This window comes from Micromonospora sp. CNZ286 (genome assembly GCF_014207755.1).
Map to the genome: position 1 here is coordinate 2,290,663 of NZ_JACHIZ010000001.1, position 115,343 is coordinate 2,406,005.

The 115,343-nt window shown below is 74.1% G+C and carries 73 protein-coding genes (2 of these 73 only partly in view); 42 read left to right on the forward strand and 31 right to left on the reverse strand.

From position 1 onward, the window contains the following. The 3 genes in view from FHX31_RS10585 to FHX31_RS10595 are tightly spaced (each overlapping or abutting the next) and all read left to right on the forward strand, a layout consistent with a single transcriptional unit that may run on beyond the window. Window positions 1–477, forward strand: partial view of a CbiQ family ECF transporter T component gene (locus FHX31_RS10585; protein ID WP_184975889.1) — the end only. It extends 768 nt beyond the left edge of the window; only the last 477 of its 1,245 coding nucleotides appear in the window; the start codon falls outside the window, past its left edge; the stop codon is at window positions 475–477. Further along, on the forward strand, window positions 474–2,105 hold the full coding sequence (locus FHX31_RS10590) for an ABC transporter ATP-binding protein (RefSeq protein WP_184975892.1): 1,632 nt from the start codon (window positions 474–476) through the stop codon (window positions 2,103–2,105). Before FHX31_RS10585 ends, FHX31_RS10590 begins: the two co-directional genes overlap by 4 nt. Beyond that, on the forward strand, window positions 2,102–3,058 hold the full coding sequence (locus FHX31_RS10595) for an ECF transporter S component (protein ID WP_184975894.1): 957 nt from the start codon (window positions 2,102–2,104) through the stop codon (window positions 3,056–3,058). The genes FHX31_RS10590 and FHX31_RS10595 overlap by 4 nt, the downstream gene beginning before the upstream one ends. Here the strand turns inward: FHX31_RS10595 and FHX31_RS10600 are convergent. Next, window positions 3,005–3,643: a response regulator gene (locus FHX31_RS10600; protein ID WP_013476274.1), complete on the reverse strand. Its 639-nt coding sequence runs from the start codon at window positions 3,641–3,643 to the stop codon at window positions 3,005–3,007. The two genes, FHX31_RS10595 and FHX31_RS10600, sit on opposite strands and share 54 nt — an antisense overlap. Beyond that, window positions 3,640–4,860, reverse strand: coding sequence for a sensor histidine kinase (locus tag FHX31_RS10605; protein WP_013476275.1), 1,221 nt, complete (start codon window positions 4,858–4,860; stop codon window positions 3,640–3,642). Before FHX31_RS10605 ends, FHX31_RS10600 begins: the two co-directional genes overlap by 4 nt. A gap of 222 nt (window positions 4,861–5,082) precedes the next feature. On the opposite strand from FHX31_RS10605, the gene FHX31_RS10610 reads away from it, so the two are divergent. From FHX31_RS10610 to manD, 5 genes are all read left to right on the forward strand, one after another. Continuing rightward, on the forward strand, window positions 5,083–6,123 hold the full coding sequence (locus FHX31_RS10610; RefSeq protein WP_221488052.1) for an ABC transporter permease: 1,041 nt from the start codon (window positions 5,083–5,085) through the stop codon (window positions 6,121–6,123). Next, entirely contained in the window at window positions 6,120–6,803 is a 684-nt protein-coding gene (locus tag FHX31_RS10615; RefSeq protein ID WP_013476276.1) for an ABC transporter ATP-binding protein, read from the forward strand. The genes FHX31_RS10610 and FHX31_RS10615 overlap by 4 nt, the downstream gene beginning before the upstream one ends. Before the next feature lie 72 nt (window positions 6,804–6,875). Further along, on the forward strand, window positions 6,876–7,097 hold the full coding sequence (locus FHX31_RS10620) for a hypothetical protein (RefSeq protein WP_225319635.1): 222 nt from the start codon (window positions 6,876–6,878) through the stop codon (window positions 7,095–7,097). Between the two features lie 131 nt (window positions 7,098–7,228). Next, entirely contained in the window at window positions 7,229–7,399 is a 171-nt protein-coding gene (locus FHX31_RS10625) for a hypothetical protein (protein WP_013287071.1), read from the forward strand. Window positions 7,400–7,482: 83 nt separating this feature from the next. After that, a complete protein-coding gene (gene manD / locus FHX31_RS10630) occupies window positions 7,483–8,691 on the forward strand; it encodes a D-mannonate dehydratase ManD (RefSeq protein ID WP_184975896.1) in 1,209 nt (402 codons plus the stop codon). Window positions 8,692–8,701: 10 nt separating this feature from the next. Here manD and FHX31_RS10635 read toward each other — a convergent pair whose 3' ends face one another. Genes FHX31_RS10635 through FHX31_RS10660 form a run of 6 tightly spaced genes read right to left on the reverse strand, consistent with a single transcriptional unit; the run spans window position 8,702 to window position 16,566 of the window. After that, complete coding sequence (locus FHX31_RS10635) at window positions 8,702–10,813, reverse strand: alpha-glucuronidase (protein ID WP_184975899.1); 2,112 nt, start codon at window positions 10,811–10,813, stop codon at window positions 8,702–8,704. Continuing rightward, the gene (locus FHX31_RS10640) at window positions 10,810–11,499 is read right to left on the reverse strand and encodes a YesL family protein (RefSeq protein ID WP_123109476.1); all 690 of its coding nucleotides are present in this window, start codon (window positions 11,497–11,499) and stop codon (window positions 10,810–10,812) included. Before FHX31_RS10640 ends, FHX31_RS10635 begins: the two co-directional genes overlap by 4 nt. Continuing rightward, window positions 11,496–13,019: a GH39 family glycosyl hydrolase gene (locus FHX31_RS10645; protein ID WP_184975902.1), complete on the reverse strand. Its 1,524-nt coding sequence runs from the start codon at window positions 13,017–13,019 to the stop codon at window positions 11,496–11,498. Before FHX31_RS10645 ends, FHX31_RS10640 begins: the two co-directional genes overlap by 4 nt. A gap of 6 nt (window positions 13,020–13,025) precedes the next feature. Continuing rightward, complete coding sequence (locus FHX31_RS10650; protein WP_184975905.1) at window positions 13,026–14,669, reverse strand: ABC transporter substrate-binding protein; 1,644 nt, start codon at window positions 14,667–14,669, stop codon at window positions 13,026–13,028. A gap of 44 nt (window positions 14,670–14,713) precedes the next feature. Next, window positions 14,714–15,640, reverse strand: coding sequence for a carbohydrate ABC transporter permease (locus FHX31_RS10655; RefSeq protein WP_230650141.1), 927 nt, complete (start codon window positions 15,638–15,640; stop codon window positions 14,714–14,716). Beyond that, window positions 15,637–16,566 carry an ABC transporter permease gene (locus FHX31_RS10660; RefSeq protein WP_013287064.1) on the reverse strand — a complete coding sequence of 310 codons (930 nt, stop codon included), beginning with the start codon at window positions 16,564–16,566 and terminating at the stop codon, window positions 15,637–15,639. Before FHX31_RS10660 ends, FHX31_RS10655 begins: the two co-directional genes overlap by 4 nt. A gap of 67 nt (window positions 16,567–16,633) precedes the next feature. Here FHX31_RS10660 and FHX31_RS10665 point away from each other — a divergent pair, with 67 nt between their 5' ends. The 3 genes from FHX31_RS10665 to FHX31_RS10675 all read left to right on the forward strand — a co-directional run bounded on the left by FHX31_RS10665 (window position 16,634) and on the right by FHX31_RS10675 (window position 20,026). Next, window positions 16,634–17,659, forward strand: coding sequence for an acetylxylan esterase (locus tag FHX31_RS10665; protein WP_091331706.1), 1,026 nt, complete (start codon window positions 16,634–16,636; stop codon window positions 17,657–17,659). Window positions 17,660–17,701: 42 nt separating this feature from the next. Next, a complete protein-coding gene (locus FHX31_RS10670; protein ID WP_091331708.1) occupies window positions 17,702–18,742 on the forward strand; it encodes a DUF4034 domain-containing protein in 1,041 nt (346 codons plus the stop codon). 147 nt (window positions 18,743–18,889) lie between these two features. Next, the gene (locus FHX31_RS10675; protein WP_030268212.1) at window positions 18,890–20,026 is read left to right on the forward strand and encodes a hypothetical protein; all 1,137 of its coding nucleotides are present in this window, start codon (window positions 18,890–18,892) and stop codon (window positions 20,024–20,026) included. A 61-nt stretch (window positions 20,027–20,087) separates the two neighbouring features. Here FHX31_RS10675 and FHX31_RS10680 read toward each other — a convergent pair whose 3' ends face one another. Next, on the reverse strand, window positions 20,088–20,636 hold the full coding sequence (locus FHX31_RS10680; RefSeq protein ID WP_091331711.1) for a TetR/AcrR family transcriptional regulator: 549 nt from the start codon (window positions 20,634–20,636) through the stop codon (window positions 20,088–20,090). 107 nt (window positions 20,637–20,743) lie between these two features. On the opposite strand from FHX31_RS10680, the gene FHX31_RS32655 reads away from it, so the two are divergent. Continuing rightward, on the forward strand, window positions 20,744–20,875 hold the full coding sequence (locus FHX31_RS32655) for a hypothetical protein (RefSeq protein WP_013287059.1): 132 nt from the start codon (window positions 20,744–20,746) through the stop codon (window positions 20,873–20,875). Further along, window positions 20,872–21,720, forward strand: coding sequence for a Rossmann-fold NAD(P)-binding domain-containing protein (locus FHX31_RS10685; protein ID WP_184975908.1), 849 nt, complete (start codon window positions 20,872–20,874; stop codon window positions 21,718–21,720). Before FHX31_RS32655 ends, FHX31_RS10685 begins: the two co-directional genes overlap by 4 nt. Before the next feature lie 19 nt (window positions 21,721–21,739). On the opposite strand, the gene FHX31_RS10690 is transcribed toward FHX31_RS10685, so the two are convergent. Then, window positions 21,740–22,645, reverse strand: a complete 906-nt coding sequence (locus tag FHX31_RS10690) for a helix-turn-helix transcriptional regulator (protein ID WP_013287057.1) — start codon at window positions 22,643–22,645, stop codon at window positions 21,740–21,742. A 166-nt stretch (window positions 22,646–22,811) separates the two neighbouring features. On the opposite strand from FHX31_RS10690, the gene FHX31_RS10695 reads away from it, so the two are divergent. The 3 genes from FHX31_RS10695 (at window position 22,812) to FHX31_RS10705 (ending at window position 25,398) form a co-directional block, all read left to right on the forward strand. Then, a complete protein-coding gene (locus tag FHX31_RS10695; RefSeq protein WP_013287056.1) occupies window positions 22,812–23,669 on the forward strand; it encodes an SDR family NAD(P)-dependent oxidoreductase in 858 nt (285 codons plus the stop codon). A 132-nt stretch (window positions 23,670–23,801) separates the two neighbouring features. Continuing rightward, window positions 23,802–24,749, forward strand: coding sequence for a hypothetical protein (locus tag FHX31_RS10700; RefSeq protein ID WP_013287055.1), 948 nt, complete (start codon window positions 23,802–23,804; stop codon window positions 24,747–24,749). 7 nt (window positions 24,750–24,756) lie between these two features. Then, window positions 24,757–25,398, forward strand: a complete 642-nt coding sequence (locus tag FHX31_RS10705) for a M23 family metallopeptidase (RefSeq protein WP_030268217.1) — start codon at window positions 24,757–24,759, stop codon at window positions 25,396–25,398. Between the two features lie 9 nt (window positions 25,399–25,407). On the opposite strand, the gene FHX31_RS10710 is transcribed toward FHX31_RS10705, so the two are convergent. From FHX31_RS10710 to FHX31_RS10720, 3 genes are all read right to left on the reverse strand, one after another. Then, window positions 25,408–25,821: a DUF4260 domain-containing protein gene (locus FHX31_RS10710; protein ID WP_013287053.1), complete on the reverse strand. Its 414-nt coding sequence runs from the start codon at window positions 25,819–25,821 to the stop codon at window positions 25,408–25,410. 144 nt (window positions 25,822–25,965) lie between these two features. Then, window positions 25,966–27,450, reverse strand: a complete 1,485-nt coding sequence (locus FHX31_RS10715; RefSeq protein ID WP_091331722.1) for a class I adenylate-forming enzyme family protein — start codon at window positions 27,448–27,450, stop codon at window positions 25,966–25,968. A gap of 23 nt (window positions 27,451–27,473) precedes the next feature. Next, on the reverse strand, window positions 27,474–28,715 hold the full coding sequence (locus FHX31_RS10720) for a hydroxymethylglutaryl-CoA synthase family protein (protein ID WP_091331724.1): 1,242 nt from the start codon (window positions 28,713–28,715) through the stop codon (window positions 27,474–27,476). A 126-nt stretch (window positions 28,716–28,841) separates the two neighbouring features. Between FHX31_RS10720 and FHX31_RS10725 the strand changes: the two genes are divergently transcribed. After that, window positions 28,842–29,381, forward strand: a complete 540-nt coding sequence (locus FHX31_RS10725) for a DUF1697 domain-containing protein (RefSeq protein ID WP_047893481.1) — start codon at window positions 28,842–28,844, stop codon at window positions 29,379–29,381. Window positions 29,382–29,401: 20 nt separating this feature from the next. Here the strand turns inward: FHX31_RS10725 and FHX31_RS10730 are convergent, their stop codons facing one another. The 5 genes from FHX31_RS10730 to FHX31_RS10750 form a co-directional block, all read right to left on the reverse strand. Next, window positions 29,402–30,682 (reverse strand): cation:proton antiporter, encoded by a 1,281-nt coding sequence (locus FHX31_RS10730; RefSeq protein WP_071094396.1) that lies wholly within the window; start codon window positions 30,680–30,682, stop codon window positions 29,402–29,404. Beyond that, on the reverse strand, window positions 30,679–31,440 hold the full coding sequence (locus FHX31_RS10735; protein ID WP_013287048.1) for a Crp/Fnr family transcriptional regulator: 762 nt from the start codon (window positions 31,438–31,440) through the stop codon (window positions 30,679–30,681). The genes FHX31_RS10730 and FHX31_RS10735 overlap by 4 nt, the downstream gene beginning before the upstream one ends. 555 nt (window positions 31,441–31,995) lie before the next feature. Then, complete coding sequence (locus FHX31_RS10740; RefSeq protein ID WP_184975911.1) at window positions 31,996–34,203, reverse strand: acyltransferase domain-containing protein; 2,208 nt, start codon at window positions 34,201–34,203, stop codon at window positions 31,996–31,998. Then, window positions 34,200–34,958, reverse strand: a complete 759-nt coding sequence (locus tag FHX31_RS10745; protein WP_013287046.1) for an enoyl-CoA hydratase-related protein — start codon at window positions 34,956–34,958, stop codon at window positions 34,200–34,202. Before FHX31_RS10745 ends, FHX31_RS10740 begins: the two co-directional genes overlap by 4 nt. Before the next feature lie 6 nt (window positions 34,959–34,964). Next, entirely contained in the window at window positions 34,965–35,843 is an 879-nt protein-coding gene (locus FHX31_RS10750; protein WP_013287045.1) for a DUF6039 family protein, read from the reverse strand. 198 nt (window positions 35,844–36,041) lie between these two features. On the opposite strand from FHX31_RS10750, the gene FHX31_RS10755 reads away from it, so the two are divergent. The 7 genes from FHX31_RS10755 (at window position 36,042) to FHX31_RS10785 (ending at window position 67,414) form a co-directional block, all read left to right on the forward strand. Beyond that, entirely contained in the window at window positions 36,042–42,062 is a 6,021-nt protein-coding gene (locus FHX31_RS10755) for an SDR family NAD(P)-dependent oxidoreductase (protein ID WP_184975914.1), read from the forward strand. 25 nt (window positions 42,063–42,087) lie between these two features. Beyond that, complete coding sequence (locus FHX31_RS10760) at window positions 42,088–62,379, forward strand: SDR family NAD(P)-dependent oxidoreductase (RefSeq protein ID WP_184975917.1); 20,292 nt, start codon at window positions 42,088–42,090, stop codon at window positions 62,377–62,379. Further along, window positions 62,376–63,311: an LnmK family bifunctional acyltransferase/decarboxylase gene (locus FHX31_RS10765; RefSeq protein WP_047890685.1), complete on the forward strand. Its 936-nt coding sequence runs from the start codon at window positions 62,376–62,378 to the stop codon at window positions 63,309–63,311. Before FHX31_RS10760 ends, FHX31_RS10765 begins: the two co-directional genes overlap by 4 nt. Continuing rightward, entirely contained in the window at window positions 63,308–63,556 is a 249-nt protein-coding gene (locus FHX31_RS10770; RefSeq protein ID WP_184975920.1) for an acyl carrier protein, read from the forward strand. The genes FHX31_RS10765 and FHX31_RS10770 overlap by 4 nt, the downstream gene beginning before the upstream one ends. Then, window positions 63,553–64,788 carry a hydroxymethylglutaryl-CoA synthase family protein gene (locus FHX31_RS10775; RefSeq protein WP_013287040.1) on the forward strand — a complete coding sequence of 412 codons (1,236 nt, stop codon included), beginning with the start codon at window positions 63,553–63,555 and terminating at the stop codon, window positions 64,786–64,788. Before FHX31_RS10770 ends, FHX31_RS10775 begins: the two co-directional genes overlap by 4 nt. Then, complete coding sequence (locus tag FHX31_RS10780) at window positions 64,785–65,978, forward strand: alpha/beta fold hydrolase (RefSeq protein ID WP_013287039.1); 1,194 nt, start codon at window positions 64,785–64,787, stop codon at window positions 65,976–65,978. Before FHX31_RS10775 ends, FHX31_RS10780 begins: the two co-directional genes overlap by 4 nt. Before the next feature lie 179 nt (window positions 65,979–66,157). Next, on the forward strand, window positions 66,158–67,414 hold the full coding sequence (locus FHX31_RS10785; protein WP_184975923.1) for a hypothetical protein: 1,257 nt from the start codon (window positions 66,158–66,160) through the stop codon (window positions 67,412–67,414). A gap of 67 nt (window positions 67,415–67,481) precedes the next feature. On the opposite strand, the gene FHX31_RS10790 is transcribed toward FHX31_RS10785, so the two are convergent. The 3 genes from FHX31_RS10790 to FHX31_RS10800 all read right to left on the reverse strand — a co-directional run bounded on the left by FHX31_RS10790 (window position 67,482) and on the right by FHX31_RS10800 (window position 70,587). Continuing rightward, window positions 67,482–68,282, reverse strand: a complete 801-nt coding sequence (locus tag FHX31_RS10790) for an ABC transporter permease (RefSeq protein ID WP_013287036.1) — start codon at window positions 68,280–68,282, stop codon at window positions 67,482–67,484. Next, window positions 68,279–69,265 (reverse strand): ATP-binding cassette domain-containing protein, encoded by a 987-nt coding sequence (locus FHX31_RS10795; protein ID WP_184975926.1) that lies wholly within the window; start codon window positions 69,263–69,265, stop codon window positions 68,279–68,281. Before FHX31_RS10795 ends, FHX31_RS10790 begins: the two co-directional genes overlap by 4 nt. 83 nt (window positions 69,266–69,348) lie before the next feature. Continuing rightward, window positions 69,349–70,587 carry a cytochrome P450 family protein gene (locus FHX31_RS10800; protein ID WP_013287034.1) on the reverse strand — a complete coding sequence of 413 codons (1,239 nt, stop codon included), beginning with the start codon at window positions 70,585–70,587 and terminating at the stop codon, window positions 69,349–69,351. Between the two features lie 195 nt (window positions 70,588–70,782). On the opposite strand from FHX31_RS10800, the gene bioA reads away from it, so the two are divergent. Continuing rightward, the gene (gene bioA, locus FHX31_RS10805; protein ID WP_013287033.1) at window positions 70,783–72,144 is read left to right on the forward strand and encodes an adenosylmethionine--8-amino-7-oxononanoate transaminase; all 1,362 of its coding nucleotides are present in this window, start codon (window positions 70,783–70,785) and stop codon (window positions 72,142–72,144) included. 85 nt (window positions 72,145–72,229) lie between these two features. On the opposite strand, the gene FHX31_RS10810 is transcribed toward bioA, so the two are convergent. Together FHX31_RS10810 and FHX31_RS10815 are read right to left on the reverse strand one after the other, a co-directional pair. Beyond that, a complete protein-coding gene (locus FHX31_RS10810; RefSeq protein ID WP_091326844.1) occupies window positions 72,230–72,970 on the reverse strand; it encodes a thioesterase II family protein in 741 nt (246 codons plus the stop codon). Then, on the reverse strand, window positions 72,967–79,503 hold the full coding sequence (locus FHX31_RS10815; protein ID WP_184975930.1) for a non-ribosomal peptide synthetase: 6,537 nt from the start codon (window positions 79,501–79,503) through the stop codon (window positions 72,967–72,969). The genes FHX31_RS10810 and FHX31_RS10815 overlap by 4 nt, the downstream gene beginning before the upstream one ends. A 111-nt stretch (window positions 79,504–79,614) precedes the next feature. Here FHX31_RS10815 and fabD point away from each other — a divergent pair, with 111 nt between their 5' ends. The 11 genes from fabD (at window position 79,615) to FHX31_RS10870 (ending at window position 93,304) form a co-directional block, all read left to right on the forward strand. Beyond that, window positions 79,615–81,864, forward strand: a complete 2,250-nt coding sequence (gene fabD, locus FHX31_RS10820) for an ACP S-malonyltransferase (RefSeq protein ID WP_402883366.1) — start codon at window positions 79,615–79,617, stop codon at window positions 81,862–81,864. A gap of 45 nt (window positions 81,865–81,909) precedes the next feature. Then, window positions 81,910–82,851, forward strand: a complete 942-nt coding sequence (locus FHX31_RS10825) for a DUF6039 family protein (RefSeq protein ID WP_013476308.1) — start codon at window positions 81,910–81,912, stop codon at window positions 82,849–82,851. Window positions 82,852–82,854: 3 nt separating this feature from the next. Next, window positions 82,855–84,729, forward strand: coding sequence for a non-ribosomal peptide synthetase (locus tag FHX31_RS10830; protein ID WP_184975936.1), 1,875 nt, complete (start codon window positions 82,855–82,857; stop codon window positions 84,727–84,729). 1 nt (window position 84,730) lies between these two features. After that, the gene (locus tag FHX31_RS10835) at window positions 84,731–85,696 is read left to right on the forward strand and encodes a chlorinating enzyme (RefSeq protein WP_013476310.1); all 966 of its coding nucleotides are present in this window, start codon (window positions 84,731–84,733) and stop codon (window positions 85,694–85,696) included. Beyond that, on the forward strand, window positions 85,693–85,923 hold the full coding sequence (locus FHX31_RS10840; protein ID WP_013287026.1) for a phosphopantetheine-binding protein: 231 nt from the start codon (window positions 85,693–85,695) through the stop codon (window positions 85,921–85,923). Before FHX31_RS10835 ends, FHX31_RS10840 begins: the two co-directional genes overlap by 4 nt. Next, window positions 85,920–87,155 (forward strand): beta-ketoacyl synthase N-terminal-like domain-containing protein, encoded by a 1,236-nt coding sequence (locus FHX31_RS10845; protein ID WP_184975940.1) that lies wholly within the window; start codon window positions 85,920–85,922, stop codon window positions 87,153–87,155. Before FHX31_RS10840 ends, FHX31_RS10845 begins: the two co-directional genes overlap by 4 nt. Before the next feature lie 6 nt (window positions 87,156–87,161). Further along, window positions 87,162–88,346 (forward strand): NAD(P)/FAD-dependent oxidoreductase, encoded by a 1,185-nt coding sequence (locus FHX31_RS10850; RefSeq protein ID WP_114920721.1) that lies wholly within the window; start codon window positions 87,162–87,164, stop codon window positions 88,344–88,346. A gap of 104 nt (window positions 88,347–88,450) precedes the next feature. Continuing rightward, window positions 88,451–90,010, forward strand: coding sequence for an ABC transporter substrate-binding protein (locus FHX31_RS10855; RefSeq protein WP_184975943.1), 1,560 nt, complete (start codon window positions 88,451–88,453; stop codon window positions 90,008–90,010). Beyond that, on the forward strand, window positions 90,007–90,963 hold the full coding sequence (locus tag FHX31_RS10860; RefSeq protein ID WP_013287022.1) for an ABC transporter permease: 957 nt from the start codon (window positions 90,007–90,009) through the stop codon (window positions 90,961–90,963). The genes FHX31_RS10855 and FHX31_RS10860 overlap by 4 nt, the downstream gene beginning before the upstream one ends. Further along, on the forward strand, window positions 90,960–91,751 hold the full coding sequence (locus tag FHX31_RS10865) for an ABC transporter permease (RefSeq protein ID WP_013287021.1): 792 nt from the start codon (window positions 90,960–90,962) through the stop codon (window positions 91,749–91,751). Before FHX31_RS10860 ends, FHX31_RS10865 begins: the two co-directional genes overlap by 4 nt. Continuing rightward, window positions 91,748–93,304, forward strand: a complete 1,557-nt coding sequence (locus FHX31_RS10870; protein WP_091326858.1) for an ABC transporter ATP-binding protein — start codon at window positions 91,748–91,750, stop codon at window positions 93,302–93,304. The genes FHX31_RS10865 and FHX31_RS10870 overlap by 4 nt, the downstream gene beginning before the upstream one ends. Before the next feature lie 64 nt (window positions 93,305–93,368). On the opposite strand, the gene FHX31_RS10875 is transcribed toward FHX31_RS10870, so the two are convergent. Both FHX31_RS10875 and FHX31_RS10880 read right to left on the reverse strand, forming a co-directional pair. Continuing rightward, entirely contained in the window at window positions 93,369–93,779 is a 411-nt protein-coding gene (locus tag FHX31_RS10875; RefSeq protein WP_013287019.1) for a DUF3224 domain-containing protein, read from the reverse strand. A gap of 28 nt (window positions 93,780–93,807) precedes the next feature. After that, a complete protein-coding gene (locus tag FHX31_RS10880; protein WP_013287018.1) occupies window positions 93,808–94,173 on the reverse strand; it encodes a VOC family protein in 366 nt (121 codons plus the stop codon). Window positions 94,174–94,462: 289 nt separating this feature from the next. Here FHX31_RS10880 and FHX31_RS10885 point away from each other — a divergent pair, with 289 nt between their 5' ends. The 6 genes from FHX31_RS10885 (at window position 94,463) to FHX31_RS10910 (ending at window position 109,039) form a co-directional block, all read left to right on the forward strand. Continuing rightward, window positions 94,463–95,200 (forward strand): class I SAM-dependent DNA methyltransferase, encoded by a 738-nt coding sequence (locus FHX31_RS10885; protein WP_013287017.1) that lies wholly within the window; start codon window positions 94,463–94,465, stop codon window positions 95,198–95,200. A gap of 12 nt (window positions 95,201–95,212) precedes the next feature. Beyond that, a complete protein-coding gene (locus FHX31_RS10890) occupies window positions 95,213–97,147 on the forward strand; it encodes a KedN5 family methylcobalamin-dependent radical SAM C-methyltransferase (RefSeq protein WP_013476314.1) in 1,935 nt (644 codons plus the stop codon). Window positions 97,148–97,211: 64 nt separating this feature from the next. Further along, window positions 97,212–100,310: an ATP-binding protein gene (locus FHX31_RS10895; RefSeq protein WP_486481662.1), complete on the forward strand. Its 3,099-nt coding sequence runs from the start codon at window positions 97,212–97,214 to the stop codon at window positions 100,308–100,310. 132 nt (window positions 100,311–100,442) lie between these two features. After that, entirely contained in the window at window positions 100,443–102,167 is a 1,725-nt protein-coding gene (gene mhpA, locus FHX31_RS10900; protein ID WP_486481663.1) for a bifunctional 3-(3-hydroxy-phenyl)propionate/3-hydroxycinnamic acid hydroxylase MhpA, read from the forward strand. Between the two features lie 416 nt (window positions 102,168–102,583). Beyond that, on the forward strand, window positions 102,584–106,840 hold the full coding sequence (locus FHX31_RS10905) for an FG-GAP-like repeat-containing protein (RefSeq protein ID WP_184975948.1): 4,257 nt from the start codon (window positions 102,584–102,586) through the stop codon (window positions 106,838–106,840). Between the two features lie 165 nt (window positions 106,841–107,005). After that, window positions 107,006–109,039: a hypothetical protein gene (locus tag FHX31_RS10910; RefSeq protein WP_184975951.1), complete on the forward strand. Its 2,034-nt coding sequence runs from the start codon at window positions 107,006–107,008 to the stop codon at window positions 109,037–109,039. Window positions 109,040–109,166: 127 nt separating this feature from the next. Here FHX31_RS10910 and FHX31_RS10915 read toward each other — a convergent pair whose 3' ends face one another. The 6 genes in view from FHX31_RS10915 to FHX31_RS10940 are tightly spaced (at most 17 nt apart) and all read right to left on the reverse strand, a layout consistent with a single transcriptional unit that may run on beyond the window. Further along, window positions 109,167–110,321 (reverse strand): pyridoxal-dependent decarboxylase, exosortase A system-associated, encoded by a 1,155-nt coding sequence (locus tag FHX31_RS10915; RefSeq protein ID WP_184975954.1) that lies wholly within the window; start codon window positions 110,319–110,321, stop codon window positions 109,167–109,169. Beyond that, the gene (locus tag FHX31_RS10920; RefSeq protein ID WP_091326875.1) at window positions 110,321–111,562 is read right to left on the reverse strand and encodes an ATP-grasp domain-containing protein; all 1,242 of its coding nucleotides are present in this window, start codon (window positions 111,560–111,562) and stop codon (window positions 110,321–110,323) included. Before FHX31_RS10920 ends, FHX31_RS10915 begins: the two co-directional genes overlap by 1 nt. A gap of 17 nt (window positions 111,563–111,579) precedes the next feature. After that, window positions 111,580–112,506 carry a 3-oxoacyl-[acyl-carrier-protein] synthase III C-terminal domain-containing protein gene (locus FHX31_RS10925; protein ID WP_013476321.1) on the reverse strand — a complete coding sequence of 309 codons (927 nt, stop codon included), beginning with the start codon at window positions 112,504–112,506 and terminating at the stop codon, window positions 111,580–111,582. Further along, window positions 112,493–113,470 (reverse strand): transglutaminase domain-containing protein, encoded by a 978-nt coding sequence (locus FHX31_RS10930; RefSeq protein ID WP_013476322.1) that lies wholly within the window; start codon window positions 113,468–113,470, stop codon window positions 112,493–112,495. The genes FHX31_RS10925 and FHX31_RS10930 overlap by 14 nt, the downstream gene beginning before the upstream one ends. Then, entirely contained in the window at window positions 113,467–114,972 is a 1,506-nt protein-coding gene (locus tag FHX31_RS10935; protein WP_184975957.1) for an AMP-binding protein, read from the reverse strand. Before FHX31_RS10935 ends, FHX31_RS10930 begins: the two co-directional genes overlap by 4 nt. After that, window positions 114,969–115,343, reverse strand: partial view of a ketoacyl-ACP synthase III family protein gene (locus FHX31_RS10940; RefSeq protein WP_091326885.1) — the final stretch only. The gene runs 567 nt beyond the window's last position; 375 of the gene's 942 nt are visible here — the last part of the coding sequence; its start codon lies beyond the right edge, outside the window; it ends in the stop codon at window positions 114,969–114,971. Before FHX31_RS10940 ends, FHX31_RS10935 begins: the two co-directional genes overlap by 4 nt.

Sequence of the window (115,343 nt, forward strand, 5' to 3'; positions counted from 1 at the left end):
CTCGTGCTCGGCGGGCTGGTCGGCGTGTGTGCCGGCACCTACGGGCTGCTCGACACCGCCGCACCCGGCTACCTGGGGCTGCCGATGCTCCTGGCCGGACTGACCGCCGCCGTGACCGGCATGCTGCTCGCCGGCCGCCGGGTCCGCCGCAGCCGGTACCGACCGGACCGCTGGCGCCCGGCCGAGCTGCTCGTGGCCGGCTGCGGGGTGGCCGCCGCGGCACTGACCATGCTCGCCGGCTCAGTGGACCCGGAACTCCTCTACCCGCCGGTCAGCCCGCTCACCTGGCCCCAGCTGACCCCGCTGATGCTTCTCGCCGTGGGCGTCGCGGCGGCACCCGCCTGGCTGGCGCCGCCACCACCGCCGACGGCACGTGCCGGACGCCCGCCGGCGGTGGACCGGCCGTTCCCCGTCACGGACGTGCCGGCAGACGGAGAGCGCGCCGCGACCGCGACGACACCGGGAGACCGTCCATGATCACTTTCGACCGGGTCACCGTCCACTACGCCGAGGGCGGCCCGCGGCCGTTGCGGGACGTGACGCTCCGCATCGAGGAGGGTGAACTCTGCCTGGTCGCGGGCCGTACCGGCGCCGGAAAGTCGACGCTGCTGCGGGCGATCAACGGCCTCGTCCCGCACTTCACCGGCGGCACCCTGCACGGCGCCGTCACCGTCGACGGCAGGGACACCCGCACGCACCCGCCGCGCGATCTCGCCGACGTCGTCGGCGTGGTCGGCCAGGACCCGCTGGCCGGGTTCGTCACCGACACCGTCGAGGAGGAACTGGCGTACGGGATGGAGCAGCTCGCCCTGTCACCCGCGGTGATGCGCAAGCGGGTGGAGGAGACCCTGGACCTGCTCGGCATCGCCGACCTGCGTGACCGGCCTCTGCGGACGCTGTCCGGCGGGCAGCAACAGCGGGTCGCCATCGGCGCGGTGCTCACCGCGCACCCCCGGGTGCTGGTGCTCGACGAACCCACCTCCGCGCTGGACCCCACCGCCGCGGAGGACGTGCTCGCCACCGTCACCCGGCTGGTGCACGACCTCGGAGTGACAGTGGTCCTGGCCGAGCACCGGCTGGAGCGCGTGCTGCAGTACGCCGACCGGCTGCTGTACCTGCCCGGCGACGGCCGCGTCCACGACGGGACACCGGCAACCGCGCTGGCCCGCATCGACATCGCGCCACCCCTGATCGAGCTGGGTCGCCTCGCCGGCTGGACACCGCTGCCGCTGTCGGTCCGTGACGCCCGCCGACGGGCGTCCGACCTGCGGCACCGGCTCGCCGGCGTGGCGCCGCCGCCGGTCCCGGCGGGAGCGGACACCGGTCCCACGCTGACCGCGCGGAAGATCGTCGTACGGTATCCGGGGACCGTCGCGGTGGCCGGTGTCGACCTCGATCTGCGCGCCGGACGGGTCGTCGCGTTGATGGGCCGCAACGGATCCGGCAAGTCCAGCCTGCTCTGGGCGGTGCAGGGCAGCGGCCCCCGCCACGGCGGCACCGTGGCCGTGACCGGGCCGCAGGGCACCGTCGACCCGAAGGCCCTGCCGGCCGGTCAGGCCCGCCGGCACGTCGGCCTCGTCCCGCAGAACTCCGGCGACCTGCTCTACCTGGAGACCGTCGACGCGGAGTGCGCCCAGGCCGACCGGGAGACCGGCGTGCCGGCCGGCACCTGCCGGGCGCTGGTGGACCAGCTCGTCCCCGGACTGCCCGGTGACCGGCACCCCCGGGACCTGTCCGAGGGACAGCGGCTCGCCCTCGCGCTCGCCGTGCAGCTCACCGCCGCTCCGCCGGTGGTCCTGCTCGACGAGCCGACCCGCGGCCTGGACTACCACGCCAAGCGGCAGTTCACCGCCGTCGTCCGGATGCTGGCCGGCGACGGCCGGGCGGTGGTGGTCGCCACCCACGACGTCGAACTCGTCGCGACCCTCGCCGATCGGGTGATCGTGATGGCCGAGGGGGAGATCGTCTCCGACGGCACCACCGCAGAGGTCATGCTGGCCTCGCCGGCGTTCGCGCCGCAGGTGGCCAAGGTTCTCGCCCCCGCACCCTGGCTGACAGTGGAACAGGTCGCCGCCGCGATCAACGCGACCGGGGCACCGGCATGAGTGTCCTGCGGGTCGCCCCGCGTACCGCTGTGGTGCTGACCCTCGCCTCGGCCGCCGCGCTGGCCACCTTCACCTGGCCCTTCTTCGTCCCCGCACACCCGGAGACCACCGCCCGCACCGGCGAGGCGCCGCTGGTCTTCATCGTCATGCTGCCGGTACTCGTGGCGCTCGTCCTCGCCGAACTCACCTCCGGCGGTATCGACAGCAAAGCCCTGGCGATGCTCGGCGTACTCGCCGCCGTCAACGCCGCCCTGCGTCCCCTGGGCGCGGGGACCGCGGGCATCGAGACGGTGTTCTTCCTGCTCGTCCTCGCCGGCCGGGTCTTCGGACCCGGGTTCGGGTTCCTGCTCGGCGCCACGTCGCTGTTCGCCTCCGCCCTGCTCACCGCCGGCGTCGGGCCGTGGCTGCCGTTCCAGATGCTCTGCGCCTCCTGGATCGGCCTCGGCGCCGGCCTGCTCCCGGCCCGGCTGCGCGGCCGCGCCGAGGTCGCCGTCCTGGCCGGGTACGGGGCTCTCGCCGCCTACGGCTACGGCCTGCTGATGAACCTGTGGTTCTGGCCGTTCAGCGTCGGCGCGGACACCCAGCTGTCCTACGTCGCCGGCGCCCCCGTACTGGAGAACCTGCACCGTCTCGCCCTGTTCACCGCCGTCACCTCCACCTTCGGCTGGGACACCGGCCGCGCGATCACCACCGCCGTGGCGATCGTCCTCGCCGGTCCGGCCGTCCTCGCCGCGCTGCGCCGCGCCGTCCGGCGGGCCGCGTTCGGCGCGCCGGTCACCTTCGCCACGGCGTGCGACCCGCCCACGCCCCGGGCGGACGGCGACGACGTGACCACGCCCGGCGTCCCGCTGTCGTCCTCGCGTCAGGACGGAGACGTCGTGACCGGGCACGCGCTCGGATCAGCGGCGGATCAGGCCGAGTTCGGTGGCGGAGGCGACGGCCGCGGTGCGTGAGTCGACGCCGAGTTTGGCGTAGATGCGGGCCAGGTGGGACTTGACGGTGCCTTCGGTCAGGTGCAGGCGGGTGCCGATGCTGTGGTTGGACAAACCGTCGGCGACCAGGGCGAGAACCTCGGTCTCACGTCGGGTCAGGGCGGTGCCCGGCGTGCGCAGCCGGTTCATCAGCCGGTTCGCGACGGTGGGCGCCAGCGTGGTGCGTCCGGCGGCGGCGGTGCGGACGGCGGCAGCCAGGTCTTCGGGTGGGGCGTCCTTGAGGAGGTAGCCGGTGGCACCGGCCTCGATGGCGGGCAGTGTGTCGGCGTCGGAGTCGTAGGTGGTGACGATCAGCACGCGCGGCGCTCCCGGGCGGGCGGTGATCCGGGCGGTGGCTTCGGCGCCGCCCATGCCCTTCCCGAACTGCAGGTCCATCAGCACGACGTCGATGTCGCCTTCGCCTGCACGGGTGACGGCCTCCTCGGCGGTGGCGGCTTCGGCCACGACGACGAGGCCGGGTTCGGTTTCCAGCACGGCGCGCAGTCCGGCCCGTACGACCGGGTGGTCGTCGGCCAGGAGGAGGCGGACGGGGACGTTGTCGGTCACGGGCGGCCCTCGGGCTCGGTCCTGCTGGGCGGGGTGAGGGGAAGCTCGGCGGTCAGGGCGGTGCCGTGGCCGGGCGCGGATTCGACGGCCAGGGTGCCGCCGAGGGCGTTCATACGGGCGCGCATGGCCGTCAGGCCGAAGCCGCCGCTGTCGACGTCGGGGGCGGGCAGACGGTCGGGGTCGAAGCCTTGCCCGTTGTCGACGACGTGAAGGGCGATGCGGTCGCCGAGACAGCTGAGGGTGACCTCGGCCGTGGTGGCCCGGGCGTGGCGGACCGTGTTCGCGAGGGCGGACTGGGCGATACGCAGGAGCGCCACCTCGTGGGCGGTCGACAGCGATACGGGGGCGCCGACGAGGTGGAAGCGGGCGGCGAGGCGGTGGCGGGCGCTGGTGGTGGTGCACAGGCGTTCCAGGGCGCCGGCCAGGGTGGTGCCTTCCAGGGTGGGCGGGGTGAGTGCGGCGACGAAGCGGCGGGCCTCGGCGAGGTTGTCCACGGCGACCTGGCGGGCCGCGTCGACGTGGCCGGAGGCGGCACCGGGCCGGCCGGGCAGGGCGCGCTCGGCGGCGCGCAGCAGCAGCTGGATGCTGGACAGGCCCTGGGCGAGGGTGTCGTGGATCTCGCGGGCCAGACGCTCGCGTTCGGCGAGTACGCCGGCCGTGTGCTCGGCCCGGGCCAGGTCGGCCCGGGTGGCGGTGAGTTCCTCGATCAGCTGCCTGCGCTGTTCGCTCTCCCGATACAGGGCCTGGTATCCCCACACCACCCCGACGGCGACGGCGGCGCCGAGCGCGGGACCGATCACCGTGGCCGCGGTGAAGGAGCCGGTGTGGGCACCGAACCCGGCGACGGCCGCCGCGGCGGTGGCGATCACGGCAGCCAGGCCGGCGCGGCGCGGCAGCAGGTGGAGCTGGAGGAAGTACAGCGGGAAGGCCACCCAGATCGCATCGGGGGACAGGCCCAGCAACACCAGCCACGCGGCGCCCACGGCGGCCAGCCACCAGGCGGCGGCCCACCGCGAGCGGCGGATGCGGGGGAGGAGCGGCCCGATGGCGTACGCCAGGCCGCACGCCACCGACGCAGCGACGATCGATCCGGCGCGGGGCCGGTCGTCGGCCACCGCCCGGCCGGCGGCCAGGACGAGCAGGCCGATGATCAGCAGGTGCAGGCACCAGGCCAGGGCTCGGGTGGTCGGGGTCAGGGCAGGGGCAGCGGTGCTCACAGTGCGTCCCACGTTACCGAGGCCGGCGCCCCGGGGGCCTCTATCGAAAGTTAGAACCCGTGCGCCGTCCTTCGGCCCGCGAAGTGCCCGCCTACGCCAGACGCGGACACGGGCGCCGGCCGCGATGGTGGAGTCGTACCGCTTCCACCGCCGAAAGGACAGGCCACTGCCGTGTTTGTCGCCTGGAGAGATCTGAAGTTCGCCAAGGGACGCTTCGCCCTGATGGGGACCGTCATCGTGCTGATCACCCTGCTGGTCGGGCTGCTGTCGGGGTTGACGGCCGGACTGGGCCGGCAGAACGTCTCCGCCATCACCGGCCTGCCCGCCGACAGGATCGCCTTCCAGGCCCCCGGCGAGGGCCAGGGCGTGTCGTACTCCAACTCCACAGTCACCGAGAAGCAGTGGCAGCAGTGGGCCGAGGCGCCCGGAGTGACAGGTGCCGAACCGCTGGGCATCGCCACGACCAGGGCCACCGCCGGAAACAGGAGCGCCGGGGTCTCCGCCTTCGGCGTCCGGCCCGGCTCCCACCTGGCCCCCGGCAGCGGCCGGATCGACGGCCGCTCGGCAGTGCTGTCCACCAGGGCCGCCGACGACCTCGGTGTGAAGGCCGGTGACTCCGTCACCCTCGCCGGGCAGCGACTGACAGTGGCGGCCGTACGCGGCGACGCCTCCTTCAGTCACACCCCTGTGGTGTGGATCAGCTTGGACGTGTGGCAGAAGATCGCGCCTCCCACCGGCACCGGCGGCGGCAGCTCGGCGGCCACCGTCGTCGCCCTGACCACCACCTCGGGGGCCGATCTGGTGGCCACCGACCGGCAGGCGGGCACCAAGACGGTCTCCGTCGACGACTCGCTGTCCGCGATCGGCTCCTACACCTCCGAGAACGGCTCCCTGCAGCTGATGCGCGGCTTCCTGTTCGCCATCTCCGCCCTCGTCATCGGAGCGTTCTTCACCGTCTGGACGATCCAGCGCAGCGGCGACGTCGCAGTGCTCAAGGCACTCGGCGCCTCGACCGCCACCCTTCTCAAGGACGCCATCGGGCAGGCCGTCGTCCTGCTCGCCGGCGGCACCCTGCTCGGCACCGGCATCGCCGCCGCGCTCGGCGCCCTCGTCGCCGGATCGGCTGTGCCGTTCGTCCTCACTCCGGTGACCGTCCTCCTTCCCGCGGCCGTGATGGTCGTCCTCGGCGCCCTCGGAGCCGCCCTGGCCATCCGCCGCATCACCTCCGTCGACCCGCTGACCGCCCTGGGGAGCGCCCGATGAGCCTGAACCTGACCGACATCACCCTCACCTACCCCGACGGCGAGGGCCGCCTGACCGCCCTCGACCGCGTCACCCTGGACGTGCCCAAGGGCAGCCTCACCGCCGTGATCGGCCCCTCCGGCTCCGGCAAGTCCAGCCTCCTCGCGGTCGCCGCGACCCTCATCACCCCCGACACCGGCACCGTCACCGTCGACGGCACCCCGACTACCGGTCTCATTCGGGCCGAACTCGCCGACCTGCGCCGCCGCAAGATCGGCATCGTCTTCCAGCAGCCCAACCTGCTGCCCTCCCTCACCGCCGCCGAGCAGCTCCAGGTCATGGCCCAGATCGACGGCCGCCCACCGGCCAGAGCCCGTACCCGCGCCGTGGAACTGCTCGACGCGGTCGGCCTCGCCGGCCAGGCCGACCGCCGGCCGCACCAGCTCTCCGGCGGCCAGCGCCAGCGCGTCAACATCGCCCGCGCCCTGATGAACAACCCCACGGTCCTGCTCGTCGACGAACCCACCAGCGCCCTCGACCACGAACGCGGCGCCGCCGTCATCGACCTGATCACCCGCCTCACCCACCAGCAGGCCACCGCCACCGTCCTGGTCACCCACGACCGCACCCACCTCACCGCCGTCGACCAGATCGCCGAGGTCCACGACGGCCGCCTCCACGTTCCGGCACCAGCCCGCTGAAGCGGGTGTTCCGGGGGCGGGTCGGCGCAGCGGCCTGCGGGCTGCTGTCGACGTCGTGATCCAATGAAGCGCATGGTCGTCCAGCGGATCACCGCCGGCCTGCTGTTGCTGATCGGGTTTCTGGCGATGGCGGCCTCCCACACCTTCCCGTTCCTCGACGATCTCTCCGAACCGGCAGAGTCGGCGGTCGCGATCGGGGGCGCGGCGTGCCTGCTGGCGGGGGTGTGGCTGTGGTTGCGCAAGCCGGCGGACCGGTCGTCCGCGCCCTCGGCCGGCGACGGTGAGAGCCCGTGACGGCGCGCGGATCGAGGCCGGGAGAGGGCCGGCGCTCGCGGTGACACGTCCGCCCGCCGCTCACGCCGGCGGGCGCCGCCCGTCGTCGTGCTCGACGGGCGGTCCCGGCTGAGGCGTCGGATACTGAGCCGATGACCAACCCCGACCTCGATCCCGAGGTGTACCCGCCGATCGACCCGCGTGAGGACGTGCCGGACGACCCCGGCGAACTCCTCCCGGACACGCCCGGCGAACTGCCCGAGGCACCGGTCGAGCCGATGCCCGACGACGGGGAGCCCGGGGGCGTTCCCGAACCGGCCTGACCGGCCGGCACCGGGGCACCCAACAGATCGACGATGATGGATAATCCTGTGGTGACCGGCGCGCCGACCGCAGGGGAGACAGGATGAGGATCGTCGACGCCCGGGTGATCGTGACCTGCCCCGGCCGGAACTTCGTGACCCTGAAGGTCGTCACCGACGCCGGCGTCACCGGCGTCGGCGACGCCACCCTCAACGGCCGGGAACTGGCAGTCGCGTCCTACCTGCGTGACCACGTCGTGCCGCTGCTGATCGGGCGCGACCCGGCCCGGATCGAGGACACCTGGCAGTACCTCTACCAGGGGTCGTACTGGCGGCGCGGGCCGGTCACGATGAGCGCCGTCGCCGCCGTGGACACCGCGCTGTGGGATATCAAGGGCAAGGTCGCCGGGCTGCCGGTCTACCAGTTGCTCGGCGGCCGGTCCCGCGAGGGCGTGACCGTGTACGGGCACGCCAACGGCGAGACCGTCGACGAGGTGCTGACCGAGGTCGCCCGCTTCGTCGACCTCGGCTACCGCGCGGTCCGAGTGCAGTGCGGCGTGCCCGGCCTGCCCCGGACGTACGGGGTCAGCGCCGACAAGATGTTCTACGAGCCCGCCGACGCCGCGCTGCCGACCGAGACGACGTGGTCGACGGACGCCTACCTGGCCCACGTGCCGAGCGCGTTCGCCCGGGTCCGCGAGGAGTTCGGGCCCACCCTCCGGCTGCTGCACGACGTGCATCACCGGCTCACCCCGATCGAGGCGGCGCGGCTCGGCAGGAGCCTGGAGCCGTACGCGCTGACCTGGATGGAGGATCCCGTCCCGGCGGACCTGCAGGAGGGTTTCCGGCTCATCCGGCAGCACACCACCACGCCGATCGCCGTCGGCGAGGTCTTCAGCAGCATCTGGGACGCCGCCCAGCTCATCCGGGAACAGCTCATCGACTACGTGCGCACCACTGTGGTCCACGCCGGCGGGATCACCCACCTGCGACGCATCTTCGACCTCGCCGCGCTGCACCACGTCCGCAGCGGCTCGCACGGAGCCACCGACCTGTCCCCGGTCTGCATGGCCGCCGCGCTGCACCTCGACCTCGCCATCCCCAACTTCGGCCTGCAGGAGTACATGCGGCACACCGAGGCGACCGACGAGGTGTTCCCGCACGGCTACCACTACGAGGGCGGCTACCTGCATCCGGCCGAGACTCCGGGGCTCGGTGTGGACATCGACGAGCAGGCCGCGGCCCGCTACCCGTACGCGCCGGCCTACCTGCCTGTGAACCGGCTGACGGACGGCACCGTGCACCCCTGGTGAGGGCGCCGGTTCAGTGGATGCGGCGACCGTGCGCGTCCGGCACCCCGGACTTGCGGAAGAAGTAGGTGTTGATCTGGTCCCGCCACTCGACGGCGCTGCGGAACTGTTCGTCGAGGCGCTCGGCCACCCGGTCGTGGACGGCCGGGTCGACCGCCCCGGCGACGAGCCGCCACCGTTCCCGCATCGCCGCCACCTCCTCGACCCCGGCGAAGTGCGTGTCGTAGATGTGCTGGATCACGGTACGGCCACTGCGCAGCACGTGCCGGTACGGGACGTGATGGAAGAACAGCAGCAGTTCGTCGGGGCAGCGCTCGCGTGACTCGTACACCTCCGACCACGGCGGCGGGTACTGGCCGGTGAACCCGGTCCCGGTCGCCCGGGTCCGGTCCACCCCGACGCCGTGGCGGTCGGCGAAGTGGTACGTGCCCCACGGGGTGTACTCGTAGCCGTCCACGTCCGGGCCGTAGTGGTGACCGGGCCGCACCATGAAACCGACGCCGAGCGGGGCGGTGTAGCGCTCGTAGGTGCGCCAGGAATCGTCCATGACCGCGTGCATCGTCCGCCGTACCGCTTCCGGATCGCCGGTGGTGACCGGCAGCCAGGTCAGGTCGATCCACTCGTCGAGGATCGCGGCGGGATCCAGCAGCGGATCCCAGGCGAGCCGGCCGAAGGCGTACAGGTTCGCCTGCGCCAGCGGGTGCCCGGTCCAGAACGGGTCGTCGCCCACGTTGGCCACTGCCACCAGACCGCCGCCGGTGCCCGCCCGGCCGGCCGCCACGTCGGCGATCGTGCCGCCGGGCTCACCCCGGGGCCGGAACCGCAGCACCTCACTCCACCAGGGCGCGAGGTAGCAGACGTGCCGCTGCTGGCCGGTGTACTCCTGCGTCGCCTGCAACTCCACCGCCAGCCGGGTGGCCGGCATCGCGGCGAGCACCGGGGACACCGGTTCGCGTGTCTGGAAGTCGATCGGGCCGAACTTCACCTGGAGGATCACGTTGTCGGCGAATCGTCCGTCCAGCGGCGCGAAGTGGTCGTGCGCGGCCCGGGCCCGGTCGGTCGACCGGTCCCGCCAGTCCTGGTGGTGGTCGTAGACGAACGCCCGCCAGCGCACCACGCCTCCGTACGGGGCGAGCGCGTCGGCGAGCAGGTTCGCGCCGTCGGCGTGGTCGCGCCCGTACGCGAACGGGCCGGGCCGGCCCTCGGAGTCGGCCTTCACCAGATAGCCGCCGAAGTCGGGAATCCGCCGGTATACCCGCCGGGTGGCGGCGGCCCACCAGGCCCGTACCCGCTCGTCCAGCGGATCGGCCGTGGGCAGGCCGCCGAGGACCACCGGGGCGGCGAAGGTCACCGACAGATGCACCCGGATGCCGTACGGGCGGAGCACCTCGGCGATCTCCGCGACGTCGCCGAGCCGGTCGGTCAGCAGCCGCGCCTCGGTGTCGTGCACGTTGACGTTGTTCACCGTGACGGCGTTGACGCCGCAGGAGGCGAGCAGGCGTGCGTAGTCGCGGAGCCGGGCGGTCTCGTGCCGGGCGGCGCCGTCGCGCCAGAACAGGGAGCCGCCGGCGTAGCCACGCTCGACCTGGCCCGACACCGGGTGTACGGCCACGTTGTCCCAGTGGTCGAGCGTCCGCCGGTCCAGTGCCGGTCGGTGCCGCCGCGCCGGGAGGTCGTCGTCGAAGGCCGCCGCGCCGAGCCGGACCATGTGGAACATCCCGTACAGCAGGCCGGCCGGCGCGTCGGCCAGGACCACTGTCACGCCGTCCACCCGCGCCAGCAGGTACCCCTCGTCGCCGAGGGAGCCGTCACCGGTGCCGTTCACCGTCGGTGTCGCGCCGAGCCGGGCCGTCTCGGCTGCCGCGTTCGGCACCGGGCCGGCCCCGCGCAGGGCCAGCACCAGGTCGGCGTCGACCTGCCACGGTGGACCGTGCCAGAGCCGTCCGCCGTACCGGCCGCAGGCCCGGCTCACCTCGTCGAGGACCGTGTCGACCAGGGGCCCGTCGCCGTGCACCAGCACCCCGCGGGAGCCGAGTTCGCGGAACGCCGCGGGCGGGAGCCAGGCGGCGTGCCAGGCCGACTCGCCGGCGTCCGCAGACGCTCGGCCGGTGACCGGGACGCTCATGCGGTGAACTCCGCCCGGATCTCGTCGATCATGGGGTCGCCGATCCGCAGCAGTGCCAGCACCAGGAGCGCGGCGAGCAGGGCGAGTACCGCCTCGGAGAACACCGCTGTGACGCCGGCGACGGCGGCCAGGAGGGCGACGTTGCCGACTGTGACGCCGGGCTTGCGCGCCACGTAGTAGACGGCGAGCCGGAGCACGTCGCGGGTGCGGAAGGTGAACAGGGAGACGATCACCAGCGCGTTGACCCCGACCAGGATCACCCCCGCCCCGACCACGACGAGCGGCACTGCCCACCAGCCGGGGACGGCGGCGGCGGGCAGGTTCGCCAGGTTGACAGCGATGACTGCGAGCCACAGCAGCGTCGGCGCCCAGACGCGCAGCACGCCCGCCAGGTTGGCCCGGTACGCCCGGAGGAACGTGGCGGCGGGACGGAGATCGGTCAGGTCGGGGCGTTGGTGCCGCAGCGTGTGCAGCGCGGCCGAGACGGCCGGACCGAGCGGCAGCGCGGCGGCGGCGACCAGCGGGAGGTTGCTGCTGTCGCGGTCGAGCAGCACGAGCACGGCCAGGCCGGGCAGCGTGCTCACCAGGAGCAGCAGTTCCACCACGAGCAGGATGTGGACCCTCGCGGCGGCCCGCGACAACGGCCCGTCGCCGAACTCCCGCAGCCCGCCGGTCGCGCCGGTCACTGCCGGTCCCCGGGCGGGTCGAGCAACCTGTCGTCCCACCACGGCGGGGTCTCGTCCACGACCGGCGTCAGTTCGGCGAGGGTCACCTCGTGCCGGGTGAGGACGAGGTCGAGGTCGGCCCGCCCGGCCGCGACCGGCACTGCGCGATGGGTACGGGCCGGCTCGGCTGCTTCCCGCAACGCGTCGAGCTGCCGAGGCCGTGGCGAGTGCGGGCTGCCCATCTCCCGCCAGGCCGCCCAGGCGTTGCCGGCGTCCTCGCTCACCGACGAGCGGAGCAGGAACGCCGACACGGTGCCCGGCGGGCCGATCGGGACCGACAGCGACAGGGTGTGCCGCTCGGGTGCCGGTTCCCGGCCGGTGACGTCGACCGGTGCCCAGGCCAGCACCGCGACCCGGCCGTCGGGGTGCCGGGTGACGAGGTGGTCCGGTCCGCGTGCGAGCACCTCGTCGCCGAGCCGGGCCATGAAGGCGTACAGGTGGTAGGTGGGTTTCTTGATCTGCCGGTGGGTGAGCAGGCCGAAGCCGCCGTGCAGCGGCGCGGTCGGCACGCCCTCCTCCTCGAACACGTCGCTGAAGGTCCAGTAGGAGAAGGAGTCGACCAGGTCCCCGCCGCCGGCCAGCACCGGGGCGAGGTAGGCGGCGTGGAAGGCCGTGTCGTGGATCGGGTTGTCCGGCCGGTAGGAGGAGTTGAACTCGGTGATGTGCACCGGGAGGTCGGCCAGCGCGGTGCCGGCCAGGTGCCGGCGGGGCGCGGCGAACTGCTCCAGCAGGTCCGCGGCCGGGGCCAGCGTCTGCCGGGTGCCGAACGGCAGGTGCCGGGCCGGGCCGGAGGTGTAGGCGTGCCGGCTGACGAAGTCGACAGGCACCTCGCGGTCGGTGACGAACTCGGCGAACGGCTTGAGCCACTCGTCGGCGCCGGGGGAGAGGGCCGGGCCGCCGACCTGGATCGCCGCGTCGACGTCCTTGACGGCGTGCGCCGACACCTCGTACAGGCGGTGGTAGGCGTCCTGGTCGGCGCCCTGCCAGAACGCCGTCAGGTTGGGCTCGTTCCACACCTCGACGGGCCAGCCGCGCACCTCGTCGAGGCCGTACCTGTCGACCAGGTGGGCCACCGTGGCGCGGACCAGGTCACCCCATTCGGTGTACGACCGGGGCGGCGTCACGTTGCCCCGCCACCAGAACACCGTCTGGTCGCCGGAGGCGAGCGCCGAGGGCATGAACCCCAGCTCCACGAAGGGCCGGACGCCCATCGCGAGGTAGGCGTCGACGACCTGGTCGACGTAGGTGAAGACGTGCCGCACCCGGCGCTCGCCCTGGTACGAGTAGGGGCGGTGCACGCCGGCGCCGGCGCTGAGCAGCCCGTGCCCGCGGATGTGCCGGAAGCCGATGTCCCGCTGCACCAGCGCCAGCGAGTCCTGATAGTCGCGTCGCAGGGCCAGGTCGAACCGGCCGGTGCCCACGCAGGTACGCCAGGCGTCGGTCAGCCGGCCGATGGGCCGCTCGGGAACGGTGCCGCGCATCGCCGGTCAGCCGTGGCTCTTGCGGTACCGCTCGTACGCCTTGTTGACCAGGTCGGTGTAGGCCTGCGCGTTCTTGCCCTTCAGTTCCGAGACGTAGGCGTCCCACTCGCTCAGCGGCCGCTGGCCGAGGGCGAACTTCAGCGTGTTCTGGGTGACGTGGTCCTTCAGCGCGGTCGCCCACAGCGTCGTCTGCTCGCGCTCCTCATCACTGAGCGGCGCGGGGGGCGGAGTCACCCAGGGCGCGGGCTTGCGGGCGTTCATCTCCTTCTGGAACTCCAGCTCCTCGGGCGAGAAGAACGACTGCACCAGGTCGAGCTTGCCGCCGTAGGCGAAGACGCCGTTGTAGAAGCCGAAGTCCTTCTGCAGGTGCTTGCTGCCCTTGGGGTTGAGCCCGATGACGTTGACGTCCGGGGCGAGGGTGCGCTTGCCCGAGGCGTCCTTGGTGTACGTGGTTCCCTCGACGCCCCACTTGGCGAACTCCTGGCCGGCGTCGGAGTACCAGAGCCAGTCGACGAACTGCATCATGGCCACGAAGTTCTTGCCCTCCCGGGCCTTGCTGGAGATCATCACGCCGTTCTCCAGCCGGCTCGCCGCGTTGACCGGGCCGGCCGGCCCGACCGGGAAGAGGATCTTGCCGAGCCGGGCGTTCGGGTTGATCTTCGCGATGTCCGGGCGGTAGTCGTTCACCAGGGTCTGCGCGTTCGTGCTGATCACGAACGACTTGCCGCTGGCGAGCTTCTGCCGGGCCTGGTCGTCGGTCTGGGTGAACGTCTCCGGGTCGAGCAACCCCTCGGCGACCAGCTTGTGGAGATACTCCACCACCTGCCGGTAGCCGTCCGAGGCGCCGGTGAAGACGTACTTCCCGGCACCGGCGTCCCAGCTCGTCGGCTGGTAGTTCCAGCCGGCGCCGGGTAGGCCGTGTGCCAGGGCGAGCATGTTCAGCAGGTTGCCGGCCGGGTTGGGCTTGCCGAACCGGTCGGAGAACGGGATGACGTCCGGGTGGGCCGCCTTCATCGCCTTGAGCATGGCGTACACCTCGTCCCAGGTGGTCGGGGACGGGATCTTCAACTGCTCCAGCACGTCGGTGCGGACCGCGAGCGTGTAGTCCTGCCAGGGCTTCTCGTGCAGGCCGGGCAGCAGGTAGAACTTCCCGTCCTCCTGCCGCAGCGTGTCCATCTCCGGCTGGAGTCCCCACCGCTCGATCTTGTCCTTGAAGTGCGGCATCAGGTCGAGGTAGTCGCTGACCGGCAGGATGGCGCCGGAGGAGACGTACGAGCTCTCCTGCGGGTGGTAGGTCTTCGGGATGATCAGCGGGGCGTCGCCGGAGCCGACCAGCACGCTGCGCTTCTGCTCGTAGTCGCTCAGCGGCACGGCGACCGGGTCCAGCTTGACGTTCGTCCGCCGGGCCAGCTCGGCCCAGAACAGCCACTCGGGCTTGAGCGGGTAGTTCGGGTGGTTGTTGTAGAGGATCGAGAACGTGACCGGCTCGGTGGCCTTGAACTGGTCACCGATGCCGTACTTCTCCATCGCGCCCGTACGGTTGCGGTCGAGGTCCTTCTTGTCCGGGGTGTCGTCGCCGCAACCCGCCAGGGCGACGACGGCGGCCGCGCCGCTGGCGAGCAGCACCTGGCGCCGGGACAGCTTGGCCATGGATTCTTCCTTCCGGTGGTGGGGTGGTGGTGCGGGGGAGGCGGCTATCCCTTCACGGCGCCGAGCATGATTCCGGAGACGAAATAGCGCTGGATGAAGGGATAGACCGCGAGGATCGGCAGGATCGTCAGCACGATGGTCACGGACTGGATGGTGGCGGCGGACTGGACGACGTCGCCGGCGCTGCCGAGGCCGCCGCCGGTCTGCGTGGCGTCGGTCGCGCCCGCGATGAGGTTGCGCAGATAGACGGTCACCGGGAGCAGGTCCTGGCGGTCCATGTAGAGGAACGCGGCGAACCACGAGTTCCAGAACGAGACGGCGTAGAACAGCACCATCGTGGCGACCATCGCCTTCGACAGCGGCAGGACGATCCGCAGCAGCGTGCCGTACGTGTTCAGCCCGTCGACGGCGGCGGCCTCCTCCAGCTCGACCGGCAGGCTCTCGAAGAACGCCTTCATGACGAGGAGGTTGAACACGTTTATGGCGTTGGGCAGGGCGATCGCCCACACGGTGTTCTTCAGTCCCAGGCTGGTGACCAGGACGTAGTTGGGGATCAGGCCGCCGGTGAAGAACATGGTGAACACGGCGATCCCGACCAGCGCGGTCCGGCCCCGCAGGTGCCGCTTCGACAGCACGTACGCGTAGCAGGTGGTCAGCACGACGGAGATGAGCGTGGCGACCACCGTGTAGAAGACGGTGTTGCGGTAGCTGATCCAGAACGTCGGGTCCGACGTCACCACGCGGTACGCGGTGAGGTTGAACCCGCGCGGCACCAGGTTCACCTCACCCGCGACGATGTACGCGTTGTCGCTGAGCGAGCGGGCCACGATGGTGAGGAACGGATACAGGGTCACCACCACGACGCCGGTCAGCACGACGGCGTTGACGACCTGGAAGACCCGGTAGCCCGCTGTCGGCCGGGGGCCACGCGGGCGGACCGCCGGTGCCCGCGTACGGGCGCGCGTGCTCACCACAGGCTCGTCCCCACCGTGCGGCGGGAGATCGCGTTCGCCGACAGCACCAGCGTCAGCCCGATCACGGACTCGAACAGGCCGATCGCGGCGGCGTAGCTGAGGTTCCCGGAGACGATGCCCACCCGGTACAGGTAGGTCGAGATCACGTCCGCCGTCGGGTAGGTGAGGGGGTTGTACAGCAGCAGGATCTTCTCGAAGCCGACGGCCATGAAGGTGCCGATGTTGAGGATCAGCAGTGTGACCATCGTCGGCCGGATCCCCGGCAGCGTGACGTGCCAGGTCTGCCGCCACCGGTTGGCGCCGTCGATGCGGGCCGCCTCGTACAGGTCGCCGTCGACGGTGGTGAGCGCGGCGAGGTAGAGGATGGTGCCCCACCCGACGGTCTGCCAGACCTCGGAGGAGACGTAGATCGTCCGGAACCATCCGGCCTGCTGCATGAACGGGACCGGCTCGCCGCCCACGGCACGCACCATCTGGTTCACGGTGCCGTCCACCGACAGCAACTGGAGGACCATGGCGGCCACGATCACGATCGACAGGAAGTGCGGCAGGTAGGACACCGACTGGACGAACCGCTTGAGGGCACGGTTGCGCACCTCGTTGAGCAGCAGCGCGAGCACGATCGGCAGCGGGAAGCAGAACAGCAGGGTCAGCGCGCCCAGCACGAGCGTGTTGGTGAACACGCTCCAGAAGGTCGGGTCGGTGAAGAACAACCGGAAGTACCGCAGCCCGGTCCAGTACTCGCCGAAGATGCTGCCGCCCGGCTGGAAGCGCCGGAACGCGATCACGTTGCCGAGCATCGGCAGGTAGCGGAACGTCAGGAAGAACAGCAGCGGCAGGACGGCGAGCGAGTAGAGCTGCCAGTCCCGGCGCAGGGCACGCCGCCAGGGCGTACGGCGACTGCGCGGGGTCGGGGCTGCCAAGCTCGTCCTCCCGCCTGACCGTCGGCCGGAACTTTCCGGTAATACGTCGTAAGCCTTTCGGAAATTTATGGGTATCGTTATCAGCGTGTCAAGAGCGTCGATTGATATCTCCCTCGACCGGCTCCGCCGCTACGTACCGGCCGTTGTCGAGCCCGCCGACTTCGACCGGTTCTGGCGGGCCACCCTCATCGCCGCCGCGGCCATTCCGGTGCTCGTCGACGTCCATCCCGAACCCACCGACCTGCGGCTGGTCGACGTGTGGGACGTGACGTTCGCCGGGTACGCCGGCGAACCGGTCCGGGCCTGGTACACCCGACCCGCCGACGTACCGGCGCCGCTGCCGGCAGTGGTGGAGTACCCCGGCTACGGACGCGGCCGGGGCCTGCCGGGCGAGCGGCTCACCTGGCCCGTGGCCGGTTACGCCCACCTGCTGGTGGACAACCGGGGACAGGCCGGCCTGTACGGCCGCGGCGACACCCCGGACCCGCACGACGCGCCCGGCGGGCCCAGCCCCGCCACGCGGGGGATCCTGTCCCCGGACGACTACCACTACCGCCGCCTCATCACCGACGCGGTCCGCGCGATCGACGCCGTCCGCGTCCTGCCCGGGGTGGACCCGGCCCGCGTCGCCGCGGCGGGCAACAGCCAGGGCGGCGGGCTCGCCCTCGCGGCGGCGGGCCTCGTCGACGGCCTCGCCGCGCTCCTGGTCACCGCCCCGTTCCTGTGCGACATCCAGCGCGCCATCGAACTGACCGAGGCCTCCCCGTACGGCGAGATCGCCCGCTACCTGGCGGTGCACCGCGAGGCCGAGGAGCCGGTCCGGCGCACGCTGTCCTACGTCGACGGCGTGACCTTCGCCCGGCGGGCCACCGCCCCGGCTCACTTCGGGATCGGTCTGCGGGACGACGTCTGCCCGCCGAGCACCGGGTTCGCCGCCTACAACCAGTACGCCGCCGGTGGATCGGCAGCGCCGCTACGGGAGATCCACACGTACCCGTTCAACGGCCACGAGGGCGGGGAGGCCGTCCACGTCCGGCGGCAGCTGCGCTGGCTCGACGCGGTGCTCCGCCCCGCCGGGACGGCAGCCGGCTGACGGGCTCACCGGCGGGGCCCGCGACATCTACCATCCCTGATCATGATCTCGACCGTGTGGCGGATACTCACCCGCCAGATCGACCCCAACCCGGCGCAGGACGACGCCGTGCTGCGCGAGGCGTGCACGCAGGCGCGGTACGGCTCCGACATCGGGCCGGCCCGGACGGCGCTGGTCGCCACCCGGCACGACTACGACCGCCGGGCCCGGTACGTCCGCGTGCTCGCCGAATCGACAGCTCGCGGGCTGGGATCGCGGATCGACCGTACGACCGGCCGGGTCGACACCACGGACGCCTGGACCGATCGCTGGGCGTCGCGCGCGCCCGCGGACCCGGATGCCCAGCTCGTCCGTGCCCGTTCCCTGATGGCACGGGCGTGGGAGGTGCGCGGCGGCGACTGGGCCGCCGGCGTACGCCGGGAGCAGTGGGTCGAGTTCAGCCGCCTGCTGGACCTGGCCCGGCAGGTGAACGATGTCGCGATGCGGCTCGCGCCGGACGACCCCACGCCGTGGGCGCACCGCCTGGACCTCATGATCGACACGAGTGCGCCACTGGAGGACGTCGAGGAGGCGTGGCGTGAGCTGACCAAGCGGGATCCCGGGCACCATCTGGGCCACGTGCTCCGGCTGACCTACCACTGCCGGAAGTGGAGCGGCTCGCACGAGGCGATGTTCGGCTTCGCCCGCTCGGTCGCCGCCACGGCTCCTACCGGCTCACCACTGCTCGTGCTGCCGGTTCGGGCCGCCGCGGAGTGGGCGCTGTGGGAGCAGGATCGCGAACCCCACGGCGGTACCCCCGACGAGATCGGCGAGCGGTGGCGACAGGATCCGGTCATGCAGGCGGATCTCGACAACGCCCTGTCCCGGTGGTTCCACCAGCCGGCGACCCGGCACGCCGCCTGGCTCGACGACGCGAACTTCCTGGCGTACGGGCTGGTGCGCACCGGCCGCGACGCCGAGGCCGCGCCGGTGTTCGCGTCGATCGGCCGGTACATGACCGGCGTTCCGTGGGGCTGGTGGGGCGACGAGCGGGGCGACGCCGTCTTCCTCCGGGCCCGTCGCCGCGCCCGCCGCGCTGCCTGACGGCGGGCGGCACCGTTCCGGCCACAGTCGATTCCCCCTCGGAGGGACCGTTCTTACCACTCCCTTACGGGACAGCAGCCGGGCACGCGCGCAGCTTCGCGGAACGCGATGCTGAGGTCCGACCACCGATCGGGGAAGAGGGCCACCATGGGATCACTGGCACGGTACGGGCTGTCGGTAGCGACGGTCTCCACTCTGACGGCGGGTGTACTGCTTCCACCCGTCACGCCGGTCGCAGCCGCGGCCCCTTCGACGTGGACGGCGACGATCCCCGCGCTGATCCACGAGAGCCGGCTGACCGACGTGGCCGCCACCGGCCCGAACAACGCCTGGTCCGTCGGCTACCAGGCGTCGACCTACACGGGGTACTCGATCGACCAGCCGTACGCGCTGCTGCGGTGGAACGGGCGGACGTGGACGGAACGGCGGCTGCCGCACCAGGCGTATCTGCTGTACAAGGTGGACGCGGCGAGCGCCCGGGACGTCTGGACGGTGGGCTCCCGGCGCCTCGGCGAGTCGTACGCCGGGCACTTCGACGGCACGACCTGGACGGCGCACGCGCCGTGGCCCGCCCCGGCCGGGACCGCGGAGCTGCTGGACGTGGCCGCCACCGGCGGCGGGCGGGCCGTGTTCGTCGGCCACGACGGTGGCCGGCCGCTGGTCGTCGAGGGTGACACCGGTCAGTTCGGCCGGGTCGCGGTGCCGGGAACCGATGGACTCAACGGCGTCCTGCGGGCGGTCTCGCGTACCGCGGACGGTGGCGTGTTCGCCGCCGGGGAACGGTACGTCGCCGACGCGCCCTACCCGGAGCCGATGATCGCGCAGCGCGTCGGCGGGTCGTGGCGGGTGGCGCCGCTGCCGTCGATCCCGAGCGCCCGGCTCACCGGCGTGTGGGCCCGCTCGTCGACCGACGCCTGGGCGGTCGGCACCCAGGACTACGACTCCGCCCCCAGGCCGGTCATCCTGCACTGGGACGGCCGGACGTGGCAGCGGGTGGCCGGACCGGCGTCGGCCGGCTGGGTGTACGCGGTCGCGGGCGACGCGAACGGCAACGTCTGGATCAGCGGCACGAACCCGATCCCGCCGTACGTCGAGTACCCGGGCACGCTGCTGCTGCGCTACACCGGCGGGCGATGGAGCGTCGCGTACGGGCCGAAGGTCGAGGGCAACGACCCGAGCCTGGACGCCCTGGCCAACATCCCGGGGACCGCGTCGTTCTGGGGGAGTGGCACGGTGTCGACAGCCGGGCTCCGCCTCACCGCCGTGATCGAACGGACCAGGTGAGGGCAGGGGCGTGAGCGCGGCACGGCTCACGCCCCGCCACCCTGGCACCCGTCGGGTAGGACTACCGCCCGGAGGTCAGCACCGAACGGGTCAGTGCGGTGAGCCCGGCATCCCAGCGCTCGTCGGGCCAGTCGCGAAGATGCTCGACGAGATCGCTGCGCACCGCGGCCAGCAGGGCGTGGGCGAGGAACTCCGCCGACTCGGGGCCCCGGGCCTCGGACACGATGGCGGTCAGCGTCGCGTGCCACTCCTCGTACGACTCGTTGCGATAGGGGCTTCCGCTTCCCGCGTTCTCCAGGGCCAGTGTGAGGACCCGGTTGGCCCGCTTGAACCGGACCAGTTCCCGCAGCAGGTGCAGGGCGCGGTCCGCCGGCGAGTCGCCGGGCGGGCTCGCCGCGAGTGACGCCTGAAGCTGTTCGCCGCGCGTGCCGTAGAGGGCGCGGACGAGGCCCAGCCGGTCGCCGAAGTGGCGGAACAGCGTGCCCTTGCCCACGCCGGCGGCAGCGGCGACGTCGTCCATGGAGATCCGGTCGGGGTCGTCCGCCGCCTCGAACAGCCGATCGGCCGCGGCGAGCACCGCCTCCCGATTCCGCGCCGCGTCAGCCCGCACTCCTGCCCCCTCTCGCAAACGGACCGCCAGTCCGCTATGGTGAAGCGGACCGGCCGTCCGCTTATCGTAGATCACCGCGGGCGGCCCGCCGACAGGAAGGAACAGCAGTGCCGAGTACCGCCACCGATGTGTTCCACCAGGCCCTGGACCGTCTGCTCGCCAAGGACATGCCGGGCTTCATCGCCCTGTTCGCCCCGCTGGCCGTGCGGGAACTGTTCGGCGAGGGGGTGCGGGCATGATCCTCGTCGTCGGAGGCACGGGAACGACGGGCCGGCTCGTCGCCGCGAGACTCGCCGCCGCCGGCCGCCGGGCCCGCGTCGCCAGCCGCCGGGCGTCCGCCGAGGGCGTCCGCTTCGATTGGTACGACCGCAGCACGCACGACACGGCGCTGGACGGTGTGACAGGGCTCTACCTGATCGCGCCCCTCGGCGACGCCGACCCGGCGCCGACCATGCTGCCGTTCCTGGACCTGGCCCGGCGTGCCCGGGTACGGCGGGCCGTCCTGCTCAGCTCGTCGGCGATCGAGGCCGGCACGCCGGGACTGGGCGAGGTGCAGGCCCAGCTCGGCGAGATGATCCCCGAGTGGGCGGTGCTGCGACCGTCCTGGTTCATGGAGAACTTCGTCGGCGACCATCCGCACGCCGCGAGCGCCCGGGAGCGTGGCGAGATCGTCAGCGCCACCGGCGACGCCCGCGTGGGCTTCGTGGATCCGGCCGACATCGCCGAGGTGGCGGTGCGTGCCCTCACGGACCCCGCGCCCCACGACACCGAGCACGTCATCACCGGTCCCGAGCGGCTGAGCTACGCCGACGTCGCCGCCACGCTCACCGACTTCCTCGGCCGCCCGGTCCGGCACCGTGCGGTCGACGAGGACGCGCTCACCGCGTACCACGAGGCTCACGGCCTCGCGCCCGACTACGCCCGCTTCCTCGCGGGCCTGGACACGGCCGTCGCCGCGGGCTCGGAGGACCGGGTCACGACGACCGTCGCGGACGTGACCGGCCGGCCACCCCGGACGTTCCGGGACTTCTGCCGCGACCGGCTGGCCGGAGTCCCTCGGACCGCGGACGCCTCGCGGGCCTGAGATCGACGCGCGGCCGGCGTCAGGACGGGTTCGGTTCGGTCCTGCTCGCGTCGGGCAGCGGCGTGGACGAGGCTCTGCCGGGGGCCGGCGCGGTCCGGGCGGCCAGCGATCCCAGCAGGCGCAGGTTGTCGTACGACGGGCTGCCGGGATCGGTGGTGTAGAGGAACAGCGTCTGGTCCGGGTCGCCGGGCAGGACGAGGGCCTCGTAGCGGAGGGTGATCGGCCCGACCGCGGGGTGGTGCATCCGCTTGGTGCCGTGCGTGCGTTCGTGCACGTGGCGGCCGTTCCACCAGGCCCGGAACTCCGGGCTCTTGATGCTCAGCTCGCCGACGAGCTCGCTGAGCTGCGGATCGTCGGGATTGCGTCCGGCGTAGAGGCGCAGGGTGCCGACCACGTCGGCGGCCACCGCCGGCCAGTCCAGGAAGGCGTCGCGGGCGCCCGGGTCGAGGAAGACCCACCGGATGTAGTTGCGGTGCCGCGGCGGGAGCAGTGTCCAGTCGGTGAGGAGGGCACGGCCCAGGGCGTTCGAGGCGAGCACGTCCGTGCGCCGTCCGAGGATGAGCGCGGGGTGTTCGGTCATCGAGGCGAGCAGCTGGTGCATCGCCGGGCGTACCCGTTGGGCGGGCATCTGCCGGCTGCTGCGCCTCGCCGGCCGCGCGAGGTCGGCGAGGTGGGCGCGGGCGGCGGCGTCGAGCCGGAAGACCCGGGCCAAGGCGTCGACGACAGCGGCCGAAGGGCTGGTGTGCCGGCCCTGTTCGAGCCGGGTGTAGTAGTCGACGCTCACGCCGGCGAGCAGGGCCACCTCCTCGCGGCGCAGTCCGCGGACGCGGCGTCCCTGCGCCACGGCGGCGATGCCGACCGCTTCCGGAGTCAGGTCGGCCCGGCACTGACGAAGGAATCGGCCGAGGTCGGAGTGTCCTGCCATGACCCGATGATCCGCCGCGAACGTCGTCCGCGACACCGCCTGGGTGGGTACGCCGTTCCCAGGCAGCGCTGGGCTCGTCCGGCTGTGTTCTCGGCCCACCCTCGTACCCACGATGGAGTGGCGTCCCCGGCCGGGGACACGACGACACCGAGATCCGGGAGTTCCCATGCCCTACCCCACCGCAGGTCCGGCCACGTGGTTCGTCACCGGCACGTCCCGCGGCATCGGCCTCGAACTGGTCAAGCAGTTGCTGGAGCGGGGTGACGACGTCGCGGCGACGACCCGGTCGGCCGAGCGGCTCGTCGCGGCCCTCGGGCCGGTCGACAGTGAGCGACTGCTTCCCCTCGAACTCGACCTGACCGACGAGGCCGCGGTGACGGCGGCCGTCCGGGCCACCACCGACCGTTTCGGCGGGATCGACGTCGTGGTCAACAACGCGGGGTACGGCTTCCTCGGCGCGGTCGAGGAGGCAGGCGACGCCGAGGTCCGGACGATGTTCGAGGTGCAGGTCTTCGGCGTCTGGAACGTGCTCCGCGCGGCCCTGCCCGGCATGCGCGCCGCCGGCAGCGGCCACATCGTCAACGTGTCCTCGATCCTGGGGCTGACCGCGTTCCCCGGCTGGGGCCTCTACTGCTCCGCGAAGTACGCCCTGGAGGGTCTGTCGGACTCGCTCGCGGCCGAGGTCGCACACCTCGGCATCAAGGTCACCGTCGTGGAACCCGGGTACACGCGTACCGACTTCCTTCGGACGTCCTCCCTCGGCCTGCCGGCGCGCACCACCGACGGCTACGAGGCGATCCGCGAGATGACCGAGGCGCACCTGGCCATGCCCGGCACCCAGCTCGGCGACCCGGTCAAGGCCGCGGCCGCCATCGTCGAGGTGGCCGTCGGCGGCAGAGCGCCGCTGCACCAGGTGCTCGGCTCCGACTCATACGGCCTGGCCAAGGCCCGCGTGGCGACGCTGCTCGCCGACATCGAGGCCGGCCGCGAACTCGCGCTCAGCACGGACGCCGACGAAGCCTGACCGCTTCGTCGACGGGTCGCGGCGTGCCGTCGCGCACCCGGACAGCTCGCGTCGGCCCGCCTCCGGAGGCGGGCCGACCGGTCGCACCGGCGTCGATCCGGCTCTGTCGGAGCCCGTGGCTATCCTTTCGCCGTGTCGTACGCCGATCTCAGTCATGCCCAGTGGAACGATCTCTCCGACGGCGCTGCCGGCCGGCTCGCCCAGGACGTCGCCGCGCGGCACGAGCTGACAGTGACCGGCCTGGGCGACACGGCGTACGCGGGGCGGTCGCACCGGACTGCGCTGTTCGACCGGGGCGGGATGCGGTTCGCTCTCGTACCCGGCGGCCGGCCGACGCTCGGCTACGACGCGGCCCGCTTCCGGCCCGCTGCGCACCAGGCCGCCGACTACGCCGACAGCGCCGCCGAGTTCGGCCTTCCGTCGCTGACCGAGTACGTCGACGCGATGACGTCGCCCGTACGCGACGTCGACATGCCGGCGATGCTGGTCGCGGTGGACGCGTTCGACCCGTGCGAGGTGCCGCTGGCGCCGGACGACCCTCGGGTGCGGGAGCTGGTCGCGTCGGTCGGGAACCGGTTCGGCGGGGTGCGCACCTTCCGGTCGGGTGACGGGCTGACTGTGGAGTTCGACCGGACGACCGGGCAGGTGGTGCGCGCCCGGGCGATCCGCGAGGTCTCGTACGACGAGGCGATGGCCGGGCTCGGGAGCCTCGGCGTGCGGACGACCACTCCGGACGAGTGGGAGTGGGCGTGCGGCGCCGGTGCGACGACCCTGTTCCGCTGGGGCGACGACTGCCCCGGAGACGGCTATCCGTACGACCACAGGACCGGCCCGCACCGGCAGGAGAACCTCTGGGGTCTGGCGATCGGGCAGGACCCCTACCGGCACGAGGCGACGACCGAGCGCACCGTCGTCTGCGGTGGCGACGGCGGCGGTGCCACCTGTGGCGGGAGCGGCTTCTTCCTGGGCTGGCTCACCCTCGCGACCGCGTACCGCGACGAGGATTTCGGCCGGTGGGTCGCCTCCGACGACGGATACGCCGACGAGATCCTGACCCGGCCCGTCATCGAGCTGGGCTGAGGCCCGGATGACCACCGAGCGTCCCCACGGTTCCCGCCGCCCGCGCCGCCGCGCCCCGCGCGTCCTGCTGATCGTCGGCGTCCTCGCGGCGCTCGCCGCCGGTGCGGCGGTCGTGGTGCCGCTGGTACGGCCACCAGGCCCGCGACCGGACTTCCAGCTCCCGGTGGCCTGCGGCGAGACGTGGCGGCTGTCCACCTATCCGGGGCACGACGACTACGACGTCGACTTCTTCCCGACTTCCGGGGACGCGTGGGGACGGCCGGTGCTCGCCTCCGCCGACGGCACCGTCACGGTGGCGGGGATCAACGGCTCGCTGGGCGGACGTACCCCGCAGGATCCGGACGGGCCGCGGGGGCGCGGCGGCGGCTACTGGGTCAAGATCGACCACGGTGGCAAATGGGAGACGCAGTACCTGCACCTGCTCGAACCGCCGTCGGTGCAGGCCGGTCAGCGGGTGGCCCGGGGCGACCAGCTCGGACGGGTCGGCAGCACCGGGAACTCCGGCGCCCCGCACCTGCACTACGAGCAGCGCCGGGGCTGGGAGAAGGTGGAGGCATACTTCGACGGCGTGCCGTCCGGGATCACGTCCGACGACCGCGAGTACTCGGTGCGGCTGACGAGCGCGAACTGCCGGCCGACGCGCCCGTGACCGGAACCGTCAGCGTTCGTCGGTGGACGATCCGGCACGCCGGGCCTTTCCGATCAGGCCGAGGTGGGTGTGCTCGAACCCCTCGGTCGTCTTGAGGCCGTAGCCCAGGGCGCGGTCGACGGCGATGTGGAACGCCCACGCGACGGCCAGGACTCCCAGCCAGTCGATCCGGTCGCCGGACGCGGCCGCTGCCACTGCCACCGCGCCGAGCGCCGCCGGCAGCGTGTACGAGTGCGCCACGTTGTAGCAGACGGCGCCGACGCGCGGCCCGCGCAGGTAGCCGAGCATGGACAGGTCGAAGACGAGGAAGAGGGCGAGCAGCGACCACCACGGGTACCCGGCCGCGACGGTCACGACGACGGCGAGGGCCGCGACGGCGACGGCCTCCACGCGCTGCGCCGCGACCGGGTTCAGCTGCGGCATCTCCCACCTCGATGTCTGTCAGTGGCCCTTGCGCAAGGCCCGAGCACCCCGGTGGCCGGGGTGGTCGGAGGCAGCCGGCTCGTGCCGCCACCAGCTCTGACAGGGTACGCGGCGGAGGCCGTACGCCGGCGGCCACCGCGACGGTCAGCCGCCGAAGCGTTGCCGCAACTGGTACTTCAGCACCTTGCCGGTGCCGCCGCGGGGCAGCGCGTCGAGGCGGTGGATGCGGGCGGGGACCTGGTGCGGCTCCAGCCGCTCGGCGAGGAACGCGGCGAGCGTCGCGTCGTCCAGGGCCGGGTCGGCCGCCACGACGGCGGCGACGATCTCGCCGTGCTCCGGGTCGGGCAGCGCGACGACTGTGGCCTCGCGTACCGAGGGGTGGTCGTAGAGCGCGGCCTCGACCTCCAGCGACGACACGAGCTTCCCGTCGGTGGTGATGACGTCGGTCATCCGGTCGAACAGGAACAGCTCGCCGTCGGCGGTGGCGCGTCCGAGGTCGCGGGTGCGGGTCCACCCGCCGGCGTGCACGCGGGCGTTGAGCGCCTGGTCGAGGTACAGCCGCTTGGGCGCCTCGCAGCGCAGCCACACCTCGCCGAGTTCGCCCGGCGGCAGCGGCTCGCCCTGCGGGTCGACGACGCGCATCTCGGTGCCGCGTCCGGGGCGTCCCAGCCACATCGGCCGGTCCGGGTCGACGTTGCCCAGGATGATCGCCGGCACCGCCTCGGACTGTGCGTAGGCGTTGGCGATGGTGGCGTTCGGCATGGCCGCGAGGAGGTCGCGGGCGATGCGCGGCGGCATGATCGCCGACGCGTTGCCGATGGTCTTGACCGAGCCGAGGTCGTAGCGGTCCTGCGGGCGGATGGCGGCGAGCCGGATCGCGGTCCACGGGGTGAGGATGAGCGTCGCGCAGCCGTGCGTGGCGAGCAGGCGGGCGATCTCCTCCGGGTCGTCCGGTGAGCACACGATCAGCGGTGACGGCGTCGTGGTGGCCAGCACCGCGACAGTCGTCGCGCTCGACGTGGTGCCCAGCGGCATCGGCGCGAGCAGCGGTGCGGGGTCGACCAGCTGCCCGAGGGCGGCGGACCCGCGCCCGTACGTCAGGTTGCCGTGCGGGTTGGTGAACGGCTTCGCCGGGCCGGTGGTGCCGGAGGTGTAGAGGATGTCGGAGATGTCCTCGGGGGTGACGCCGGTGTCGACGGCGCCGGAGTCGCCCTGGTCGAGGTCCGCGACGACCACCGACCAGCGTCCGGCGTCGTCCCGCCACGGCGGGAGCGCCGCGCCGCGGATCACACCGGCCACCGCACACTGGTCGAACCGGCGGCGCAGCTCCACCGCCGGCATCGTGTCGTTCACGTGTACGGCGGTGGCGCCGGCCTTGAGCACGCCGAGGTAGGCGACGGCGTAGTCGATCCAGTCGTCGCCGCCGAACAGCAGCGCCACCCGGGCGCCCCGCCCGGTGCCGCCGAGCCGGTCGAGCACCGCGCGGGCGACGGCGTTCGAGCGCCGGTCCCAGTCCCGGTAGGTGATCGCCGTCTTGCCGCGGACGTTTATCGCCTCCTGCTCGGGCATCAGGCCGGTGCGGTGCCGGAGCAGGTCGGGTACGACGACCGCGGACGTGGGCACACTCATGGGTCCTCCCTCGGATGGCGCGCTCAACTCCACCGGTACACGCGGTGGAAGTCTTCGATCCGGTCGAGCAGCAGCAGGCCCCGGCCGGCCACGTGGCTGTCCAGGACGGACCGGTAGGGGCCGGTGTCCAGGACGGCGTCGCGGACGCCGAAGGCGCGGTCGCCGGTGTGCCTGCTCCACTCGTCGAACTCGGCGACTGTGAGCCGGCGGCGTTCCTCGACGGCGCGGGCGAGCGGGCGGGCCGCGAGCCGGCCGGCGGCGCGCTCGGTGACGACGCCGCTGAAGAACTCGGACCCGCAGCCGGAGCCGTAGGAGAACAGGCCGATCCGGCGGGCCACCGTGAAGTCGGCGTGGTCGATCAGCGAGCACAGCGCGAGGTAGAGCGAACCGGAGTAGAGATTGCCGATCTCGCTCGTGTACGACAGCGACGGGGCCACCCGCGCCGCGAAGTCCCTGTCGATGTCGGCCGGCGCCATGCGCTTGGTCTTGCGCAGCAGCGTGCGGTGGGCGCCCTTGACCATCCCGGCGAAGGGGATGTGGAAGACGAGGTGGTCGAACGTGGTGACGATGTCGGCGCCCTCGACGCGGTCCCGGTAGGCGGCGAAGCACCGTTCCAGACAGGTGAGATAGGCGAGCAGGGACAGGTCGGAGTTCACCACGTCGACGTCCGGCCGGGGCCGCAGCGTGTCCATCACCTCCTGGGTGTGGTACCCGCTGGCGCCCAGGTCGAGCCGCAGCACGTCGGGCGTACGGCTGACCAGCATCGCGACCGCGCCGGCGCCCTCCGACGGCTCGAAGTAGCTGCCGGCCGCCGCGACGCCGGCGATGTCGGTGGCGATCACGAGCGCCCGCGCGTCCGGCGCCGGGCTCGCGGCGATGATCGCCGCCGCGCTCTGCAGGGCGGCGGTGCCGCCGTAGCAGGCGTGCTTGACCTCGAACGACCGGCAGCGCGGCGGCAGGCCGAGGAGGTCGTGGACATAGGTGCTGATCGGCTTGCCGAAGTCGAGCCCCGACTCGGTGGCCACCACCACCAGCTCGATCGCCTCCCGCTGCTCCGGCGACAGGGCGTCGACCAGTGGCCGGGCGGCGTTGACCGCGTGGGTCACCTGGTCCTCGCAGGGCAGGCTCACCGACCGGCGCCGCATCATCAGGTTCGGCAGCCGCGACGGGTCCAGGCCGCGCGCCTCGAACAGGCTGGGCACGTCGACGTACGCCCGGCCGGGGTAGACGTGGAGATCCTCGATGCCGACCGCCGTGGTGATCATCCTCGGGCCTCTCCTCTTCGTGGATCCCTCACCGCCGCGGTCCCTGACGTTGTACGACCGCGGGCCGGGCGTGTCTGCTCAGAGTTGAGCGCCCGCGATCGGCCCGGCCGGTTACCATCCCGGGTCATGACGAGATACGTCGCTCTGTTGCGTGCGGTGAACATCGGTGGCGGTAGCTCGATGGTGATGACGGAGCTGAAAGAGGTCTTCGTCTCCTGCGGCTTCGACGGCGTGGCCACGTACATCCAGAGCGGCAACGTCGTGTTCGGCTGCCCCGAGACCGACGAGGTCGCGATCCTGGCCGAGATCGACAGGGGCATCAAGCAGCGGTGGGGTCGCGACGTGCCGGTGCTGCTGCGCAGCCTGGACGAGCTCGACGCGATGATCGCCGCCAACCCGTATCTCGACGTCCAGACGGACCACACGAAGCTGCTCGTCACCATGCTCAGCGGCGACCCCGGCGCGGACAAGCAGGCGGCGCTCGCCGCCCCGCCCGGCGAGAGCGGCACGCTGACGCTGCTCGGCCGCGACGTGTTCGTGCACGTTCCCGACGGGTACGGGCGCAGCAAGCTCAGCAACGCCTTCGTGGAGAAGAAGACCGGTGTGGTCGGGACGACCCGCAACTGGCGCTCGGTGCTGAAGCTGCGCGACATGGCGGCGGCCTGACCGCGTACCCGTCATACCCGTCATCGCGGGCTCACCATTGACGGGCCGGACACGGCGCCCGAGGCGCTGTCACCGGCGTCGGCGGCCCGCACGAACCGGTCCGCCAACGACAGCAGCGGGCCGGTGAGAAGCGTCGTGACCAGCGCCATGATGAGCAGGGCGAGGAACAGCGGCGGGCTGAGGATGCCGGCCTGGAACGCGACCTGGAGCACGATGAGCTCGGTGAGCCCGCGCGTGTTGAGCAGGATCCCGATCCGTGTCGCCTCTGCGGGAGAGCAGCCGCCGAGCCGGCTGCCGAGATAGCCGCCGCCGATCTTCCCGGCGAGTCCGAGGACGAGCACGACGACCACCAGCGACCACGGCGTGCTGGCGACCGCGCCGGTCAGCGCGGTGAGCCCGGCGCTCACGAAGAAGATCGGCAGCAGCGACCGCCCGAGCCGCGACACGGCGGCGGTCGGCGCGTCCCAGGGCTCGCCGGGCGGCACCGCCAGGCCGACCAGGATCGCGCCGAACACCGCGGTCAGCCCGAGGAGGTGGACGCCGAAGCCGACCACGAGAGCCACCACGCCGAGCACCACGGCACTGGCGGCCGGCCACCGGCCGCACCACAGTGCCGCCCGGGCGCGGCGCAGCACCCATCGGATCCCGCCGGCCAGCAGCAACGCGCCGGCGAGGACCGCCATCGCGCGGCCGAAGGTCGCGGGATCTCCGGCGCCCAGCCCGACGGCCAGGGACAGCAGCAGCCAGCCGACGACGTCGACGACCACGGCGGCGGCCAGCGCGAGGGCCCCGGCCGTCGTCTCCGTCAGGCCCCGCTCGGTCAGCAGCCGCGCCAGCACCGGTACGGCGGTGATGGACAGCGTCACCGCGACGCCCAGCACGAAGGCCGGCATCGGCGCGTCGCCGCGTACGGCCGGTCCGGCGACGAACTGGACCCACAGTGCGACAAGCACCCCGCAGGCCAGCGCCGGGACGAGCGCACCGGCGGTCACCCAGGCCAGCCTGCGGTCGTCGCGCGCCGGCCCGACCCGCAGCTCACGCGCGAGGCCGACCAGGAAGAGCACCAGGGCACCCTCGGCGACCAGGCGCAGGAGTGCGCGTACGTCCTCCGGCAGCACCGCCGCCAGCCCGTCGTGACCGGCGAACAGGACGAGGGCCGGGCCGACGAGGAGACCGGCGACGATCTCCCCGATCACCGGCGGCTGCCGCAACAGCCGCGCCACGGCTCGTCCGGTCCCGCCGACGAGCAGCAGCGCCACGAGCAGCGCGGCTCCGTGCAGGAGGACCAGGACGGCGCTCATGCGGACAGTTCCCGGTCGCCGCGCAGCAGGCGTGCGCCGTTCACCGGCCGGATCGGCTCGGCGCCCCACCGGGCGGGCTCGTACTGTCCGCACTCCACGTACCGGGTCAGCGCGGGCTCGTTGATCAGGAGATATCCGCCGGGCAGCTGATCCACCAGCTTCGCCGCGCGGAAGTGCTTGAGGAACAGCCCGACGCGGGACCGGGTGGTGCCGACCATGCTGGCCAGCTCCTCCTGGGTGATCTTCGCGTCGATCTGCATGCCGAGGTTGAGCCGCCGGCCCACCTTGCGGGCGAGTCGCAGCAGGGTCGCGGCCAGCCGGTGTTCGCTGTCCATGGTGACCAGTTGGGTGATGGCCTGCTGCTGGTCGAGCAGCTTGGCCATGAGGAACCGGGTGAAGTGCCAGTTGAGCTGTTCGTCGCTGCTCAGCAGGTCGAACAGCTTCGCCGAGTTGACTCTCCTGATCACACTGTCGCGCATGGCCCGGGCGGTGTCGTGGCGTGGCCCGCCGAGCAGGCCGAGCTCGCCGAACATGTCGCCCCGTGTGTGGATCGACAGCAGGCACTGCTTGCCGTCCGCGGAGGACGCGATGGTCTTGAACTGGCCGACCTCCACGAGGTACATCCGCAGATCGTGGTCGCCGGAGTTGTACGCGGCCCCGCCTCGCGGGACGTGTGTGCGGACGGCGAAAGTCGGGTCGTCCCGGATCAGCCGATGCAGCTCGTTACGCAAACTGGTGGTGGCGCCGGCGATTCGCAAGGAGGCCTCCTGGCGCCCGATGTCGTGGCTCGGGCGTGTTGTCAGGTTCCTGATCATTCGCTGGTGAAATGCGTGACGCTATCAATCGTTGACAGTACAGCCGCAACGCCGGCAAGTATTTCTTCAGCCGGTGTCGGCAAACTGTCGGAATTGCAATACGGCCCGTGCCGGCCGTTCGTCCCGTCGGTCGTGCTCGGCATGCCGCGCGCCCGGCGCTGAGGCGACCCACCTGCATTTCCGCAGGCAGGAGCGCTTGATCTGAGCGGCGGCATGGCGCGACCTACGATGTCCATCTATCTGTTGTGTCTGGTTTCTTCCATGTTCGGGACGCGTTCATCCAGTGAAGCAAATGCATGCAAGGGGCCTTTCGGAGGGTGTGGGCGAGGGTTGCGCATACTGCTTGATTGAGCCGTATTAATGCCCGCCGCCATCGTAACTAATTGGGTGGCGGGTGTCTACGCAGCGCAATGACCAGGCATTTTGCGACCTCGGTTGGGTTCGTAGGGGGTGATTGTCAGCGGAATGGGAGTCGGCTGGCCTTTTTAATGATTTAGGTCAATTTGCCTCGCTGAGCAGCCGCTCGGTGACCGACTCGGCGTGCCGGGCCCGCCAGTCGGCCAGCGGCTCCGCCGCGACGAGCCGGTTGAACGCCCCGACGTCGGTGGAGGCCGGCACCCGGTAGTTCAGCCGCTGACCCGGCGTTCCGCGCAGGGCCGCGGCGGTGGCCTCCCGGCAGTAGGCGGCGCAGACCGACGCGAGCACGCGCCGGTCGTCCCGCCCCGCGACGCCGAGATCGGCGCGCACCTCGTCCAGCGGGCGGCCGAAGTGCGTCCGCTCCAACTCGGCGAGCCGCCGCGGGCCGACGTCGGCCAGCCGGTCGTAGCGCAGGAACATCCGGTACAGCTCCTCGGCACGAGCGGCGAACAGGGTGCCCCGGTGCGCCACCGGAGACCGCGCGCCGAGCTCGAACAGGTCCGGATCGGGCGCCTCACGGATGTCGGTGACGTCGAGCGCGGCGAGCAGATCCTTCGCCGCGTCCGACGTGGCGGCCTCGGCGGTGCACTGGTTCACCGTCGTCGTGACGACGAAGTCCGCCCCGAGCGCGAAGGCGGCGGCGACGGCCGCCGGGGTGCCCACCCCGGCCACCCCGATCCGCGCCCCCGGCGCCTCCCGGTCGCGCAGGGCCACCAGAGCCGGCACCAGCGCATGGGCGTCCCGTTCGACTGCCACGTCGGTGGCGACCGCCTCCCGTGCCGCCGCGCCCGCTGCTCCGCCGTCCAGGTGCCCGGCGGCGGCCAGCGCCCCTACCGTCGCCGGGTCGGCGGGGCGCAGGAACCGGACCGCCGTGGCCAGATCCGGGGCACGGACCAGGACCTGCCGGGGACCGTCGCCGTAGCGGAACCGCACGAGCTGCGGCGACACCACGGCGAGCGGACCGGTGACCTCCACATGGCGGACGTCGTGGGCGAGGTACAGGTCGCACAGCGCCCGCTCGTCACCACCGGACGGCCAGGCCATGCCGTACCGGCGGACGTCGCGAAGCTCGGCCAGCGCGGCCCTGATCTCCGGCGGCGCCAGACCCTGGGCGCCGAAGAAGCCGAGCAGTCCGGCCTCCGACAGCCGTCGCAGGAACGCCGGCGACGTGACGCCGAACGGGGACGACCCGGCCAGGCAGGCGTACCGGATGCCGTAGTCGGACCGCAGCCCGGGCGAGCCCGCCGGGCGCGGACGCGACGCGGTGGCCGGCGGTGGGCCGAGGGCGGGACCTCGCGCCACCGGCGCGGCCGGCGCAGTCACCGGAAGCGCGGCCGGCGCGGCGGGCGCGACCGACGTCGCTGGCGGGGGCGGCGGGACCGGCGCGGGCGGCGGGACGGGCGCGGCGGGCGCGAGCGGCCCGCCGGGAGCGGGTGCCGGCAGGCTCCCGGCGGCCCGGCGCCACATCTTGGTCAGCACCTCACCGGGACCGACCTCGACCGGCTCGGTCACCCCCGACCGGGCCAGCAGGCACATCGTGTCCCACCACCGGACCGGCTCGACGAAGTGCCGCAGCAGCGTGCCCGGGATCTCGCCCGGGACGTGGGGCGACCCGGTCACGTTGCTCACCACCGGGATCGACGGCGGGCCCGGCGTGACGTCGCGCAGGGCCACCGCGAACGCCTCCGCGGCGCCGGCCATGAACCGGGAGTGCGCCGGCACGCTGACCGCCAGCGGCACGCACCGGCCCGTACCGAGCCGCGGCACGGCGTCGACGACCGCGCGGATGCCCGCCGTGCTGCCGGCCAGCACGAACTGGTCGGGCAGGTTGTGGTTGGCGAGGTCGACGTCCGGGATCCCGGCCAGCAGCTCCGTCACCCGCGACAGCGGCAGGCCGAGCACCGCCACCATGCCGCCGCCGGTCACGCTCTCCATCAGCCGCCCACGGCGGACGACCAGGCTCAGCGCGCTGTCGAAGTCCAGGCAGCCGGCGAGGTGCAGCGCGGCGTACTCGCCGAGGCTGTGCCCGGCCACCACCTCGGGTGGCGGACGGCCGTCCGCCAGCGCGGCCCGGGCGGCCAGCACGCTGACCAGGAACACGGCCGGCTGCACGTACCGGGTGCGGCCGAGGTACTCGCCCCGGGCGTCCCGGCACAGCTGCGCCGGCGGCACGCCGATGAGCCGCTCGGCGGTGGCGCACTCGGCGGGGAAACGGTCCAGGAGACCCTCGCCCATGCCGGGATGCTGCGATCCCTGCCCCGGGAAGACCCACGCGCGCACGGCGATCACCGTTCCCAGGGGTAGCGGCCGTGCGCGACGAACTCCGTGATCCGCTGCCGCACCGCGGGCGCCGACATCAGCCGGCCGAACTCGGTGACCGCGTGGTCGCGCAGCCGGTCGTCGACGCCGGAGAACGCCCGGAAGTACCGCTTGGCGTCGCCGACGACCACCGGGTCGAGGCGGTTGAGCCGGAACAGCAGCTGCCGCAGCACCGTCTCGGGACGCTCGGCGACCTCGTCGACGAGATGGATCCGGTACGCCTCGGCCGCGGCGATCGTCTGCGTGCTCAACGTCGCGGCGTACGCCTTCTGGAACCCGACCCGCCGCACCAGGAACGGCAGCACGCAGCAGGGCAGCAACCCCCACAGCGCCTCCGGCAGCGCGAACGTGCTGCGGGCGGTGGCGTGCACGAAGTCGCTGGCGGCGACCAGCCCGACACCACCACCGGCGACCTGCCCGTCCACCTGGGCGATCACCACCCGCGGCACTGTGGTGAAGCGTTCCAGCAGGGCGAAGAACGCCGCGCCCCCGTCGGACGCGCCACCGTCACCGGCGGCGCTCTGGAAGTCCATGCCCGTGCTGAACACGCCGTCACGCCCGGCCAGGACCACCGCCCGGCAGGCGGCGTCGCCCTCGGCCTCGTCGAGTGCGGCGTGCAGCTCGCGCAGCGTCTCGTCGTCGATGCCGTTGCGCCGCTCCGGCCGGGCCAGCGTGACGCGCAACAGCCCGGGCTCGCGCCGGAGCTCGATCGTGCGGTACGCCATCGGAGCTCAGGCCGCGCCGCTCGGCACCTGCGGCAGCAGCAGCGTGTCGCGGATGCTGCCCTCGATGAACAGCCGGTCCCAGGTGCCGCCGCCCTTGGACTCGTGCAGCCGGCGCCGGCCGAACACCTCGGTGGCCATCTCCTTGCCGCGCTCCAGCTCGCGCAGCTCGTGGTAGTCGTCGACGCTGCGCAGGTGGATCAGCTGGAACAGGTGGTCCTGCTGGCCCCAGGTCTGCTCGTACAGCGTCGCGGTGACCCGGCCGGCGAGCCGCTCGTTGACGAAGTGCTGCCAGTGGGCCGCGTACATCCGGCCCTCCTCGCGGAACTCGTACTTGACGTCCGAGGTCCGCATGACGATCGCGCCGGCCGTCGCCGAGTTGATCTGCTGCTCCGGCGGCTGGTTGAGCTGGGACGAGGCGGGCGGCACGAAGGTCGCCGGCTCGGCGTCGTCGCCGTCGTGGTCCATCCCGTGCTGCGGTACGAGCACGTCCTCGTGCAGGCTGCGGTGGACGAAGATGCGGTCCCAGTTGCCGCCGCCCTTGTGCGGCAGCCGGTCCTCGTCGGAGATCCGGCGGAACTCCAGGTCGTGGTCGACCATGTTGAGCAGGATCCGGTAGTCCTGCGGGGACTTCAGGTGGATGAACCAGTGCATCCGGTCCCGGCCGCCGAACACCTCCTCGAAGGCGAACGACGTCGCCACGCCCTCCTGCGAGGTGTTGATGTACTGCAGCAGGTCCACGCTGAACTGGCGCCCCTCGGCGGCGAACCCGTAGGCCATCTGGCCGACCCGGTGCAGGATGAAGCCGGAGTTGAGCGTGTGCAGCACCCGCTCCAGCGGCAGCGACGATTGGTTCAGCGCGCGGTACGGCTCGACCGTCGTGGTCATCGGTTCGCTCCTCAGGTGAGATCGCCGGTTCCGGCCCGTTTCTACGGGGACGGCCGACGGCGTGTCTGCTCACGGTTGAGCGGGCGCCGGAAGCAACCGGCCTGCTCAAGGTTGAGCAGGCGAAGCCGGTACGACTGCCTAGCGTGATGACTCGGCCGGGATCCTCGGCCGTCGACCCTTCCCAGGCGGGCAGGTGCCGTGACGCAACAGACCGATCCAGCCCACGCCGTTGTCCTCTCCGCCGCCGATCCGGAGCGGCTACGCCGGTCCGCGCACCGGCTGCGCGAGCACGTCTCCACCGCGGACCCGGCGCTCGACCTCGCCGACGTGGCGTACACCACGCAGGTCGGCCGGATGCCGTTGCCGCACCGGCTCGCCGTGCGGTGCGCGAGCGTCGCGGACCTGGTCGGCGGACTCGACGCCTACCTGCGCGGCGAGGCCCGCGACGGGGTGCTGCACGGCGTCGCCGGGGCGCCGTTCGCGCCGGCCGCCGCGCCGACCGACGCCGACGCCGCCGCGGACTGGGTCGGCGGCGGCCTGGTCGACTGGCGGCGGTACTGGCCGGGACCACGCCCGCGGGTGCCGCTGCCCGGCTACCCCTTCGGTGCGGCGCCGCCGGCCCCGCCCGCCGCACGGCCGCGCGACCCGGCCGGGTCGCTGCGGGCCTATCTGGTCGAGGTGTACGCCGAGGTGTCCGGCCTGCCCGCCGAGTCCGTCGACCCGCTCCTGCCGCTGACCGAGCTGGGCCTGTCGTCGTTCCTCGTGACGCGACTGACCGCCCGGCTGGAGAACGACCTGGGCGAGCGGTCGCGGACGCTGTTCTTCGAGCACGCCACCCTTGGAGAGGTCGCCGCGGCGCTGGCGGCGGCCGGCCGCACGGCTCCCGCCGGCGCGGTTCCCGCCGAGCCTGCCGGGTCCGCCGCACCTGCCGTACCCGCCGAACCCACCGAGTCCGTCGCACCTGCCGAGTCCGCCGCACCGCCCGCTGCGGACGTCGTGCCGGCGCCGGCCGTCGCCGTGGAGCGGGAGCCGGAGGAGGAGCGCGAGACGGAGATCGCGGTGATCGGCGTCGCGGGACGCTACCCGCGCTCGCCCGACCTCGACGCGTTCTGGGACAACCTCGTCGGCGGCCGCGACTGCGTCACCCCGCACCCGCCCGAGCGCGCGCGACCGGGATGGCCGACCCACCTCATGGACGGCGGGTACCTCGACGACGTCGACCGGTTCGACCCGCTGCTGTTCGGCATCACCCCCCGCGACGCCGCCCTGATGGACCCGCAGGAACGGCTGTTCCTCGAAGTGACCTGGGCCGCGCTGGAGAGCGCCGGATACACCCGCGCCCGGCTGCGGGAGCGGCACCACTCCTCGGTCGCCGTGTACGCGGGCGCGATGTGGAACGAGTACCCGCTGTTCGGGGCGGAGCGGACGCTGCGCGGCGTCCCGCAGGACTCCGGCGCGACGCTCGGCGGCATCGCCAACCGGGTGTCGTACTGCTTCGACCTGCACGGCCCGAGCCTCACCGTGGACACGATGTGCTCCTCCGCGCTGGTGGCGCTCGACCTGGCGGTGCAGAGCCTGCGGCGCGGCGAGGCCGAACTGGCGGTGGCCGGGGCCGTCAGCCTGTCGCTGCACCCGAACAAGTTCATCCAGCAGCACCGGATGAAGCTCACCGCGACCGACAGGCGCAGCCGGACCTTCGGCGCCGGCGGCGACGGGTTCGTGCCGGCCGAGGGGGTCGGTGCGCTGATCCTCAAGCCGCTGCGGCGGGCGCTGGACGACGGTGACCCGGTGCACGCCGTGATCCGCGGCACCGCCGTCGTCCACGCCGGACGGACGAACGGCTACATCGTGCCCAGCCCGGTCGCGCAGGCCGACGTGGTACGGCGGGCGCTGCGCGACGCCCGTACCGGACCCGCCGAGATCGGCTACGTGGAGGCACACGGCGCCGGCACGGCGCTCGGCGACCCGGTCGAGATCGACGGCCTGACCCGGGCGTACCGGGACGCGGCCGGGACCGACCTGCCGCCCGGCAGCATCCCGATCGGCTCGGTGAAGTCGACGATCGGGCACACCGAGGCCGCCGCCGGACTCGCCGGTCTCACCAAGGTCATCCTGCAACTGCGGCACGGCGTGCTCGCGCCGTCGCTGCACGCCGACGAACTCAACCCGAACATCCCCTGGGACGCCGTGCCGTTCCGGGTGCAGCGGCAGCGGGCCGAGTGGACCGGCCCCCGGGTCGCGGGCGTCAGCTCGTTCGGCGCCGGAGGGACCATCGCCCACGCGGTCGTCGCCGCGCCACCCGCCCGCACCCGCCCGGCCGCGCCGCCCGGCCCGCAGCTCGTCGTCCTGTCCGCCTACGACGAGGACCGCCTCGACGAGGTGGTGCGGCGGCTCGTCGCGTACCTGCGCCGGGACCGCGGACCGAGCACGGCGGACCTCGTCGCCGCGGTCCGGCGGATCGCCGCCGGGGAGCACCCCGGTTCGGCCGCCGACCACGCCGCCGCGCTGCTGGCGCACGACGGGCCGGCCCTCGCCGACATCGCCTACACACTCCAGGTCGGCCGGGAGCCGCTGCGGCAGCGGCTGGCGGTCGTGGTCGAGGACGTCGCGACGTTGTGCGAGCGTCTCACCGCCTACCGCACCGATCCCGCCGTGCTGCGCGGCCGCGCGCCCGCCGCGCCGGACCCGGACGCCGTGCCGCCGGCCGGCGCGAGCCTGACCGACCTCGCCCGGCACTGGGTGGCCGGCGGAGCCGTCGACTGGGCCGCGCTCCACGAGCCGGGCCGGACGGTCGTGGACCTGCCGGCGTACCCGTTCGCCCGCATGCGGTGCTGGGTGCCGGAGGACACACCGGCCGGTGCCGGGCCGTCCGGCACGCAGGCGCCGACCGTCGCGGCGGCGCCGGACGCCGAGGTGCCGCTCTACGCCAAGGGGTGGGAGCCGGATCCCGATCCCGGGCCGGCCGCGTCGCCGGTGGCCGGGGTGATGCTGTGCGTCGGCGGCAGTCCCGATCTCGTCGCCCGTCTCGGCGGCCTGGCCGTGCACGACGTGGCGGACCTCGCCGCCGTGCTGTCCCGCGTGCCCGACGTCGGCGGCCTGGTCGGCCTGCCCGGCGGGCCCGGCTGGGAGACCCGGGTACGGATGGTGCAGCGGCTGCTGGCCGAGCGTCCCACCACGCCGTTGCGGATCCTGGAGACGGCCGTCGACGACGTCCGCACGGCCGGCTTCGTCAAGGTCCTCGGCGCCGAGTACGCCCGCGTCACCGCCACCGTGCTGCACACCGACCGGCCCGGCGACGACACCGATCTCGCCACCCGGATCCTCGCCGAATGGGTACGGGCCGACGCCTACGGCGAGGTCCGGTACGCCGACGGCCGGCGGTACCGGCCGCGCCTGGACCTCGTACCGGCGCCCCACGCGCCGCTGCGTTGCGACCCGGACGGGGCCTACCTGGTGACCGGCGGCACCCGGGGCGTCGGTGCGCTCGTCGCCCGGCACCTGGCCGGTCACGGCGCCCGGTCGATCGCCCTGGTCGGCGTCCACGCGGACACCGGCGTCGCGGACGACCTGCGCGCCCGCGGCGTGCGCGTGCTCCAGCACGCCGGCGGGTTCCCCGGCGTCGAGGAGTTCCTGCGGCAGGTCCGCTCGGAACTCGGCCCGCTGCGGGGCGTGGTGCACTGCGCTGGTGTGGAGAGCCGGGGCAACCCGGCGTTCCTGCACAAGGACCTGGCGGACGTCCGCGCGGTGATGGCGCCCAAGCTGGACGGTTTCGAGACCCTGGTGCCGCTGTGCGCCGCCGACCCGCTCGACTTCTTCCTGGTGTTCTCCTCGGTGTGCGCCACGGTGACCGGGCTGGCCGCCGGGGTCTCCGACTACGCCGCCGCGAACATCGCCGTCGACGAGCTGGTCCGCGCGCGGATCGCCGCCGGCCGTACGGAGTTCCGCTCGGTGGACTGGCCGCAGTGGGCACAGACCGGGTCCACGAGCGGACGCCCCAACCCGTGCGTGCCGGCCGGTCTCGCCCCGCTGGACGACGCCGCCGGACTACGCGTCGTCGACCGCGTGCTCGCCCTGCCGGCCGGCGCGGTGGTGCTGCCGTGCCCGCCGCTCGGCGACGCCCCCGACCCCGACGCCCTGCTGCGGCTGCGCCCGCGCCGCCCGGCGCCGACGTCACCCCCCGTCGTGGCAGGCGCTCCGGCCGCCGGTACGCCCGCCCCGGGCTCGGCGACAGCCTCGGTCCCAGCCCCGGCCTCGGTCCCAGCCCCGGCCTCGGCCCCGGCGCCGGCCCCAGCCTCGATCCCGGCCCCGGCGCCGGCCCTGACGACGGGCACGGCAACGGCCCCGGCGGCGCCGGGCGGGCCGGCGGCCCCGCCGGGCTGGCTCGTGGGCATCTTCTCGGCGGCGCTGGGCATTCCCGAGCGCGACCTCGACCCGACCGTCGAGTTCGGCGACCTGGGCGTGGACTCGGTGCTCCTCGGCGAGCTGCTGATCCGCATCGAGGAGCGGCTCGGCACCCATCTCGACCCGGCGACGCTGCTGCTGCACCCCACGTTGGAGCGCCTCACCGCCCACCTCGGCGTGCAGGCCGCGACTCCCGAGCCCGAGCCGCCGACTGCGCCCGAGGCGGTGAACTCGCCCGGGCCGGTGGCTGCGCCCGGACCCGTGACTCCACCCGACGCGGTGGCTGCGCCCGTACCCGTGACGGCGCCCGTACCCGTGACTGCGCCCGTACCCGTTGACGAGCCTGTGCCGACGGCGGCGCAGGCGGCGGTGGCCGCGGGCGGCGGCGCGCGGCCGGACCTGGACCGGCGGGTGGCGGTGATCGGCATGGCCTGCCGGTTCCCGGGAGCGACCGACGTCGTGACGCTGTGGGACAACCTGCTCCACGGGCGCTGCGCGGTCACCGAGGTGCCGGCCGAGCGGTGGGACCACCGCCGCTGGTACTCGCCCGAGCCCGGCCTCGGACGGTCGATCAGCAAGTGGGGCGGCTTCGTCGAGGGCATCGAGTGGTTCGACCCCGGCTACTTCGACATGAGCGACGACGAGGCGCGCTGCCTGGACCCGGCGATCCGGATGTTCCTGGAGGGCACCGCGGAGTGCCTGGCCGAGGCCGGGTACGCCCCGGACGAACTGCGCGGCCGGCGCGTCGCCGTCGTGGCCGGGGCGCGGCTGTCCGACTACGGCCGACGCGTCCCGATCCGCACCGACGTCCTGCGCTCCGACCAGAACTTCATCGCCGCCCGCGTCGCACACCACTTCGACCTGCGCGGCCCGAACCTGGTCGTCGACAGCGCCTGCTCGTCGTCGCTCGTCGCGGTGCAGGTCGCCTGCCGCAGCCTGCTCGCGGGGGAGTCGGAGCTGGCGGTCGTCGGCGGCGTCGAGGTGCTGCTGGACCCGGAGACGTACCTCGACCTGAGCGCCGCGCGGGCGCTGTCCCCGACCGGCCGGTGCTGGACGTTCGACGAACGCGCCGACGGCTTCGTGCCCGGCGAGGGCTGCGGCGTGGTGCTGCTCAAACCGCTGGCGGCCGCGCTCGCCGACGGCGACTGCGTCCACGCCGTGATCGACGGCGTGGCGGTGAACAACGACGGGCACACGATGGGCGTCACCACCCCCAGCCCCGCCGCCCAGGCCGACGTGGTCCGGCAGGCGCTGGCCGCCGCCGGCCGGCGCCCCGCCGACATCACGATGCTGGAGGCGCACGGCACCGGCACGCTCATCGGCGACCCGATCGAGCTGCGTGCCCTCAACGACGTCTTCGGCGACCGGCCCGGCGGCCGGATCGAGATCGGCAGCGTGAAGTCGAACCTGGGCCACCTGCTCAGCGCCGCCGGCATGGCCGGGCTGTTCAAGGTGGCGCTCGCCCTGGAACACGGCACGATCCCGCCGACGCTGTTCTGCGACACCCCGAACCCGCGGTTCGACTTCGACCGCTCACCGCTGCACCCCACCACGGAACCGGTCGGCTGGCCGGCCGGCCGGGAACGCGTCGCCGGCGTCAGCTCGTTCGGCCTCGGCGGCACCAACGCCCACCTCGTGCTCAGTGGCGCGCCGCCGGGGCCGGTACGCCGGGCGCCGCTGCCCCGCCCGGTGTTCCGGCGCAGGCGGCTGTGGCTCGACGGCGACGGCCCGGCCGAGGCGCCACCCCCGGCCCGGCCGGACACGGGCGAGCCGCTCACGGCGTCCCTGCTGCGACTGCAACTCGTCACCACCGACTGACCAGAAGACCGGAGGCAGGTTCCCGATGGCCGACGTCCAGAGCCGGTTCCGGCTCACCCACGACGACTTCGTCATGCGGAACCACCGGCTGCACGAGGTGTCGGTGCTTCCCGGCGTCGTCTTCTTCGACCTCGTCTACCGCACCGCCGTCGCGGCCGGCTGGGACCACCGCCGGCTCTGCGTACGGGACACAGTGCTCGCCGAGGCGATCGTCACCACCGACGGCTTCGACCGCGAGGTCGTGCTCACCATCGGCGAACCACAGGACGCGGGGCGTCCGTTCACCGTCCGCAGCCGCTGGCTTCGCGGTGACGACCCGGTGTCCGGCTGGCACGACAACGCGCACGGGCTGATCTGCCTCACCGACGAGCCGGTCCCGCCGCCGCTCGACCTGACCGCGCTGCGGGCCGCCGCCGACCGGCACGACGACGTGGAGGTGCTCTACCAGCGGGCGGTACGGGAGCACATCCGCCACGGCCCGGCGATGCGCTGCCGCGGCACCCTGCACATCGGCGGCGGCGCGCTCCTGGCCGACCTGACCCGCGAGCAGCACCCGGGGGCCACAGCCGCCGGGTTCCACCTGCACCCGGCCTCGCTGGACGCCTCGACGCTGGCCGGGTTCGGGCAGGTCGGGATGCCGACCGACGACCCGTTCGTGCCGATGTTCGTCCAGGAGTTCCGGGCACCCGAGCCGCTGCCGCCGACGTGTCACGTCCACGTCCCGCGCCCGGAACGGCTCGCGCCGTCCGGCGACGTGATCACCACCGACTACACGATCCGCGACGCGGACGGCCGGTTCCTGGCCGGCTTCACCGGCCTCACCTGCAAGCGCATCCGCGAATCCGGGCTGGTACGCCGGCTGCTCGCCGACGTGTCGGCCGACGCCGCGCCGGTCCGGCCCGCCGCCGCGCCACCGGCGACGGTGCCCGGGCAGGCCGCGGCGTCCTCGCCGGGCGCCGCGAACGGCTTCACCGACACGCTGCGCGCCGCCGTCGCGGACATGCTCGGCCGGCCGCCCGCCGAAGTGGCGACCGGCACCGGGTTCTACGACCTCGGCTTCGACTCGGTCGCGCTGCTCCGGCTCACCGAGCGGGTCGAGCAGCTCGTCGGCCGCAAGCTCTACCCGACGCTGCTGTTCGAGCACACCACCATCGACGCGCTCGCCGCGCACCTGTCCACCGGGCAGGCCCCGGCCGCGTCGGCCGTCCCTCAGTCGTCCGACGCGCCGGTGGCCGCCGCGGCTCCGGCCGTCCCCGAGTCGACGGTGCTGTCCTTCGTCGACGCCTGGGTGCCCGCGGACCCGGCGCCGCCGAGCACCGGTACCCCGGAGGCGCTGGTGGTGGGCGGCGCGCTCCCCGCCGGGCTCGCCGCCGCCCACGTGGACTCCGTCGACCGGCTCCGCGATGCCCCTGACCTGCCGCCCGCCGTCGTCCTGCTGACCGACGACCCGGCCGCCGACCTGTGGCGCGCCGCCACCGCCCTCGTCGACGCCGGACCGCGCGACCTGCTCGTCGTGCACGCCGGTGAGACCACCGCCGAGCAGGCGGCGACCGCGGCGCTGGCCCGTACCGTGACCGCCGAGATCCCCGGCCTGCGCTGCCGGTTCGTCCAGGTCGATCACGCCCGCGACCTCGCCACCGCGGTACGCGCCGAGCTGCGCGCGGGCGACGCCGAGCCGGAGGTCCGCCACGTCGGCGGCCGGCGTCTCGTGCGGCGGTGGCGCGAGGTTGACCCGGCCGCCGGGGCCACGGGCGGGGAGCCGTTCCACGACGGCGGCGTCTATCTGATCACCGGGGGATCCGGTGGTCTCGCCGCCGTCCTCGCGACGCACCTCGCGCGGCGGCACCGGGCCCGGATCGCCCTGCTGTCGCGTACCGCGCCCGCGGCGGCGCTCGTCGACCGGTGCCGCGCGGCGGGCGCCGAGGTGCACGTGGCGATCGCCGACGTCACCGACGCCGCCGCTGTGGACGCGGCGGTGACCGGTGTACGGGAGCGGTTCGGCCGGATCGACGGGGTCCTGCACTGCGCCGGCGTCACCCGGGACGGGTTGTTCTTCCGCGGCGATCCGGGCGACCTCGCCGCCGTCGCCGCCCCCAAGCTCGACGGCCTGCGCCACGTCGACGCCGCCACCGCCGGTGACGCGCTCGACTTCCTGGTCGCCTTCTCCTCCGCTTCGGCCGACGTGGCCAACCCCGGCCAGGCCGCCTACGCGTACGCCAACGCGGGCCTGCGGCACGTCGAGCGGCGCGGTCGCGGCCGGACCGTCGTCATCGGCTGGCCGTACTGGGCCGAGGGCGGCATGCGCGCGCCCATCGACGCCCTGCGCCGCTCGACCGAGCACACCGGGCAGGAGCCGATGCCCACCGACACCGCGCTGGGCGTCCTGCGCGACGTGCTGCGCGGTCCGTACGACGCGGTGCTGGTCCTGCACGGGCAGGCGGACCGGCTGCGGGAACTCGTGCCGGCCGCCGGTGCGGCTGCGGCCACCGCCGCCTCGCGCCCGGCCCTCGGAGCTGCCGCCGTCTCGCGCCCGGCTGACGGGTCCGACGGCGGACCGGCCGTCGGTGAGCCGGCCGTGGGCGGGCCGGGCGACGACGCGGTCGCGGTGGTCGGCGTGGCCGGGCGTTACCCCGGCGCGGACGACCTGGACGCGTTCTGGCGCAACCTGGCCGGCGGCGTCGACGCGATCACCGAGGTGCCCGCCGGCCGCTGGGACCATGCGGCGCTGTTCGACCCGGAGAAGGGCACCCCCGGGCGTACGTACGGCCGGTGGGGCGGCTTCCTCGACGGCGTCGACCGCTTCGCGCCGACCTTCTTCGGGGTGTCCCGGCGCGACGCCGAGCGGATGGACCCCCAGGAACGGCTGTTCCTCACCACCTGCTGGCACGCCCTGGAGAACGCCGGACATCCGCCCGAGACCCTGCGCGGCGAGGTCGTCGGCGTCTACGCGGGCGTCATGTGGAACCACTACCAGCTCGTCGGCGGGGCCACCGACGGTGTCGCCCCGACCGCGATGCACTGCGCGATCGCCAACCGCGTCTCGCACACCTTCGACCTGACCGGGCCGAGCCTGGCCGTCGACACCGCCTGCTCGTCGTCGCTGACGGCCGTGCACCTCGCGGTCGAGAGCATCCGGCGGGGCGAGTGCACGCTCGCCCTGGCCGGCGGCGTGAACGTGACGGTGCACCCGCAGAAGTACCTCCAGCTCGCGCAGGGGCAGTGGTTGTCCACCGACGGCCGGTGCCGCGCGTTCGGCGCGGACGGCACCGGCTACGTGCCCGGCGAGGGGGTCGGCGCGGTGCTGCTCAAGCCGCTGTCGCGCGCGCTCGCCGACGGCGACCACGTGTACGGCGTCATCCGCGCGACGTCGGTGAACCACACCGGACGTACCGCCGGGGCGACAGTACCGAGCCCCGGCTCCCAGGCCGCGCTCGTCCGCGCCGCGCTGGACTCGGCCGGCTGGGCCCCCGCCACGCTGGGCTACGTCGAGGCCCACGGCACCGGCACCGCGCTCGGCGACCCGATCGAGGTCGAGGGCCTCCGGCAGGCGTTCGACGGTGCGGACCTGCCGGCCGGGGCGTGCGCGATCGGCTCGGTCAAGTCGAACATCGGGCACCTGGAGGGCGCCGCCGGGATAGCCGGCCTGACGAAGGTGCTGCTGCAACTGCGGCACCGCGCGCTCGTGCCGTCGCTGCACGCCGAGGAACTCAACCCGCACATCGACTTCGCCGCCGTGCCGCTGCGGGTCCAGCGCACGCTGGAGCCGTGGACTCCGCCGCCCGGCGAACCGCGGCGGGCCGGCGTCAGCGCGTTCGGCGCCGGGGGCACCAACGCGCACGTGCTGGTCGAGGAGTTCGCCCCCGCCGCCGCACCCGCGCCGGACGGGCCGGCGCTCGTGGTGCTCTCCGCGCCGACCGCCGAGACACTGCGGGCGTACGCGGGCGCGATGGCGGCCGGCCTGCCGGAGTCGACCGGCCCGACCGCGGCGGTGGCCGACCTTCTCGGCGTACCCGAGGAGGCGCTGGAACCGTCGGCGACCCTCGGCGATCTCGGGCTCGACCCGGCGCGGCTGGCGGACCTGGTCGGGGTGGAGGCGATCGGCCGGCTGAGCGTTGCGACGCGCCTCGACGAACTCGCCGCGGACCGGGGCGTCCGCGACATCGCCTACACGACGCAGGTGGGACGGGCGCCGCAGGCGGTCCGCATCGCCGTCGTGACGTCCGGCACCGACGCGCTGCGCAGCGCGCTGGAACGCTTCGCCCGCGGTGAGGACACGGGGGACGTGGTGACCACCGGCGCGCCCGCCACCGGCGATCCGGTGGCGGCCTTCCGGGCCGGTGACCTGCACGAGGTGGCCCGGCACTGGGTCGGCGGCGGCGCGGTCGACTGGTCCGCCTGCTACCCGGACGGGCATCCCCGCCGCGTACCGTTGCCGACCTGCCCGCTGCCGGAGGAGCCCTGCTGGATCGGCGGCTGGGACGCCGCTCGCGCCGGCTCGGCCGGCACGCTCCGCGCCGGGACCGGCGGTGGCGACGCCGTCGCGGTGGCCGCGAGCCCGCCACCGGCCGTCGACGGCGACGTGGTCGTCCCGGACGGGCCGGACCTGGAGTTCCGTGTCCTGGACCAGGGCGTCGCGCTGGTGTCGATGCGCGCGCCGATGTTCACCGACGGGCTGCTCGCGGCTTTGGGGGACACGTTCGCGGAGATCGAGCGGCGTGACGACGTACGTGCGGTGGTGATCACCGGCCACGGCTCGGTATTCAGCATGGGCGGCACCCCCGAGGCCCTGCGGGCGCTGGCCGAGGGCGAGGGCACGTTCACCGACGCCGCGCTCGTGTACGAGGGCATCCTGCGCTGCACCCGGCCGGTCGTCACCGCCGCCGCCGGGCACGCCTCCGGCGGGGGACTGGCGTTCGCCTGCTACGGCGACGTGGTCGTCCTCGGCGACACGTCGGTGTACAGCGCGAACTTCACCCGCTACGGCTTCACCCCGGGCATGGGCGCCACCTACATCCTGGAGCAACGCCTCGGCCCCGCCCTGGCCGCCGAGATGATGCTGACCGGACGGTCGATGACCGGCGCCGAGCTGAGCCGGCGCGGAGCCGGCGTGACCGTGCTGCCGCCGCAGGAAGTCGTTCCGGCCGCGCTGGACCTGGCCCGGTCCATGGCGGACAAGCCACCGGCGGTGATCCGGTCGCTCAAGAACGAACTCGCCGGCCGGATCCTCGACCGGCTGCCCGAGGTCATCGCCAGCGAGGTCCGCATGCACGGGAACGTCCTCGGCGCGGAGTCCGCCGCCCTGGTACGGGAGCACTTCACCAAGGTCGACGAGTTCCGCGGCCGGGCGACGCCGGCCGCGCAGCCGGAGCCCGGACCGGACGACGGCGCGGTGGGCGACGCGGTGACGGAGATCGTGGGCGCCCTGCTGTACCTGCGCCCGGACGAGGTGCTGCCGTCCCGCACCTTCGCCGACCTGGGACTGGACTCCATCGGTGCCGTCGAGCTGGTGCGGGACCTCAACCGCCGGTTCGGCACCGACCTGGACTCGGCAGCCGTGTACGACCACCCCACAGTGCCCGATCTCGCCCAGGCGGTGCTGCGCAACCTGGCCGAGTCCGCCTCCCTGCGCGCCCAGGCCGCCGCGCCCCCGCTGCCATCCGTCGTGGACGAACCGGTCCCGGCAAGGGCGCCCGCGCCCGCTGCGGCCGAGGTCACCGCGCCGGCTGTCGCCTCGCCGGCCGCCGCGGGCCCGCCGCCACTGGTCCTGACCGCGCCCGGCGCGGCGCCCGGGACTGCCCCGCCGTCCGGGGCCGCCCCCGCCACGGCCCCGGAGCCCCCGCCGCTGACGTTCGCCGTCCGTCCACCGCCGGCGTCGCCTTCCCACCAAGAGCCGGCACCGGCGGCGACACCGGCATCGGCGTCGCCATCCGCACCGGCCGGGACACCGGCCTCGGACGCGGCGTCGCCGGGCGCGGACCCGTCGACCGCGATCGCGGTGATCGGGATGGCCGGACGATTCCCGGGCGCCCCGGACCTCGACACGTTCTGGGACAACCTCGCCGCCGGCCGGTCCGCCATCCGGGAGGTGCCGTCCGACCGCTGGGACCTGACGGGACTCTACGACCCGGACCCGGCCGCACCCGGCCGCACCCGCAGCCGGTGGGCGGCGCTGCTGGACGACGTGGACGCGTTCGACGCCGGGCTGTTCCGCATCTCACCGCTCGAAGCCGAGGCGATGGACCCGCAGCAGCGGATCTTCCTGGAGCAGGCGTGGGCGGCGCTGGAGAACGCCGGGTACGCCGGGCGGCCGATGCGGTGCGGCGTCTTCGTCGGCTGCGGCGCGGGCGACTATCCCCGGCTGCTGGAGCGGCACGGACGCAGCGACAGCAGCGAGGCGTTCCTCGGCGGGGCCAGCTCGATCCTGCCGGCCCGGATCGCGTACCTGCTCGACCTGACCGGGCCCACGATGGCGATCGACACCGCGTGCTCGTCGTCGTTGACGGCGGTGCACCTGGCCTGCGAGAGCCTGCGCTCGGGCGACTGCGACACGGCGCTGGCCGGCGGCGTCGCGGTGATGTGCACGCCGCAGATGCAGGTCTGGACCAGCCAGACGGGGATGCTGTCGCCGACCGGCCGGTGCCTGCCGTTCGACGCCGCCGCCGACGGCATCGTGCTCGGTGAGGGCGTCGGCGTGGTCGTCCTCAAGCGGCTGGACCGGGCGCTCGCCGACGGCGACCACGTCCACGGCGTCATCCTCGCCGGCGGCGTGAACGGCGACGGCCGTACCAACGGCATCACCGCGCCGAGCGCTGTCTCCCAGGTCCGTCTGCTGCGTGAGGTCCACGCCCGGGCGGGCGTCGAGGTCGGGTACGTCGAGACGCACGGCACCGGCACCGCGCTCGGCGACCCGATCGAGGTCAAGGCGCTGGCCCAGGTCGTCGGCCCGCACTGCCGGATCGGCTCGGTCAAGGCGAACATCGGTCACACCACGATGGCCGCCGGCGTGGCCGGCCTGATCAAGGTGCTGCTCAGCCTGCGGCACCGGCAGTTGCCACCGACCCCGCACGCCACCGAGCCGATCCCCGGGCTGCCGGTGGTGCGCGAACTCACCGGGTGGCACGACGACCGGCTGGTCGCCGGCGTCAGCTCGTTCGGCTTCAGCGGCACCAACTGCCATCTCGTGGTGGCCGAGGCGCCGGCCGCGACGGCGGGCACCGGCACCGGGCCGGTGGTGGTACCCGTCTCGGCCCGTACCGCGTCCGCGCTGCGCGACCTGACGGACCGGCTGGCCCGGCGCCTGCGTACCGAACCGGCCGACGTCCACGACGTCGCCGCGACCCTCGCGCGGGGCCGGGCGCACCTGGCGGTCCGGGCCGCGTTCGTCGCCGCCGACACCGCCGACCTGGTCCGGCAGCTCGCCGGCGGGCCGCCCGCGCCCGACGCGCCGGCCGACCTGGTCGCCCTCGCCGAGCGCTGGGTGGCCGGCGCGGACGTGGACTGGACGGCGATGCCGGCCGGGCGTCGCATCCCGCTGCCCACGTACCCCTTCGCCCGCGACCGTTTCTGGACCGGCCGCGACCGGCGGGAGACGGCCCTCACCCCGGCCGACCCGCTGGTGGCCGACCACACGCTGCACGGCGTCCCGGTCCTGCCCGGCGCGGCGTTCCTGCGCCAGGCCACCGCCGGCGGGACCGCCCGTGCCGCCGACGTGACCTGGCTGCGGCCCGTCGTGGTCACCGAGCCGGTGACGGCTGTCGTCACCCGGGACGACCGGATCACCCTCACCGTCGGGGGAACACCGCACGCCGTCGCCACCCGCCGCGCCCCCGACCCGGCACCGCCGGAGCGGGTGGACCTGCCGTCAGTCGAGGCCCGCTGCCCCGTCCGCCGTCCGGTCGACGACCTGTACGCGGGATTCGCCCGGGCCGGTCTGCGCTACGGGCCGTCGTTCCGGGTGCTGACGGAGCTGCGGCTGGGCGCCGGTGAGGCGCTCGGCACGCTCGCCACCGGCCCCGACAGCGACGTCCAGCTGCTCGACGGGGCGTTGCAGGCGGTCGCCGGGCTGGTCGATCCCGCCGACCGGATGCTCGTCCCGTTCGCCGTCGAGTCGGTCTTCGTCGCGGACCGGCTGCCGACGACCGCCCGCGTCCACGTGGTACGCCGGGACGGCGGACGGTTCGACGTGGTCCTCACCGACCTGACCGGCGACGTCCGGGCCCGGCTCGACGGTGTGACGCTGCGCCCCTACATGGCGTCCGGCGCCGCATCGCCCGCCGCCGAGAGCCGGCCGGTCGTGACGGCGCCGCCGGAGGACCTGCTGTACGTCCCGGCCTGGCGGCCGGCCGGTGCGCCCTCCGGCCAACCGCCTGCCGGGCGGGCCCTCGCCGTGCACAGCCCCGCCGACGCCGCGCTCGCCGCCGCCCTCGGCGCCGACGACACGCTGCCGCTCGGCGAGCTGCCCACCGGCCGGTACGACACGGTGTACGTGCTCGCCCGCACGGCCGACCCGGCCGCCCCACCGCAGGACGACTCCGCGACGCCCGAGGCGTTCCGCCTGCTGCGCCGCCTGCTCGACCTGGGCGCGGACCGGGGACCGCTGACGCTCACATTCGTCGTGTCCGGGGTGGCCGGCCTGCCCGGCGAGCCGGTCCACCCGCACGCCGCCGGCCTGGCCGGGCTGGCGAGCGCGATCGCGGCCGAGTATCCGCAGTGGCGGGTCACCTGTGTCGACGCCGGCCCCGGCGACGTCACCCCGGCCGACGCGATCCGCCGCGAGGACGGCACCGACCGACTCGTCGCGCTGCGTGGTGACCGCCGCCTGGTCCGCCGCCTGGAGCCGGTGGCCGGGCCGGCAGGCGTGGCGCCGCTGCGCGACGGCGGTGTCTACCTCGTCGTCGGCGGCACCGGCGGCATCGGGTTCGAAGTCAGCCGTCACCTCGCCCGGACCCGCCGTGCCCGGCTCGTGTGGCTCGGCCGGTCCCCGGAGGACGAGCGCATCCGGTCCCTGGTGGCGCAGATCGAGGCGCTGGGCGGGCAGGCCGTCTACCTGCGTGCCGACGTCACCGACGCCGTCGCGGTCCGCCGCGCGGTGGCCGAGGCTCGACAGCGGTTCGGGCCCGTCGACGGCGCGTTCCACGCCGCGGTCGTGCTCCGTGACCGTGCCCTGTCCGCGATGGACGAGGCGGCGTTCACCGAGGTGCTGCGGCCGAAGGTCGCCGGTGTCGGTGTGCTCGCCGACGCGCTGGCCGGCGAGCCGCTGGACTTCCTCGCGCTGTTCTCCTCGGCGCTGTCGTTCGCTCCGGCCCCGGGGCAGGCCAACTACGCCGCCGCGAGCACGTTCGAGGACGCGTACGGGCTGGCGCTGCACCGCCGGGGACAACCGGTACGCGTGGTCAACTGGGGCTGGTGGGGCAGCGTCGGCGTGGTCGCCGACCCCGGGTACGCGGCCCGGTTCGCGACGCTGGGCATCGGCTCCATCGAGCCGGCCGAGGGCGTCGCGGCGCTGGAGCGGATCCTCGCCGGCCCGCACCCACAGGTGGCTGTCCTCAAGGGCACGAGGGACGGGCTCGCCGCACTCGGCGTCCACCCGTCGGCGCCCGCCGACGACGCCGTCACCGCGCTCGCGGCACCACCCTCGACGGACGGCGCCGCCGCCGGGGACACCGACCCGTCGCTGGACCGGTCCAGCGCGGCCTTCCGTACCCTCGACGGGCTGGCCCGCGACCTGCTGCGCGACCGGCTCCGGGACCGTCAGGTGCCGGCCTCCGGGCCGCTGGCGGCCGCCGTCGCCGCGGCCGTGTCCGCGCCCCCGGCCGGCCTGTCCACCGCCGCCGTGCTCGCCCGGCACCCCGACCTCGCCCCGCACGTCGCGTTGCTGGCCCGGTGCGTCGACGCCCTGCCCGGCGTCCTGGACGGCCGGACCTCACCGACCGAGGTGCTCTTCCCCGGCGGCAGCACCGACCTGGTCGCCGCCGTCTACCAGGGGCAGCAGGCCGCGGACTTCTACCACCGCCTGGTGGCGGCGCAGGCCGCCGCCGCGCTCGGACGGACGGACGGCCGCCCGGGCCGGGTGCTGGAGATCGGCGCCGGCACCGGCGCGGGCTCGGCGTTCGTCCTCGACGCCTGCCCGGGCGTCCGGTACGACTTCACCGACCTGTCGACCGCGTTCCTCCGCGAGGCCGAGGACCGCTTCGGCGGACGCCATCCGGGCCTGCGGTTCGGCGTCCTCGACATCGAACGGGAACCGGCCGGGCAGGGCTTCGAGGCCGGCTCGTACGACGTCGTGCTCGCCACGAACGTCCTGCACGCCACCGCGGACGTGGTCCGCAGCCTGCGCCATGCCCGATCCCTGCTGCGCCCCGGCGGTGTGCTGCTGCTCAACGAGGTCACCCGCGCCTCCGACTTCCTCACCGCGACGTTCGGCCTCCTGCCGGGCTGGTGGCGGTTCACCGACGCCCGGCGGCGGCTGCCGCACTCCCCGCTGCTGTCGCCGGCCGGGTGGCGCGCGGCGCTCGCCGAGGCGGGCCTGACCGGCCGGATCCTCGGCATGCCCGGTGTCCCCGACGACGAGCAGGAGCAGTGCGTGCTCGTGGCGACGGCCGGTGCGGCGCCGGTGGACCGGGTGCCGGCCCGCGCCGCCCGGGACTACGTCCGCGCGGTCTTCGCGGAGGTCCTCAAGTACCGCCCCGACCAGCTCGACGACGACGTCACGTTCGACAACTTCGGCGTCGACTCGCTGGTCAGCCAGCACCTCGTACGCCGGTTCTCGGCCGACCTCGGCGACCTGCCGGCCACCCTGCTGTTCGAGCACCTGACGATCGAGCAGCTCGCCGACCACCTGGCCCGGGAACGGCCGGGCCCGCTCGCCGCCACGCTCGGCGTCGCGGCGGTGGACGCCGTGCCGGCGCCGGTTCACCCGGCGGAACCGGAGCGACCGGCCGTCCCGGCGTTCCCGGCCGCCCCGGTCACCTCGGTCACCTCGGCCTCCGCCGCCCGGGGCGACGCGGACGCGATAGCTGTCGTCGGCCTGTCCGGCCGCTATCCCGGCGCGCCGGACCTGGAGCGGTTCTGGCAGAACCTGGTCACCGGCACCACCTCGATCACGGAGGTGCCGCCGGAGCGGTGGGACTGGCGCGAGCACTTCGACCCGCGCCGCGGCCGGCCGGGGCACACGTACAGCCGGTGGGCCGGGTTCCTCACCGACGTCGACCGGTTCGACCCCGGCTTCTTCGGCATCCTGCCGAAGGACGCGGCCGCGATGGACCCGCAGGAGCGGCTGTTCCTGGAGACCGTCTGGCTGATGCTGGAGGACGCGGGCGCCCTCGGCGGAGCCCTGCCGCGCGACACCGGCGTCTTCGTCGGCACCATGTACGGCTCGTACGGCCGCATCGCCGCCGCGCAGGGCTGGCCGGAGGGCCGCTACACCGACGGGCACTCGGCGTACTGGTCGATCGCCAACCGGGTGTCGTACACGCTCGACCTGACCGGGCCGAGCTTCGCCGTCGACTCGGCCTGCTCCTCCTCGTTGACGGCGGTCCACCTGGCCTGTGAGAGCCTGCGCCGCGGGGAGTGCTCGGCGGCCGTCGCCGGTGGCGTCAACCTGGTCCTGCACCCGGCGCACCTGATCGCGCTGTCGTCGATGACCATGTTGTCGGCCGACGGCGCCTGCAAGGTGTTCGACGAGCGCGCCGACGGGTTCGTGCCCGGCGAGGGCGTCGGCGCGGTACTGCTCAAACCCCTGTCCGCGGCCCTGCGCGACGGCGACCGGATCTGGGGCGTCATCGAGGGCGGCTTCGTCAACGCGGGCGGCCGGACCGCCGGCTACACCGTCCCCAACCCCACCGCGCAGGCCGACCTGGTGGTCCGGGCGCTCGCCGCGGCCGGGGTGACACCTGGCGACGTCGGCTATCTGGAGGCGCACGGCACCGGCACGGCTCTCGGCGACCCGATCGAGATCGCCGGTCTCGGCCGGGCGCTCGGTAACGCGCTGCCGGACGGCCGGCGGATCCCGGTCGGCTCGGTCAAGGCCAACATCGGTCACCTCGAAGGCGCCGCCGGCATCGCCGGCCTGACGAAGGTGCTGCTGCAACTCGCGCACGGCACGATCGCGCCCTGCGCGAACCTGTCCACTGTCAACTCCCGCATCGACCTGTCCGGGTCGTTCCTCCTGCCGACGAGCGCACAGCCGTGGACCGCGCCCCGGCGCGCCGGGGTCAGCTCGTTCGGGGCGGGCGGCGCGAACGCGCACCTCGTGGTCCGGGAGCATCCCGCGCCGCCGCCCGCGCCCGTCCAGCCGGGGCCGCACGTCGCGGTGCTGTCGGCGCGGACCCCGGAGCAGCTGCGGACGCTCACGGCCGACCTCGCCGACCTGGCCGAGCGGACGCGCCCGCGCCTCGACCAGCTCGCGTACAGCACCCAGGTCGGGCGGGCGGAGTTCGACAACCGGCTCGCCGTCGTCGTGTCCGACATCGACGAGCTGGTCCGCCGGCTGCGAGCCGGCGAGGTCATCACCGGGACCGCCGGCACCGATCCGCTGTTCGACGGCGACGGCGGCGCCGAGATCGCCGCCGACCTGCTGCGCCGCGGCCGGCTCGACCAGTCGGCGAAGCTGTGGGTACGCGGCGTCCCGGTCGACTGGGCGGGCCGCTGGCCGGTACGGCCGGGACGGGTGCCGCTGCCGCCGTACCCGTTCGACAGGCAGCGGCTGTGGCTGCCCGAGCCGTCCGGTACCGCACGGCCACCGGCGCCGCCGGCCGTACCGGAGGGTGACCTGACCGCCGACGGCCGGACCGCTGCGCTGCCGGGCCTGGCGGTGCCGGAGGCGACGGCGCCGGAGACCGCCGCGCCCGAGGCGGCGGTGCGGGAGACCGTCGTGCCCGAGGTGGCGGTGCCGCAGACCGTCGTGCCGGGGAGCGTCGTGCCGGACGTGGCGGTGCGGGAGACCGTCGTGCCCGAGAGCGACCCGTGCGTGTACCTGCGGCCGCAGTGGCGGGCCGAGCCGCCGCCGGAGGGTGGGCGACCGCCGGCCCGCATCCGGGTGATCGGCGAGGGCCCGACGTTCGGCGGCCGCCACGACCAGGCCGACCCGGACGTGATCGTGGTGCACCTGCCGGCCCGTGCCGGCGGGCTCGCCGACGAGGTGCGCGAGAGCCTGCACACCGTCCTGCGGGCCGCCGTCGAGGTGCTCACCCCGGATCCGGCCGCGCCGCTGCGGATCGTCGTCGGCTGCCCGGACGAGCGGCCTGCCTACACCGCCGTGACGGCGGCGCTGCGCACGCTCGCGCTGGAGCACAGCGGCTTCTCCGGGGCGGTGGTCCGGGGCGGGGTGACCGCCGAGGCGGACCTGTGGCACGTCTCCGGGCCGCCGGAGCAGCGGGTGGACGACATCCGCTGGACCGGCGGAGTCCGTGAGGTACGCCGGATGGTGCCGTTCCGGCCCGGCCCGGCCGTCCGGCGCACCGGCGGCGTGTACGTCGTGGTCGGCGGCACCGGCGCCGTCGGCCGGCACCTCGCCGCGCACCTCGCCGCGACCCGTACGCCCTCGGCGGTGGTGCTGGTCGGCCGGACCGCGCCGGCCGACGACGCCTTCGCGTTCGTCCGCGCGGACGTGACTGTCGAGTCCGACGTGCGCAGCGCCGTGGCCGAGATCCGCCGCCGCTACGGGCGCATCGACGGGGTGATTCACGCCGCGGGCGTGCACGACGACGCCCGCGCCCTGACGAAGCCGGACGCCGCCGTCGACGCGGTGCTGGCCCCGAAGGTGTTCGGCCTGCGGCACCTGGTGGACGCGCTCGGCACGGAACCGCTGGAGTTCCTCGCGCTGTGCTCGTCGATCGCCGGACGCACCGGCAACCTCGGGCAGGTCGACTACGCGTACGCCAACGCGTTCCTGGACGAGTTCGCCGCAGGCCGGCCCGGCACGGTGTCCGTCTGCTGGCCGCTGTGGGCCGACGGTGGGATGGCCGTCGACGACGCCACCCGCCGGTTGTTCGCGCGGCGCTGGGGGAGTGCCCCGCTGCCGACTGCCGACGCGGTACGGGCGTTCGACCGCGTCGTGTCGGGCACCGAACCGGTGGTGGCGGTGCAGCGCCCGGCGGACGTCGCGCCGGAGGCCCCGGCCGGTGTTCCGGACCCGGAGCTGGACCTGGACGCGGAGCTGCGTGCGCTCGCCGCCGGGTTCCTGCTCGTCGAACCGGACGAGGTCGACCCGGACATCCAACTGCTCGACCTGGGCTTCGACTCCATCTCGCTGACCGGGCTGGTGAACGAGACGAACGAGCGCTTCGGCGTCGACCTGCTGCCCACAGTCCTCTACGAGCACCCCACGCTCGCCGCCTTCGGCGCGTACCTGCGCACCGTACTCCCGGCCCGGCCGGCCCCGGCCACCGTGGACGCCGGGCTCACGGCGGCCCGGCCCGCGGCGGAGGCCGCCGAGCCCTCGGCGGAGGCCGCCGAGCCCTCGGCGGACCTGCCGGCCGACGCGGTCGCCGTGGTGGGAATGGCCGGGGTACTGCCCGGCTCGCCGGACCTCGACGCCTTCTGGCGGCACCTCGCCGCCGGCGACGACCTCGTCCGCGCGGTCCCGGCCGACCGCACCGACCTGCTCGGCGACCCGGCCACCGCCGGTGTCCGCGCCGGTTTCCTCGACGACGTACGCTCGTTCGACGCCGACCTGTTCGGCATCGCGCCGCGCGAGGCCGCGCTGATGGACCCGCAGCAGCGGTTGTTCCTCCAGACCGCCTGGCAGGCCGTCGCCGACGCGGGATACCGGCCGGCGGACCTCGCCGGCACCGACACCGGGATCTTCGTCGGCGTGTCCGCCTGCGACTACGACGACCTGCTCCGCGCGCACGACGTGCCGGTCGAGGCCCACACCGCCAGCGGTCTCGCCGACTGCATCCTGGCCAACCGGGTCTCCTACCTGCTGGACCTGCGCGGCCCCAGCGAGGCCGTCGACACCGCCTGCTCCAGCTCCCTCGTCGCGGTGCACCGCGCGGTACGGGCGTTGCTGGCCGGGGAGTGCGCCACGGCGCTCGCCGGTGGGGTGAACGTGCTGCTGAGCCCCGGCCTGTTCGTGGCGTTCCAGTCCTCGGGCATGCTCAGCGCCGACGGCCGGTGCAAGACGTTCGACGCCTCCGCCGACGGGTACGGCCGCGGCGAGGGCTGCGGCGTCGTGCTCCTCAAGCCGCTGCGTGCGGCGGTCGCCGACGGGGACCAGGTGATCGCCGTCATCCGGGGCAGCGCGGTGAACCACGCCGGCCGCGGGCCGTCGCTGACCGCCCCGAACCCGCAGGCGCAGGCGCAGGTCGTCAGCCGGGCGTACCGGGCCGGCGGCGTCGACCCGGCGAGCGTCAGCTACATCGAGGCCCACGGCACCGGCACCCGGCTCGGCGACCCGATCGAGATCGAAGGGCTGAAGAAGGCGTTCGAGGGCGTGGACGCCACGATCGCGGTCGGGACGGTGAAGACGAACATCGGCCACCTGGAGGCCGCGGCCGGCATCGCCGGGCTGCTCAAGGTGCTGCTGAGCCTGCGGCACGAACGGCTGCCGCGCACGCTGCACCAGCATCGGCGCAACCCGTACCTGCGGCTGGACGGCACCCCGTTCACAGTGCTGGACCACGACGTGCCGTGGACCGGCGACCGGGTCGCCGGGGTCAGCTCGTTCGGCTTCGGCGGCACCAACGCCCACGTGGTCGTGCAGTCGCCGCCGCCGCTGCCGGCGTCCCCGGCGTCGGGCCCCTGGCGCCTGGTGCTGTCCGCGTCCGGTCCCGCGGCGCTGGCGGAGTACCGGCGCCGGGTCGCGGACCACCTCGCGGAGAGCACCGACATGGCCCGTGCCACGTACACGCTCCAGGTGGGACGGGAGGCCCTGGCCCACCGGTTCGCCGCGGTGGTCGCCGACGCCGCCGAGGCGGTGGCGGTGCTGCGCGGCGAGGCGCCGCCCCGCCTCGACGCGGAGACCGAGACCTGGCTGGCCGGCGGCGACGTCGACTGGGCGGCGACCTGGGACCACCGGCCGGCCCGGATCTCCGTCCCCGCCCCGCCGCTGGAGGCCCGGCCGTTCTGGTTCGACGAGGGACCGGCCCGCGCCGCCGCACCCTCCCGGCCCGCCCCGGCCGAGCTGCCCGCCCCGCGTGTTCCGGCGGAGCCGCCCGCCCCGGTCCGGCGCACCGCCGCCGACCGGATCGTGCTGCGTGATCCGTCGGCGTTGCGCAGGAACGGCGCGGGCCGGCGCACGGCCGCCGACGCGGGAGCGGTGAACGGCGGACCCGCGTCGAACGGCGCGGCCCCGGTGGGCGTGCTCGCCCGTCCGGCCCGACCGGCCACCCATCCGGCCGGAGCCGGTCCCGCCGCTGCCGCGCCACCCGCTGCCGCGCTACCGGCCGCCGCCGCGCCACCGGCCGCCCCCGCGCTACCGGCCCTCCCCGAGCGACCGGCCGCCCCCGAGCGGCCGAGCCCCGTCGAACCGCACGCCCCCGTCGACCAGCCGGGCCGCGCCGAACGGCCGGCCGCCGCCGTCGCCCAGGGGCCCGCGCCCGCGGAGGTGGCCGAGGCGGTACGGGACTGTGTGGCGCGGGTGCTCGGCGCCGACCGTACGGAGATCACCGCCGACCGGGCGTTCGCCGACCTCGGCCTCGACTCGATCTTCCGGATGGAGCTGGCCCGGCTGGTGGTGGCGACGTTCGACGTGGAGATCACCGCCGCCGACCTGTACGAGCACGACACGGTCGAGGCGGTGGCGGCGCTCGTGGCCGCCGGTACGCAGGCATCACGCCCGGTCACACCGGCCGGAGACGGCGTCGAGGAGATCGTGACCGGGGTGCTGGAGCGTGCCGTCGAGCCCGGCCGGACGTTCGCCGACAGCGGCCTCACCTCGTTCGACATGCTGCGGGTCGTCGGCGCCCTGGAACAGCGCTACGGCGCGCTGCCCAAGACCCTGCTGTTCGACCACCCCACGATGCCCGACCTCACCGCGTTCCTGGCCGGGCGGTCCGCCGGGACCGGCGTCCGGACCGAGACGGGCACCGGTCCACGGGCCACCGGCCGGACGATCGAGAGCGGCGCCGAGGTCGACGGCGAGCCGGTAGTCGTCCGCAAGCGGACCCTGCCCGGCCGCCCGGCGCTGCGTGACCTCCTGGCCGACCTCGACCGTCGCCACGCCAAGGAGGGCGGGCTGGCCGGACGGGACATCGCACCGTACGCGTTCGTCGACTCGGCGCGGGCCGGCTACGTCAACTTCTCGGTCCGCGGCGACGACGTGTTCGCCTGGAGCTTCGTCGGGCACCACGACCACTTCCACGACCTCGTCGCGGAGTGGATCGCGTGGGCACGGCGCAACGGCCTGCGGCCCAACTTCCTGTCCCTGGCCCACCTGACCGAGGTCGCCGGGGAACCGGTCACCGCGACCCCGTTCGGGGCGGTGCAGCGCCTGACGGACCTGGCCTCGTTCACCGTACGGGGCGGCCGGATGCAGCGCCTGCGCAGCCTCCTGCACCGGTTCGAGCGGGCCGGTGACTGCCGGATCGAGGAGTACCAGGCCGGCGCGTCGCCGGAGACCGACCGGCAGATCGTCGGTCTGATCGACTCCTGGGGTCGCCGCAAGCAGATGGTGAACCCGTACGTCGGCGTGGTCCGGGAGGAGATCGGCGGCGGCACGCTCGACCCCCGGCACCGGGTCTTCCTCACCCGTGTGGACGACGTTCTCGTCAACGCGGTCATCGTCACCCGGATCCCGTCCGAGCGGGGATACCTGCTCGACCTGGAGTTCTACGCCGACGAGATGCCCGCCGGTGGCCTGGAGTGGGCGATCGTCCGGATCATCGAGGTGACCGCCGCCGAGGGCTGCACGTCGTTCAGCTTCGGGGCGAGCTTCGGCGTCGCCATCACCGAGTCGCCGAACGCCGACCCGGCGGTGGCGGACGCGCTGGCGGAGCTGCACTCGGTGGGCGTGTTCGGGCCGGGCAACTTCCAGTTCAAGAACAAGTTCCGGCCCGAGAACACGCCGATCTACCTGTGCCAGCCGGCGACCGGCGACCGTACGTCGGTCACCGACATCATCCTGATGATCGCCAATCCGGACCTCGTGGACGGCGCCCCCGCCGATCCCGCGCCGCTGAACGCCGCCGCACCGTCGTCGGGCGCCGCCGCGCCGCCGGGCAACGCCGTGCCGTCGGACGACGCCGTGCCGTCGTACAACGCCGCGCCGCCGGAGGACGCGGGCCCGCCGCCGGACCCGGCGCTGCGGCCGGGACGTACGGATCTGCTGGCCGCGCACGGGTACAACGCGCTCGCCCTGCCGACCGAGCTGGTCCCCTTCGACCTGCTCACCGACTCGTGGGCGGAGCGGGCGGACGGCTTCGTCGCCGCCCGGACGCGGCTGCTCGCCGAACGGTCCGGCCCGCCGGAGCTCACCGCGCACGACTGGCTGCCCATGCCAGAGGTGGTGCCGACCCGGTCCGGGCGGACGGCCGAGGAACTGCTGTGCCGCTGCCACCCCGGCCCGCGCGGCGTCGTGCTGCACGCCGCGGCCTTCCCGACCTGGCTGTCGACGCTCGCCGACCTCGGCTACGAACCGGTCGCCGTCGGGGTGGGCCGGCTCGACCCGGAGACGATCGAGGCGTTCGCGGCGGAGCTGACCCGCCGGCCCGCCGGGTCGGTGTCGTTCGTGGTGGCGGAGGCGGCCAACAACGCCGCCGGTGGCGTACCAGTCGAACCCGGCGCCCTCCGGGAGCTGCGCCGCGTCACCGCCGCGCACGGGGTGCCGCTCGTCCTGGACGCCAGCCGCGTCGTCGACAACGCCGTCGCGCTCGCCGGCCCCGGCGGGGATCCCTGGGCGGTGGTGCGGGACCTGCTCGCCGTGGCCGACACGGCGACGCTCAGCCTGTCCAAGGACTTCGGCGTCACAGCGGGCGGCCTGGTCGCCACCCGCGACCCGGAACTGGCGGCGCGGCTGCGCGAGCACGTGGCGCGGCGCGGCTCCGAGGTGGACCGGGCCACCCGGATGACGCTGCGGGCCGCCCTCGCGGACCGCCGGGGCGTCACGGAACTGGTCCGGCGGCGCGTCGCCGCGGTCGCGGTGCTCCGCGACGGCCTGCGGGCGGCCGGCCTGCCGGTCGTGGATGTCGACGGCGCCCACTGTGTCCTGCTCGACCTCGCCCGGATGCCCGGCCTGGCCGGTCAGGAGCACCCCACGATGTCCGGGCTGGCCTGGCTCTACGCCGGCGCCGGAGTCCGGGGCGCGCCGCACCTGGCGATCGGAGGGCCGCTCGCCGGCACCGTCCGGCTGGCAGTGCCGGTCGGCTTCGGGCCCGACGACGCCGAGGCGGTGGTGGCCGCCGTCGCCGCGCTCGCCGCCGCACCGGGAGAGATGCCCGAACTGGTCACCGGCGGGGTCCGCACGGCCGGGGAGGCGGCCCGGGCGGTCTACCAGCCCGCCGACCGGGTGCCCGAGGACGTCCGGCAGGCGCTGCGCGACCAGGCGCCGGCCGACGACAACGGCAGCGTGCTGCGGGAACACCAGCCGGCCGTACGCCGACGGGTGGTGCCGGTGGCCGGCGCCCAGGTGGAGGTCTTCACCGCCGGCGACGGCCCGCCGCTGCTGCTCGCGCACCCGTTCAACATCGGCGCAGGCGTCTTCGCGCGCCAGTTCGAGGCGCTGGCCGGGCGGTACCAGGTGATCAGCGTCCACCACCCCGGCGTCGGGGCGAGCACCGCCTCGGCCGACCTCACCCTGGACGGGATCGCCGCCCTCGAACTGCGGGTGCTGCGGGAGATCGGGGTCGACGGCCCGGTCCACGTCGCGGGCGCGTCGTTCGGCGGCCTGGTCGCGCTCACGTTCGCCCTGAACCATCCGGAGGACACCGCCTCGCTGATCCTGCTCGGCAGCTCCTACAAGATCGGCAACCGGGTCGGTGAGATCAACCGGCTGGCCGTCGTGGCCGCCCAGGACCTCGACCGCACGATCGAGGGGTCCGGCGCGGACCGGCTGCGGCACGAGCGGGCCGCCGTGGAGGCGCTGCTGCTGCGCTGCGAGAGCATGGACCCCCAGACCGGGCTGCGCTACCTCGACGTGTTCGCGGCCCGGCCGGACCTCCGCGACCGGCTGGGCGAGCTGGACTTGCCGGCGCTCGTGGTGCAGGGCCGGCACGACACAGTCATCCCGTCGGAGACGGCGCGGCTGCTGCACCAGGGCATCAGGGGCGCCCGCTACGAGGAGATCGCCGACGCCGGCCACTTCCCGTATCTGACCAGCCCTCGGGAGTGCAACCGGATCCTGACCGACTTCCTGCGCGGCGCCGGAGGGGAGGGGTCGTGACCGTCCTGACTCCCGAGCTGGAACTGCTCGGTCCCGACGCGACGACCCGTACGACTGTGGTGCGGCCCGGCATGTGCGGGCCGGGGTCGCTGTTCGTCGGCCAGGTCGGCGACTGGACCTGGGACACCGTCAGCGCGCTCTGCGACACCAACGTCTACACCGCCCGCGACGCCGACGGGATGCCGACCTACCTGGCGTTCCACTACATCCACCTGCGCGGCGGCGCGGACCTGCACGTGCGCGGCATGACCTTCGGCGACGTGCTGCGGGTGGACTCGCGGTCCTTCGCCTCCGGCAGCGAGTCGGTGCTGACGCTGCACGAGATCCGGCGCGGCGACCGGCCGGGACGCGTCGTCGACCCGGACGAGTTCTACGCCCACCCCGACCCGGGATGCCTGTACGCGCAGAACTTCAACCGCTGGGTGGTGCGCGGCCCGTCCGGCGGCAACGGCGACCTGCGCAGCGCGTCCCCACCGGGGTTCCGGCACGGGCACCTGCCCGTGCTGCCCGCGCGGCACTCGCCCCGGCGCGCGTACGCCGAACTGCGCGCCCTCGGCGCCGAGCCCGACCCGTCCGACCCGCTGGACCGGCTGGCGCTGGACTACCCGGTCGATCCGAGCCGCGACCTCAACGGGGTGGGGCTGCTCTACTTCGCGTCCTACTTCTCCATCGTGGACTGGGCGTCGCTGCGGCTGTGGCGGCACCGCGGCGGCACCGACGCCGGTTTCCTCCGGCGGATCGTGCTGGACCAGCGGATGAGCTACCTCGGCAACGCCGACGTGGGCGCGGTGCTGCGGGTGCGGGTGTCCCGGCGGCCGGGCGGCGACGTGCCCGGCGCCGACGAGACGGTCCGGGTGGTGCTCGCCGACCGCGACACCGGACGGCCGCTCGCGGTGGCCCTTGCGCAGACCCGGACGGAGGGAACGACGTGAGCCCCAGCGACGAAGCGGTCCGGCGGGTGGTCCACGAGGTGATCACCGAGATCCTGCCGGCGGTCCCCGGCGACCGGATCCCGGGGGACGCGCACCTGCGCGACCTGGGCGCCGACTCGATCGACCGGGTCGAGATCATCCTGACCCTCCGTGAGCGGCTCGGCGTCGACGAGCCCCTCGGCAGCTTCAGCGACCTGCCCGACATCGACCACCTGGTCGCGTACCTCTGCGAGGTGACGGCATGAACGTGGGCATCGAGGCCCTGAACGTGTACTGCGGGGTGGCCTCCGTCGCGGTGCCGGTCCTGTTCGAGGGGCGCGGCCTGGACGCGGCCCGCCTCGGCAACCTGATGATGACCGCGAAGTCGGTCGCGCTGCCGTTCGAGGATCCGGTCACGCACGCGGTGAACGCCGCCAAGCCGATCCTCGACGCGATGGACGAGGCCGACCGCGACCGGATCGAACTGCTGGTGACCTCCAGCGAGTCCGGCCTGGACCTGAGCAAGTCGATCGCCTCGTACGTGCACCGGCACCTCGGGCTGAGCCGCCGCTGCCGGATGCTGGAGGTGAAACAGGCCTGCTACGCCGCGACCGGGGCGCTCCAGCTCGCCTGCGGCTACCTCGCCGCCGGCCTGTCACCGGGCGCCAAGGCGCTGGTGATCGCGACGGACGTGTCACTGGTGAACGAGAACGCCTCGTACACCGAGCCGGCGATGGGCACCGGCGCCGCCGCGGTGCTGCTCGGCGACGACCCGCGGGTGCTCGACGTGGACCTCGGGGCGTTCGGGACGCACAGCTACGAGACGTTCGACTCGGCCCGGCCGGGCCCGACGTTCGACGTCGCCGACGCCGACCGCTCGCTGTTCGCCTACCTGGACTGCCTGACGAACGCCTACGCCCACTACGCGGAGAAGGTGGCGGACGTCGACTTCGCCACCACGTTCGCCGGGCTGGCCATGCACACGCCGTTCGCGGGCATCGTCCGCGCGGCGCACCGCAAGCTCGCCCGCGAGCACCGGCTGCCCGACGCCGACGCGGACTTCGCCCGCCGGGTCGCGCCCGGCCTGGAGTACCCGCGGCTGGTCGGCAACCTCTGCTCCGGCTCGGTCTACCTGGCCCTGGCCAGCCTGATCGACCACCTGCGGCCGGACGACCCGGTACGGGTCGGGATGTACTCGTACGGCTCGGGCTGCGCCGCCGAGTTCTACAGCGGCCTGGTCGACGGCCGGTCCACCGCCGAGGTCGGCCGGATGCGCATCGGCGAGCACCTCGCCGGCCGGTGCGAGCTGACGTTCGACGAGTACAAGCGGATCCTCGCCGACAACGCCGACTGCCTGGTGCCGGTGGCGGACAAGCGGATCGACCCGGGGCGGTACGCCGAGGTGCTGGACCGGGTGGCCGGTGCGCGCACGCTGCTCGCCTGCACCGGCGTCCGCGCCTACCACCGCAGCTACGAGTGGATCGGAGCGGGCGCGTGACGCCGGGGCGGGATCTGGCCGCCGCGCTGCTGGCGGCGGGTCCGCTGCTGCGGGTGCTGCCGCCACCGGTGCGGGTGCGGTGCGCCGACCCGGCCACCGCGGCCGCGCTGGCCCGGCTGTGCGACCGGCTGGACGTGCCGGCGCCGACGCCGGTGACCGACGCCGCCGACCTCGGCCCCTTCGAGCGGGTGGTGAGCGACCTGCTGGACCTCGACGCGAACCCGGCACCGCCGCCGGCGGACGAGCCGCGCGTGGTCGCCGAGGCGCGCGAACAGGACTTCACCTGCCGCTTCCGGCGCACCGACGTGCGTACCGGCGACGGGGTGGTGCTGCCCACGTACGCCGCCGGCGACCCGGACCGGCCGCCGGTGCTGATGGTGTCCGCGTGCGGGATGCCCGCCCGGCTCGCCGAGGGCTGGGCCGGCCGGCTGTCCCGCGACTTCCACGTGCTCGTTCCCGAGACGCGGGGCCTGTTCGCGGACGTGGACGGGTTCTCCGCCGACACCGGCGTGGTGGCCCAGGCCGACGACCTCCTCGCGGTGCTGGACCGGTTCGGGCTGCGCCGCGCGCACCTGATCGGCCTGTGCGGCGGCGCGGTGCTCGCGGTCGTCGCGGCCGCGCGGGCGCCGGAGCGGGTGTCGTCGCTGAGCCTCTGGCACGGCGACTTCGACCTCGGCGACGAGAGCCCGAAGACCGACCACCAGCAGAACCTGCAGGCCCTGATGGCGATGGCCGCCCGCAGCCCGCAGCAGGCCGCGGCGGTGCACGCGGTGCTCACCAACACCATGCTCGGTGTCGCCCCGCCACGGCTGGCGCACCTGGTCACGTACCCGTACGCGACGCCGGAGCTGCTGCGCCGGTACTGCCGGCTCAACGGCGCGATCATGGGCACGGACCTGCGCCCGTACCTCGCCGGGCTGACTACGCGCACGCTCGTCGTCACCAGCGAGGACGACCACACGGCGCACCCCGCCGGGTCGCGGGCCGTGGCCGCCCGGATCGCCGGGTCCGTCCTGCACGTCGCCGAGCACGGCGACCACCTGTCGCTGTTCCACGCCGAGGAGAGCCTCGTCGACCTCGCCGCGCGATTCGTCGCCGGCGACGACGCCCTCGGCACACGATCTCCCGCCGAAGCCGGCCGGCGGGTGCCCCCCGTCCCGACGAGAGGTGGAGAGGAGGTGTTCCCATGACCAAGGAGACCGCGCCCAAGAAGTCGCTCCCGGTGCGCAAGCTGGAGTCCATCAAGGCCAGCACCGTCGCCCCGTGCGCGCCCGCGCTGAACTGAACCCGGTGACACGGGGGCGGGGGTCCGGCTGCCGGACCCCCGCCCCTGCGCCCAGTCCCGCACCGTCAGAGGAGAGGTCCCACAGTGACCGAGTTCGCCCTCGACGCACCGGTCCTGGTCCGGCCGTACACCGCCCGCAGAGACGGTGACTTCGCCGTGATCGGTGACGACAGTCGTCAGGTCTACCTGTCCATCCCGGCCGAGGGCCTCGACCTGCTGGAGTGGCTGCGCGACGGCGCCACAGTCGGTGAGGCCGTCCGCCGCTTCGAGGCGACGCACGAGGCGTCACCGGACGCCGACGCGTTCCTCCAGGCGCTGGCCGACGAGGGGTTCCTCGCCCCGGCCGGCACGCACGACCCGCCACCGGACGCCGAACCGGCCCGGCCGCCACGCCCCGGACACCTGGAGTGGCTGTCCCCGCAGGCCGCCCGGCGCCTGCTGAGCCGGCCCGTGCTCGCCGTCTGCGGGGTGGTCGTCGGAGTCGCGGTCGCGATGGCCGTCGACCGGCCCGGGCTGGTGCCCGGGCCGTCCAGCCTCATGTTCCACTCCCACTTCTGGGCCTACCTGCTGGTCGTCCTCGGCATCGCGGTGATCGGCGTGTGGCTGCACGAGCTGGCCCACGTCGTGGGCGCGCGCGCCGCCGGCACGTCGGCCCGCATGACTGTCGGCAACCAGATGTACGCCATCGTCGCGCAGACCGACCTGTCCGGTATGTGGATGGCGTCCAAGCGGGAACGTTTCGTCGCGGTGCTGGTCGGGCCGCTCGTCGACGTGATCGGCGCGGCGCTGCTGTTCATCACGCTGTGGCTGAACGACGTCGGCGTCCTCGGCCTGCCGGAGCCGGTACGGCTGGTGGTGGCCGGCGTGCTGTTCACCTCGTTCATCCGGCTGCTCTGGCAGACGTTCCTGTTCCTGCGTACCGACTTCTACTACCTGATTACGACGGCGCTGGACACCCGGAGCCTGATGGCCGACACCGGCGCCTACCTGCGCAACCTCGTCCGGCGGGTGCTGCGCCGCCGGCTCATCGACCAGTCCGGGGTGGGGCGCGGCGAGATGCGCACCATCCGGATCTACGCGGTCGTCTGGGTGCTGGGCCGCGTCGTGGCCCTGGCCGTCCTGTTCACCGCGACGATCCCGCTGCTGTGGTTCTACCTGGTCCGGGTCGTCGGCTTCTTCCGCGGTGACGAGATGACCGGCCAGTTCACCTGGGCGGACGTCCTCGCGCTGGCGATGCTGTCGTTCCTGCTCGACGGCGGCGGCACCCTGATGTGGCTGCGGTCGCTGCGACGCTCCAGCCGGCTGCGCCGCCGCGCGCCGGACCGCGTCCTGGTGGAGTAGGCCCCCACGGACGACGACTCCGCCCGCACGCCGACGGCGCGGGCGGAGTCGTCGTCTGCGAGGCGCCTCAGCGCCCGGCGGACCTGCGGAACTGGGCGATCGCCAGGGGGATCGACAGGGCCAGCAGAGCGCCGATCCACAGCCCGGAGGCGGCGACCGGGTGTTGCAGCGGCCAGACGTCCGGCGCGGTGGACGGGTCGACGTTGCCGAACTGGACCCGGACCGCCTGGACGATCGCCGAGACCGGGTTCCACTCGGCGACCGGTTGCAGGACGCCCGGCATGGAGTCGATCGGCACGTAGGCGTTGGACAGGAAGCCCAGCGGGATGGCGATGGTGAAGCCGGTGCTGCTGACCGCCTCCGGCGCCCGGGACGCCAGCCCCACCACTGCCATCAGCCACGACAGCGCGTACGCGAACGCCAGCAGGATCAGAAAACCCAGCGCCGCCTCGGGCAGCGACGTGCGGCTGCGCCACCCGACGACCAGGCCGAGCAGCGCGGTGACGGTGATGACCACCCCGCTGTTCACCAGGTCGCTCGTGGTGCGGCCGACGAGCACTGCGGACCGGGAGATGGGCATCGACATCAGCCGGTCGACGATGCCGTTGCGCAGGTCGGCGGCGATCGCGGTGCCGGTGTTGACGGCACCGAAGAGGACCGCCTGCACGAAGATGCCGCCGAGCAGGTACTCGCGGTACGGCACCCCCTGCGCGTCGATCGCGCCGCCGACGATGAAGCCGAACAGCAGCGTCATCATCGCCGGCGCGATGGCGGCGTTGAGCAGCATCTCGGGTACGCGCAGGATCATCCGCAGGTTGCGCTTCGCGACGACGACGCCCTCACCGAAGGCCAGTACGACGGCGTTCACTGCTTCTCCTCCACGGTCTCCTTGACGGGCTCGTCGCCTGTGCCCCGGCCGGGGCCGCCGGTGAGGGCGAGGAAGACGTCGTCCAGCGTCGCCGTGCGCAGCGCGGCGTCCCGGACCGGTATGCCGGCCTGGCGCAGCAGCCGCGCGCCGGCCAGGAGCGTGTCCACCCCGTCCCCGGCCGGCACGGAGATCCGGCCGGCTGTCTCGTCGACGCTGGCCGGACCGGTGCCGAGCGAGGTGAGTACCGCCTGCGCGGCGGTCAGGTCGGCGTCCGGCCCGACCGTGATCTCCAGGCTGGTGCCGGAGACCCGCCGCTTCAGCTCGTCCGGCGTGCCGCCGGCGACCACCCGGCCGTGGTCGATCACCACGATCTGGTCGGCCAGCCGGTCGGCCTCCTCGAGGTACTGCGTGGTCAGCAGCAGCGTCATGCCGCCGGAGACCAGCTCGCCGATGGTGTCCCAGAGCGCCGTCCGGCTCCGGGTGTCCAGGCCGGTGGTCGGCTCGTCCAGGAACAGCACCCGGGGGGTACGGATCAGCGCGGCGGCCAGGTCGAGGCGCCGCCGCATGCCACCGGAGTACTCCTTCGCCCGGCGTCCGGCGGCGTCCACGAGGTCGAAGCGTTGCAGCAGCTCGTCGGCCCGCTGCCGGCTCTGCCGGGCGCCCAGGTGCAGCAGCCGGCCCAGCATCTCCAGGTTCTCGAACCCGGAGAGGTTCTCGTCGACGGCGGCGTGCTGCCCGGACAGGCTGATCACCCGGCGTACCTCGGCGGCCTGGGTGACCACGTCGAACCCGGCCACCTCGGCCCGGCCGCCGGTCGGGGCGAGCAGTGTGGTGAGCAGCCGGACGGCGGTGCTCTTGCCCGCGCCGTTCGGCCCGAGGATCCCGGTGATGGTGCCCTCCGGCACCACCAGGTCCAGGCCGTCCAGCGCGGTCACCTTGTCGAACTGTCTGCGTAGCCCGTCAGCGACGATGGCGTTCGCCACGTCGTCTCCTCCCTCTGCGGTTCGGTCGGATGCTCACCGGCCGGCCGGCCGAACCGCAGTGGGAGCCGGTCGCGCCGGCCCGGTCAGAACTCGACCGTGAGCGCGGTCAGCCCGCGCAGCGTGAGCCCGGGCCGCCAGGGCGTCTCGTCGAGGCTCTCCGCCGGGCGCAGGTCGGGCATCCGGGCGAGCAGCGTGGTGATGGCGACCTGCCCCTCGACGCGGGCCAGCGGCGCGCCCAGGCACATGTGGGCGCCCCGGCCGAAGGCGAGGTGCCGGTTGGCGGTCCGTTCGATGTCGAGCCGGTCCGGCTCCGGGTAGCGGCCCGGATCGCGGTCGGCGGCCGCGAGGACCCCGATGACCATCTCGCCGCGGCTGATCGGCACGCCGCCGATCTCGGTGTCCTCGGCGGCGAACCGCGGGAAGCTGATCTCGATCGGGCCGTGGTAGCGCAGCATCTCCTCGACGGCGCCCGGCGCCAGCTCGGGCTTGTCGCGCAGCAGCTGCAACTGCTCGGGGTTGCGGAACAGCGCCAGGACCATGTTGCCGATCAGGTGCTGCGTGGTGCCGAGACCGCCGACCACGAGCAGCGCCACCATCTTCAGCAGCTCGTCGTCGCTCATCCGCTCGCCGTCGGCCTCGGCCAGGGCCATCCCGGAGATCAGGTCGTCGCCGGGCTCGGCGCGCTTGCGCTGGATCAGCGCGTCCAGGTAGCGCACGAACTCCTCGATCTCCGCCATCACCTCGGCCGGGCTCATGCCCTGCGGCGCGGACTGCGCGGAGGTCGGATCCAGCGACAGCAGCAGCTCCGACCAGAGCCGGAACCGGTCCCGGTCGGCGCGGGGGATGCCGAGCATGTCGGACATGACGGTGAGCGGCAGCGGCACCGCGAAGTCCTCGACCAGGTCGAAGGTCCGTCCCTCGCGTTCGAGCAGCCCGTCGACCAGCTGGTCGGTGATCTGCTGGACGCCGGGGCGCAGCCGTTCGACGTACTGCGGCGTGAACGCCTGCTGCACCAGCCGGCGCTGCCGCGTGTGCTCGGGCGGGTCGACGCTGCCCATGCTGCCGCCGAGCAGCCGTACCACAGCCTCGGGCAGCGCCGGCGCCTCCATGCCCTCGGGCATCACTGTCGGACTGGTCTTGAACCGGTGGTAGTCGGTGAGGAAGCTGGTGCACTCGTCGTAGCCGGTGACCAGCCAGACGTCCTGGCCGGTGGGCATCCGAACCCGGGAGACCGGGTTGGTGTCGCGGAGGGCGGCGTAGGTGTCGTAGGCCGTCTCCCGTGCGGCTGGTGACATCAGGTCCGGTTGTTCGGAGGTCGTCACGTCGGCGTCCCCTCTCCAGCGTTCGGCCGCACCGGTCGGCGCCGGCTCCGGATGAGCATTTCCGGGCCATGGCGACACCTCTGCTCAGAGTTGAGCACCGGCCACCCTGCGCACTACTGCGCAGACGTCACCGGCCCTCTTCCGGTGGACTGCGTGCTGTTGTCCTGGTTCCCTTCGATGACGGAGCGCCGACGCATGGACCTCGAAACCACGGAGACCGAACGCCTGCGCACGCTGGACCAGCAGCGCGTGTGGCACCCGTACACCCCCACCGACGCCTACCTCAACGCCAAGCCCCTGGTGATCACCCACGGCGAGGGTGTCTACCTGGTGGACAGCGACGGCAACCGCTATCTCGACGCGGGCTCCTCGCTGGGCGTGAACATCCACGGCCACCAACGTCGGGAACTGAACGAGGCGCTGGCCGCGCAGGCGGCGAAGATCGCGCACACCACGCTCTACGGCATGACCCACCCGGGCGCGGCGGAACTCGCCGACCGGCTGGTCCGGCTCGCCCCGGAGGGCATCGACAAGGTGCTGTTCCTGGAGTCCGGCTCCAGCGCCGTGGAGACGGCGATGAAGATGGCGTACTCCTACTGGGTCTTCAAGGGATCGCCGCAGCGCAACAAGTTCGTGTCCATGGGCGGGGCCTTCCACGGCGACACCATCGGCGCGCTGTCGGTGGGCCAGATGACGATCCTGAAGAACTTCTACCAGCCGCTGCTGCGCGAGACCAGCTCGTTCGCCCAGCCGTACGCGTACCGCTGCGGGTTGTGCAACAACAACTGCAACCTTGCCTGCGCGGACACGCTGGAGGAGGTGCTGGAGCGTGAGGGCGACGAGGTCGCCGCCGTGCTCGTGGAGCCGCGCGTGCAGAACGTCAGCGGCATGATCGTGGCGCGCGACGGTCACCTGGCCCGGGTCGCCGAGATCGCCCGCCGGTACGGCGTCCTGCTCATCGCCGACGAGCTGGGTGTGGGCTTCGGCCGTACCGGCCCGATGTTCGCCTGCCAGGCCGACGGCGTGTCGCCCGACATCCTCTGCGTCGGCAAGGGCCTGACCGGTGGGTACATGCCGTTGACGGCGACGATGGCGTCGGCGGAGGTGTTCGACGCGTTCCGCGGTGACGGCAAGATGCTGCTGTCCGGGCACACGTTCTCCGGCAACCCGCTCGCCGTCGCCGTGGCGCTGGCGAGCCTGGACCTGTTCGAGAAGGACGACCTGATCCGGCACGGCCAGGCGCAGGCCGTGGTCCTGGCCGAGGAACTGGACAAGTTCCGCAGCGTGGCGCACGTCGGCGACGTCCGGCAGTGCGGCCTGCTGGCCGCCGTCGAGCTGGTGGCCGACGTGGAGACGCGCGAGCCGTTCCCGATGGAGCTGGGCGTCGCGACGCGCATCACCGAGCGGTGCCGGGAACTCGGCATGATCATCCACTCGGCGCCGAGCGACACCATCGTGATCGTGCCGCCGCTGGTGATGACCGAGGAGGAGCTGCGCACGATGGCGCGGATCCTGCTCCAGGCGACGCAGGAGGTCGTGGCCTCACTGCCGGCCTGAGCGCGGAGAAACGGGAACGGGACGGGCGAGAGGCCCGTCCCGTTCCGTCGTCTCCGGACCGCCTCAGGACCGTCTCCGGACCGCCTCAGGACCGCACGGCGAGATCGGCCAGCAGCGCCTCGGCCAGCTCGGCGGGCGGGCCGGCCAGGTAGAAGTGCCCGCCGCTGAACACGCGCAGGCTGAAGCCGGCCGCCGTGACGTCGGCCCAGGAGCGCATCTCCACCACGTCGACCTCCGGGTCGGCGTCGCCGGTGAACGCCGACACGGGACAGCGCAGCGGCGGGCCGGGCAACTGCCGGTACGTCTCGTTGACCGCGAAGTCGGCGCGCAGCCCCGGCAGGAACAACGCCATCAGGTCGTGCCGGCGCAGCACCTCGTCCGGCGTGCCACCGAGCGCCGCGACCGCGGGCAGGAACTCGTCCGCGCCGAGCGTGTGCCGGTCCGGCCGGCGGGCGGGCAGGTGCGGCGCGCGCCGGCCGGAGACGAACAGCCGTGCCGGGCCGCCGCCCGGACCGGCGGACAGCCGCCGGGCGGTCTCGTAGGCGACCACCGCGCCCATGCTGTGGCCGAACAACGCGTACGGGCGGTCCGCGTGCGCGCTGATCGCGGCGGCCAGCGGGGGCACGAGGTGGTCGATGCTGGTGTACGGCGGCTCCCGCAGGCGGGACTCCCGGCCGGGCAGCACGACCGGGCAGACGCCCAGGTACGGCTCCAGCGCGGCGCGCCACGGCCGGAAGAACGAGCCGCCGCCCCCGGCGTGCGGAACGCAGTACAGCAGCATCGGGGCGTCCCGGTCGGCCGGGCCCTTGATCCACTGGTTGCTCATCGCTCCTCCTCGTCGGACCGCAGCACCACGTGCCCCACAGTGCCGGTGGCGCCGACCGCGGTGACGAGCGCGCGCAGCGGGACGCCGGTCCACGGCTCGGGCCGGCGCACGAACCGCACCGGCAGCGCGTCGAGGTCGACGAGCGGGTGGGGCGTCTCCGCCAGCAGGGTCGGTACGAGCCGGCGGTGCCGCAACTGGAGGAGCACCTTGGTCAACTGCGCGAGCCCGGACGCGGCCTCCGCGTGGCCCAGGTTCGGCTTGAGGGTGCCGATCGGCACGCGTACCCCCTCGGGACCGGGCGCGGCGGCGGCCAGGAACCGGCCCACGGCCTCGATCTCGGCGGCGTCGGACAGGGCGGCGCCGGAGGCCGCGCACTCGACGTATCCGATGTCGGCGGGGGTGAGCCCGGCCCGGCTCACCGCCTCGGCGAGCGACCCGGCGAGGGTGGCCGCGTCGGGCGTGCCGAAGCGGCTCGTCGCGCCGCTGTGCCCCACCCAGGTGCTCTCCACCACGGCGTCGACGCGGTCGCGGTCCCGGCGCGCGTCGCCGAGCCGGCGCAGCAGCAGGGCGCCGGCGCCCTCGCCGGGCGACCAGCCGGCGGCGGCGGCGTCCAGTGCCGGGTGCGGCGTCTCGGCGACCAGGCCCAGCCCGCGCAGCACCGCCACGTGGTACGGGTGCGCCAGCAGGTTGACCGCGCCGACCACAGCGGCGTCGCAGTCGCCCCGGTCGAGGCTCTCGGCCGCCTGGCGCAGGGCGGTGAGCGCGGAGGAACAGGAGGTGTCCACGGCGACGCTCGGGCCGCGGAAGTCGAAGGTGTGGGAGATCCGGTTGGCGATCTCGGAGCCGGTGCCAGAGATCCGGGCCGGGTCGCCGTCGCGCCACCGGTCGGTGCCGGCGAGGCGGTGGTCGTGCCACATCACACCGACGAAGACACCGACCCGGCCGAGGGACGCCGGGGTGTGGCCGGCGTCCTCCAGGCACGCCCACACCACTTCGAGCAGTACGCGTACCTGCGGGTCGAGGACGGCGGCCTCGGCCGGCGCGATCCCGAAGGCCATGCTGTCGAACGTCTCCAGGCCGGACAGGTAGCCGCCGGCCGGTCCGGAGCCCCGCCCGGGCGGGGGCGGCGTGATCGCGCAGTGGCCGGCGTCGAGGTTGCGCCAGAGCGCACCGACGTCGTCCGCGCCGGGGTAGCGGCCGGCCACCCCGACCACGGCGATCTCGCCCGGCCCGGCGACGGACGGCGGACCGGCGGCGGGGGTGCCGGGCGTCTCGGCCTCGTCGTCGCGCGTCACCGGACCGCACAGGAACGCCTGCTGGAACACGTGGCCGTCGTCCAGCCGCAACGCGGCGCGGACCGGCGCCTCGGCGACCGCGCCGACCGGGCACAGCCCCAGCCCGTGGTCGGCCTGGGCGCCCATCAGCACCTGGCCGAGGTAGCCGGCCTCCAGCGCGAGGTACCGGTCGGCGTCGTCGCCGTAGAGCGGGCGGATCGCCCGCGCCTGCCCGACGAGGAGGAGCTGGAACGCGGCCCGGTCGTACACCGGCCGGTTGTAGACGAAGTGCGCGGTGCGGTCCAGGGCCGATCCGTCGCCGATGCGGCGCAGCGTGTGTTCGTCGGGGTGGTGGTAGTAGACGCCGGCCGGCAGCCCGGTGACCCGGTCGCCGGGCACGTGGACGTAGACCTGCACGCCGTAGGTGTCGCCGGCCGACGGGTACAGCCGCCGCGTCCGGTCGCCGTCGGACAGTGGACGCAGCAGGCTCAGCAGGTCCGCCACAGTGGACAGCGGCACGGGCCGGTCGAGGAAGTCGCGGCGCGAGGCCCGTCGCCGGTACCGCCGTGGCGCGGGGCGCTCCCCGGGCAGCGGCACGGCCTCGCCGTCGTCGCGCAGGTCGAGCCGGGCCGCGGCGAAGGCGGACCGTTCGGTGGGGGAGAGCACGTCGACCGTCCGCGGCGGCGGCGCGACGGCCGGGGACGGGTCCGCGGGTACGGGCGCGGGCGTGCCGGGCGACAGGTGCGCGGCGATGCCGTCGATCGTCGGGTTCTCCAGCAGCGCCGCCACCGGCACCCGCGTGCCGAGACGCTCGTGCAGCCGGGCCGAGACCTGGACCATGGTGAACGACGTGGCACCCTGGTCCCACAGGTCGGCCGCGGGGTCGACGGTCTCGCCGAGCAGTTCGCCGAACAGTTCCGTGAGCACCTGACGGACACCGGGCTCGTGCGGAGCGTCCGCCGGTCCCGGCGGGTCCGGCGGCCCGACCGGCGGCCCGACCGGCGGTGGGACCGGCGGCAGCGGCCACGGCAGCCGGGCGCGGTCCAGCTTGCCGTTGTCGGTGGCGGGGAACTGCTCCAGCACGGCCAGATGGCTCGGCACCATGTAGTCGGGCAGCGTCTCGGCGGCGAAGGCCCGCAGGTCGCGGACGGCCGGTGCGGCGCCACCGGAGGACAGCAGGTACGCCACCAGCTTGCGTTCGCCGCCCTCCTCACGGGCCACCACCACCGCGTCCTTGACGCCCGGATGGCCGCGCAGCCGGTGCTCGATCTCGCCGAGTTCGACCCGGAACCCGCGGATCTTCACCTGGTGGTCGGCCCGGCCCAGGAAGGTCAGGTTGCCGTCCGGCAGGAACGCCGCCCGGTCGCCGGTTCGGTACATCCGGTCGCCGGGCGGCCCGAACGGGCACGGCACGAACCGGTCCTCGGTGAGGTCCGGCCGGTTGTGGTAACCGGCGCTGAGCACCTCCCCGGCGATGTAGAGGTCGCCCTCGACGCCGGGCCGGCACGGGCGCCGGTCGTCGTCCAGGACGTAGTAGCGGGCGTTGTCGATCGGCCGGCCGTAGGGGATGCTGCGCCACCCGGGCTCGACGGTCCCGACGCGGTACCAGTTCGACCACACGGTGGCCTCGGTCGCCCCGCCGAGGTTGACGATCTCGGCGGCGGTGAAACAGGCCCGCAGCTCGTCGGGCAGGGACAGCGGCGTGTGGTCACCGCTGAGGAACACCAGCCGCAGGTCGGTCGTGCCGGGCCGGCCGCGGTGCGCGGCGGTCAGCGGTACGACGTGCGCCAGGGTGGTCGGCGCGGAGTTCCAGAACGTGACCGGCTCCCGCAGCAGGACGTCCAGCAGCAGCGCCGGGTCCTTCTGCTGCTCGGAGTCGGCGACGTAGATCGAGGCGCCGTAGCCGAGCAGCCCGAGGATGTCGAACACGGACAGGTCGAAGCCGAGCGAGGTCACGCACAGCCCGGTGTCCTCGGGTCCGAAGCGGAACGTCCGGCGCGCCCAGTGCAGGAGGTTGTGCACGGCCCGGTGGGTGACCGCGACACCCTTGGGCCGGCCGGTGCTGCCGGAGGTGAAGATGACGTACGCGAGGTCGTCCTCGCCGGTGCACGGCTCCGGATCCGGCACGGCTGCGGAACCCACCCGGTCGGCGTGGACCACGGCGATCCCGTCCGGCCGTCCCGGCGCCGGCAGGTCCAGGTCGCTCGTCGTGACGAGCGCGACCGCGCCCGCGTCGGCGAGCATCAGCGCGGCCCGCGCCGGCGGCAGCGACGGCTCCACCGGCAGGTAGGCGCCACCGGCCTTGAGCACGCCGTACACGGCGGCGACCATGAGCGGCCCCCGGGCGACGCTGATCCCGACCACGGACCCGGCGCCGACGCCCGCGGCGCGCAGCCGGACCGCGATCCGGTTCGCCACCGCGTTCAGCTCACCGAAGGACGTGGTCCCGCCGCGCCCGCGTACGGCCACCGCCTCGGGCCGGGTCCGGGCCTGGGCCTCGAACAGCAGGTGCACCGGCCCGGTGTGCGGGAACTCGACGGCGGTGTCGTTCCACCCGTACACGACGTCGCTGAGGTCGGCCAGTTCGGCCAGCGCCGACCGGTACGCGTCGAAGATCCGGTCCAGGTCGTCGTCGCCGATCGCACCCTCGGTGGCGTCCCAGAACAGCCGCAGCGTGTCGTCGCCCTCGTCGATCGCGATGCAGTCCAGCGCCACGTCGGGCGTGCACGTCAGCCACGGGCCGGCTGTCACGCCGTCCGGCAGCGGCACGTCGCCGAGTTCGAGCAGCCCGGTGCACACGACCGGGTACCCGGCGCCGCCGTCGCGCATCCGCCGCAGCACCAGCCGCCGCAGCTCGGCCAGGCCCGAGGCGCCGTCCGCCGCCGCGTCGGCGGTGATCTGCCGGTCGTAGCGCCCGGCGAGGTCGAGCAGGCCCTCGCCCGGTTCGCCGGCGGCCAGCCAGCTCAGCGCGGTCAGCTCGGCGGGCCGGAACGGCTCGGACCGCGGCGTCCAGCGCACCAGCGGCACCGCGAAGCGGTCGCGGTGGCAGGTGCCGATCGCTGTGGTGAGCGCGGCCATGAGCAGCGCGTCGAGGGCGAGGCCGCGTTCCCGTGCCAGCCGCCGGATCCGCGTCCAGCCCGGCAGCCGGGCGGTACGCCGCCGCCGTGGCCCGGTGCGCGCCTCGACCGGCGGGCCGGGCGGAAGGTCGGCCAGGCGGTCCTGCCAGTACCGGCGGGCGTGCGGGTCCGGTGCCGCCTGCGGTGCGCGGGGCGGCCCGGCCACCGGCGTGCCCGGCTCGGCGTAGCGGCGCATCAGCTCGCGCAGCAGCAGGTGGATGCTTCGGCCGTCGGCCACCAGCAGGTCCAGCGCCACGTGCACGGTGGCCCCGCCTGCCTCGTCCACCTGGACGCGCAGCTCACCCTGGGGGAGCCGGCCGAGCGGGAAGGCCCGGCCCACCATGTCCCGCTGCACCGCGCCGGGCGACGGCACGCCGCCCGCTTCGTCCGGCCCGGTCACCGGGATGTGCCACCGGTCCGGCACGTCGTCGCAGGTGACCAGCCGTCCGTCCGAAGTGACGACGGTCCGCAGCGGCTCGTGCGCGGCGAGCAGACCCAGCCAGGCCGCCTCCAGCCGGGGCAGGTCGAGCCGGTCGACGGCGAAGGCGTGCACCACCTGGCAGCCGCTCCACGGGCCGGTGCCGCCCGCGGTCCGGGCCACGAAGTACGCCTGCTGGAGGTCGTTCAGGGGCCGGCCGGCGTCGTCGGGGACGGGCCGTAGCCAGCGCAGCGTGTTGACGAACCAGGCGAAGGTCGCGGCGACCACGCCGGGGCCGAAGGCGTCCTCCGCGACGTCCCACCGCACGCGCAGTTCGCCGTCGCGCTCGCCGATCTGCGCGTCGAGCGTGACGCCAGTGGTCTGGCTGACCGCGTACCGGCCGTCGGCGCCGGTCCCGCCCACGTCGAGCAGGCTGGTGAACACCACCGGCAGCTGCGCCGGGACCGGCAGCCGGCGGGACCGCAGCTCACGGAGCGCGGCCACACCGGGCACGTCGGCGTGCTCGAGGTCGCGGCGCAGCCGGTCGTGGACCGCCCGGGCGGCCTCGGCGAACGGCCGCCCGGTCGTCGCCTCGGCGACGAACACGGTGGTCGAGGTGAACGGCCCGGGCACACCCGTCGCCTCGGCGGGCAGCCAGAGCCGGCTGTTCGTGGTCAGCACGAGCGAGAACGCCGCGTCGGCGCCGGCCCGCCGCAGTGCCTCGGTGAAGGCGGTGAGCACCACAGCGGTCGGCGAGACGCCGAGATCGCCCGCGTACGCGGTCACCGCGGCCCACTCGCGTCGCGTCAGCGCCGCCGTGTACGGCACCCGCACCGGGCCGGGCTCCACGCCGGAGGTGGGCAGGGCGGGTCCGGGCGGCAGGTCGCGCAGCGCGTCGGCCCAGTACTCCAGGCCGGCGCGGTAGCCGTCGCCGTCGCGGTGGGCGGCGAGGGCCACGCCGAGGTCCCGCAGGCCGGCGCCGGGGGCGGGCAGCTCGCGCCCGGGGTCGTCGTGGAGCGCCCGGAGCTGACCGACGAGCAGCTCCAGCCCGGCGCCGTCGACGATCGCCGCGTCGACGCTGAGGTGCAGCACGCCGCCGCCGTCCGGGGCCCGGGACACCTCGACCGTCCACAACGGCTCGTCGGCCGGGCCGTAGGAGTGGTGGGAGAGGCGCCGGCGTACGTCCTCGGCGTCGTCGCCGACCGGCATGGTCCAGTCCGGCGGCCGCTCGGCCACCCGCTGGCGCCCGTCGGGGGTCAGCACGAGCCGCAGCGCCTCGTGGTGCCCGACGAGCCGCCCCCACGCCGCGCGCAGGCGGTCCACGTCCAGGTCGGGGAGGTCGTACTCGCGGTAGAGGTGGCAGCCGGGCAGACCGGTCGCCTTGGCCAGCAGGTACCCCTCCTGGAGCGGGGTGAGCGGGAACGGTTCGTGCCGCCGCCCGGGCTCGGGGCGTACGTCGGGACGCAGCCCCGCGCCGGCGGGCGCGGCGTGGGCGGCCAGCTCGGCCAGCTCCCGGGCGGTGGCGCAGCGGCGCAGCGCGTCGGTCGGCAGCTCGGTGCCGAACGCGGCGCCGACCTCCAGCAGCAGCCGCGCGGCGGCGAGGGAACCGAGTCCCAGGTCGCCCAGGGCCGTGTCGGCGTCCGCTGTGACCCCGGCCGGCAGCACGCCCGACAGGAGGTCCAGGACGATCTCCACGCGGTCCGGGATGGCGGTCTGCTCGTTCATGCGCTCCCCGCTCCGAAGGCCGGCGTTCGCCGCAACCTAAGCGGCGCCGGACCGGACGTGCTGCTCAACTCTGGGCAGCACGTCCGTCCGGCGGGCCGGACAGTCCAAGTCGTGTCCTTACGACCGAAGTCCGCCTGGGTGTTCCCGGGGCAGGGCGCGCAGCGCCGGGGCATGGGCGGTGACCTGTTCGACCGCTTCCCGGACGAGTGCGCCGCCGCCGACCGGATCATCGGCGTACCGGTGACCCGGCTGTGCCGGGACGACGACCTGCTCGGCGACACCCGGTACGCCCAGCCGGCGCTGTTCGTCGTCGGCGCGCTGGCCTACCTGGCGGCGCGCGACGAGGAGCCGCCGCCGGACTACCTCGCCGGGCACAGCCTCGGCGAGTACGCGGCGCTGTTCGCGGCCGGCTGCCTGGACTTCGAGGAGGCGCTGCGCCTGGTGTGCCGCCGCGGCGAGATCATGGCCCGGGCGGCCGGCGGCGGCATGCTCGCCGTCCTCGGTGAACGGCTGGACCGGCTGCCCGGGGTACTCGCCGACGCCGGTGTCGACGACGTGGACGTGGCCAACGACAACGCCGACGGCCAGGTGACGCTCTCCGGCCCGCGCGAGTCGCTGTCGGCGGCGGCGCGGGCGGTCACCGGCGCCGGTCTGGGCCGATGCGTCCCGCTTCCGGTGGCCGCCGCGTTCCACTCGCGGTACATGCGCGCCGCGGCGGGCGAGTTCGCCGATGTGCTGTCGCAGGTCCGCTTCGCGCCGCCGCGGGTGCCGGTGATCTCCAACGTGACCGCCCGGCCGCACGACCCGCTGCTGCTGCCCGACCTGCTCGCCGTGCAGCTGCGTCGCCCGGTGCGGTGGCGCGAGACCATGGCGTATCTGGTCGGCCGCGGCGTACGCACGGTGCGCGAGCTGGGTCCGGGCCGTGTGCTGACGGACCTGTTCCGTCCGGTGCTCGCGGCGGCGCCGGCCGTGCCGGACGGCGGCGATCCGGGACCGGCGGCGCTCGGCTGTCAGCGGTTCCGCGCCGACTACGGCGTCACCTGGTCCTACCTCGCCGGCTCGATGTACCGCGGGATCAGCTCGGTGGCGATGGTCGCCCGCCTGGGCAAGGCGGGCCTGCTCGGCTTCTTCGGCGCGGGCGGCTTCGACCGCGACGAGGTCGAGGCGGTCCTGCGCTCGCTCACCGCGGATCCCGGTCCGGGCCGCTTCGGCATGAACCTGCTGGCGATGCCGGACAACCCGGCGCTGGAGTCGGCGCTGGCGGAGCTGTACGTCCGGCACGACGTCCGCTACGTCGAGGCGGCCGGGTACACCGGGGTCACCGCGGCCCTGGTGCGGTTCCGCTTCGCCGGCGCGCACCTGAGCGCCGACGGCACCCCGGTCGCCGTCCGGCACGTCGTGGCGAAGGTGTCCCGGCCCGAGGTCGCGGCCGCGTTCCTGGCCCCGCCGCCGCCGGCGATGCTCGCCGCTCTCGTGGCCGAGGGCGCGCTGTCCGCCGGGGAGGCAGCCGCGGCGGCGCGGCTGCCGGTGAGCGGCGACCTGTGCGCCGAGGCCGACTCGGCCGGGCACACCGACGCGCGGTCCCCGTTCACCCTCGTGCCGGACCTCGCCCTGCTGCGCGACGCGGAGATGCTCCGGCACCGCTACCACGAACGGATCCGGGTCGGCGCCGCGGGCGGCCTGGGCACCCCGGAGGCGGTCGCCGCGGCGTTCGTGCTCGGCGCCGACTTCGTGGTCACCGGGTCGATCAACCAGGCCACGCCCGAGGCCGGGACGTCACCCGAGGTCAAGGACCTGCTGGCAGGCGCCGGGATCCAGGACACGGCGTACGCGCCGGCCGGTGACACGTTCGAGTTCGGCTCCCGCGTGCAGGTGCTGCGCCGCGGCACGATGTTCGCGGCGCGGGCCACCCAGCTGCTCCAGCTCTACCACCGCTACGACACCTGGGACGAGGTGCCCGCCGCGATCCGCGACGCCGTGGAACGGACCACCTTCCGCCGGCCGTTCGCGCAGGTGTGGCGGGAGACCGAGCGGCACTACCGGGACACCGGCCGGGCCGCGGAGGTGGAGCGCGCCAGCCCGCGACGGCGGATGGCACTGGCGTTCAAGTGGTACTTCGCCCACGCCACGGAGGTGGCGCTGCGCGGCGACACCACCGAACGGGCGAACTTCCAGGTCCACACCGGACCGGCGATGGGCGCCTTCAACAGGTACGTGCGCGGCACCGAACTGGCCGACTGGCGGCTGCGGCACGTCGACGTCATAGCCGAACTGCTGATGCGCGGGGCGGCCGACGTCCTGCGCCGGCACTGTCCGCCGGTGGCCATTAGTGAGCAGAGCCGCTGGTCCGATGCTGACTAGCGTGTCCGGGCGCCCACCGAACCAGCCGAAGCGAAGGAGTCTCCGATGACCACCACATCGAGTCCGCCGTTCGTGTTGCCGACCGCCCAGGCCCAGACCTCGATCGACCGGGCCGCGATCCTGCACTCGGGCAACGCCGGCGTGATCGTCGAACGGGTCGGTCAGTTGCGTGCCGAGTTCCGCTCCGAGGCCCGGCAGTTCGCCCGGGAGCTGTCGGAGTACCTCAACACCAACTACGCCGGCATCATCACGGTGTTCGTCTACGAGGAGACCTTCGGCACGAAGGACCGCCTCCACTGGCTGATGCACCTGAAGTCGCTGCACGCGTACGAGACGCTGATCGAGATGGGCAGCCGCGACGCCGGCTGGCGGGACATCATCATGCGCCAGCGCATCGACCCCGCGCGCGGCGGCGGCACGTGGGACCGGATGTTCCTCGACGGCGACCTGCACGAGACGGTGCTCATCCCGTCGGCCTTCGGCATGTACGGCACGTCGGACGAGACGCCGGACTCGGTGCGGACCACCGAGGGCGCCGCCACGTTCACCGTACCCACCGCGCAGCTCCAGACCGACGTGCCGGTCGAGGACCAGCTCAACTCCGCCACCTGCGGCATCCTCATGCACCGCACCGGTGAGCTGCGCTACGAGTTCCGGGCCGAGGGGCGCGCGTTCGCCCGGGCGCTGTGCGAGAGCTGGAACCGGGCGCTCGCCGGCCACGCCACCATCTACCTGTACGAGGAGGCGTTCGGCCGGTCCGACCGCATCCACCACTTCATCCACCTGAAGTCGCTCAGCTCGTACTACACGCTGATGGGCGTCCGCGCGATGAGCGACCCGGCCACCCGCGAGGTGTTCACCCGCCAGTGGATCCCGGAGGAGAAGGGCGGCGGCGGCTGGGAACGGATGTTCGTCCAGTCCAGCCTGTCCGACCTGTCGCTCACGCCCCAGCACTGGGGCATGTACGCCACCAAGACGGAGCGGTGACCGATGCCCGTGACTGACTGCCTGCACACGATCTTCTCCCGGCGGGCGGCGGAACAGCCGCACCGGATCGCGGTGACCTGCGGCGACCACCGGCTGTCCTACAGCGAGCTGGACCGCCTGTCCGGTGAGCTGGCCGAGCGGCTGCGCGGGTACGGGGTCGGCCCCGGCGTCCACGTCGGGGTGTGCGTGGACCGCTCGGTCGATCTGGTCGTGTGCGTCCTGGCGGTGGTGAAGGCGGGCGGCGCCTACGTGCCGGTGGACGCCGAGCATCCGGCCGCGCGGGTCGCGGCCGTGCTGGCCGGCAGCCGGGTTCCGGTGACGGTGGCGGTGACCCGTACCGCCGACTCGCTCGCGGAGTGGTCGGGTCCGGTGCTGTGGGCCGACGACAGCGAGGACGACGACGACACCGACGACGAGGACGGCGAGGGCACGGCCGCCGAGGCCGCGGCCGGTGCCGGCCCGGCGGACCGGGCCGTCGGCGCGGACGCGGTACGGGAGCCCGCCGGTGAGGCCGGGCCGGACGACCCCGCGTACGTCATCCACACGTCGGGCTCCACCGGGGCGCCGAAGGGCGTGGAGGTGTCGCACCGCAGCGTCGTGGCGCTGCTGGAGCACGGCGCGGAGCGCTTCGGCTTCGGCGGCGACGACACGTGGACGCTGTTCCACTCGATCGGCTTCGACTTCTCCGTCTGGGAGCTGTGGGGGGCGCTGCTGTCCGGCGGCCGGCTCGTCGTCGTACCGGGGAGCGTCGCCCGGACCCCGGCGCTGATGCTGGACCTGGTGCGGCGCGAACAGGTCACGGTGCTCAACCAGACCCCCTCGGCGTTCCGCCAGCTCGCCGCCGCCTACCTGGCCGACGAGGGCCCGGACGACCTGCGCCTGGTGGTGTTCGGCGGCGAGCGGCTCGACGTCGCGATGCTGGCGCCGTGGATCGCCCGGCGCGGCGACGACCGGCCGGAACTGGTCAACATGTACGGCATCACCGAGGTGACCGTGCACGCCACCGCCCGCCGGATCGTCGCGGCGGACCTCGACCGGCCGTCGGTGAGCCCGATCGGCCGGCCCCTGCCCGGCGTACGGATCGAGCTGCGCGACGAGACCGGTGCGCCGGTGCCGGACGGCACGCCGGGGGAGCTGTACGTGGCGGGCGCCGGGCTGGCGCGGGGCTACCTGCACCAGCCGGAGCTGACCGCCGAACGTTTCGCCGAGTCCGGCGGTGAACGCTGGTACCGCTCCGGGGACCGGGCCGTGCGGACCGACGGCGACCTGGTCTACCTCGGCCGGGTCGACAGGCAGTTGAAGGTCCGCGGCTACCGGATCGAGCCGGGCGAGGTGGAGGCGGCGGTCCTGGCGCACCCCGGCGTCGGCACCGCGCTGGTGACCGCCCAGGACTTCGGCGAGGGCGACGTACGCCTGGTCGCCTACGTCGCGCCCCCGCCCGGCGCGGACCCGTCCGCGCTCACCGAGGCGGACCTCGCCGTGACCGTGGCGGACCTGCCCGGCTACCTGCGGCCGTCCCGCTTCCACGTGGTCGCCGACATCCCGCTCACCGTGCAGGGCAAAGCCGACGTGGCGGTCCTGGACCGTCTGGCCGAGCCGGCCGAGCCGGCCGAGCCGGCCGAGCAGGCCGGCGACGACGCGGTGTCCGGGGTGAAGGCCATCGCCGACGAGGTGCTGCGGCGCGACGTGCCGGTGGACGGCGACCTGTTCGACCTGGGCGCCACGTCGCTGGCCCTGACCCGGATCGTGGCCATGGTGAACGACCGGTTCGGCATCGCGCTGACCGGCGCCGAGATGGAGGAGCCCACGGTCGGGTGCCTCGCCGAGGTGGTGGACGCGTCCCGACGCCACCATTCCCTGCAACAGGTAGGAGGATGACATGGAGGACGACTACACGCTCACCGACGAGGAGCTGGCCGACTTCCACCGCAACGGGTACTTCGGCCCGTTCCCGGTGTACGAGGTCGAGGAGATGCAGCGGCGGTGGCGGCGGGAACGGCTGCGCCTGCTGGACCGCTCGCACGCGGTCTACCAGGACGAGGCCGCGCTCTCCGGGAACACCAACATCTCCAACTACGACCGGCACCTGGACAACGAGTTCCTGGCCGACCACATCTGCCACCCGCGGATCGTCGACCGCGTCGTCAGCGTGCTCGGCCCGGACGTGCAGTGCTGGCGGTCGGAGTTCTTCCCCAAGTACCCGGGCGACGAGGGCACCGACTGGCACCAGGCCGACACGTTCGCCAACGCCTCCGGCAAGCCGCAGATCCTCTGGCCCGGCGACGCGAAGGACTTCGGCGGCACGATCACCGTCTGGACGGCCTTCACCGAGGCCAACGAGGAGACGGGGTGCCTCCAGTTCATCCCGGGCACCCACCGGACGATGTTCTACGACGAGACCAAGCGCATGCACTACGACCCGGCCTCCATCAACAGCACCGACAAGGACGGCGTACGCCGCGGGTTCTTCGGCTACGACTACCGCGAGCTGCAGATCGACCCGGACTGGAAGCCCGACGAGTCCAAGGCGGTGTCGATGGTGATGCGGCCCGGCGAGGCGATCATGTTCTGGTCGACGCTGATGCACGCGTCGCTGCCGCACGCGGGACGCACCGAGGAGATGCGGCTCGGCTTCGCCGGCCGGTACGTGCCGGTGTCGGTGGACGTCTACCCGGACACCGACGTCATCGAGGAGTACGGCGGCGCCGTGTCGCTGGACCGCTGGGGCTCGGTGCTCGTCGCGGGACACAACGGCAACCCGCACAACCGGATGGCGACCGAGACCACGCGCGGCCACCGGTTCACCCGGCGGGACCGCTCCGGGGCGCGGGTGTCACCGGCATGACCGTCTTCGAGGTCGTGAAGGCGAGCCTCGTCGAGGTCGTCCCGGACGTCGACCCGGCGAGCGTCACCGCCGGGCGCACGCTGAGCGACCTCGGCTGCACGAGCATCGACCGGGCCGAGGTCGTGACGCTGGCCATGGAGCGGCTCGGCATCGTGGTGCCGATCTCCGAGTTCCGCGACGTCAACGACCTCGACCGGATCGTCGAGCTGCTGCGGACGCACATGTGAGCACGGTCGCGGTGACCGGCACCGGGATCGTCTGCGCGATCGGTGCGGACGTCCCGTCGTTCACCACGGCGCTGCGGGCGGGCCGCAGCGGTGTCGTCGGCACCGCTGACGGCCTGGCCGCGCCGATCACCGGGTGGTCGTTCGACGACGCGGTGGCCGGCGTGCCCGAGCCGCTGCGCCGCCGGGCGGTCCGGGCCGCGGCGCGCGCGCCGCAGCCGGTGCGGGCCGCCGTCGCGGCGGCGCTCCAGGCGTGGACCGGGGCCGGCCTGCCCGGCGCCCGGATCCCCGGCGACCGGGTCGGGATCGTGGTGGCCGGGCACAACCTGACCGCGCGGTACACGCACGAGCTGTACCGGACCTGGCAGGAACGGCCGGCGTACCTGCCGGCGCGGTTCGCCCTGCACGTCCAGGACACCGACCACGTCGGGACGCTCAGCGAGGTGCTGTCCGCCACCGGCGAGGGTTTCACCGTCGGCGGGGCCTCGGCCAGCGGCAACGTCGGCATCGTGCACGCCGCCCGGCTGGTCGCCGCCGGCGCGGTGGACTGCTGCGTCCTGGTCGGCGCGGTCACCGAGCTGACACCGATGCACCACCGGGGTTTCGCGGTGCTCGGCGCGCTCGCCGAGCCGGGTGGCGACCCGGCCGCCGCCTGCCGGCCGTTCGACCACGACCGGCGCGGCTTCGTCCCCGGCGAGGCCGCCGCGGCGCTGGTGCTGGAACACCCGGCCGCCGCGGCCCGGCGCGGCGCGGCGGTCCTGGCGACGGTGGCCGGGTACGCCCTCGGCCTGGACGCCAACCGGCTCGCCGACCCCGACGCGGCCGGGCAGGCCCGCGTGATCCGGGCCGCCCTGGCCGCCGCGGGGCTGGCCCCGCACGAGGTGGACTACGTCAACGCCCACGCCACCGGTTCCCGGCTGGGCGACGAGACGGAACTCGCGGCGCTGCACGACGTGCTCGGCGCCGCCGGCCGGCCGTGGGTGAACGCCACCAAGGCGCTGACCGGTCACTGCCTCGGCTCGGCCGGGGTGGTCGAGGCCGTCGCCACCGTCGCGCAGCTCACCGGCGGCTTCGTGCACCCCAACCCGAACCTGGCCCGACCGATCGATGCCCGGATCCGGTTCGCCGGCGCCGGGCCCGAGCCCGCCCGGCTGCGGTACGCGCTGTCCACCGGCTTCGGCTTCGGGGGCATCAACACGGCCGTGGTCCTCGCCCGTACCGCCGATGGAGGTTGAACGATCATGTACGACGTCGTCGTCGTCGGGGCCCGCTGCGCGGGCGCGCCGACCGCCATGCTCCTGGCCCGCCAGGGCCACCGGGTGCTGCTGCTGGACCGCAGCGCCTTCCCGGCCGACAAGCTCTCCACGCTGTACATCCAGCAGCCGGGCGTCGCGCGGCTGGCCCGCTGGGGTCTGCTGGACGCGCTTCGGGCCACCGGCTGCCCGCCGCTGGACCACGTCGTCTACGAGCTGGGTGACGTGCGCGTCGAGGGCTGCTGCAGCGGCATCGACGGCATCCGCGCGGCGTACGCGCCCCGCCGCTCGATCCTGGACCCGCTGCTGGCCGGCGCCGCTGTCGACGCCGGCGCCGAGTTCCGCGACGACTGCCGGGTCACCGGCCTGCTGTGGGAGGACGACCGGGTCGTCGGTGTGCGCACCGACCGCGGCGACGAGCGGGCCGCGCTGGTCGTCGGCGCCGACGGGATGCGCTCCACCGTCGCCGGGCTCACCGGCGCGCCCACGACGACGTCCCACCCGCCGCTGACCTGCGCGTACTACGCGTTCTGGGACGGGCCGAAGACACACTTCGAGATGTACGAGGGCGACACCGGCTGGGTGTCAGCGGTGCCGACGAACGACGGCGCGGTGCTCATCGCCGCCTACTACCCGCAGCAGCGCTTCGACGAGGTCCGGCACGACGCGCGCGCGGCCTACCTCGACAACGTGCGGACCAACGCGCCGCGGCTGTACGAGCAGATGGAGCGCGGCCGGCAGATCGGCGGCGTGCACGGCACGGGTGACCAGCAGAACTTCTTCCGCCGCGCGCACGGCCCGGGCTGGGCGCTCGTCGGCGACGCCGGGCACCACAAGGACTCGCTGACCGCGCGCGGCATCTCCGACGCGTTCATGCAGGCCGACCTGCTCGCCGAGTCGGTGGGCGAGCACCTGGCCGACCGGACACGGCTCGACGCCGCGCTGGCCGGCTACGACCGGGAACGCGAGCAGCGGCTGATGGAGAACTACCAGGCGACCCTGCTGGTGGCCCAGGCCGAGGCCCGGGACAAGCGCCGCGCGCTGCTGCGCGCCGTCGGCAGCAGCCCCGAACTGACCACCCGCTACTTCGACGCGGTGGCCGGGATCGTGCCGCTGCGGGAGTTGTACACACCGGAACTGATGGCGCTGATGTCCGCCCCGACGGCCCCCTGACACCGCGCCCTATTGAGCAGACACCCGTGCCGGTGATCGGCGACCGTCAGGTCCGCAGACGTCTTGCGATCCGACCTCACCGGCACGACCTTTGTGGAGGAACCATGTCGCCCACCCCTTACGACTCGCCCTTCAATCGCCGCGCGCTGCTCCGGATGGGGCTCGTCGCGGGCGCCGCGGTGGCCGGCGTGCCGCTGCTGTCGGCCTGCGGCGACGACGACGAGCAGCCGTCGCCGGCGGCGGCCGGCGGGGGGTCGCTGGCGGTGCTGAAGGTGGGCGCGCCGAACGCGGTCACCGACGCCGAAGCCGGCAACCCGCTCCTGACCAGCATCGGCGCGACCCTCATCGTCATGCGGCACGTGTACGACTCGCTGATGGTGCTCGACAACGGCGAGTACAAGTACCAGCTCGCCGAGTCGGTGCAGCCGAACGCCGACGGCAGCGTGTGGACGATCAACCTGCGCTCCGGGGTGACGTTCCACGACGGCAAGCCGGTCACCGCGGCCGACGTGGTGCACAGCATCCGTACGCTCGGCGCCAAGCCCAGCAACCGGGCCTCCGTCTACGCCAACGTCGACCTCGCCAAGGTGACAGCCGTCAACGACCGCACCGTCACCGTCCCGCTGCTGACCCCCCGCGGTGACTTCAAGGAAGCCGTCCTCGTCGTCTTCTCGCCGGTCTTCCCGGCCGGCATGACCGAGTTCAGCAAGCCGATCGGCTCGGGCCCGTACCGGCTGGCCGAGCGCAACGGCACCACGACCCGGCTGGTCGCCAACGAGCAGTACTGGGGTGGCAAGCCGAGCGTCGCCGAACTCCAGATCGTCGGCATCCTCGACGCCGGCGCCCGGCTGTCGGCGCTGAAGGCGGGACAGGTCGACTACGCCGTCAGCATCAGCTCCACCGGCGCGAAGACCGAGGCGGCGAACAGCGAGCTCACCGTCGTACGCGGTGGTCCGGCGAACGCCAACGCGCTGTCGTTCGCGATGAACCAGAAGCTCGCGCCGTTCGACGACGTCCGGGTCCGCCAGGCGGTCCGGCTCGCCGTGGACCGGCAGGCGCTCGTCGACAACGCGCTGCTCGGGCTCGGCTCGACGGCCGACGACGTGGTCGGCAAGAGCCTGCCCGGCTACGCCGACCTGCCGGCGCGCGCCCGTGACCTGGAGCAGGCGAAGCGGCTGTTCACCGAGGCCGGGATCACGAAGCTGACGCTGCGGACCGGCGAGATCGTCCCCGGCATGCTCAACGCCAGCCGGCTGATGGCCCAGCAGCTCAAGGAGGCGGGCGTCGAGCTGACCCTCCAGGAGATCTCGCCCGACGCCTACTACGCCGACCTCATGACGCTGGCCACGCACCCGTTCCAGGCGTTCTACTACGTCAACCGGCCGGCCGCCGTGCACCTGTCGGCGGTGACCCACGGCAAGGCGCCGTTCAACGTCACCGGCACGTCGGCGGCCTACCAGGCGCGGCTGGCCAAGGCCCAGGCGACTGTCGACGACAACGCCCGCGCCGAGGCGTTCAAGGCGTTGCAGGAGGAGTTCTACAAGGAGGGCGGCGACCTGCTGTGGGGCTTCCAGGAGCAGCTGGACGCCGCCCGTAAGGGGATCAGCGGGGTCCGCACGATGCAGTCGGTCCAGCTGTTCGACCGGGCGACCGGGCCGGCGTGACCGCGCTCGGGTTCCTGGCCCGACGGCTGCTGGCGACGGTGGCCACGCTGTTCGCGGTGGCGGTGGTGCTCTTCGCCGGCTCGGAGGTGCTCCCGGGTGACGCCGCGTCGGCGTCACTCGGGCCCGACGCCACCATCGAGGAGGTCGCGCAGCGCCGGGCCGAACTCGGCGTCGACCGGCCCTGGCCGGTGCGGTTCGTCGAGTGGGGGACCGCGGCGCTGCGCCTCGACCTGGGCACCAGCACCTCGATGCACCGGCCGGTGGTGGACGTCGTGGCCGAGCCGCTGGCCGCCACCGGCCTCCTGGTCGGGCTCACCGCGGCGGTGACGGTGCCGCTGGCGATGGGACTGGGGCTGCTCACCGGGCTGCGGCCGGGCGGCCGGGTGGACCGGGCGGTGTCGGCCGTCGCGGTGGTGGCGGTGTCGATCCCGCAGTTCGTCACCGCCGGCCTGCTCGTGCTGGTGTTCGCCGACCTGTGGCCGCTGCTGCCGGCGATCTCGCTGCCGCCGCTGGGCGGCGGACCGCTGGACCGGCCGGAGATCCTGGTGCTGCCGGTGGTCGCGCTGACGCTGTTCGGCGCGGCGTGGGCGAGCCGGATCGTGCGGGCGACTGTCATCGACGCGGACGCGATGCCCCACGTCGAGGCGGCCCGGCTGGCCGGGCTGCCCGAGCGGGTGGTCGTGGCGCGGCACCTGCTGCCCGCGGCGGCGCCGCCGTGCGCGCAGACGTTCGCGTGGCTGCTGTCCGGGCTGTTCGGCGGCACCACGGTGGTCGAGGTGGTCTTCAACTACCCGGGCCTGTCGCAGACGCTCGTGGCGGCGGTCCGCAACCACGACACCGCCGTCCTGGAGGGGGTCGGGCTGCTCCTCGCCGCGATCATCCTCGTCTCGTTCATCGTGGCCGACCTGCTCGTCCTCGCGGTCGACCCCCGGCTGCGGGTGGCCGCCCGATGAGGGCCGCGCGGTGGCTGCTCGCCGGGACGGCCGTGGCCGTGGTGCTGTTGGTGCTGGGCGTGGCGCTGTTCGGCCCGTTGTTCGCCGGCGAGCCGGAGCGGATCGTCGGGTTGCCCTACAGCGCCCCGACGGCCGGCAGCCCGCTGGGCACCGACAGCGCCGGACGGGACGTGCTGGACCGGGTGCTGGCCGGTGGCCGGCCGCTGGTGGCCGTGCCGGTGGTGGCGACGATCCTGGCCACCGTGCTCGGCCTGGTGCTGGGCCTGGTCGGCGGCTACTTCGCCGGGATCACCGACGCCGTGGTGTCCCGGCTGGACTACCTGCTGCTGGGCCTGCCGCCGGTGCTGATCCTGCTGGTGCTGCTGCACGGCTGGGGGTACAGCGCCACCACGATGATCATCGTGGTGGTGCTGACCGGCACGCCGTTCGTCTCCCGGGTCACCAGGGCCGAGACGCTCCGCGCGGTCGAGGACGGGTACGTGGTGGCCGCCTACGCCGGCGGCGACTCGCACCTGTCGGTGATCGTCCGGGAGATCCTGCCGAACATCGTCCGGCCGGTGCTCGCCGACTTCGGCACCCGCCTCGCCATCGCGGTCACGCTGACGGCGGCGGCGGCGTTCCTCGGCTTCGGCTCCAGCGGCCCGAACTGGGGGGCCATGATCAGCCAGAACGTCGAGGGCATCCAGCTCACCCCGTGGGGCGTCGCGGTGCCGGCGATCCTGCTCGGTGTGCTCACCGTCGCCGCGAACCTCGGCATCGACCGGATCGTCGGGCGGGTGCTGCGATGATCGAGATCAGTGGGCTGCGGGTCGAGGACACCGCCGGCCGGGCCGTCCTGGAGAACCTGTCGTTGCGCGTCGCCGAGGGCGAGCGGGTCGCCGTCGTGGGCGAGTCCGGGGCGGGCAAGACGACACTGACGATGGCCCTCGTCGGCGCGGTACGGCGCGGACTGCGGGTGGCCGGGGGCACGGTCGTGGTCGACGGGCACGACGTGCTGACGGCCCCCGGCGCCGAGGTACGCCGGGTCCGGCGGCGGGTGCTGGCGTACCTTCCGCAGGACCCGCCGTCGGCGCTGAGCCCGACGCTGCGGGTCCGGGCGCAGATCCGGGAACTGGCCGCGGACCGGTCCGACGCGGCCGTGAGCCGAGGGCTGGTCGAGGTGGGCCTGCCGGGCGACCGGGCCTTCCTGCGCCGGTACCCGCACCAGCTCTCGGGCGGCCAGCAGCAACGCCTGGCGCTGGCCCGGCTGCTGGCCGGTGACCCGCGCGGCCTGGTGCTGGACGAGCCGACGACGGGCCTGGACGGGCTGGTGCGCAAGCAGGTGCTCGACCAGCTGGACCGGCTCTCCGCCGACCGCGGGCTGGCGGTCGTGTTCGTCACCCACGACCTCGCCGCGGCCGCCCGGATGACCGATCGCCTGATCGTGCTGCGGGGCGGCGTCGTGGTCGAGGAGGGACCGACAGCGCAGGTGCTCGCCCGCCCGGCCGCCGCGTACACCCGGGACCTGCTCGCCGCGGTGCCGGACCTGCCGGCCGAGATGCGCCGCCGCGCCGCCACGCCGGTGCGGGGGGCGGAGGTCCTGACCGTGTCCGGGCTGACCGTGCCGCGCGGGGGGCGGGTCGTCCTGGACGACGTGTCCCTGCGGTTGCGCGCCGGCGAGGCGCTGGCCCTGCTCGGCACGTCGGGCTGCGGCAAGACGACGCTCGCCCGGGCCGTCGTCGGGACGCTGCGCCCCAGCTCGGGCCGGGTGACGCTGTCCGGCGAGATCCTGGAACCGACGCTCGGGCGCCGGCCGGTGCACCAGCGACGCCGCATGCAGCTCATCCCGCAGGACTCCGGCGGGTCGCTGAACCCGCGGCGGCCGGTGGGCGCGGCGATCGGCCGGGTGGTCCGCCTGGCCGGTGGGATGACGGCCGAGGCGGTGGCGGCGGAGACCCGCCGGCTGATGGGGCTCGTCGGCCTGCCGGGGGAGCTGGCGTCGCGGCTGCCGCGGGAGCTGTCCGGCGGGCAGCGGCAACGCGTCGCGATCGCCCGCGCGCTCGCCGCCGGGGCCGACGTGCTCGTCTGCGACGAGATCACGTCGAACCTCGACGCCCAGGTGGCGGCCTCGGTCCTGGCCCTGCTCGACTCGCTGCGGCGGACCCTGGGCCTGGCGGTGCTCATCGTGACGCACGACCTCGGTGTGATCGCCCGCAACGCGGACCGGGTCGCCGTGCTCAGCGGCGGGCGGATCGTCGAGGAGGGGACCGTCGAGCAGGTGTTCGGCAACCCGCGCCACGAGGCGAGCAGGATGCTGCTGGACGCCGCGCGGCCCGTCACGGCGGTGGCGGACGTGCCGTGACAGCCCGAGGCGGAGGGCCGCTACCGGCTTCCCGGTAGCGGCCCTCCGCCTCGATCTCAGCGCGTCAGACGAGCTCGTCGAGGAGTTCGTAGTTCAGCGTGAAGGTGTGGCTGCCGTCCTCCAGCTTGCGCATGGTGGCGGTGCCCTGGATGCCGGCGAGCCCCTCGGTGCCGGTCCCCGGCACGATGTGCCACTCGGCGCCGCCCTCCTCGTCGCTCATCAACCCGACGGCCTGGTGCTGGAGCATGAAACTGCCCTTGGAACCGCCGATCGACACCTCGATCACTTCGTGACCGACGTATCCGGCGCCGCCCTTGCCATAGGCGAACAGGAACTGCGCGCGGCTGGTGCCCTCGAGTTCACCGGAATACGTCTTGGTGACCGAGGCCCGCGAGAATTTCATGCCGTCGGGGGTCTCCTGCCACTCGTCTTCGTCCCAGGAGTCGAGCGTAAATGAAGCAGTCGCGGTGCTCACCTTGTCTCATTCCTTCCGTGGTTCTCTTTCAGTCCCAGACCGAGGCGCAGAACGGGTGACCGGCCGGGTCGAGGAAGACCCGCCACTTCGCGTCGCCGGGCTGGTCGGCGGGCTTCGTCGCACCCAGGCGCAGCAGCTCGGTCTCGGCCGTCTCGATGTCGTCGACGGCCAGGTCGAGGTGCAGTTGCTGGGGAACCGTCTGCCCGGGCCACTCCGGACGCCGGTAGTTCTCCACCCGCTGCAACGCCACGGCGACGCCGTCACCGTTGCTGAGGAACGCGCCGGACTCCGACTCGTGCACCGGCTCGAGGCCGGCCGCTTCCCGGTAGAAGGCCACCAGCGGGGCGATTTCGGAACAATCCAGTGTTACCGCCGCCAAGCGACCGACAGCCATTCATGTCTCCTGGAGATTTGTCGTCCGATCGAAAGCGTGGCCCGAGCCTAGCAATCCGCCGTCGTCCACGCCACGGTCGCCGGGTGTGTCGCGACCGGCCTGCTCATTAGACGGTTGCGAATGGACAGCAGGCCCCGAAGGGGCAGTAGCATACCGGCTGAACCGTCGGCGGCGCCACCGATACACCAATCGAGTTGCCCTCACTTCGTGCTCACAACAGCGCAGCGTCAGGCGCACTCGTCCGCCACGATTCGCCGGTACCCCAATCACCGGCGTGGAGGAGAACACGGTGGAAGGCTTCGAGATCTTCACCTACGGGGACGCCGTCGCCGACGTCTTCGACGGGACGGGATGGGCCGGCGACCCGGGTGACACCGAGGAGACGATCGAGTGGCTCGCCGAGAACGCCGGCGGCGGGCCCGTGCTCGAACTCGGCGTCGGCACCGGCCGGGTCGCCGTCCCGCTGGCCCGCAGGGGCATCGAGGTGCACGGCATCGACGCGTCGGAGGGGATGCTGACGCAGCTGCGCGACAAGCCCGGCGGCGAACTGGTGCACGTGCACGTGCAGGACTTCACCGACTTCACGCTGCCGTACAAGTTCTCGCTGGCGTACGCGGTCTTCGACACGCTGCCGTTCATCACCGACCAGGAGGAGCAGATCCGCTGCTTCCAGAAGGTCGCCGACGTCCTGGAGCCGGGCGGGCGGTTCGTGATCCAGACGTCGATCCCCGACCCGGCGCGGTACGACCGCAACCAGCGCACCCAGACCGTACGGGTGGAGAAGGACCACGTCGTGATGACGTTCACCCGGCGCGAGCGGATCTCCCAGTGCTCGTCGATCCAGTTCGCGGTCCTGCGGCCCGACGGCATCCGGTTCTTCCCGATGCGCATCCGCACCGTCATGCCGTCGGAGATGGACCTGATGGCCCGCCTCGGCGGGCTCACCATGGAGTCGCGCTGGGGTCACTGGGACGGACGACCACTGCGCGACTCCGACGAGCGGCACATCACCGTCTACCGCAAGTAGAGCGGCGGATCGGTGGAGCACAGCCAGACGAGCGCCGGCGGTGCGGGCCGGCGCCTTCGGGTGGTCCTGGTGCAGCAGGGCGTCTGGGACATGCCGCTGGAGTCGCTGCCGCTCGCCTCGGCGTACCTCAAGGCGATGGTGTCCGGCGACGCCGAGCTGAACGACCAGGTGTCGGTGGAGATCTGCAACTTCCGGGGGCGGGTGACGCACGGGGAGATGGCCGCCCGGCTGTTCGCCGGCCCGCTGCCCGACGTGATCGGGTTCTCCGTCTTCGGCTGGAGCCAGCGCGCGTTCGGGGCACTCGCCGCCACCTACAAGCAGCTCAACCCGCAGGGATGGGTCATCTTCGGCGGCACCCACGTCAGCGCGCAGGCCGAACGCGTGTTCCGGCTCTACCCGGAGATCGACGTGGTGGTCAACGGCGAGGGCGAGCTGACCTTCCTCGACCTGCTCCGCGCCCGGCTGGCCGGCGTGGCCCCCGACGCCCTCGGCGACGTGCAGGGCATCTCCTGGCACCGCGCCGACGGCAGCGTGGTCACCAACCCGGACCGGCCCCGGATCGAGGATCTCGACATCATCCCGTCGCCGTTCCTCACCGGAGCCGTCGAACTGCTCGACGCCGACGGCCGGTTCCGCTACGACGTCGCGCTGTTCGAGACCAACCGCGGCTGCCCGTACAAGTGCTCGTTCTGCTACTGGGGCGGCGCTGTCGGCCAGCGGGTACGCGCGTTCTCCCGGGAACGGCTGCGCGCCGAGCTGGAACTGTTCGCCCGGTGCGGCGTGCACACAGTGGTCGCCTGCGACGCCAACTTCGGCATGCTGCCGATCGACCTGGAACTCGTCGACGACCTCATCGACATCAAGCGGCGGCACGGCTTCCCGCTGGCCTTCGAGAGTTCGTGGGCCAAGAACAAGTCGAAGGTGTTCTACGAGATCGTGCGGCGGATGAAGGAGGCGGGGCTGCGCAGCTCCTTCACCCTGGCCCTCCAGTCGCTCAACCCGGACGCCCTGACCCTGATGCGCCGGCGGAACATGAAGGTCAACGACTGGCGTGACCTGGTGCGGTGGCTCAACCGGGAAGGGCTGGACTGCTACGCCGAGCTGATCTGGGGCGCGCCGGGCGACACCGTCGAGTCGTTCCTGGCGGGGTACGACGAACTCGCCCAGCACGTGTCCCGGATCGCCGTCTACCCGATCATGCTGTTGCCGAACACCGAGTACGCGGAGAACAAGGAGCTGTACGGCATCGTCGCGCTGCGCGGCGACAACGACGACTTCGAGTACGTGCTCGCCCACCGCACCATGACCTTCGCGGACAACGCGGTGATGCAGCGGTTCCTGTTCTGGGCCCGGGTGATGGCCGAGAACGCGGTCCTGCGTCACTGCTGGCTGCCGCTGCGGCGGCTCGCCGGGTGGGAGCAGTCCCGGGTCCTCAACAGCCTCGCCGACTGGGCGGACACCACCACGGCGCGGGAGGCGATCCCGTTGCGGGAGGCCGCGATGCGGGGTCACGGCGGCGGCGCGCCGGCGTACGCGGCCGCCATCGGCTACCTCTTCACCGAGGCGGACGGGCGGCGGGCGCTGGAGCTGTGGTGGCAGGAGGTGGTCTCGCGGCAGCTCGCGGCCGACGTCCGCCCGTTCCTCGACGAGGTGTACCGCTACGACCTGCTGACCCAGCCGGTCTGCGAGCCGGACGGACTCGCCGTCGTCGAGATCGGCGGCGTCGAGTACTTCCACCGCCCGGACGTGACCCTGGCCTACGACGTGCCGGGCGTCCTCGCGCGGATGCGCGCCGACGAGCCGGTCTCGCTGGAGCCGGAACCGATCCGCGTCGACATCTACTACCGCACCGGCGCCATGACCGCGGTCATGTCGACGAACCACGAGGAGATCCTGCACTTCATGGGGGAGGTGCGCAGAGCAGGCACCCCGCTCACAGTCCCCTGACCGATCGCCGGTGTCCGGAGTGGACCGGCGCTGCCATACTCGGCCCGATGGGGTCGTCGTCGAGGTGACTGTGCAGTTCCGGGTGCTGGGTCCGCCGGAGGTCGTCCGGCACGGGCGGGTGGTGCCCCTCGGCGGGCCGAAGCAGCAGGCGCTGCTGGCCCTGTTCCTGCTGCGGCCGAACCGGTTCGTCGCCGCCGACTGGCTGGTCGACGCGCTCTGGGACGCACGACCGCCGGCCAGCGCCCGGACGACGCTGCGCACGTACGTCGCCGGGCTGCGCCGGGCCGTGGAACCCCAACGGTCCCACCGCGAGCCGGCGCGCGTCCTGCGCAGCCACCCCGGGGGGTACGAACTGCGGGTCGACGCCGACGCGGTGGACGCGATCCGGTTCGCCGGCCTGGTGGACCGGGCTGCGGACGCGCTCGCGGCCGGGCAGGCGGCGGCCGCCGAGCGGACGTACACCGAGGCGCTGGCGTTGTGGCGCGGCGAGCCGCTGGCGGGCGTGGCCGACCTGACCGCGGTGCGTCCGGAGGCGGCCCGGCTGGCCGAGCTGCGGCTGAGCGCCGAGGAGGGGCGGCTGACAGCCGCCGTCGCCGCGGGCCGGCACGCGACGCTGCTGCCGGAACTGCGCCGGTTCGTCTCGGCGCACCCGCTGCGCGAGGGCGCCCGGGCGCAGCTGATGCTGGCCCTGTACCGCTCGGGGCGGCAGACCGAGGCGCTCGCCGTCTTCGACGAGGGCCGCCGGATCCTGGCCGGCGAGTACGGGATCGACCCCGGTGAGCAGACCCGCGCCGTGCACCGGCTGATCCTGGAGCAGGCCGTACCGCCGGACCGGAGCAGTCCCGCGGACACCGGCGGCCCGGCGACCGCCGGGGCGGTGCCGGAGCGGGACGGCGGACCGCTCGTGGGCCGGGACGCGGAGCTGGAGCGGCTGCGGGACACGCTGGACGCGGCCACCGGGCAGAGCGGGCGGGTGCTGACGCTGGTGGGGGAGGCCGGCATCGGCAAGACCAGCCTCGCCGCGGCACTCGGCGCCCGCGCCGCCGCGACCGGCGTCCCGGTGGTCTGGGGCCGCTGTCCGGACGTCGGGCAGGCGCCGCCGTTCTGGCTGTGGAGCCAGGTGGTACGCGCGCTGGTGGCGATGCCGCAGACCCGCGCCACCGGCTCGGCGAGCCGCCTGGACGGGTTCGCCGCCGGCGCGCCGAGCGGACCGGCCGACGGTCGCGGTCTCGACCCCACGGCCCGGTTCCAGGTGTACGAGGCGGTGTCGGAACTGGTGCACGCGGCGGCCCGGGAGCGCGGCCTGCTCGTCGTCCTCGACGACCTGCACGCCGCCGACCCGGACTCGCTGCTGTTGCTGCGGTTCCTCGCCACCGCCCTGCCCGCGTCCCGGGCACTGGTGGTCGCCACGCTGCGGCCGTACGGCGACGACCCGGCCCTGGTGGCGACAGTCGCCGAGCTGGCGCGCGGGGGCGGCTTCGGTCAGGTCCGGCTCGCCGGGCTGGACGCCGCGGCGGTCGCCGACCTGGTCCGGGACCGCACCGGCGTGGCGCCGCCGGAGCCGGTGGTGACCCGGCTCGTCACCCGGACCGGCGGGAACCCGTTCTTCCTCACCGAGCTGCTGCGGTCCCGGACCGATCCGGGCGCCGCAGCGGAGCTGCCGCCGAGCATCCGGGACACCGTGCGGCTGCGGCTCGCCGGACTGCCCGGCCCCGCCCGGCGCTGCCTCGACCTGCTCAGCGTGGCCGGGCACGACCTGGACCTGGCGGTGCTGGCGGCGGCACTGGACAGCACCGCCGAGACCGTCGCCGAGGACCTCGCCCCGGCCTATCCGGCCGCGCTGGTGGTCGAGACCGGACCGGGCGCGCTCGCGTTCCGCCACCCGCTGATCGCCGAGGTCACCTACGCCGAGCTGGTCCCGCCGCGCCGGGCCGCGCTGCACGCCCGGCTGGCCGCCGCGTACGAGCGGACGGCCGGCACCGCGCCGGCCGAGCTGGCCCACCACTACGGGGAGGCGGTCGGTCTGGGCCACGGCGAGGACCACCTGCGGTGGTCGCTGCGCGCCGCCGACGACGCCACCCGCCGGGTCGCCTACGAGGACGCGCTCGGCCACCTCGAACGCGCCGCGCTCCGGCTGGCCCCGGCCGCGCGGGTCTCGCCCGACGCGGCGGCCACCGAGCTGACCGTCCAGTTGCACCGCGCGTCCCTGCTCCAGATGACGGTGGGCGTCGGCAGCGACGCGGTCGACCGGGTCTGCGCCCGCGCCCGAGAGCTGCTGACGCTCGTCGGGCCGGACGCCGACATCCGCCACGCGCTCTGGGCGCTCGGCGAACTCGCCGCCAACCGGGCCGAGTTCGCGATCTGCGCCGACCTCGCCGGGCGGCTCGTACGGGCGCCCGACGACGGCAGCGGGCTGACCGCCGTCGCAGGTGAGTACCTGCTGGGCGCGGTCGCCTACTTCACCGGCCGGCAGGCCGAGAGCGAGCGGCGGCTCACCGCCGGGATCGAGCGGCTGGGTACCGTCGACCGGGCGCTGCTGCGCCGCGAGGTGGGCCGGCGTCCGGTGCTGGCCTGCCACAACTTCCGGGCGCTCGTGCGCTCGATGCGCGGCGACCCGGCCGGCGCGCGGGCGGACATCGCCGCCGCCGAGGCCCTCGCCGAGGACCTCGACGACCCGTACGGCCGGGCCAACGCGGCGCTCTACGCCGCCTGGCTGGCGATGCAGGAGCACGACGTCGCCGCGGCCGACGCGGCGGGGCGACGGTGCCGGGACATCGGCCGCGCCACCGGCCTGCCGCACATGACCGCGACCGGCGCGTACTTCCTGGAGTGGGCCGCCGCGCGCGGCGGCGACCACGGCCGGCTCGACGCGATGCGCGCCGCCGCCGAGGAGTTCTACCGTCCCGGACTGCGGTCCACCCGGACCATCACGCTCTGCGCGATGGCCGAGGCGTACCTGACCGGCGGCCGTCCGGACACCGCGGCGACACTGGCCGAGGAGGCGCTGGCAGTGGCGGACCGGGTGGGCGAGCGCGTCTTCGTCGCGGAGTTGCACCGGATCCGCGGCGCGGCCCGGCGCGACCGCGCGGAGTGGGACCTCGGCGCGCGGATCGCCGCCGAACAGGGCGCCGGGCTGCTGCTGCCCCGGTTCGCCGTCTTCTGACCGGCGTGGAGTCCCGCCTCCATGCCGCCTCCACACACTTTCCACAGCCGTTCCACGCCCGGCTGGTGCCCTGGTCGGTGTCGGGTAGGACGGCCGGAGCCGTCCGGGACCATGTTCCGAAGGGGCACCACCATGGGATCAGCTCAGCCGCCGGCTCACCAGGAGGTCCAGGAGGTCGAGGTCGCCGTCGTCGGCTGCGGGCCGGTTGGTGCGCTCACCGCCAACCTGCTCGGTGCCCGCGGGGTCACCACGCTGGTCGTGGAGCGCAGCGCCACGCCGCACGGTCAGCCGCGGGCCTTCTCCTGTGACGACGAGGCGCTGCGCATCTACCAGCAGGCCGGGCTGCTCGACGAGGTACGCGACGAGACGATCGCGCCGCCGCTGGTCGAGTACGTCAACGGCGCGGGCCGGGTCTTCGCCCGGATGAAGCTGTCCGAGACGGACTTCGGGTACGGGCACGCGCCGCTGCGCTTCTTCGACCAGCCGCGACTGGAACGGACGCTGCGCGCCGGGCTGGACCGCTTCCCGCACGTCCGGCTCGCGCTCGGCACCGAGCTGGTCGGCCTGACCCAGGACGAGGACGGCGTGACGGTGCTCCTGTCCGACGTGGTCACCGGGCAGCGGCGGGCGGTCCGCGCCCGGTACGTGCTCGGCTGCGACGGCGCCCGCAGCGCCACCCGCGCCGCCGTCCGGATCCCGCTGTCCGGGGCGAGCTACGCCGAGCCGTGGCTCGCGGTCTCCGGCGACGTGCCGCCCGACGCCGTGCGGGTGGCCGACACCACGTTCGTGTGCGACTGGCGGCGCCCGGCGTTCGTCTCTCCCGGCGCGGCCGGCAGCTACCGGATGGAGTTCATGCTGCGCCCTGGCGAGACCGAGGACGAGGTGCAGCGGCCCGAGACCGTCGCCGCGCTCGTCTCGCCGTACGTCGACCCGGACCGGTTCGCCGTCACCCGGGCGGTCGTCTACACCTTCCACCACCTCGTCGCGCAGCGGTGGCGGGAGGGACGGGTGTTCCTGCTCGGCGACGCGGCCCACCAGATGCCCCCGTTCATGGGCCAGGGCCTGTGCAGCGGCCTGCGCGACGCGGCGAACCTGTCGTGGAAGCTGTCGCTGGTGCTGTCCGGCGCCGCCGATCCCGCGGTGCTCGACACGTACGAGACCGAGCGGCGCCCGCACACGGTGGAGATGGCACAGACGAGCGTCCGGCTGGGACGCGTCTTCCTGGCCCGCAACCGGATCTCCGCCTGGCTGCGTGACACCGCGCTGCGGGCGGTCCAGACGGTTCCCCGGGTACGGCGGTTCGTGGAGCGCTTCGAGTTCAAGCCGGTGCCGGCGTACCGGCGGGGCCTGATGACCGGCGGGCGGCGGGACGGCGTGGTCGGGACCATGTTCCCCCAGCCGCGGGTCCTCATCCCGGGTGCGCCCGGCGAGCGCCTGCTCGACGAGGCGCTCGGCGACGGCTTCGTCGTGCTGGGTCGCACCGGTGTGGACGACCCGCCCGGCGCGTGGTGGCAGGGGTTGCCGGTGCGGTTCGTCGCGGTCCACCCGTCCGGCACGCCGCTCGCCGGCCTGCCGGACCCGCTCGCCGGCCTGCCGGAGTCGTCCGCGGACGGCCGTCCGGACCGGATCGACGTCGTGGACGCCGACGGGGTGCTCGGCGGGTGGCTGCGGCGGCACGGCGCCGACCTGGTGGTGCTGCGGCCGGACCGGTTCGTGTTCGCGCTGGCGACGGCCGATGGGATCGAGCAGGCCGCACGGGACCTGTCGGCCGCCCTCGGCGCGCCGCCGGACGGCGGCCGGAACCGGGCGGCCGGCCCGGGACTCGCGACGGCACCGGCAGTGCCCTCGTCGTCGTGACCGCCCTCGTCGGCAGCCGGGCCGATCTCCCACGCCCGCCGTCGCGGCGTGCCGACGTGCGGCCCCGGCCGTGGCGGTCCGCCGGCCGGCGGTGCCGAGCCGGCTCGGCGTCCACCGCCGCGCGCAATCGTCTTCCCGACTCGGCCGCCCGATGTGGCCGGACGGGCAGGGGGTTGTCTTGCGCGCGGGCAGAAAGATCCGGCACGCCGTTGCGCCGCCCTGGACCGCCGACCCTGTAGCCGGACGTCCCCCGGGGACGAGACTCGTACCGGACCGGCGGTGCCCCGCGTGCGGCACCCGGCCCGAGCCGGCCGTCTCCCGGTCGACCCGATCGAGACTTCCCACTCTCCTACGACGATCGTGCGCCGCCGTCCGGCCTCGCGCCGGACGGTCGTGCGCGCGGAAAGGTGGCAGTGATGCGTTCACGAAGATCAGGCCGGTGGACCGGCGCGGTGGCGGCCGCTCTGGCGGTGGTCCTGCTGGGGCCCGGGGCGACAGTGCCGGGCGCCGCGGCACCGGTCCGGGTCGCCGGCCCGCCGGGAGCGGGCCTCGTCGCCGGCTGCGAGACGTTCGGGTTCACGGCCATGCCGGCGGTCGCCGGTGTGGCCTCTCCCCGTGACGTCGAGGCGGTCGACACCAACCAGAACGGCTTCGACGACCTGCTCGTCGCCTCGGCGAGCGGTGACGGCGACGTGCACCAGCTCATCGCCGTCGGTAACGGGACGTTCCGAACGTCGGTGGGGCCCGGCGCCCCGCCGGAGGTCTATCCGGCGCCGGGCACGCCGCGCGCCGTCACCGTCGGCTACTTCAACCGGGACGCCAAACCGGACTACGCCGTCGCGACTACCGACGGGGTGGGTGTCTGGTTCGGCGCCGCCGGTGGAGACCCGGGCTTCGGGCCGGGAGGGCGCGTGCTGGCCGGCCGCAGCGTGGCGGACGTCGCGGTGGCCGACTTCGACCGTGATCTGCTGCCCGACCTGGCGGCCCTCGACCCGGAGGACCGGACCGACCGGGACGACGACCGGGTGCGGGTGTTCCGCAACCTCAACGGCGGCAGCTTCGACCAGAGGTTCCTCCTCGGTGACCAGCCGACGTACGTCCAGCCGGACTTCCTCGCCGCCGGCGACCTGACCGGCAACGGCGTGCCCGATCTCCTGGTCAGCAGCCGCACACAGGGCACGGTGTCGCTGATCCGCGACGGCGCTAACAGCCCCGCGCCCCGGGTGGAAGGGATCGGCGAGGCGTGGAAGCCCGCGATCGCCGACTTCGACCTCGACGGGCGGCTCGACGCGGCCGTCGCGATCCTCGGCGAGGACCGCATCCGGTTGTGGAGCGACTACCGCGATCCACCGTCCGGCGGCTTCCCGCCGGCGCCCCGGGAGTTGCCGTCGCTGGACCTGGGGCCGCTGACCCCGGGGCGGGAGGGTCCGCACGACGTGGACGTCGCCGACGTCAACCGGGACGGCCGTCCGGACCTGGTGGTGGTCGGCTACGCCAGCCGGGCGGTCTACGTCTTCCCGGGCCGTGGCGACGGCACGTTCGGCACCCCGGCCGTCCTCGCGGCGGGCAGCCGGCCGGTGCAGGCGGCCGTGGGGCGGTTCGACAACAACCAGTCCCTCGACGTGGCCGTCCTGGACGAGGTCGACAACACCCTGCGCGTCTACCTGAACACCTGCACCGCGCCCGGACCGAACCTGACCGCCGGCGGGCTGGAGGTCACCCAGGTCATCCAGGACCTGGGCAACTCCGTCGACCTGGTCGCCGACCGCCGCACCGTCGTCCGGGCGTACGTCGGCACCGACGCGCAGACGCCCGCGGTGACCGCGGCCCTGCACGGGTTCCGGGCCGACGGCACGTCGCTCGGCCCGCCGCTCGCCCCGGCGAACCCGGGTCGCCTGCTGGTGCCCGACCGGACGGTGCGACGCGGACAACTGGGCGGCGGTTTCCTGTTCGAGCTGCCCACCCAGTGGACGAGCGAGGGCCAGGTCAGGCTGCGGGTCGAGATCAACCCGGACCGCCGGGTCACCGAGCCCGACCACCTGGACAACGTGACCGAGCGCACGGTGCGCTTCCAGACGTCCCAACCGGTACGCGTCAAGCTGATCCGGTTCGGCTACCAGCGCGACGGACAGACAGTGCTGCCTCCCGAGTCCGACCTGGACCGGGCCGAGTCGCTGCTGCGGCGCACGCTGCCGACGAGCCGGCTGGAGGTCACCCGCGCCGACTACCGCGACGACCACCCGTTCTTCTGGATCGGTGACGACAGCTTCTTCCTCGACGCGCAGGACGCGCGTTCGGTGCTCGACCGCTACCGGCAGGCGACGGCGGGGACGCGGGAGCCCGGCGTCTACCACCTGGTCATGGTGAACCGGGACCGGATGGGCGGCATCGCCGAGAACATCCCCGGATGGGTGGCGGTCGGCGGAGCGCACAACCCCACGACCATCCTGCACGAGCTGGGGCACCTGCTCGGCGCCGGGCACGTGGAGTGCACGGACAACCCCGGCGACGAGACCGGGCCCCGGTCCTACCCGTACCCGCGCGGCACCATCGGCGGGCCGGACCCGGCGAATCCCGGCTTCGCCGGCTACGACATCGGTGACGCCTCGGTCGGCGCTCCGCGCCGGATCGTCTGGGCGCCGGACACCAGCCCGCCGGTCGCCGACCTGATGAGCTACTGCCGCAACACCTGGGTCTCCGACGACCTGTGGCGGCTGTGGCGCAACCGCATCCAGAACCCGCCCGCCCAGCAGGGCGCGACGGGTGACCTGCTGGCGCTGTCCGGCGCCGTCGGCGACGGCACCGCCACCCTCACCGGGCAGCGCCTGACCCGCACCACCCAGCGTCCGGCCACCACGCCCGGCCCGTACGTGCTGCGGCTGCTCGACGCCGCCGGGGCGACGCTCGCCGAGCATCCGTTCACCCCGGCGGCCACCGAGCACGCCGCGACTCGTCCCTTCCACGAGGTCGTCGACTTCGCCCCCGGCACCCGCCGGGTGACGCTCGTGGACACCCGCGCCGGGCGGGACCTCGCCACCCTCCCGGTGTCGGCGAACCCGCCCGTCGTGGCGCTGGCGGGCGAGGCGCCGCCCGCGTCGGTGCCGGCCACCGGGCCGGTCACTGTGGGCTGGAGCGCCGGCGACGCCGACGGCGGTCCGGTCACCGCGAGCGTCCTGTACAGCCCGGACGGCGCCGACGACTGGCGGGTGCTGGCCACCGGGCTAACCGGGACGTCGTACACGCTGGACGCCGCGCAGCTCGCGGGCACCGGCGGCGCGGCCACCGGCCGGCTGCGGGTGCGGGTCACCGACGGTGTGCACACCGCCGACGCGACGAGCGGTCCGCTCACCGTCGCCGGCAAGAACCCGGCGGTACGGATCACCGCTCCGATGGGCGGCACGTTCTTCGCCACCGGGCAGACGGTCACGCTCGCCGCGTCCGTCACCGACCCGGAACAGGGCGACCTGGACGGGGCGGCGGTGCGCTGGACCTCCGACCGTGACGGTGACCTCGGCACCGGCGCCGCCCGTACGCCGGGGCAGCTCAGCGAGGGACGGCACGTCCTCACGGTCACCGCCACCGACGCCGACGGCCTGCGGGCCACCGCGCGTGCCGAGGTGACTGTGGGCCGGGTCCTGCCGGCCGGTGGCCCGCCCACAGCCGACGCCGGGCCGGACCGGACCGCCGTCGAGGGCGACACCGTCACCCTCGACGCGACCCGGACCACCGACCCGGACGGCGACCCGGTGACCCTGTCCTGGACGGTGCTCGCCCAGCCGGAGGGTGGCGGCCTCGGCGGCGGCCTGCGGCTGGAGGGTCCGGCCCGCACGCCGTCGTTCCGCGCCGACCGGGCCGGCACGTACCGGCTGGAACTCACCGCCACCGACGCCCGCCACGGCACCGCCACCGACACGGTGACAGTCACCGTGGCGAACCGGCCGATCGAGGTGAGCCCGATCGCACTGGACGAGGAACTGCGGGTGGCCGGTCCGGTCACCGTGCGGGCCACGTTCACCGACCCGGGCGTGCCGGACACCCACCGCTGCGCGGTCGACTGGGACGGCGGGGGTCCGGCCCCGGCCACGCCCGGTGTGGTCAGCGAGGACCGCAACGAGGGCGGCTGCGTCGCCACCGGCGATCTCCGGCCCGGCGTGCACGTCGCGCGCCTCACGGTGACCGGCGACGACGGCGGAACCGGGCAGCAGACGGTACGGATCGTGGTCTACGACCCGTCGGACGTGACGGTAGCCGGCGCCGGCGCGATCGTCTCACCGGCGGGCGCGCTCAGCGCCGACGTGGCCGCCACCGGGCCGGGGGAGTTCGCCTTCGTCGCGGGCCTGGTGAAGGGTTCACCCACGCCGTTCGGCGCGACCACCTTCCGGCTGCCGGGACGCGAGTTCACGTTCGCCGGTACGACACACGAGCGTCTGACCGTCGCCGGGCCGGTGGGCCGGTACCAGGGTGAGGGCACCGTGAACGGCCGGCCGGGGTACGCGTACCAGCTCACTGTCGCCGACGCCCCGGACGGACGTGACGTGGACCGGTTCCGGATCAGGATCTGGGAGAGCGACGGAGGGCGCGTCGTCTACGACAGCGGCCGGGGCGCACCGGACGATCTCGACCCGGCGCACCTGCAACCGCTGAACCAGGGCCGCGTCGTGGTCGTCGGCTAGCCCGGCGCCCCTCCCGCCGTCCGCCACCGGGAAGAGGCGGACGGCGGGAGGCCGCGCCCGTCACACCACGTAGTGCTTCGCGACCCTGTCGATGCGTGGACCCTTGCCGAGATCCGGTCACGGGCGTAGGAAGAACACCACCGTCCGCTGTCGAAGGAGACACGCGTGCCCACCCCCAGACGGCTCCGTCTCGCCGTGTCCGCGTTGGTGACCGCATCGGCCGTGCTGCTCGGTTCCGGCGCCGCCGCGGCGCCGTCCGCGCCTCCCGCACCGGCCGGGCAGCGGTCCTGCGACCCGATCGACCCGGCGGCCTGCCTGCTGCCGTTCCCCAACGACTACTTCACCGTCCCGGACCGCAGCACCCCGACCGGCAAGCGGGTCCGGTTCGCGGCCTCCGCGATGCCCGCCAACGTGCTCGGCGTGCCGATCGACCCGGCGGAGTGGAACCGGCAGGACGGGTTCAGCCCCGGCTCGCCGATCCTGGCGCGCGTACCCGGCCTCGACGCCGCGCGGACGCGGATCGCGCCGGTCACCGACGTGGGCCGCTCGCTGGCGCCGGACGCGCCGATCGTGCTGCTCGACGCCCGCACCGGCAGGCGTACGCCCTACTGGGCGGAACTGGACGCGCACGCCGCCGGCGACCCGGACCGGCAGGCGCTGATCATCCGGCCGGCGGTCGCGCTGACCGAGGGCACGAGGTACGTCGTCGGCCTGCGCGGCATGCGCGACGGCGACGGCGCGCTGATCCCGGCGCCGAAGGCGTTCCGCGCGTACGTGACCGGCGCCGGCCTTGACCGGCGTGACCCGCGCGCGCCGCAGATGAGGCGGATCCTCGCCGACCTGAGCCGGGCCGGTGTCAAGCGGCACAGCCTCTACCTGGCCTGGGACTTCACAGTGGCCAGCCGGCAGGGCCTCACCGGGCGGATGCTCGCGGTCCGGGACGGCGCGTTCGCCGCGCTCGGCCGCCGCGCGCCCTCGTTCACAGTCACCCAGGTCACCGACTACACGCCGGAGCAGGATCCGCTGATCGCCCGGCAGGTGACCGGCACCGTCGCCGTACCGTCCTACCTGACCGGTGACGGCGGACCGGGCTCCCGGCTGCACTACGGGCCGCCCGGCGGCGACGGCACCTCGCCGGCGCCGGACGCGCTGCCCACACCGTCCGGCACGACGGTGGCGGCCGACTTCGTCTGCAACATCCCGCGCAGCGCGTCCGCCGCGAAGCCGGCCCACCTCTCGCTCTACGGCCACGGCCTGCTCGGCCGGCCGACCGAGGTCAACGCCGGCAACGTCAAGACCATGTCGCAGACGTACGACTTCACCTTCTGCGCCACGAGCTGGATCGGCATGGCCGCCGCCGACGTCCCGTACGTGGCGGGCGCCTTCACCGACCTCAGCGCCTTCCCCGCGGTGGCCGACCGGCTCCAGCAGAGCTTCCTGAACTTCCTGTTCCTGGGCCGGACGATGATCCACCGCAGCGGGTTCGCCGCCCACCCGGCGTTCCGCGACGCCGCCGGGCGGCCGCTGATCGACGTGGCCGGCGGGCTGCACTACGACGGCAACAGCCAGGGCGGCATCAACGGCGGCGCGCTCACCGCCGTCGCCCAGGACTGGACCCGCTCGGTGCTCGGCGTGCCCGCGATGAACTACTCCACGCTGCTGCAACGCAGCGTCGACTTCGCCCCGTTCCAGTCCGTGATGGACGGCTACTACCCGGATCGCATCGACCAGCAGCTCATCTTCGGTCTGCTCCAGATGCTGTGGGACCGGTCCGAGGCCAACGGGTACGCCCAGCACATGACCGACCGGCCGCTGCCGCGTACCCCGGCGCACCGGGTGCTGATGCACGTGGCCTTCGCCGACCAGCAGGTCTCGACCGCCGCGGCGGAGGTCCAGGCGCGCACCATCGGCGCCCGCCTGCACACTCCGGCGCTGGCCGACGGCTGGTCACCGGACGTGCGGCCGTTCTGGGGCATCGCGCCGATCCGCAGGTACCCGTACGCCGGCTCGGCGATGGTGGTCTGGAACAGCGGCGCCGCGTACGCGCCGCCGCCGACGAACCTCGCACCCGCCGGACCGGAGTACGGCGAGGACTCGCACGAGTTCCCGCGCGCCCAGCCCGGCGCCCAGCGGCAGAAGGCGGTGTTCCTGCTCACCGGCAAGGTGATCGACGTCTGCGCGGGCGGACCCTGCCCGTGAGCTGCGTCCGGCCGGTCTGAACACGCCTACCCATAGCCCGGCCTCCCGCGGCAGCCGGCACACCAATGTCCTAGGACGCTCTGGCGGGTGTGCCGGCCGTCGCGGTGCGGCGCAGCGCCGTGCCCACTCATAGCAGCACCTCGACCGGCGCCGGATGGCCGAGGAAGTGCACCGGGCTGGCGGTCGGCCCGTACGCCCCGGACTGGTGCACCACCACCAGGTCGCCGACCTCGCACCGGGGCAGCTCCACCCGCCGGCCGAGCGTGTCCAGCGGCGTGCAGAGCGGTCCGACCACTGTGACCGTCTCCCGCTCGTCGGCCGGCTTCGCGGTCACGGCGGACACCGGGTAGTTGCGGCGTACCACCTGGCCGAAGTTGCCGGAGGCGGCGAGGTGGTGGTGCATGCCGCCGTCGACCACCAGGAACGTCTCGCCGCGCGAGTGCTTGCGCTCGACCACCCGGCTGACGAAGACACCCGCCTCGCCGACCAGGTACCGCCCCAGCTCCAGCACGACAGCGGTGTCCGGGTGGCTGCGGCGCCACCGCTCCACCTCCACGGCCAGGTGCCGGCCGTACGCGGCCAGGTCCAGCGCCTCGTCGCGGGGGAAGTACGGGATGCCGAGCCCGCCGCCGATGTTGACGTGCGCGAGGTCCAGCCGGTGCTCGCGTACCAGCCGGTCGGCCAGCTCGAACGTCTGGCTGACCCCCGTGGTCAGCGCGTCCAGGCGCAGGTTCTGCGACCCGGCGAAGATGTGCAGCCCGCACAGTCCGCGCCGGCCCGGCCCGCGCAGCACCTCGCCGACCGCCTCGGCGTCGATGCCGAACTGGGTCGCGCCGCCGCCCATCGTCATCCCGGAACCGGAGAGCTGGAAGTCCGGGTTGACCCGCAGCGCGAACCGGACGGACCGCCCGACCGCCGTCTCGATCCGGCGCAGCCGGGCCAGCTCGTCGCCGGACTCGACGTTGACCACCACGCCGGCGGCGATCGCGGCGGCCAGCTCCGGGTCGCGCTTGCCCGGCCCGGCGAAACTGATCTGCTCCCGGTCGACGGCGGTGCCGAGCGCGGTCAGCAGCTCACCGTGGCTGGCCACGTCGAGTCCGTCGACGAGCGGCGCGAGGCGCTGCACAAGCGCCGGCATCGGGTTGGCCTTGATCGCGTAGTGCAGCAGCACACCGTCGGGCAGGGCTGCCCGCAGCTCGGCGACCCGGTGGCGGACGGCGGCGAAGTCGTACAGGTAGAAGGGCGTGCGGCCGGCGATGTCGGCGGCGAGGTTCAGGTCCATCAGGGCTCCACGCGGTAGAGGGTGAGGTCACGCAGCAGGTCCATGTCGTGGCCGAAGGCGGCCCGGTCGGCGCCGTAGACCATGAACACGGCGGAGGGCGGCTCGACGATGTGCGCGCTGGCGCGCGCGACGGTCTCGCCGACCGACACGTGCACCTGCACGGTGTGCTCGCTGCGCAGCGCGGGCAGGTCGACGGCGCTGACCCGGCCGGCGTGACGAGGGGTGATCACCCAGGCCCCCAGCTCGCCGGTCGGCCGGGCCCGCACGTCGTACGGCTCGCCGGCCCGCAGCAGGTAGTGCGCGAGGTCGATGTCGACGCCGTGGGTGCGCAGGTAGACGGCGCGCATCTCGCCGCCCGGCGGCCGGGCCGCGACCTCCAGGAAGACCAGCTCGCCGTCGGGCGTCCCGAACACCTCCATGTGTACGCCGCCGTCCGGTGGCCGCAGCGCGGCGAGCGCCCGGTGGCCGAACCCGGACACCCGCACGGCCGTCGGGTCGTCGGCGGGCAGCGTCCACACGCCGAGCGACCGTCCGGCGGCGAACTCCATGCAGGGGTTGAGGTTGGCGCACACGTTGCTCCACACCACCCGGCCGTCCTGCACCAGCGCGTCGAAGTTGTAGAGCGTGCCGGAGACGAACTCGTCCACCTCGTAGCTGTTGCGGTCCTTCGGCGAGGACGCCCAGCTCGCCCACGCGCGCAACGCCGCCGGCCCGTCCAGCCGCCGCACGTCCATGCTGGCGTACCTGTCGACCGGCTTGACGACCATCGGGAAGCCGATCTCCGCGGCGATCCGCTCGCAGTAGCCGCGCGGGTCGGCGGCGTGCCGGTCGCGGTCGAAGCGCAGGTGCCGCGGCAGCCGCAGCCCGCTGCCGGCGAGCGCGGCCTTGCTGGCCATCTTGTCCACGAACGGCAGCAGGCGCGCGGCCGGCCAGCCGGCCGTGCCGAGGTGCTCGGCGAGTCGCGCGCAGATCAGCTCGCAGGACTCGTCGTTGGTGAGGAACCGGAGCTGCTCCGGCCGGGGGCGGGGCAGCTCCCGGTCCAGCAACGCCACCAGGTCGGTCGTCTCCATGTCGTCGGGCACGACGATCCGGGCGTACGCGGCGCGCTGCTCGTCGGTGAGCCGGCGCGCGTAGTGCGGGCTGGAGACCAGCCAGAGTTCCGCGTCCGCGAGCCGGCCCAGGTCGGCCAGGCCGGATCGGATCACGTTGTCGTTGATGAGGATGACGTACAGCTTCTTCACGCGACTCTCCTCGCGGGTCAGTGTTCGAGCAGGACGGCGCCGAACGTGCCGCCGACCCCGACGGACGCCATCAGGGCCAGGTCACCCGGGCGCAGCCGGGGCCGGACGGTGTCCAGGTTCAGGAAGATGTCGGCGCCGAAGCAGTGGCCGTACCGGGGCACGTTGTCGAGCACGATCCGATCGGCCGGTACGCCGATCACGCCGGCCGCCGCCCGCCACACGTTGACGTTGACGTTGTGCGGCAACAGGACTGTCAGCTCGTCGGGACGGCGTCCGGCCCGCCGCAGCGTCCGGTCGACCACGTCGCCGAGATGCTCCTGGAAGCGGCGTTCGTACTCCTGGCGGCTCGGCGCGCCGGGCTCGGTGTAGATGCCGCCGGCGTACTGGCCGTGCGTGGCGACCGCGTGGGCGAGCACCCGGTCGCGGGGCCCGTTCCGGCGCAGCAGCACCGCGCACGCCACGTCCCCGGCGATGCCGGTGTCCAGCACCCGCAGATCCGGGCTGTCGGCGGTCTCGCCGATCAGCAGGACGCCGACGGCGTCGCCGGGCCGCCCCGCGAGCAGCCGGTCCATCAGGTCCAGCGCGCTGATGCTGGAGACGCACTTGTTGGACTGGGTGCCGAAGCACAGCGCGTCGCCGCCGAGCTGCCGGGCGACCAGCCGGGGCAGGCCGGCGCCCACCGGTCCGATGTACGGGCCGGTGTGCGCGTGCACCACCACCGCCACGCGGTCCGGTGTCACGCGCGCCTCGTCGAGCAGCCGCCGGACGGCGTCCAGCAGCATCGGGAACTCCTGCCCGGCGGCGGCCACCGGGATCCGGTCGTAGCCGTAGAGCCGGCCGTACACCCGGGCGCGGGCCGAGGTGAGGCCGAGCAGCGCGTGGTCGTCGGTGACCGACAGCCGTCGTTCCGGTTCCACGCGTACCACCGCGTCAATCGCGATCATCGGGTGTCCTCCGGGCGGGCGGCGCGGCGACGACGCGGCGGCCGTTGACCGGGCTGCACGACAGCACCCGGGCCGGCACCCGGACCAGGCGGGTGGCCCGGTAACGGCGCAGCAGCTCGCGCCACTGCTCCGGATCGCGGTCGTCGAGCGCGGCGAGCCGGCCGAGCTTGCGGTACTGGAGGAACCCGCGTGGGCGGGACTGCGGGCGGGCCCGGCGGATGTAGCCCCAGGCGTCCCACATCAGCGGTTCCCAGCCGGCGAGGGCGGCCAGGTCGTACAGGAACAGGTTGCGGGCCTGCCAGCGGCCGGCGTCGGCGTTCAGCATCAGGCCGCTGAGGCGCAGCGCCGCACGCTCGCCCTCCTGGGCCCGGCGCCAGGCGCGGGCGCCGGTGAGGAACACCGACTCCGGAACGTCGTCCCGGTAGTGGTCGGGCAGTTGGAAGGTGTCCCGGGCGGTCCGGTACATCCGGCCGTCGGCGTACCGCCACCGGCCCTCGCCGGCCGACCAGTACTCGACCACCACGTGGTCGTGCATCGGCCGGTAGGGCACGTACAGGTGGTGGGCGGTGCCGTACCGCAGCCGGGCCGGCACCCCCTGCTCCCGCAGCACGGCGCAGAGCAGCAGGCTCGCGTCCCGGCAGACGCCCAGCCAGCGGCGGTGCAGCGGCCGGGCCCGGGTCAGCGGCGCCGGGTCGAGGGCGAGCACCCGGTCGAGCATCCGCCGGGTGGTGCGCAGGTCGATCTCGGCGAGCCGGTCCGGTCCGGGCTTCCAGCCGGCCGCGGGCGGGTCCAGCTCGTAGTGGGCGAAGAGGCCGCCGATGACCTCCACGAGGGCCGGCACGTCGGCCGGCAGCCGGCGCAGCGCCTCGGCGTGCGGTCCGGGTTCGGTCATCGGGGTGTGCCGGCGGTAGGTGGCGAGCATCCGGTCCAGCCCGGCGGCCGGTGTCCGCACGGCGGCGGTCACGATTCCTCCTCGAGCCGGCGCCGCAGCTGCGGGTAGTCCACCTTGAGGCTGCGGTTCTGCGGCAGCGGACCGACGTGGATGCGGCTCGGCCACAGGTGTTCGGGCAGTTCCCGGCTGATCCGGCGGCGCATCTCGGGCACCGGCGTCGCGGTGTCCGCGACGAACGCGACGAGCCCCTGGACGAGGCCGCCCGGCGCCATCGGCCAGCCGACCACCGCCACGGCCTCGGTGCCGAGCACCTGCCGCAGCAGGGTCTCCACCTCGAGCCGTTCCACCCGGTGCCCGCGGACCTGCATCTGGTCGTCGCGGCGGCCCTTGAACACCAGCCCCCAGCGCGGGTCGTGGGCGACCAGGTCGCCGGTGCGGTACCAGCGTCCGGGCGCGTCCGGCAGCTCGACGAACCGGGCCGCGGTCTGCTCCGGGTCGCCGTGGTAGCCCGGGACGAGCTGGCTGCCACGCAGCAGCAACTCGCCGGTCTGCCCGGCGGCCACCCCGGCCAGGTCGGCGCCGACGACGCGGACCTCCTGCCGGGGGTACGGCCATCCGATCGGCACGACGTCCGGCAGGTCCTGGTCCGGCCGCCAGCCGAAGGAGGTCACCGCGATCGTGCACTCGGTCGGCCCGTACACGTTGAACAGTTCCCCGTCCGGGTTGGCGGCGTGCCACGCCTGCGCGAGCCGCCGGGGCAGCGGTTCCCCGCAGAACAGCGTCCGGCGCAGGCTGGGCAGCGCGCCGGGCCGGAGCAGGCCGAGGTCGAGCAGGCTGACCCCGGTGGTGGGCACGGACAGCCAGAACGTCAGCGCGTGCTCCCGTACCAGCGCGGGGAGCTTGTAGACGGCCTGGTCGGGCAGCGCGTACACGGCCGCGCCGACGGTCCACGGCAGCGCGATGTCGTGCACCGACAGGTCGAACGTGAAGTTGTTGACCTGGGCGAACCGGTCCTCGCAGGTCGGGCCGAACAGCTCGATCGCGCCGTCCAGGTACGCGGTGAGGTTGTCCAGTGTGACCAGGACGGCCTTGGGCACCCCGGTGCTGCCGGAGGTGAACATCAGGTACGCGCCGCCCTGCGGCCGCCGGGGCTCGCCCTCCCACCGCGGCCCGGGGCCGTGGTCGAGCACCGGCGCCGGCGGCGCCATCATCGTCCGCAGCCGGTCGTCCTGGTCCGGGTCACCGCTGTCCAGGACCGCGACCACCTGTCCGTCGAGCCGTTTGAGCACCTTCTCGCAGTAGGCGGGCGGCGACGTGGGGCACATCGGCACGAACGCCTTGCCGGCCAGCAGGCTCGCCAGGATCGCCACGTACCGGGTCAGGTTCCGGCCGCAGTACACCAGGCAGAACGGCTCGTCCCGCTCGTCGAGCCGGCCGGCCAGGGTGTCGGCGCGGGCGAACAGCTCCCGGTACGTGTACGCGCGGTCGTCGACCCAGAGCGCCGTACGCTCCGGGTGCCGCCGGGCGGCGGCCAGCAGCCGGTCGCGCAGCTCGGCGCGGTATCCGATGGTCATGTGTGACTCCCGTACTCGAGCACCACGGCGGCGAAGACCGCGCCGAGCCCGACCGTGGCGAGCATCAGCCGGTCACCGGGCCGCAGCAGGCCCGCGCGGTCGGCGGCGGCGAGATTGAGGAAGATGTCGGCGCCGAAGCAGTGCGCCGTGTGCGGCACCTGGTCCAGGTAGACCGACTCGAACGGAATGCCGGCGCGCGCCGCGACCTGCTTCCAGGAGAACGTGTTGACGTTGTGCGGCAGCACCATGCGGATGTCCGGCCAGGTCAGCCCGGCGTCGTCGAGCGCGCGGCCCATCACGTCGGCGAGCCGCGCCGGGTACTCGGCCTCGAACTCGGCGTTGGCCGCCTCGTCCTGCCACTGGCAGGCGGC

What these genes read in the sequence shown, in the direction of transcription:
- FHX31_RS10590 (WP_184975892.1), top strand. Translation starts at nt 474, where the DNA reads ATGATCACTTTCGACCGGGTCACCGTCCACTACGCCGAGGGCGGCCCG.
- FHX31_RS10595 (WP_184975894.1), top strand. Translation starts at nt 2,102, where the DNA reads ATGAGTGTCCTGCGGGTCGCCCCGCGTACCGCTGTGGTGCTGACCCTC.
- FHX31_RS10610 (WP_221488052.1), top strand. Translation starts at nt 5,083, where the DNA reads ATGGGGACCGTCATCGTGCTGATCACCCTGCTGGTCGGGCTGCTGTCG.
- FHX31_RS10615 (WP_013476276.1), top strand. Translation starts at nt 6,120, where the DNA reads ATGAGCCTGAACCTGACCGACATCACCCTCACCTACCCCGACGGCGAG.
- FHX31_RS10620 (WP_225319635.1), top strand. Translation starts at nt 6,876, where the DNA reads ATGGTCGTCCAGCGGATCACCGCCGGCCTGCTGTTGCTGATCGGGTTT.
- FHX31_RS10625 (WP_013287071.1), top strand. Translation starts at nt 7,229, where the DNA reads ATGACCAACCCCGACCTCGATCCCGAGGTGTACCCGCCGATCGACCCG.
- manD (WP_184975896.1), top strand. Translation starts at nt 7,483, where the DNA reads ATGAGGATCGTCGACGCCCGGGTGATCGTGACCTGCCCCGGCCGGAAC.
- FHX31_RS10635 (WP_184975899.1), bottom strand. Translation starts at nt 10,813, where the DNA reads ATGAGCGTCCCGGTCACCGGCCGAGCGTCTGCGGACGCCGGCGAGTCG.
- FHX31_RS10645 (WP_184975902.1), bottom strand. Translation starts at nt 13,019, where the DNA reads ATGCGCGGCACCGTTCCCGAGCGGCCCATCGGCCGGCTGACCGACGCC.
- FHX31_RS10650 (WP_184975905.1), bottom strand. Translation starts at nt 14,669, where the DNA reads ATGGCCAAGCTGTCCCGGCGCCAGGTGCTGCTCGCCAGCGGCGCGGCC.
- FHX31_RS10665 (WP_091331706.1), top strand. Translation starts at nt 16,634, where the DNA reads ATGGGTATCGTTATCAGCGTGTCAAGAGCGTCGATTGATATCTCCCTC.
- FHX31_RS10670 (WP_091331708.1), top strand. Translation starts at nt 17,702, where the DNA reads ATGATCTCGACCGTGTGGCGGATACTCACCCGCCAGATCGACCCCAAC.
- FHX31_RS10675 (WP_030268212.1), top strand. Translation starts at nt 18,890, where the DNA reads ATGGGATCACTGGCACGGTACGGGCTGTCGGTAGCGACGGTCTCCACT.
- FHX31_RS10685 (WP_184975908.1), top strand. Translation starts at nt 20,872, where the DNA reads ATGATCCTCGTCGTCGGAGGCACGGGAACGACGGGCCGGCTCGTCGCC.
- FHX31_RS10690 (WP_013287057.1), bottom strand. Translation starts at nt 22,645, where the DNA reads ATGGCAGGACACTCCGACCTCGGCCGATTCCTTCGTCAGTGCCGGGCC.
- FHX31_RS10695 (WP_013287056.1), top strand. Translation starts at nt 22,812, where the DNA reads ATGCCCTACCCCACCGCAGGTCCGGCCACGTGGTTCGTCACCGGCACG.
- FHX31_RS10705 (WP_030268217.1), top strand. Translation starts at nt 24,757, where the DNA reads ATGACCACCGAGCGTCCCCACGGTTCCCGCCGCCCGCGCCGCCGCGCC.
- FHX31_RS10710 (WP_013287053.1), bottom strand. Translation starts at nt 25,821, where the DNA reads ATGCCGCAGCTGAACCCGGTCGCGGCGCAGCGCGTGGAGGCCGTCGCC.
- FHX31_RS10715 (WP_091331722.1), bottom strand. Translation starts at nt 27,450, where the DNA reads ATGAGTGTGCCCACGTCCGCGGTCGTCGTACCCGACCTGCTCCGGCAC.
- FHX31_RS10720 (WP_091331724.1), bottom strand. Translation starts at nt 28,715, where the DNA reads ATGATCACCACGGCGGTCGGCATCGAGGATCTCCACGTCTACCCCGGC.
- FHX31_RS10725 (WP_047893481.1), top strand. Translation starts at nt 28,842, where the DNA reads ATGACGAGATACGTCGCTCTGTTGCGTGCGGTGAACATCGGTGGCGGT.
- FHX31_RS10730 (WP_071094396.1), bottom strand. Translation starts at nt 30,682, where the DNA reads ATGAGCGCCGTCCTGGTCCTCCTGCACGGAGCCGCGCTGCTCGTGGCG.
- FHX31_RS10745 (WP_013287046.1), bottom strand. Translation starts at nt 34,958, where the DNA reads ATGGCGTACCGCACGATCGAGCTCCGGCGCGAGCCCGGGCTGTTGCGC.
- FHX31_RS10750 (WP_013287045.1), bottom strand. Translation starts at nt 35,843, where the DNA reads ATGACCACGACGGTCGAGCCGTACCGCGCGCTGAACCAATCGTCGCTG.
- FHX31_RS10760 (WP_184975917.1), top strand. Translation starts at nt 42,088, where the DNA reads ATGGCCGACGTCCAGAGCCGGTTCCGGCTCACCCACGACGACTTCGTC.
- FHX31_RS10775 (WP_013287040.1), top strand. Translation starts at nt 63,553, where the DNA reads ATGAACGTGGGCATCGAGGCCCTGAACGTGTACTGCGGGGTGGCCTCC.
- bioA (WP_013287033.1), top strand. Translation starts at nt 70,783, where the DNA reads ATGGACCTCGAAACCACGGAGACCGAACGCCTGCGCACGCTGGACCAG.
- FHX31_RS10810 (WP_091326844.1), bottom strand. Translation starts at nt 72,970, where the DNA reads ATGAGCAACCAGTGGATCAAGGGCCCGGCCGACCGGGACGCCCCGATG.
- FHX31_RS10815 (WP_184975930.1), bottom strand. Translation starts at nt 79,503, where the DNA reads ATGAACGAGCAGACCGCCATCCCGGACCGCGTGGAGATCGTCCTGGAC.
- FHX31_RS10825 (WP_013476308.1), top strand. Translation starts at nt 81,910, where the DNA reads ATGACCACCACATCGAGTCCGCCGTTCGTGTTGCCGACCGCCCAGGCC.
- FHX31_RS10830 (WP_184975936.1), top strand. Translation starts at nt 82,855, where the DNA reads ATGCCCGTGACTGACTGCCTGCACACGATCTTCTCCCGGCGGGCGGCG.
- FHX31_RS10835 (WP_013476310.1), top strand. Translation starts at nt 84,731, where the DNA reads ATGGAGGACGACTACACGCTCACCGACGAGGAGCTGGCCGACTTCCAC.
- FHX31_RS10840 (WP_013287026.1), top strand. Translation starts at nt 85,693, where the DNA reads ATGACCGTCTTCGAGGTCGTGAAGGCGAGCCTCGTCGAGGTCGTCCCG.
- FHX31_RS10850 (WP_114920721.1), top strand. Translation starts at nt 87,162, where the DNA reads ATGTACGACGTCGTCGTCGTCGGGGCCCGCTGCGCGGGCGCGCCGACC.
- FHX31_RS10855 (WP_184975943.1), top strand. Translation starts at nt 88,451, where the DNA reads ATGTCGCCCACCCCTTACGACTCGCCCTTCAATCGCCGCGCGCTGCTC.
- FHX31_RS10865 (WP_013287021.1), top strand. Translation starts at nt 90,960, where the DNA reads ATGAGGGCCGCGCGGTGGCTGCTCGCCGGGACGGCCGTGGCCGTGGTG.
- FHX31_RS10870 (WP_091326858.1), top strand. Translation starts at nt 91,748, where the DNA reads ATGATCGAGATCAGTGGGCTGCGGGTCGAGGACACCGCCGGCCGGGCC.
- FHX31_RS10880 (WP_013287018.1), bottom strand. Translation starts at nt 94,173, where the DNA reads ATGGCTGTCGGTCGCTTGGCGGCGGTAACACTGGATTGTTCCGAAATC.
- mhpA (WP_486481663.1), top strand. Translation starts at nt 100,443, where the DNA reads ATGGGATCAGCTCAGCCGCCGGCTCACCAGGAGGTCCAGGAGGTCGAG.
- FHX31_RS10905 (WP_184975948.1), top strand. Translation starts at nt 102,584, where the DNA reads ATGCGTTCACGAAGATCAGGCCGGTGGACCGGCGCGGTGGCGGCCGCT.
- FHX31_RS10915 (WP_184975954.1), bottom strand. Translation starts at nt 110,321, where the DNA reads ATGGACCTGAACCTCGCCGCCGACATCGCCGGCCGCACGCCCTTCTAC.
- FHX31_RS10925 (WP_013476321.1), bottom strand. Translation starts at nt 112,506, where the DNA reads ATGATCGCGATTGACGCGGTGGTACGCGTGGAACCGGAACGACGGCTG.
- FHX31_RS10935 (WP_184975957.1), bottom strand. Translation starts at nt 114,972, where the DNA reads ATGACCATCGGATACCGCGCCGAGCTGCGCGACCGGCTGCTGGCCGCC.